This window comes from Micromonospora globbae (assembly GCF_036184225.1).
In the GTDB taxonomy this organism is placed as follows: domain Bacteria; phylum Actinomycetota; class Actinomycetes; order Mycobacteriales; family Micromonosporaceae; genus Micromonospora; species Micromonospora globbae.
Genome location: NZ_CP108084.1, coordinates 6,512,672 through 6,625,671, shown reverse-complemented (window position 1 = coordinate 6,625,671; position 113,000 = coordinate 6,512,672). Strand labels below are relative to the sequence as shown.

The following is a 113,000-nucleotide window of genomic DNA, read 5'->3' as shown; positions in this document are numbered from 1 at the left end:
GCCGACTCGCCGGCCGAGTTGTACGCCGCCACGGTGTAGCTGTGCGCCGAGCAGGCCGCCAGTCCGGAGACGGTGGCGCTCGTGCCGGTGACGGTGGCCCGCACGGTCGAGCCCTCGTACACCCGGTAGCCCGTGACGGTGCCGCTGGAGGCGTTCCACGCGAGCGAGACCGACGACGTGGTGGTGCCGGTGACCCGCAGGCCGCTCGGGGCGCCGGGGGTGCCCGGGCCGGGGCCTCCGCCGCCGCAGGGGCCGCCGTTGACCGTGCAGTTGGTCGGGTCGCCCGTGCCGGCGACGATGAACCCGAAGGTGGTGCTCGCACCGGGCGCGAGCGTGCCGTTCCAGGACCGGTTGACCGCGGTGACGTGCTGACCGGAGGTGGTCAGCAGCGCGTCCCAGTACGAGCCGACGGTGCTGCCGGCCGGCAGGTCGAACTGGACGTTCCACGAGGTGATCGTGGTGGCCGTGTCGTTGGTGACGGTGAACTTCGCCTCGTACCCGGTGCTCCAGCTGGCGGTGCGGACGAAGGCGGCGGTGGCGGCCGACGCCGGTGGCGGCGCCACGACGGTGGCCGCGACCAGGGCGGCGGCCAGCGCGGCGGCGAACGTCGCCGCGCGTGGGGGACGGAGTTTCACGGGTGGCCTCCTGGGACCGCTGGTGGTGGGGGTGTGGCCCGCCCTGCGGGCGGGGGTGGCGCCGGCCCGCAGGGGCAGGCCGGCAGGAGGGTGGTGCGCCGGCCCGCGCGGGCCGGCCGGGGCGGTGCGCCGGCCCGCGCGGGCGGGCCGGGGCGGTGCGGTCAGGGCAGGGTGTCGAGGTGCGGCGCCACGGTGCGGGCGAAGCCGTTGCCGTTGGTGACGTCCCAGTTGATCGACCAGGTCATCGCGCCGCGGAGGCCCGGGTAGGTGCGCGGCGGGCGGAAGCTGCCGCAGTTGGTGCCCCGGGTCAGGCAGTCCAGGGCCGCGTTGACCACGCTGGGCGCCACGATGCCGCCGCCGGCCGCGCCCGGCCCGGCGGGCAGGCCGAGCCCCACCTGGTCCGGGCGGAGTCCGGCCTCCAGCTGGATGCAGGCGAGCGCCACGATGAAGTTCACGGTGCCCTGCGGGTACGCGGCGTTGTGGTCGCAGCCGAGCATCGCGCCGGAGTTGTAGTACTGGGTGTTGACCACGGTGAGGATGTCGCGGATGTCGAGCGCCAGCTTGAAGTAGCTGCCGGCGGGTGACTGCATGTCGATGGTCTGGGGGGCCATCGCGATGATCAGGCCGGCGCCCGCCTTCGCCCGCAGGGCGCGCAACGCCTGCGCCATGTACGTCGGGTTCAGTCCGTTCTCCAGGTCGATGTCGACGCCGTCGAAGCCGTACCGCTGGATCAGGGCGTACACGGAGTCGCTGAACGCGACGGCCGAGGCGGCGTCGTTGACCGACACCCGGCCGGTCTCGCCGCCGACCGAGATGATCACCTTCTTGCCCCGGCTCTGGAGGGTCCGTACGTCCGCCGTGAAGTCCGCGTCGGTGTAGCCGCCGAGCGCGGCGGAGAGGCCGGGGTCGACGGCGAACGTGACCGCGCCGGGGGTGGCCGTGGCCTCGGCGAAGGCGACCGCCACCAGGTCGTACTCGGCGGGCACGTCCCGCAGCCGCAGCTCGACGGCCGGGTTGTCGAAGTTGTGCCAGTAGCCGGTGAGCACGTGGGCGGGCAGGCCGGTGGTCGGCGGCGGAGTGGTCGGCGGCGGCGTGGTGGGCGGTGGCGTCGTGGTGGGCGGCGTGGTCGGTGTGCCGCCTCCGCAGGGTGCGCCGTTGAGCTGGCAGTTGGCGGGCGAGCCGCTGCCGTTGCCGAGGAAGCCGAAGGAGACGGAGGCGCCCGGCGCGATGCTGCCGTTCCAGGACCGGTTGGTGAAGGTGTACCTCTGCCCGGAGGTGGTGAGCAGCGCGTCCCAGTAGCTGCCGACGGTGGTGCCGGGCGGCAGCTCGAAGCTGACCGTCCACCCCGTGACGGGCGTCCCGCCGCCGTTGGTGATCGTGTACTTCCCCTCCCAGCCGGTCCCCCAGTCGGCGGTCTTCACGAAGCTCGCGGTCGCCCCGGCGGCGTACGCGGGCAGCGTCACCCAGGCCGCGCCGAGCGCCGCGACCAGCGCGGTGACCAGGGACAGGACGAGGTATCTGGCACGTCTCATGCGACCCTCCACTGCCGAAAGACATCCACGGACGTCAACGTTGGCGCTTATTATTAAGACTGTTAACTGTTCCTGTCCACAGCTGTCCCGGGAAAGAAGAGGGCCGGGTCCCCGCCCGCGGCGGAAACCCGGCCCTCGTCGGTTCCCGCCCGCGGCGGGAGCCCGGACCTCCTCGGCGAGGTCAGCGGCGGAAGGTGAACCAGTTGACGTTGACGAAGTCGTTCGGCTGACCGCTGCTGAAGGTCAGGTAGACCGTGCGCCGGCCGGTGACCCCGGAGACGTTGCCGGGCACGGACCGCCAGCTCTGCCAGCCGCCGGTGTTGGCGATGGCGAAGCTGCCGATCGGGGCGCTGGTCGGGCTGTCCAACCGCACCTCCACGAGGCCGCTCACCCCGGCCCCGGCGCCCGAGGCGACCCGGGCCACGAAGTCACGGGGCGGTGTGGTGCCGAAGTCGACGTTGTCGAAACGCACCCAGTCGCCGTTGCGCAGGGCGCCGATGTTCTGCCCGCCCTCGCTGCACGCCTCGACGATCACGCCGTTCTGCGCGTTGAAGGACTCCGCCTGGATGGTCGCGTACGCGTCGCGGACGCTACCCGGCGGATCGGTGGGCGGCGGGGTGGTGCCGCCGCCGCGGCTGTAGACGGCCACGTAGTCGACCAGCATGGGGTGGCCGGGGACCGTCGAGGCGGTCGGCGTGGTGAAGCCGGCGACCCCGTTCGGGAAGCCGCCACCCATCGCCACGTTGAGCAGCAGGAAGTAGCCGGCGTGCCCGGTCATCTGCGTCCAGTACGGCTCACCCACCTGCGTCTGGGTGACCGTGTGGTAGAGCTGCCCGTCGACGTACCAGCGCAGTTGCTGCGGGCTCGCCGCGGCGTCCCACTCGAACCGGTAGGTGTGGAACGCCGACTGGCAGGTGCTGCCGGGGCAGGCCCGGGAGGCGCCGATGCCGTTGAACTCGTTGCACGGGCCGCCGGGTGCGACGCCGCAGTGCAGCACGCCCCACACCGAGTTGAGCCCGTTGACGTTCTCCATGACGTCGAACTCGCCGATGCCGGGCCAGTTCTGGTAGTTGCCCCGGTAGGGCGAGCCGAGCGCCCAGAACGCCGGCCAGTAGCCGAGCGCCTGCGCGCCGGTCACGTTCGGCATCTGGATCCGGCCCTCGATGGCGAGCACGCCGCCGGAGGGCGGCTTGAAGTTGCTCCGTACGGTCTCGATCCGGGCCGAGGTCCAGCGGCCCGCGCCGTCGCGCAGCGGGGTGATGCGCAGGTTGCCGGCGCCGTCGTGGCTGACGTTGGCGGTGCTGTTCGTGTACGTCTGGATCTCGCCGGTACCCCAGTTGGGCGGCCCGCCGGGGTAGCTCGTACCGGTGTCGATGATCCAGTTGGCGGAGGACGGCAGCGTGCCGGCCGCGCCGGTGAAGTCGTCGCTCCACACCAGGCTCCAGCCGGACGGGGGTGGGGGCACCGCCGCGTGGGCGGTCACGGTCACGCCGGCCAAGGCGGTGGTGGCGGCGGCGAGCAGGGCGACCGCCAGCCGTGTCCGGCGTCGTACGGGCAGGGCGGCGCGGGCCGCCGGGGCAGCTTCCATGGACGTGCCTCTCTGCGGGGACGGGTCGAGAGAGCGCTCTCTCACGAGTTGTACGGGCTCCCCGGACAGTTGTCAACGTCGATCGATCCCGGCTCCGGCCGGGCTGGCCTGCGGCCGGCGCAGCACCGCCTGCTCCAGCGCGGTCCAGGCCGTGGTGGTCACGAGGTAGAGCACGGCGGCCAGCGGCAGCACCAGCGCCACGAGCACCGTCGTGTACGGCAGCAGCGGCAGCAACCGGCCGATCAGGGCCGCCCCCGGCGCCTCGGGCGGCGTCGACGCCCCCGTTCCGCCGGCTTCCGCCGCGAGCGCGCCGGCGGCCGCGGCACGGCGCATTCGCCGCGACGACCACCAGGCCAGCGCCGCGAGGGCGGCCAGCAGGACGGCGAACAGCGGCCCGGCCGCCCCGGCCAGCCCGTCGCCGAGGTGATGGCCGAGCGGCACCCCGGCGAGCCGCGCGTCGAGCAGCCCCGTGCCGCCCTCGGTGGTGGTGAAGAGCCGGTACGTCACGAGCAGGAAGGGGGCCTGGAGCAGCATCGGCAGGCATCCGGCCACCGGGCTCGCCCCGGCCGACCGGTAGAGCGCGAAGAGTTCCGTCTGCAACCGGGCCGGGTCGTCCGCGTACCGCCGCTGGAGCTCGCGGACCTGGGGCGCGAGCGCCGCGCGGCGCCGCTCCCCGCGCACCTGCGCGACGGTCAGCGGGGAGATCAGCAGCCGGACGGCCACGGTGAAGAGCACGATCGCGGCGGCCGTGGCGGCGCCGCCGGCGATCGGTTCGAGCAGGGTCGTGAGCTGGGCGAGCGCGGCGCCGGCGGCGCCGACCGCGCCCTGCAGGGGTGCGAAGGCGAGCATGTGGGATCCCTCGGTGGCGAGTTCCGGACGGTCCCGGCGGGCGCGGGGGCCCGGGCGGGACGGATGACGACGGAAATCGGCCGCGGCGCGGGACCGGGTGTCTCCGGCCGGACGGGCGGGGCCCGGCGTCCGGGGTGGCGGACCGGACGCCCGGCGGGCACGCGGCCCGGGCCGGAGCCGACCGGGTCGGACCCCCGACGGCGCTACGCGACCGAGGGACGGAGGCCGGGTGCGCGGGGACGCGGCCGCCCGGCCGCGTCGGGATCGACCTGGCGGGGCACTGCCCGCAGGCGGGACCGGGCGCGCAGACCGGTGGCCCGCGCCCGGGCCGACGGCGGGGCGCCCACGGCGAGGACGCGGGCCGCCAACAGGGCGGCGAGCAGCACCGCCGCGCCGAGCGCGGCGCCGGCGAGCAGCCCGGCCGGCCGGTCCGCCAGCAGGGTCAGCTGGGCCAGGGCGTACGCCCACAGCCCCAGCGCGATTCCCCGACCGGTCGGCACGGGCACCAGGGTAGGACCCGCTGTCACGCGGTCGAGATGGAACGCGACACGCCGCCGCCACGCCGGTGGCGCGTTTCCCCGCGTCGCCACCCTGGGTAACCACCGGACCCAACCGGCGCGGAGGGACCGCGGCCGGTGGGAACGGACGGTGATGGGCGATGACGGGCCAGTTGGCGGAGGCGCCGGGGCGGGTGACGGACGGCACCGACCTGCTCACGGTCGGCGTCGAGGAGGAGTTCCTGCTCGTCGACCCGCACACCGGCACCGCGGTCCCCGCCGTCGACCTCGTGCTGGAGCAGGTGCCCCCGGAGCTGCGCGGGCAGGTGGAACGCGAGTTCCAGACCAGTCAGATCGAGATCGGCAGCCCGCCCGGCCTGGAGCTGCGCTCGATCCGGCACTCGCTCGGCGTGCTGCGCGCGGCGCTGGCCGAGGCCGCCGAGCGGGCCGGCGTATGGCTGCTCGCCATCGGCACCGGGCCGGTGGACGGTCCCGTGCCCCCGGTGGTCGACAAGCCGCGCTTCGACCGGATGGTCGAGCGGTTCCGCCTGCTCGTGCCCGGGCCCGGCAACAACGGCATGCACGTGCACGTCGGGGTGCCCGACCCGGAGACCGGCGTGCAGGTGCTCAACCACGTCCGGCCCTGGCTGCCGACGCTGCACGCGGTCACCGCGAACTCCCCGTTCGCCCGGGGCGAGGACACCGGGTACGCGAGCTGGCGATCGGTCGAGTGGGAGCGCTGGCCGTCGGTGGCGCCGACGCCCTACCTGGAGTCGCACGAGCACTACGAGCGGCTGATCCGCCAGTTGATCGCCAGTGGCGTGATGCTCGACGAGGGGATGCTCTACTGGTACGCCCGGCTGTCGGCGCGCTACCCCACCGTGGAGATCCGCATCGGTGACGTCTGCCCGTCGGTGGACGACGCCGTGCTGGTCGCCGCGCTGGTCCGGGCGATGGTCGCGACCGCCATCGAGGACATCGACGCCGGCCGGCCGGCCATCCGTACCGACCACCATCTGCTGGTGGGGGCGCACTGGCGGGCCGCCCACGACGGTCTGGAGGGTGCCGGGGTGGACCTCACGACGGGCGACGTCCGGCCCGCGTGGGACCTGCTGGAGCGGTTCGTCGAGCGGGTGCGCCCGGCGCTCGAACGGCACGGCGACTGGGACGACGTGGCCGACCTGCTGGGCGGGTTGCGCCGGCACGGCACCGGCGCGGCGCGGCAGCGGGCGGTGTTCGCCCGTACCGGGCGGCTCGCGGACGTGGTGGAGGACGTCGCACGACAGACCCGCGGGGCGTGACGGATGACTCCCTGCCGCGCCACGGCGCGTGACAGGATGACGTCGTGGCGCAACGGCTGATCGTGATCGGCGGGAACGCCGCCGGGATGGCGGCGGCCTCGCAGGCACGGCGGCGCCGCGACCGGGCCGACCTGGAGATCGTCGCCTTCGAGCGGGGGCACTTCACGTCGTACTCGTCCTGCGGCATCCCGTACTGGATCAGCGGCACGGTGTCGGGGCCGGAGGAGCTGGTCGCCCGCGACCCGGAGACGTTCCGCCGCAGGTTCGACATCGACGTCCGGATGCGGCACGAGGTGGTGGCGATCGACCTGGACCGCCGCGAGGTGACGGCCCGAGACCTGGTCGGCGGCGGCGAGGTGCGGGAACGCTTCGACGAGCTGGTGTACGCGGCCGGCGCCGTGCCGCTCCGGCCGGCGTGGGCGCAGACCGACGTCGAGGGCGTGTTCGGCATGCAGACCCTGGACGACGGAGCCGCGCTGCGCGACTGGCTGGAGAGCGATCCCGCGCCCCGCCGCGCCGTTGTGGTCGGTGGCGGCTACATCGGGGTCGAGATGGCCGAGGCACTGCTCCTGCGCGGGCTCTCGGTCACGCTCGTCGAGCAGGCGGACCAGCCGATGTCCACGGTGGACGGGGACATGGCGGAACTGGTCGTCGAGGCGATGCGCGACCTGGGCGTCCACATCCGGACGGGGCTCTCGGTGAGCGGGCTCGAGGAGCGCGACGGCCGGGTGCGGGGCGTGGTCACCGGCGAGGGGACGATCCCCACCGACGTGGTGGTGCTCGGGCTCGGCGTACGCCCCAACACCGACCTCGCCGCGGACGCCGGCCTGCCGCTCGGCCCCTCCGGGGCGGTCCGGGTGGACCGGCGGATGCGCGTGCCGGACACGCCCGGGGTGTGGGCCGCCGGCGACTGCGTGGAGTGCCTGCACCGGGTCAGCGGCATGCCGGTGCACGTGCCGCTCGGCACGCACGCCAACAAGCAGGGCCGGGTGGCCGGGATCAACATCGGCGGCGGGTACGCGACCTTCACCGGGGTGATCGGCACGGCCGTCACCAAGGTCTGCGACCTGGAGGTGGGGCGGACCGGCCTGCGGGAGACGGACGCCCGGGCCGCGGGGTTCGACTTCGTCTCGGTGGTCGCCGAGTCCACGAGCCGGGCCGGGTACTACCCGGGCACCCGGCCGATGACGGTCAAGCTCATCGCCGAGCGACCGAGCGGGCGGCTGCTCGGGGCGCAGATCGTCGGCTGGTCCGAGGCGGCCAAGCGGATCGACGGCCTCGCCGTCGCGCTCTGGAACGGCATGACGGTCGACGAGATGACGGCCCTCGACCTCGGTTACGCCCCGCCGTACGCGCCGGTCTGGGATCCGGTGCTCATCGCCGCCCGCAAGGCCGTCGACGCCCTGCACGACGGCGCCGGGTAGGGAACCACGCCTCCCGCGGTGCGGGGGCCACCGCGTGAGAACCGGCCGCCGCCGTCGCCCGATTGTGTCGGTGGCGGCGGTTAGCGTGCGCGCGTTGTCGGCGACGGCGATCGTCCGGCCGTTCACCCCTTCCCCCGGAGGCACCCCATGGCGCAGGAGACGACCTACCTCGAACTGTCCGAAGTGGACGGTGGTGCGCACAAGTTCTACGAGGTGGTGGTCGAGGACACCGCGATGACCGTCCGCTACGGCCGGATCGGCGACCAGGGCCAGGTCAAGACGACCACCTTCCCGGACAACGCCCGCGCCCGGGCCGCCGCCGCGAAGAAGATCGGCGAGAAGGTCCGCAAGGGGTACGCCCCGGCCGTGCGCGGCGTACGGCAGAAGCGGCCCGTCTCCCGCCGGCAGATCGTCAGCACCCGCTCCACCGCCCGCACCGCCCCCGTGCTCTGGCGCTACGACTCGGGGGCGCCCGCGTTCGGCATCTTCGTCGACGGGCGGACGTGCATGGTCGGCAACGAGCACGGGGTCATCACGACGTTGGACCACGACGCGCGGGTGCTCGCCCAGGTGCGGCTCCCCGACGGCGTGAAGTGCATCGTGGCCGACGACGCGTGGATCTACGCGGGCTGCGACGACGGCAACGTCTACGACCTCTCCGGCAAGGTGCCGCGGGTCGCGTACGCGATCACGCCCGACATCGACATCTACTGGCTGGACATCCACGACGGCGTGCTGGGCGTCTCCGACCGCGAGGGCGGCATCGCCGCCATCGACCACGAGGACGAGTTCCTCTGGCGCCGGCCGGGCCGCGGCCGGTCCGCCTGGATGGTGCGCTGTGACGCCGACGCCCTCTACCACGGCCACTCCCAGGGGGTCACCGGCTACGACTGGCGCACCGGGCGGGAGCTGTGGCACACGCGGACCGGGCCGGTGCTGTTCGGGTGGCAGGAGCGGGAGACCGTCTTCGCCGGCACGGGCACGCGCGAGGTGGTGCGCCTGCGCAAGAACGGCCGCGCCGAGCGCACCTACCACTGCGACGCCGCCGTCTTCTCCTGCGCGACCGCCGAGGGCGGCCGGTTCGTCTTCGCCGGCGACAGCGCCTCGTCGATCTACTGCTTCGACGAGGCCGGCAACCGGCTGTGGAAGCTCGGCACCGGCTGCGGCTCGGCGTACTCCATGCAGTACCACGAGGAGCGCCTCTACGTCGTCACCACGAGCGGCCACCTCGCCTGCATCGACGCCAGTGAGCCGGCGATCCGGGCGGCCGAGGCGGGCAGCGTCCCGGAGGTCGTCGACGTGAAGGCCCCGCCCCGGCTGCCCGAGCCGGCCGCCTGGTCCACCGTGGAGGTCACCACCGACGACCGGGGCGGCGTCGTCGTGCAGTGCGTGGAGCAGGGCGGCCGGCTGCGCGTGCACGTGCTCTCCGACGGCTACCGGCGGGACTGGTCCGTGCAGTTCCCGAAGGGGATCCGGGAGCCGGGGGCCCGCTACCTCGTCACCGAGGTCCGGGAGTCGGGCCGCGGCGGCTTCTACCGGGCGTACGGCGACATCCGCCGGCTGCGCTGAGGGCCGCCCGTCGTCCGCGCGCCCGGGCGCGCGGACGACGGGCGAAATCGGTTGTGCGGATCGGCCCGTCCCGGTCCAGGATGGCCCGATGAGTGGCGACCTCCGGATCCCCGACAGCCTGGACTGGGTGCGCCGCACCGCCGAGGGACGGGCGTGGCTCGCGGACCTGCCCGACCGGCTCGCGGCGTGCGCCGAGAACTGGTCGCTGCGCGTCGGGCCACCCTTCCCGTACGCGTTCGCCTCGCTGGCCCTGCCCGCCGAACTGCCCGACGGCACACCGGCGGTGCTCAAGCTCCAGTACCCCGACGGGGAGAGCGAGCACGAGGCGACCGCCCTGGCGTGCTGGGCCGGCGACGGGGCCGTCCGGCTCCTCCGGCACGACCCGCACCGGCGGGCGCTGCTCGTCGAGCGGTGCGTACCGGGCACGCCGCTGCACGAGCAGCCGCCCGACGCGGCGCTCGACGCGGCGGTCGCCTTGCTGCCCCGCCTCTGCGTGCCCGCCGGCGCGCCGTTCACCCCCCTCGCCGAGGAGGCCGCCGGCTGGGCCGAACGGATGCCGGTCGCCTGGGAGCGGGCCGGCCGGCCGTACGAGCGGCGGCTGCTGGACGCCGCCCTCGGGCTCCTCGCCGACCTGGTACCCACCCAGGGCGAGCAGGTGCTGGTCAACCAGGACCTGCACGCCGGTAACGTGCTCCGCGCCACCCGCGAGCCGTGGCTCGTCATCGACCCGAAGCCGCTGACCGGGGAGCGGGAGTTCGCCCCGGTGCCGATGGTGCGCGGCCCGGAGCTGGGGCACTCCCCCGAGGCCGTCCGGTACCGGCTGGACCGGCTCAGCGACGACCTCGGGCTGGACCGGGAGCGGGTGCGCGGCTGGACGATCGTGCACACCCTGGCCTGGAGCATCGCCGACGGCGCCGTCTTCCCGAACCAGGTCGAGGTGGTCCGCTGGTTGCTCGGCGGCGAGTGACCGGTCCCGGGGGCACCGGCGTCCCTCAGGCCGGGTACGGGACCGTCTCCCGGGCGCTGCGCAGGGCGGCGGCCCACCAGGCGAGCTGGTCGAGCAGCGTCTTGGCGTACCCGGGCGCCGCGGGATCCAGCGGCTGGCCGTCCTGCCAGGTGGTGAAGTAGTTCGGGAAGGCCAGACCGTCGCGGATGGTCACCGCGTGCAGCTCGGTGAGGACGTTCTCCAGGTGGAGGACGGCGTGCCGGCCGCCGGCCGCCCCGCCGTAGCTGACGAAGGCGACCGGCTTGGCCGTCCACTGGGTGAAGTGCCAGTCGATGGCCGCCTTCAGGGAGGCGGGGTAGCTGTGGTTGTACTCGGGCGTCACCAGGATGAACGCGTCCGCGGCGGCGAGGCGGGACGTCAGGGGCGCCATCGACTCCGGACGCGGGTAGGCGTCGCCCGCGTACTTCGGCGAGGACGCCGGCAGGGACAGCGGGATCTCGAACTCGGCGAGGTCGACGACCTCCACCTCGAACCCACCGTGCTCGCGCGCCTGCTCGGCGACCCACGAGGCGACGACCGGCCCGAACCGGCCTTCGCGGACACTCCCGACGACGATGACCAACGTGTGCTTCTCACTCATGCGCTCCACGGTCGGTCGTCGCGAAGCCGGCAACCAGACCGGGCGCAGGCTGGCCCTCGCGGGGCCACGCTACGGCGTTCGCGGCTGCCTAGACTTCCCGGCATGAGCACGCCGTTGGGCGACTTCGTCCGCGCCAAACGCGACAGCCTCCAGCCCGAGTCGTTCGGGCTGCCCGATCACGGCCGGCGCCGCGCCCCGGGCCTGCGACGCACCGAGCTGGCGATGCGCGCCGGGATCAGCGTCGAGTACCTCACCCGCATCGAGCAGGGACGCGACCGCAATCCGTCCCCGGCCGTGCTGAACGCTCTCGCGGACGCCCTCAGCCTCGACGCCGGGGAACGCCACCACCTGCGTTACCTCGCGAAGATCACCGGCGGCGCCTGCCCCGGGCACCGGCCGCCGGCACCGCCCAACCGCGACGTCCGGCCGACCGTGCTGGCCACCCTCCGGCTGCTCGAACCCGGGATCGCGTTCGTCACCAACCGCCTGGGCGACGTGCTCGCGTACACCAGCGGGTTCGAGCTGGTCATGCGCGGGACCGGACTGCTCGACGCGGAGACGCCGAACCTCACGACCTACGTCTTCACCGATCCGCGCGCCCGCACGTTCCTGCCCGACTGGGACCAGGTGGCCGACGAGCAGGTCTTCGACCTGTGGCTCGGGCCCTCGGCGGAGACGTCCGAGTGGTTCCGGGCCACGCTCGCGCCCGTCGCCGGGCCGGAGTTCACCCGACGGCTCCACCGCCACCTGCCCCCGCCGCAGGTGCCGCTGCGGCTGCGCCACCCCGACGGGCACGAGTTCCGCTGGCACCGGGAGCGGCTGGAACTGCCGAGCACCGACGCTCAGGAGCTGGTCGTGCTGCTCCCGGCCGACGAGTCGACGGCGCAGGCCGTGGAGCGGCTGCGCCACCAGTCCGGGGGCATCCTCCGCGCGGTGAGCTGACGGGGCCGCGGCGCGCGGGCGTGCCGGGTCGGCCGCCTCCCGTACCCGGTGACCTCGCCCGTCCCCCTCGGGACGCTCGCGGCATCCCTGACTGCGACTGCTGCCGCGTCAGCCGGGCTGGCAGGTGGCGCACCAGTAGAGGTTGCGGCCCGCCAGCGCGCCCCGGCTGACCGCGGTGCCGCAGACGTGGCAGGGCGCGCCCGCGCGGCGGTAGACGTACACCTCGCCGCCGTGCCGGTCGACCCGCGGTGGCCGGCCCATCGCCTCCGGAAGGTGCTCGTCGCGGACCGTGTCGATGCGGCCCTGCCGCACGGCCCGGGTCATGAGGTCGACCAGGTCGGCCCAGATCCGGTCCCAGCCGGCCCGGTCCAGCCCGCGACCGGGCAGCGTCGGCGAGAGGCCGGCACGGAACAGCGCCTCTGTCACGAAGATCAGCCCGGTGCCGGCCACCACCGACTGGTCGAGCAGGAGCGCGGCGAGCGGTGTGGCGCTGCGCGAGATCCGGGCGTACGCCCGGTCGGGGTCGGCGTCGGCGCGCAGCGGGTCGGGGCCGAGGCGGGCCCGCAACGCCGCCACCTCCGGTGGGGTGAGCACCTCGCACGCGGCCGGGCCGCGCAGGTCCAGCCAGTACCGGTCGCTGGTCAGCCGCAGCCGCACCTGGCCCACCGGCTCGGGCGGCTCGCCGGAGCCGTCGGTGACCTTGCCGTAGAGCCCGAGGTGCACGTGCAGGGTCAGCTCGCCGGCGTGGTGGTGCAGCAGGTGCTTGCCGTACGCCTCGGTGGCCTCCAGCACGGTGCCGGTGAGCCGGGCGGCGCCCTCCGCGAAGCGGCCCTGCGGGCTGGCGGCGTGCACCTTGTCACCGGCGAACAGTTCGGCGTGGCGGGCCGCCAGGCGGTGGATGGTGTGTCCCTCTGGCACGACCAGCAAGCGTAGCCACGACCGGGCCGGAACCGGCGTGCCGGCGGGCGTTCCCGGGACCGGACGGGAACCGGCGTGCCCGCGGGCGTTCCCGGGACCGGGCGGGAACCGGCGTGCCCGCGCGGGCGTGGCCAGGACGGGGCCCGTGCCGGTGCGGCGCAGCCAGGGCCGGGCCGCGCGGCGTCGCCCGGGAGGCCGCACGTCGACGTCCTGTGTGTCGGGAAACACACGGCTGGGTACCGGTAGTGGATACCGCGTGGCAGCCACCCCGTTCCACGGCCACCACGCATTCGACAGGAGGTGTGTTGTGGTCAAGATTCCTTCGCTGTCCCGCCGGTCGGATCCGGCGACGCGGGACGAGAACCTCGACGGCCGTGCCGACGGCCGCCACACCCGGGACGCCGACCCGGATCGGACGCCGGACGGCTCCCTCGCGGGCGGCCCGACGGTCGCCGACCGGGACGCCGACCGGACGACGTACCGCAGCGGCGCCGCGGCGACCGGCGGGCGGGTCACGACGGCCGACCGACGCGCGGCCGATGTCGCGGACGCCGATCGGCGCGTGGCCGACCGCAGGCCCGCGGACGCCGACCGGGGCGATCGCACGCCCGCGGACGCCGATCGGCGCGTGGCCGACCGCACGACCGTGGACGCCCACCGGGGCGACGGCACGACCCTGGACGCCGACCGGAGGGCCGCCGACCGGGCCGCCGTGGCCCGGGCCGCCACGGTGCGTCCCGAGGTGGGCGAGCGGCGGCCCGACCCGGACGCGACCCTCGAGCGTCCCGTCGACCGGGACCTCGACCGCGACCGTGCCGTCGCGCCGGTCACGGAGCGGGACGAGACGGTAGGGCCCGCGGCGCCCGGCCCCAGGCCGCGGACCAGTCTGCTCGCCACCCTCGGACTCGTCCTCGGGATCGCCGGGGCCCTCTTCGTGCTGACCGGCACCCTCGCCGGCTACGGCATCGGGCTCGGCGCGATCGGCGCGGTCCTCGCCGTGCTCGGCCTCGTCGCGACCCGGCGTCGGCACGTCGCGGGTACGACGGACGCGCTGCTCGGTGTGGGGTTCGGCCTCGCGGCCGTGGTGCTCGGCGTGCTCGCGATGACGGGTCAGTTCGACTGGCCCACGACCGACGGCGACTGGGTGCAGCGGTTCCGCGAGTGGCTTGATTCACAGTTTGTGGATCGGCTCTGACGGGCACTGTCCGGCTCGCCGGCGGTGCGCCGGCAGCGCCGGTGGTGCACCGGCGAGCCCGACCAGTCTGGTGGTTCACCAGCCGGGCGACACAGGTTCAGGGGCGGCGGTTCGCCGCCCCTGATGTGTGTCCGGGCCCGGGCCGCGCCCGCGAGGCACGCCGCCGTGCCGGGGGACGCCGCGCCGCGGGGGGACGCCGCCGCGCCGCGAGGGGACGCCGCCGTGCCGCGGGGGGACGCCGCTGACACCCGCTACTTCCAGGAAGTAGTGCCCTCCCGACGCGACCGAGGCCACTACTTCCACGATCCAGCACGATCATGGGTCCAGCACGATCATGGATCCAGCGCGATCATGGGTCCCGCGCAGTCGCGGATCCAGCACGATCGCGGATCCAGCACGATCATGGCCCGTGCCGCGCCGGAGCCGCTCCGCGTGGGCAGCCCGGCGCGCGATCCGTCGGTGAGCGCCCGGGACAGCGTGCACGCAACGAATCGCCTTCCGTTCGGCCTCAGACGCAACGAACGACTGCTCCGTGCAACTTCCTGCGGTGGATCCCGCCGGGTTGTGCCGAATACGGTTGAACGACGGCGCCAGCCCGTGGGCCGACGGTGGCCGGGCGCGCCCGACCCGTGGGAGCAGGACAGATGACGATGGACGCCACCCGCCAGCACTTCCTCATGTGCCGGCCGACGTACTTCGCCGTGGACTACGCGATCAACCCGTGGATGGATCCGACCGCGCCCGTCGACACGGAGCTGGCGATCCGCCAGTGGGAGCAGCTGCGGCAGGTCTACCGGGACCTGGGCCACACCGTCGAGGAGATCGCTCCGGTGCCGGGCCTGCCCGACATGGTGTTCGCGGCCAACGGCGGCACGGTGATCGACGGCAAGGCGATGGCGGTGCAGTTCCGCGACCCGCAGCGCGCCGACGAGGCTCCCGCGTACCGGGCCTGGTTCGAGGCCGCCGGCTTCGAGCTGTACGACCCGAAGCACGTCAACGAGGGCGAGGGCGACGTGCTGCTGGTCGGCGACCTGCTGCTCGCCGGCACGGGCTTCCGTACCGCGCACGCCTCGCACGCCCAGTTGCAGGAGGTCTTCGGCTACCCGGTGGTCACCATGCAGCTGGTGGACCCGCGCTTCTATCACCTGGACACCGCCCTGACCGTGCTCGACGAGCGCACGGTGGCGTACCTGCCGGAGGCGTTCTCGCCCGGCAGCCAGGCGGTGCTGCGCCGGCTCTTCCCCGACGCCGTGCACGCCACCATGGCCGACGCCGAGGTGCTCGGCCTCAACGCGGTCAGCGACGGCCGGCACGTGGTGCTGCCCGCGCAGGCCACCGACCTGGCCGCCCAGCTGCGCGACCGGGGCTACGAGACCATCGGTGTCGACCTGTCCGAGCTGCGTAAGGCCGGCGGCGGACCGAAGTGCTGCACGTTGCGACTCCGACAGGGAAGGGCAAGCAAGTGATCGTCGACGACATGCTGCGGACGCCGGGCGCCGTCCGGGACGCGGAACGCTGGACCGCCCACAACTACCACCCGCTGCCGGTGGTGATCTCGTCGGCGGAGGGCGCCTGGCTGACCGACGTCGACGGCCGGCGCTACCTCGACTTCCTCGCCGGCTACTCGGCGCTCAACTTCGGCCACCGCCACCCGACGCTGATCGCCGCGGCGCACGCGCAGCTCGACCGGCTCACCCTCACCAGCCGCGCGTTCATCCACGACCAGTTCGCGGACTTCTGCCGCGAGCTGGCCGAACTCTGCGGCAAGGACATGGTCCTGCCGATGAACACCGGCGCCGAGGCGGTGGAGACGGGGATCAAGGTGGCCCGCAAGTGGGGCTACCAGGTCAAGGGCGTACCGGCCGGCCAGGCCAACATCGTGGTCGCCGAGGGCAACTTCCACGGGCGTACGACCACCATCGTGAGCTTCTCGACCGACGAGGACGCCCGCGCCGACTTCGGCCCATACACCCCGGGCTTCACCGTGGTCCCGTACGGCGACCTCGACGCGCTGACCGCCGCCATCGACGAGAACACCGTGGCCGTGCTTCTCGAACCGATCCAGGGCGAGCAGGGCGTGGTGGTGCCGCCCGAGGGCTACCTGCCGGGCGTACGCGCCGTCTGCACCGAGCGCAACGTGCTCTTCATCGCCGACGAGATCCAGTCCGGCCTCGGCCGTACGGGTGCGACCTTCGCCTGCGACCACGAGGGTGTCACGCCGGACATGTACCTGCTCGGCAAGGCGCTGGGCGGGGGCATCGTGCCGGTGTCCGCGGTGGTGGCGAACGCCGACGTGCTCGGTGTCCTCAAGCCCGGCCAGCACGGTTCCACGTTCGGCGGCAACCCGCTCGCCTGCGCGGTGGCCGTCGAGGTCGTACGGATGCTCGCCACCGGCGAGTTCCAGCGCCGGTCCGCCGAGCTGGGCGCCCGGCTGCACGCCGGTCTCCGCGAGCTGATCGGGAAGGGCCTGGTCGCCGTGCGGGGCCGTGGGCTCTGGGCCGGCCTGGACATCGATCCGGCGCTGATGACCGGCCGGGAGGCGTGCGAGCGGCTCGCCGAGCGTGGCGTGCTCGCCAAGGACACGCACGGTTCGACCATCCGCCTCGCGCCGCCCCTGGTGGTCACCGAGGAGGAGATCGACCACGCCGTAACCCAGCTGGCCGCCATCCTGACCGCCTGACCCTGCCCCCCGACCCGACCCGACCCGCCCGGCCCCGATCCGGGCCCGGGCCCGGATCCGCCCGTCGATCATGAAGTTATCGGCCGGCACGACGGCGTGTCGCGGCAGTAACTTCATGATCACCGGACCAGAGCCGCCCCGGCCCGGCCCGCCCGGGACCGGGCCCGGGCGGCGGTGGTCGGGTCAGGGGCGGGGCAGCCGCATGGCCATCGTGGGGGCCTCCGCCATCACGGAGGCGGGGGTGAAGGTCGCGTCGGTGGGCAGTTCCTCGGCCCGGCCGACCTGCACCCCGGGGTAGAGCTCCACCATGTCGTTCTCGGCGAGCACCCGGGACTGCTTGGGGGCGAGCGCGATGCGGTCTCCCTCGGCCAGCGAGCCGCCGGGCCGGATGCCGGAGCCGTTGGTGCTGATGTCGGTGACGATCACCTCGCCGACCCGCAGCTCCAACCGGAGGTGGTTGCGGCTGATCCAGCGGCGCGCCTCGTCGTTGAGCCACTGGCCGAGCATGATCCCACCGTCGCCCTCGGGCGCCCGGCCGACCAGCACCGGCTGCTCCTCACTGACGACGAACCGGCGCCGGACCAGTCCGCCGATCCGCACGGCCAGCACCTCCGTACGCGGTCGCGGCCCCGCGTCACTCAGCCGGCTCCCGTGCCGGGGGCAGGTCGGCACGCCACCGCGCAGGGTGGGTGGTGCCTGCGCGGCCGGGCTGCGCTGCACCCGGGCCAGGTCGGCGAAGGCGCCACCCCCACCGCCGCCGCCGAAGAGCGCGCAGCCGGCCTCCGGGCACCTCCACTGGCGGGCCAGCAGTTTCGCTCCCGCCGCGGACCGGGCGCCGGACACGGGCTTGTCGCCCCCGCCGACGTGCGCGACGAGGGCCGGCCCGCCGGCGCCGGGCACCGGTGCGAGCACGCGTCCCGGTTCCTCGGCGACCCACGGGAAGCGCCCGCGCAGCCCGTCGAAGCGCCTCCTGCTGAGCACCGGCACGCCGAGCAGGTCGGCGACCTCGACGATCCGGTCGCCGGGGTTGTCGAGCACCTCGACGAGCCCGTCGTCGGCCCACCGGCGGATCACCATCCGCTCGTTCGAGGTGAGGTCGGCGTCGGAGAGCAACGCCCGGTGCACCACGGCGTAGACCTGGACGCCGTCCTCCTCCAACTGCCGCGAGAGGGCGTCGATGACCATGCCGAGCCGGAGCAGGCTCGCCGGCCGCCCACCGTCGATGTCCTGGTAGCGGATCACCTCGGCCAGGTCGACCACGGCCCGCGCCAGCGACGGGTCGGTGCAGACCCGCCCCTCGATGGCGTCCAGCACCTTGCTGATCTCGAATCTCATCGGGCACTCCGAACGATCTCGTCGATCCGACGGGCCAACGCGAGGTCACGTACCGTGACACCGCCGGCCGAGTGGGTGACGCACCGGAACGTGAGGGTCCGCCACCGGATGTCGATGTCGGGGTGGTGGTCGAGTTCCTCCGCGACCACGGCGACCCGGTCCACCACCGCGATGGCGTCGGGGAAGCTGGCCAGCTCCACCGTACGGCTGATCCCGCTCGAGTCTCCCGACCACCCGGCCAGCCCACCCAGCTCCTGTTCCACCGCCTCCGCGGTGAGCACGTCTGCCATGGGAAGACCCTACCGGTGGCGGGGTCAGGGGCAGGTGGTGCCCGCCGCGGCCCGTGTCGCGGCGGCCTGCCGCCGTGGCCCGCGGACGACTCGCGCCGGCCGCCCGCACGCCACGCCGTGGTGGGCGACCGACGCGGCAGTGGACGGTATTCGCTAGGCTGCCGGACGGCCTGGTCGGAATCGACTGACGTCGTCGCCCGACCCCACCAACACGAGGAGTAATCCCTGATGAAATCCCGACGGCTGGCGACCACGGGGGTCGCGCTCGTCGCAGCGCTCGGACTCGGTCTGGCCGGTTGCGGCAACCAGACGGATGCGGACGCTCCGGCCGCCGACGGCACCTCGGCAGCGGCCACGACCGCTGCCGCGGAACCGCGCGACGAGTTGCTCGCCGCCGCGAAGAAGCTCAACGAGCAGAGCGTACGCATGAAGCTCGAGTCGTCCGCCATGACGGCCAGCGGTGTCCTGGACCCGAAGAAGATGGCGGCTGACATGACGATGGAGGTGGGCGGCCAGGGCAAGTTCCAGGTCGTCACCATCGGCGACGACACCTACATGAAGATCAGTGGTCTCTCCAGCGGCTCGTCCGACAAGTGGATGCACCTCGACACGTCCGCGCTCAGCGGGGGCGGCCAGCTGGCGGTCATCACGAAGGACGACCCGGCGGGCGCCAACAAGCTCGTGACGGGCATCGTCGACGTCAAGCGCACCGGTGACGGCACGTTCGAGGGCACCCTCGACTACACCCGTAGCCAGCCGAACGACCAGGACATCAAGGCCCTCGGCGACAAGGCGAAGGCCGTCCCGTTCACCGCGAAGGTGGACGGCGAGGGCCGGCTCGTCGAGTTCGTCATCGACGCCAGCGTGCTGCACGCCTCGCTGGGCAAGATGGTCACCACGTACTCCGACTTCGGCACGGACGTGGAGGTCAAGAAGCCCCCGGCGAGCGAGGTGCAGGAGGCTCCGGCCGAGCTGGCGAAGATCCTGGGCGGCGGCAACTGACCCAAGCCCTGATATCCCACGGGGGCGGCGCCGGTCGGCGCCGCCCCCGTGCGCGTCCCGTCTCAGCCCCGTAGCGGGCGACCCACCTCGTGCAGGTGGGCGAGCGCCTGCCGGTACGAGTCGACGAGCCCGGTCTCGGCGTACGGGATGCCGCGCTCGGCGCAGTAGGCCCGCACGATCGGCTGGGCGCGGCGCAGGTTCCCCCGCGGCATGTTCGGGAACAGGTGGTGCTCGATCTGGTAGTTCAGCCCGCCGAGCGCCACGTCGACCAACCAGCCGCCCCGGACGTTGCGCGAGGTGAGCACCTGCTTGCGCAGGAAGTCCAGCTCGTCCTCGGCGGTTGGCATCGGCATGCCCTTGTGGTTCGGGGCGAACGAGCAGCCCATGTAGAGCCCCCACAGTCCCTGGTGGACGGCGGCGAAGAGCAGCGCCTTCCCGGGCGACATGGCCAGCAGCAGGATCGCCACGTAGCCGGCGGTGTGCGCGCCGAGCAGCAGCGCCTCGATCCCCCGGTGCCGCATCGGCGTACCGAAGCGGCCGTCGGGCCCCCGGCCGACGATCGCCCGCACGCTCGCCACGTGCAGGTTGAGCCCTTCGAGCAGCAGCATCGGGAAGAACAGGTACGCCTGCCGCCGCGCCAGCCACCGGCCGAATCCCCGGGTGCCCCGCGCCTGCTCGTACGTCCAGACCAGCGCGCCGGCGCCCACGTCCGGATCCTCGTCCTCGTGGTTGGGGTTGGCGTGGTGCCGGTTGTGCTTGTCGACCCACCAGCCGTAGCTGAGGCCGACCGCGAGGTTGCCCGCGATCATGCCGACGGCCTCGCTCGGGCCGCGCCGCCGGAACATCTGCCGGTGCCCGGCGTCGTGACCGAGGAACGCCACCTGCGTGGTGGCCACCGCGAGCCCGACCGCCAGCAGCGGCTGCCACCACGAGTCACCGACCGCGAGGACGGCGACCCACCCGGCCAGGAAGACCCCCAGGGTGAGCGCGACCCGGACGGCGTACCAGCCGGGCCGCCGCTCCAGCAGCCCGGCCTGACTGATCCGCCGCGACAACTGTGCGTAGTCACTCCCCCGCCGTACCGGCGGATCCGCCACCGCTGCGAGCACCATGCCCGCCTCCGTTTCCTCGACGTCCGGCCGGCCGTACGGCTCGACCCCCGTCATCGAGTCTCCAGAGATCCGTTGCGCTGAGTAACCCTGGCAACCCCCGGATCGGTGGTAGGGACCGCCCTACCCCCGACCGTCAGCTCATCCGGCTCACCACGGCCCGGAGCCGGTGCAGGTCCCGCCGGCGGCGTTCGTACGTCGCCGCGAGCGCGATCAGCGCGAGCCCGCCGACGGCCAGGAAGATCCACCGTGGCAGCAGGTCCCAGCTGCGGGCCAGCTCGTGCAGGGCGAGCAGCGCCAGGCTCACCCCACCGAGCAGCACCGGCGCCTGCCAGCGGCGGACGGCGCCGGCCAGCACGGCAACCAACGCGCCGGCGCCGAGCAGCAGTCGCCGCCACGGCTGCGGGTCGGCGGCCACCAGGATCGAGACCAGGCTCGGCAGCAGCGCCGCGCCGAGGCCCGGGCCGAGCGCGAGCCAGCTCGTCAGCCCCGGCCGGGTGCGCAGCGCCACGAGACCCGCGCCGAGGGCGAGCGCTGCCGCCGGCAGGGTGTACGCCTCCAGCAGCACCACCCGGCCGGAGGCCAGCAGCAGCCAGGCGCCGAGCAGCTCGCTGCCACCGGCGACGGCGGCGAAGGCCCAGCGCCGGCCAGCCGGCTCGCCGCCCCGCAGCAGGCGTAGGCCGACGGCGGCGCCCCAGAGGACGCAGACCGCCGCCGCCGGCCGGAGCGCGTCGGCGGTGAGCAGGAACGCGACGAGCGCCACCGCCTGGGCCGCGGCGTCCAGCACCGACCGGAGGAGCGGCCCCCGCGCGGTGGGCACCTCGGTGCCCGGCGCCGGTCGGGCGGTGAGCGCGGCCACGGCCAGGGTCAGCGCGGCCACGACGAGCACCGCGAACGCCGCGTCAGCCAACGGCAGCCCGGCCGCGAGCGGCGCGGTGACCGCGAGCCCGGTGGCCGCCCCGACCGCCGCCAGGCAGCCGACGACCCGCGTCTCGCCGCGCCGCCCGGTCGCGCCGGCCACCACCGCCGCCACCAGCAGCACGCCCAGGCCGGCCAGCGTTCCGGCCCGGGTGGCGGTGAGCCCCGCCATACCGGCCGTGGCCAGCGCCAGCCCCACGGGCACGGTGACGGGGAGGAGCAGGGGACGCGGGCTGACCAGGGCCGCGGCCAGCAGCGCCGCCACGCCGCCGAGCAGCGTGACGGACGGGCCCACGGGCCAGGGCGCGCCCGCCGCGAGCAGCAGCAACGGTGGCACCGCCCCGGCGAACGGGAGCGCCGCGAGCAGGATCGCCGCCCGGGGGAACCGGGCGGTCCAACCGGCGACCGCCACGGCGAGCGCCAGCAGTGCGAGGGCCACGCCGGCCGGCAGCGCAGCCGGCGCGGGTTCGGCGGCCGGCGCCCCGGACCAGGCGGGGACCGCCCGGCCGTACGGGACGAGGAGCGCCCGCAGCACCTCCGGGGCGGCGGCCGCGACGGCCACGGTCAGCAGGACGGCTCCGGTCACGGGGAGCGCCACGGCGCCGCCCGCCGGCAGGACCGGACCACCTTCCCGCCGGCGGGCGGCGGCAACGACCCCGGGGCCGCGACCACGTCCCGCGGACACCGGCAGGCCGACCGCGAGCGGCAGCACGGCCAGCGCGGCGTACAGCGCCAGCGGCTCACCGACGGACGGCAGCACGGGGGCGAGGCCGGTGCCCGCCGCGGCGGCGGCGAGCGCGACGGCGGCGTAGCCGCCCAGTTCGGGCCGGTGGCGGCGGGTCAGGTGCAGCGCACCGAGCAGCGGCCCCACGGCGGCCAGCGCGGCCCGTGCCTGCCACCCGGGGGACGCGCCACCGGCGATCAGCGCGACAGTGGCGCCCACCGGCAGCGTGAGGAGGGCGGCGACCAGGGCGCACCCGGCGACCGGGCGCGGCACGACGGACGCCCGGCCGAGCAGGGCCAGCGCCGCGCCGAGCACGAGGACCGCCGCGAGGGCGGTGAGCGCACCCGCCGGCCGCGCCATCCCCACGAGCACCGCGTGCCCGAGCAGGCCGGCCACCGCGAGGGCCGTGACCGGCACCGCGCCGGACACACCGCCGGACGGCGGAGCCGTGACCCGCAGCCCGCCCGACACACCGCCGGACGGCGGAGCCGTCGCGGGCAGCCCACCCGGCGTACCACCCGACGACCCGGCCGAGGCCGCCGCCGGCTCGCCGGACGGTGGTGCGGCGGAGCGCGCGACGGGCCGCAGCAGCACGGCCACCAGCACCACGGCGCCCGCCAGGTCGGCGGCGAGCACCGCCGGCCAGGCGGCGGGCCAGGCCGCCGGCAGCGCGAGCACGGCCAGCGCCAGACCGACCGGGGCGGCGACCGGCCGCGCGGCGCGCGGGGCGAGCACCGCCACCGCCACCACGCTCAGCGCCACGGCGACCGGCAGCTGCCAGCCCCAGTCGAGGTCCGGTCCCGGTGCCGCACCGCGCCACGGCGGCAGCGACCGGCCGGCGGTGGCGAGCGCCAGGAGCCCCGTGAGCACGCCGCCCGACACCGCCACGCTCGACGTGACGGCGAGCGCCGCGATGCGTGGACCGGTACGCCAGCCGCGCGGGAGCAGCGTCACGGCGCCCGCCAGGGCGGTGACGACCAGGGCGGTGGCGAGCAGCAGCAGGGACGGGCGCAGCTGGCCCACGGGGCGCAGCAACGCGACGGCGAGGACCGGCACGAGCAGCCCGTTGGCGACCTGGCGGAACGTCCGGTCGCCGGTGAGCACTGCCGCGCCGGCCAGGGTGAGCGTGACGAGCAGCAGCGGCAGTCCCGCCAGAAGGGGCGTGCCGGCCACCCGACCGAGGGCCAGCGGCTCCAGCGCGTACCCGGCGGCGGCCAGCAGCGCGACGCCGAAGGCGGTCCAGGCCAGCACCCGCGCCGCCGTGACCGCCGGCCGGACGGTGCTGGTGGCGCCGGCCGCGTCCCCCGGTGTGGGACCGGCCGCCGGCGAGACCGACCCCGCGGGGGCGGTCGCAGAGACGGCCTCGGAGGTGTCCCTCGCCGAGGCCGGGCCGGAGGGCACGTCGGCGGCTCCCGCCGGAGCCGGCCCCGAGGGCACGGCCGTGCCGGGGGCGGACGGCACGCCGGCGAACCGCCGGGTGAGCACGAGCAGGACCGCGAGGTCCACCAGCGCCACCCCGACCAGCACCGCCGACCAGCCGGCCGCCGGCGGTCGGGCCTCCACGACGAGCAGCGGCAGCACCGGCTGGGCGGCGACCAGCGCCGCGAACCACGGTCCGGTGAGCCCGCTGAGCCGGCCGTACGCGGCGGCGACGGCCGTCACGGCTCCCCCGACCAGCGCGGCGTAGCGCGTCCCCGGCCAACCGGTCACGCCGCCCAGGTCGACCGACCACGCGGCGTACCCGTCGAGCAGCACCAGCAGCAGGCCCACCGCGGCCACGGTCTCGGCGGTGCCCCGCAGCCCCCGCCGTACCGCGACGAGCGGCACGGTCAGGGCGAGGGCGGTGACCGCGGCGAGGATCAGGGCCCGTCCGGCGACCCCGACGGCGGCCCAGGCCACCGCGGTGAAGACCACCGCGGCCGTGCCGAGCAGCAGTCCACCCAGGACGAAGAGCAGGCCCTGCACGGTACGCGTGGACGTCTCGGGACGTCCGGGGCGGCCGGGCGGGGTCGGGGGCCGCCGTACGGGGACCGGCGCGACCGGGCCGACCCGGGACCGTACCCGTGCCGCCAGCATCGCCCGGCGCTGCCGGGCCCGCTGGAACCGGTCCGCGACCTCGGCGTACGCGAGGCGTGCCCGTTCCAGTTCCGCGCCGAGCGCGACGATCTCGGCGTCGAGGCGGATGACCTCGGCGGCCTCCGCGTCGGGTGGCCGTCGGCATCCGGAGCAGCCGCTGACCAGGTCGGCCGGGGCGCGGCACACGGGGCAGGGGTAACGGGTGTTCTCCACCGCGCCATCGTGGACGGTGGCGGGGCCACCGGACCAGAGTGCGCGTACTCAGGGACGGGTCTGCTCGTGCACCCACGCCGCGTACGCCGGGTCGCCGCACTCCACGCGGGTCACCAGGATCTCCGGCACCTCGTACGGGTGGCGGGCGCGGATCTGGTCGACCAGGGCGGCCACCCGGTCGGGGGCGGTCTTGAACTGCACGGACCACTCGGTGCTCGTCTCCACCGCGGAGCGCCACCAGTACGTGCTGTCCACCTGCCCGCCCACCTGGGCGCAGGCGGCGAGCCGGTCGCCGACGGCGGCCGCCGCCAGGCCGTCCGCGACGGCGCGGGCGTCCACCACGGTCGTCACCACGCTGATCTCGTCCACGAGCGCACCCTACGCGGCCGGGTCGGCGGCCACGCCGTCGCGGTTCGCGGCGATCCACTCGTCGATCCGCGCCCACCAGTCGAAGAGCCAGTCGATGCGCTCCTGCCGGTCGGCCGGAATCTCCTCCGGTGGCACCGACCAGAACCGCATGACGATCCGCTTGTCCATCGGCAGCTCACGCCAGACGTCGGACACGGTGAGCATGCGGTCGAGGCCGGTGTGTGCCACGAAGACGACCCCCGCCTCCGGAGCGGCGTCGAGCGCGGCCAGCAGTCCACCGGGCTGCGGTGCGAGCACGTGCCGCAACCGTTCCGCGCGCAGCGCCATCCGCTCCAGCCCGAGCGCGCGGAGCCGGGCGATGGCCCGGAGCCGGCGCTTGGGCGTGAAGTTGCCGCCCTCTGGGAAGATCACGAAGGCGTCGTCGTCGTCGAGACCGCTGGCCAGGTGCCCGATCTGGCGCAGCAGCGCCGCGCCCCGGTCCTCGTCGGACGCGGGGGCGATGAACCGGTTCGGCAGCCGGTTGAGCAGCACGTCGATCGCGGGATCCCACTGGAGGCTCTCCTTCAGCACGATCCGCGGCTCGCGCCGGAACCAGTTCACGAGCGCGTGGATCAGGATGAACGAGTCGCCGGGACCGGCGTGCCGACAGACCACCAGCTCCGGGCGGCCGGGCTGCGCGGTGTCCGGGTCGGCGCCGGCCACGTCGATGCTCAGCCGCAGCGTCCACCGGGCCTGCCAGAACAGCACCCGCAGGAACCAGCCCGCGAGCACGTAGTGGGCGCGCTGGAAGCCCGGCGAACGTACGCGCAGGCCGAAGCCCGCCCCGACCCAGAGCCCGAAGAGCGCGAGCAGCGCCGCGGCGTCCCAGACGAGGTAGACGCAGCCGATCCAGAGCAGCCGCAGCGGCCTCAGCCGCCCGGGAACCAGCGGCGAGAGGGCCGCCGCGACCAGCGCCCAGACCGGCAGCGTGGTGACCACCACGACGGCGAGCAGGACCACGGCCGGTGCCAGCAGCACCCGCCGGAGCCACCGGGGCGGCAGCGGCATCAGTGCTCCAGGTTCGCCAGGTACCGCCGGGACGCGGTGTACGCGCGGCTGATCCGCCGCCCCACCGCGGCCATGTCCCGGTACGCCCACGGCGTGTCGTCGCGCGGGTTGAGTCCACCGGTGGGCAGGACGTGCACCTCGACTCCCTCGGGCAGCGCCGCCATCTCCCGGAAGAACCGGTGCCGCCGGGCGATCTCGAAGGCGACCTGGGCGATCTCCCAGGGCCGGCGGGGTGGCGACAGCTCCCGTTCGATCCGGCCCACCTGGAGGACGAAGATGCGCGTGGCGCCGGCGGTCACGGCCTCGCCGATGGGGATCGAGTTGACGATCCCGCCGTCGATGTAGTGCGCGCCGTCGATCTCCGTGGGTGGCAGCAGGCCGGGCACCGACGCGGACGCCAGCACGGCCGGCACCAGCGGGCCGCTGTCGAACCAGTGCTCGGCGGCCCGTTCGATGTGCGCGGCGCAGCACCGGAACGGCACCCGCAGGTCCTCGAACGTGGTCTTCTCCTCCAGCTCCGACTCCAGCAGCCGGCGCAGCGGGCGGGGCGAGTGCAGGTGCGTACGGGCGGCGAACCGGCGCAGCTGCCGGGCGACCGAGTCGCCGTACACCTCGCTGGCCTCCGGGGAGGCCCAGAGCCGGACCAGGCGGTCGGTGACCGCCTCGGACGGGTCGGCGGCGACGAGCGCGCCGTTGACCGCCCCGATCGACGTGCCGAGCACCATGTCCGGCCGGATGCCGGCGCGGAACAGCGCGCGGAGCATGCCCACCTCGACCGCGCCGAGCACGCCGCCGCCGCCGAGCACGAACGCCACCGGTCCCCCCGCCATGCCGTTCATCCTGGCACGGCGGCGCCGCGCCGGCTCCGCCGCCGGGTCGCGCGGGCTCCGCCGCCGGATCGTGCGGGCACCGCCGCCGGGTCGCGCGGCCGGACCCGGCGGCCTGCGGAGCGTCACCCTGATCGATGTCGGTCACCGGCACGACCGGCCCGCGACCAGCGTTGACACGCCGGACACATTCGCGCAACCTGATACGGCCCCCACCTTCGAGGCAGGTGCGAACCGTGACGGCTGCACTGCATCCCGGCCGGCTGCTCGCCCGCAGGTACCGGCTCCTCGACCAGCTCGGCGTCGGCGGCATGTCGGTGATCTGGCGGGCCCACGACGAGGTGCTGGACCGGTTGGTGGCGCTCAAGGTCCTCGCCCCGTCGCTGGCCGCCGACGCCCGGTTCCGGCACCTGGTGCGCGAGGAGGCCCGCGCCGCCGCCCAGCTGGTGCACCCGCACGTCACCTCGGTGCACGACTACGGCGAGACGGTGGCCGCCGACGGCGCCATCACGTCGTTCGTCGTGATGGAGCTGCTCACCGGGGAGGAGCTGGAGCTGCGGCTCACGGAGGGGCCGCTGCCCTGGGCCGAGGCCGTGGACGTCGCCGCGCAGGTCGCCGACGCGCTCGCGGCCGCACACCGGCTGGGCATCGTCCACCGGGACATCACCCCGGCGAACGTGATGATGACCCCGGCCGGCGCCAAGGTGCTCGACTTCGGCATCGCGGCCCGGGTGGGCACCCCCGACGAGGACGAGGACGGCGCCACGTTCGGCACGCCCGCGTACGTCGCGCCGGAGCGGCTGGACGGCGCACCGGCCCAGCCGGCCACCGACGTCTACTCGCTGGGGGTCCTGCTGTACGCGGCCCTCACCGGCCGGGTGCCGTACCCGGCGGACACGTGGGAGCAGGTGGGCGCGGCGCTCGCGGCAGGCCGCCCGCCCTCGCTGGCGGGGGTGCCGGGCCTGCCGGCGGAGGTCGCCCGGACGGCGCTGCGCTGCCTGGCCCGCGACCCGGCGGCCCGGCCCACCGCGCGCGAGGTCGCCGCCGTCCTGCGGGAGCACCTGCCGCACCGGGACCCGCGACCGGTGACGACCGCGCCGCGACCCGCGGCGCCGGCCGGCGCACCGCCCCGGCGGCGGGTTCCGCGGGCGACACTGGTCCCCGCTGGCCTGGCGGTCGCCGTGGCCGTCGCCGTGCCCGCGCTTCCGCTGGACCGCACCGCACCGCCGCAGTCGTCGCCCGCCCGCACGACGGCCGCCCCGGCGGTGGTCGGCACGCCGGCTCCCGACGGGCCGGCGCGGACGGCCGCACCCTCCGGTGTGGAGCCGCCGGACGCCGCCCCGACCGGACTCGTGGCGGCGGCGTTCCGGCTCGACGGGCTCATCGACGCGGGGCTGACGGCCGGCGAGATCCGCTCCGACGTGGGCGTGGACCTCCGCAACGAACTGCGCAACCTGAGCGCGTCGGCGACGGGCGGCCGGGAGGACCTGGCGCCCCCGGTGGCCCGGCTGCGCGAGAAGGTCGCGGTCCGGCTGCGGGAGGGCGCCATCAGCCCGGTGTACGCCGAGCGGCTGGACTCGGCGATCGCCGCGCTCGGCACGGCACGGCTGTGAGCGGTCAGCGGATGGTGAGCCGGGTCAGCTCCCGGGTGGACGCGGCGGCCTGCCGGTAGATCGCCTCGTAGCCCTGCGCCATCCGGCTCGTGGAGAAGTTGGCGGCCACGTGCGCCACGCAGTCCCGGGGGTCGAGCCGTTCGACGGCCCGCAGCGCGGCGGGCAGGTCCTCGGGCCCGTCGCAGACCAGGCCGGTGACCCCGGATCTGACCAGTTCCGGCACGGCGCCGCGGCCGAGCGCCACCACGGGCGTGCCGGTCGCCATCGCCTCGACCATCACCATGCCGAACGGCTCCTCCCACTGGATGGGCATGATGAGGCAACGCGCGCCGACCAGCATCCGCAGGGTGGCGTCCCGGTCGGCGTTGAGCACCACCTCGACGTCGTCGCCGAGCAGCGGCGCGACGACCTCGTCGTAGTAGCGGCGCTCGGCGGGTTCGTTGCACTTGCCGGCCAGCAGCAGCGGCAGCCCGGCCGCCCGGCAGGCGCGGATGGCCACGTCGGGCCCCTTGTCGGGGCTGAACCGGGCCAGCCAGAGCACCGGGCCCGCCGACGGGGCGGACTTCTGCGGGATGTCCGCCAGGTCGAGGGCGTTGTGCACGGTGCCCACCCAGGGCAGGGCCGGGTTGAGGCGGCGCTGCGCGTGGGAGATGGCGACGAGGCCGACGCCGTGGTCGGTGTCGCTCAGCACGGTGCCGTACTCACCGACCGGGTTGCCGTGCACGGTCGCCACCGTGGGCACGCTGCGCCGGCCGGCGACCAGCGGGCCGATCGTGGTGTGGTCGTGGATGACGTCGAAGTCCGCGGCGTCGACGAGGTGCCGTACGCGGGCCAGGTGGGCCAGTTCGGGCAGCGACTCGCCGAGCCGCGCGAACTGGAGGTCCGGGCCGGTGGAGACGAAGTCCTGCGCGGCCGTGCCGTGCCACTCGCCGGCGCCGAACAGCGTCACCGTGTGTCCCCGCCGGACGAGGGCGTCCACCAGCCCGGTGACGACCTGCTCCAGCCCGCCGTAGCCGGGGGGCGGCACGGAGAGCCAGGGCGGGACCACCATCGCGACCCGCAGCGGCCGTTCGGCCGCCCGGTCGGCCGTCAGATGGGTCACGGCCACGAGTCCTCCCGTTGGTCCCCGGCGCGCCGGCCGCCGGTTCCGGTACGCGTGGCAGCGGTTTCCCCCTGCGGGCCCCACTAAAACCGGACAAGCGGGATGCTTCACTCCAAGACGAGCAGCTGGTCGTCCACCGCCCGCACGCCCGGCGCCGACCACGCCACCCGTTGCGCCTGGTCCCGTTCCCACCACGAGCGGACCACGCCGCTGAGCACCAGCGTGTCCCCGTCCACCGCCACCGAGATCCCTCCGGCGCCGACCGCGCGGCCGAGCGCCCGCCGCACGTCGTGGAGCATCCGGTCGGTGTCCGTGGGAGCCGGCGGGCGTACGTCGATGAGGTTGGTGATGCCGCGGACGCCCCGCAGCCGGCGCACCTCCCGCTCGGCGGTGCGCCGCTGCCACCCGAACTCCACCTCGCCGCGGAGCATCACCCAGCCGTTGGCCACGGTGACGTCCAGCCGCTCGGCGGGGACGTAGCTGTCCCACTCCAGCGCCCGGCTGACCGCGAGGGCGATCTCGGCGTCGGTCGCCCCGGGGCTGCCCGGCAGCCGTATCTCGATGTCGTCGGCGACGGCGCGCACCCCGCGTACGCGCTGCGCGCACCGTGTGGCGGCCCACCGCCGCGCCGAGCTGTCGACCCACCCGGTCAGGGTCACGACGCCCTCGTCGACGCTCACGCCGATCTCGTTCGGCTGTGCCTCGGGGTCCCAGGCCAGCTCGGCCAGGACGTCCTGCTGGATCCGCTGGTCCTCGCGGGCGGCGGCTGCCGTGCCCATCGCGTCCTCCCCTCGCCGGTTCCGCCAGCCTGTCCCCGGCACGGGTGACGGCGGTTCACCCGGGTCGGGTGAACCGCCGTCCGCGAAGAGGTGGCGGCGGGTGACGGAGCCAACCCCCTTGGCCCCGTCACCCGCCGCCGGAGGGAGGAGGCAGGTTCAGGTGGCGCTCACGACGTCTCGGCGAGCGTGACGGTCGTGGTCGCCTCGGCGCCGTTGCGCTTGTAGTGCACCTCCACCCGGTCGCCGACCTTGCCGGCCTGGACCGCGCCGACCAGGTCGTCCGAGTCGGTGATCACCTTGTCGCCGAAGCGGGTGATGACGTCGCCGCGCTGGAGGCCGGCCTTCTCGGCGGCGCCGCCCTCGGTGACCGACGCGACCAGCGCGCCGCCGCCCTCCGCCACGGTCACGCTGACCCCGAGCGACGGGTGGCTGACCTTCTCGCCGCGCTGGAGCTTGGCCGCGACGTCCTTGGCCTTGTTGCTGGGGATGGCGAAGCCGACGCCGATGTTGCCGGTGCTCTGCCCGGAGGTGGCGATGGCGGTGTTGATGCCGATCACCTCGCCCCGGGTGTTGACCAGCGCACCGCCCGAGTTGCCGGGGTTGATCGGGGCGTCGGTCTGGAGCAGCCCGGAGATGGAGGTCGCGCCCTGGCGCATGTCCTGCGGCTGGCTCTCGCCGGCCTGGATGGTGCGGTCCCGGGCGCTGATGATGCCCGCGGTCACCGAACCCTGCAGACCCAGCGGGCTGCCGAGGGCCAGCACCTGGTCACCGACCTGCATGGCGTCGCTGTCGCCGAACGTGGCGGGCTTGAGGCCGCTCACCCCGCGCGCCTGCACCACGGCGAGGTCCGTCTTCGGGTCGGTGCCGACGATCCTGGCGGTCGCGCTCTTGCCGTCGGCGAAGACCACGCGGACGGTGTCGCCGGTGGCCGAGGCGACCACGTGGTTGTTGGTGAGCACGTAGCCGTCGTCGCTGAGGATCACGCCGGAGCCCTCGCCGTTCTGGGTGGCGATGGAGACGACGCTGTCCTGCACCGAGGCGGCGATCCGGGGCAGGTCCGCACTGTTGATCACCGGCGCGGCGCTGTAGGTGCGGGTGACGCCGCCGCCGTCGTCCACGGCGAGGGCGAGCGCCCCGCCGGCGACACCGGAGCCCAGCATCAGCGCGAGGACGGCGACACCGGCGCCCGCGAACTTGGCGATCCGGCCCGGACGCGGTCCGGCCGGGTTGCTCTGGGCCGGGGCCCACGGCGGCACGGGCTGGCCGGCGTGCTGCGGCTGCTGCCCGTACGGATGCGTCCCGGCACCCGGCTGACTCCCGCCGGTCCAGCCGGTGTGCTGGTTCTGGTACCAGTGGCCGCCCGCGTAGGCGCCGTGCGCGTACCCCCCGGGGGCCGGCTGGCCCGGCGCCTGGGGGGCCGGCTGGCTGGGGACCTGCGGGCCGGCGTGGGCCGGAGCGCCCGCGGGCGGCTGGTAGCCCGCGGTCGTGGTGGCCACCGGGACGGTCGGCTCGGCGCTGGGCGTCGCCGCCATCGGCGTGGTGGCGTCGGCCTCGGACACCGTCGGCATCGTCCTGGTGGCGTCGGCGCCGGGGACCGCCGCCATCGGCGTGGTGGCGTCGGCGTCCGGGGCGGGGGCGGGCGCGTCGGTGCGCGCGGGCTCCGTGGTGGCGGAGCCGGCCGGAGTCTGGTCGGTGTGCGGGGCGACCGGCTGGGTGGTCGCCGAGTCGGACTGCGCGCGCTCCCCGCGCGGCAGCTCGGCGGTGGGGTGCGACGGCTCGGCGTCGGCGGGGGCCGGCCGGTGCTGCGGGTCGGACTCGTACTCGGTCATGTCACCACCTTCTCCCGCGCCTCTGCGATCAGCCTGGAACTGGCCTGCGAGTTGGCTGAAAGTCACTCGCCGTCGGTCTCGGCCTCCGGCACCAGCGGCAGCCGCACCCGGAACGTGGCCCCGCCGCCCGGCGTCTCGGCCACCTCGACGGTGCCGTGGTGCGCGCTCACGAGCGCCGCCACGATGGCCAGGCCGAGCCCGGTGCCGGTGTTGCCGCCGGCCCGCCGGGTCCGGGCGGCGTCGGCCCGGTAGAACCGCTCGAAGACCCGCTCCGCCTGCTCCGGGGTGAGGCCGGGGCCGGTGTCGGCCACCTCCACGATGGCCAGGTTGCCCGGCTCGGTACGCAGCCGCAGCGTCACGGAGGCGTCCGGCGGGGTGTGGGTCAGGGCGTTCGTCATGAGGTTGCCGATGATCTGCCGCAGTCGGGCGTCGTCTCCGAGGACCACGAGCGGGCCCGAGCCCGGCTCGATCTCCAGCTCGATGCGGCGGTCGGGTGCGACCGCCCGGGCGGCCTGCACCGCGTCACCGGCGAGCACCGGCAGCTCCACCGGGGCCAGGGAGATCGGCCGTTCCCGGTCGAGCCGGGCGAGCAGCAGCAGGTCCTCCACGAGCAGGCCCATGCGGGCGGCCTCGTCCTCGATGCGGCGCAGCAGGCCGGCCGTCTGCTCCGGCTCGCGGGCCGCCCCCTGCCGGTACAGCTCGGCGAAGCCGCGGATCGTGGTGAGCGGCGTACGCAGCTCGTGCGACGCGTCCGCGACGAACTGCCGCATCCGCTCCTCCGACCGCCGTGCCCGCGCCTCGGACGCCTGGGCGGCGGCGGCCGCGTCCCGGGCGGCGGCCTCGGCCGAGCGGGCGGCGGTCTCGGAGGCGGCGCGGGCCGTGAAGGCGGCCTCGATCTGGGTCAGCATGGCGTTCAGCGCGCGGGACAGCCGACCCAGCTCGGAGGTCGGGCACTCCTGCCCCTCCTCCGGGTCGGGCACGCGCCGGGTCAGGTCGCCGCCGGCGATGGCGGCGGCCGTGCGTTCGATCTCGACGAGGGGTTTCAGGCTGGTGCGGACGATGGCCGCGCCGATCGAGGCGAGCAGGATGAGCACGGCGCCACCGACCAGCAGGTCGATCCAGACCAGCCGGGTCACCGCCCGGTCGACGTCGGTGAGCGGCTGGCCGACGGCCAGCACCTGGTCCGGGTTGCCCCGCACCGCCGCGTAGTACACGCGCCAGCGGATCCGGCGGTCCTGGGAGGTGACCGTGTGCGGCTCCCCCTCCTGCGCGGCGAAGCCCGCCACGTCGGTGGGGAAGCTCGGCAACTGCCTCCACTGCAGCGACGTGGGGTCGTAGCTCGGCTGGGTGACCCCGCCGGGCTCGGCCAGCACCACCACGTAGCGGCTGGGCAGCATCGCGGTGACCTGGCGGGTCTTCAGCTGCGGGATGACCTCGCCGAGCGTCTGGCTCGCGCCGCGCAGCTGGGAGTCCACCTGGCCGACCAGGTAGCTGCGCAGGAAGAACGTGGTCAGCGAGCTGATCACGAGGAGGGCGAGGGCGACCAGCGTGAGGACCGCGGTGACCAGCTTCACCCGCAGCGGTACGCTCCGCAGTCGCCCCTTCGCCTGGTCGACGGCGTTCACGCCGCCGGCTTGCGCAGCACGTACCCGACGCCGCGGAGCGTGTGGATGAGCCGGGGCTGGGTGTTGTCGACCTTGCGCCGCAGGTAGGAGATGTACGACTCGACGATGTTGTCGTCGCCGCGGAAGTCGTAGTTCCAGACGTGGTCGAGGATCTGCGCCTTGGACAGCACCCGGTTGGCGTTCAGCATCAGGTAGCGCAGCAGCTTGAACTCGGTCGGCGAGAGCTGCACCCGCTGGCCGGCCCGGTAGACCTCGTGGGTCTCCTCGTCCAGTTCCAGGTCGGCGAAGGTCAGCCGGGACGGCGGCTGCTCGCCGTTGGCGGTGCGGCGCAGCACGGCCCGGATCCGGGCGGTCAGCTCCTCCAGGCTGAACGGCTTCGTGACGTAGTCGTCGCCGCCCAGGGTCAGACCGCGGATCTTGTCGTCGGTGGCGTCCCGGGCGGTCAGGAACACCACGGGCGTACGGGTGCCGCCCTCGCGGAGCATCCGGATGACCTCGAAGCCGTCGAGGTCGGGCAGCATCACGTCGAGCACCACCAGATCGGGACGGTGGTCCTTGGCGGCGGTCAGCGCGGCGCTGCCGCTGGTCGCGGTCGCCACGTCGAACCCCGCGAAGCGCAGGCTCGCGGAGAGCAGCTCGAGGATGTTCGGGTCGTCCTCGACGACGAGCAGTCGCGCCTCGGTCTGGGTAGCGGGCATGTGCCCCATCATCCGTGACCCGGCTGCGCCCGCGCTGGACGCTTCCTGCAAAAACCCTGTGAGCAGCGGGGCGGCTCAGCGGAGCAGCCGGCGGAGCCCGTCGAGGGCGCCGTCGAGCAGCCGGATGGCGGTCCGCACCTGGGAGTCGGTGAACCGGCGGGCGCGTACCAGCCGCCCCACCTCGGCGGCGAAGGCGGCCAGCCGCTCGTCGAACTCGGTGAGCACCGCGTCGCCGGTCTCGGGCCGGGGCGGCGGACCGGGCGGGAACGGCGGCGCGGGGGCGTACGACGGCTCCCACCGGCTCCGCCGCTGCCGCGTCTGCCGGGCCGCCTCGCGCAGCTCCCGCTTGAGGTCGCGGACGGAGCCGCGTACCTCGCTGCGGATCTCCCCGGCCAGGGCGGAGAGATCCTCCACCGAGGCCGCGATGTCCGATTCCAGGGCGGCCAGCTCGTCGGCCCGCTGCCGCAGTTCGCCGCGGCCGGCCTCGGTGATCTCGTACGTCTTCCGCCCGCCCGCGGCCGTGTGGCTCACCAGGCCCTCGGCCTCGAGCCGTTGCAGGCGGGGGTAGATGGTGCCGGCGCTCGGCGCGTAGAGGCCGAGGAAGCGGTCCTCGAGGAGCCGGATCAGCTCGTAGCCGTGCTTCGGGCCGTCGTCGAGGAGCTTGAGCAGGTAGAGCCGGAGCCGCCCGTGACTGAACACGGACGTCACGGCAGCTCCTCCTCCTCGTCGTCGTCCACCGGGCGGGCGAGCAGCGCGATGCTGCCCGACGTGGCGGACGCCCAGAGCTTACCGTCGCCGGCTCCGAGCACCCCCTCGCTGTCGGACACCGCGCCGATCGTCGACGTCGTCCGCACCTGGGGGAAGCCGCTGGTGATCCGGCCGGACGTGGTGTGCAGCCGCACGGCCAGGTCGCTGTCCTCGCGGACCCGGACGGTGATGCTGCCGGAGATCGTGTGCAGCCGGATCTCGCTGCGCCGCGGGTTGTCGAGGTCGCAGGTGATCGCCCCGGAGACGGTCTGCGCCCGGATCTGGCCGGCCGCGCTGTCGGCGAGGATCACCTCGCCGGAGACGGTCTCGATCGTGAGTTCCCCGGCCGCCCCCAGGGCCTCCACGGGCCCCGAGACGATCTTGGCGGACGTGACCCCCCGCATTCCCATGAGGGTGATCTGCCCGGAGGTCACGTCGACGCGGGTGTGCCGGCGCAGGCCCGAGACCACCAGGGAACCGTCGACCAGGCGCAGGTCGGCCGCCGAGTCGACGGGGACGGCCACCGAGACGTCCACGCGGGGCCAGAGGCCGAACGGCCAGAACCACCGCCAGTTCCGCTCCTGCCGTACGCTGAGCCGCCCGTCGTGGTGCTCGACCAGGACCGGGCGCCGGCCGACCCGGGACACGTCGACGCGGGCCGGCCCGTCGGTCGCCACGACGTTCAGCCGGCCGCTGAACAGGCGTACGTCCAGCCGGGTGACCGGCCCGTCCAGGGTCAGCCGCTGCGGGCTGTCGACCGTCCAACCGGTCATCTCGTCCTCCCCTCCGGCGACGCGCCAGCGGCGCGCCCCACGGGAGGACACTAACGCGATACATCGCGATACGGCAAGACTGTCGCGAGTGCTCAGGCCGCCAGGTCGAGCCCCCGGACCCCGGCGGGGCTCCCCGCCGCCTCCGTGACGCCGCCGCGTGGCGACGGCACCGCCGCCAGCGGGCGCGACGGCACGGGGACCAGGTGCACGGCCGACTCCGCGGCCCGGGCGAGCAACCGCCGGTCCGCGTCCACACCGGGGTGCAGCGCGGCGGCCACGGTCACGTGGACGGTCAGGCCCCGCACCGAGACCACCCGGCGTACCGAGCGCACCAGCGTCTCCTCGCCGAGGAACGCGGCCGCCGTGGTCGCGGCCCCGCTGGCCGTGCACCGGTAGCCGATCCGCAGCGGCACGACCGGGGCGCCGGTGTCGACCGCCGCCTGGAACACGGCGGGGCGGAAACCGCGGCGCGGCCGGCAGCCGGCCGCGCCGTCCCCGGCGCACCAGGTCGTACCCTCCGGGAAGACCGCCACCGGGCGGCCGGCCCGCAGCGCGTCGGCGACCCGGCCGACCACCGCCGGAAGCTGCCGCGGCCGGGACCGGTCCACGAAGACGGTGCCCGCGGCGCCGGCCAGCAGCCCGACCAGCGGCCAGGACCGGACCTCCCGCTTGGCCACCAGCCGGGCCGGCGCGACGGCCAGCACCACGAGGACGTCCAGCCAGGACACGTGGTTGGCGACCAGCAGGGCCCGCCGGCGCGGCGGCCGGCCGCGGACCGCCAGCCGCACCCCGAAGGCGCGCAGCGTCCCCCGCGCCCAGGCGCGCACCGCCGCCTGCCCGTCACGCTCGGGCAGGACCGGCAGCAGCACGGCCAACCCGGTGCCGAGCAGCAGCATCCCCGCACCCGCGAGCAGGCGGCCCGCCCGCCGGGCCACCCCGACGGCGGGCACCTCCCCCGGCGCGGGCAGGCACCCCGGCCCGCAGCCCGACGCGGGACGCCAGAGGTCGTCCGCCCCGGCGGTCACCGCTGTTCCCCGAGGAAGTGCCGCAGGTAGCGGGGGTTCATGCGGTCCAGGGACAGCAGCACGTAGAAGTCGGCCACCCCGAAGTCCGGGTCGTACGCCGGCTCGCCGCAGATCCACGCGCCGAGCCGCAGGTAGCCGCGCAGCAGCGGCGGAACCAGCTCGCCCTTGCCGTCCGCCGGCGGGGTCACCCCGGCCGGCGCCTCGGCGAACCAGGGCCGCCGGGGGCGCACCCGCAGCGGCGGCGGCGCCAGGTGACGGGCCTGGGCCCGCGCCCACACCTGGGCCACCGCCCGGCCGCCGTCGCCCACCGGAACCGAGGCGCAGCCGCCCAGCCAGCGGGAACCGCGCAGGTGCAGGTAGCGGGTGATGCCGGCCCACATGAGGGTGATGACGGCGCCGGTGCGGTGGTCGGGGTGGACGCAGGAGCGGCCCGCCTCGACGAGGTCGTCGCGCAGCGGCGCGAGCGCGGCGAGGTCGAACTCCGTGTCGGCGTACCGCCGGTCGGTCCGGCCGGGCGGGAGCAGCCGGTAGGTGCCGACCACCGCTCCCGTGCTCTCCTGCCGGACGATCAGGTGGTCGCAGTGCGGGTCGAACGGATCCACGTCCCGGCCCTCGGCGTCCGGGCGCAGCGTGGCGCCGAGTTCGGTGGCGAACACCTCGTGGCGGAGGCGTTGCGCGGCCGCGACCTGGGTCGGGTCGTCGGCGATCAGCAGGGTGTAACCGCTGGTCGTCAGGGGTGCCCCAGCGGCGTGCAGAACGGCCATGGGACCTGTGTAGGTCCCCGGGGTTGCCGGCCCGGGTGGCGAGGAGTGTCGATCCGGTGAACGCCGGTCGGCCACCCGTGTGCGGTCGGCGTGCCGGGCGTGCGAGGCTGCCGGGCGGGACCCGGCGGTGGCGCCGGGCCGCGTACCCGGGGAGGTCAGGCGATGCGCATCGGATCCCGCTACAACGGGCCACCCGGCTCGGGCAACGGCGGCTGGAGCGCCGGGCTGTTCGCCGCCGCGGGAGGACCCGGACCGGTCGAGGTGACGCTGCGCCGCCCGCCCCCGCTGGACACGCCCCTCGTCCTCGCCGACGGCGAGGTCCGGGACCCGGCCGGGCTCGTGGTCGCCGAGGTGCGCCCCACCGACGCCGTGGACGCCGTGGTGCCGCCGGTCGACCTGCCCACCGCGACAGCCGCGTCGGCCGCGTACCCCGGGCTGGTCGCGCACCCCTTCCCCGGCTGCTACGTCTGCGGCCCGGACCGGGCCGACGGGCTGCGGATCTTCCCCGGCCGGCTGCCCGACGGCCGGACGGCCGCCCCGTTCCACGTCCCGGAGCAGGTGACCGAGGCGACGGTCTGGGCCGCGCTGGACTGCCCGGGCGGCTGGTCGGTGATCGCCCCCGGCCGGCCCTACGTCCTGGGACGGATCGCCGCGCGGGTGGACGCGCTCCCCCGGCCGGGTGACGACTGCGTGGTGACCGGCGTGACCGTCGACGTCGAGGGGCGCAAGGCCCGTGTGCACACCAGCCTGTACGGTCCGGACGGCACGCTGCTCGCCTGCGCCCGCGCCACCTGGGTCGCGTTGCCGCCCGCCGCGGGGTGACCGCCGGCGGCGTCTCCTAGTCCGCGAGGTGGACGCGACTCCTGCCTGAGGTGGAGGCGCGGGTACGGACCACGCCTGATTGACCTTGTTGCGCTCGCCCGTCACGCTGTGCAACGGCGTACCTCGACGCCACCCGCACGGGAGGAGAACGATGTCTGACGGGCAGCGAAGCCCCACCAGTGACGGTCAGATCGTGGTGTCCGGCCTGACGAAGCAGTACCGCAACGTCCGGGCGGTCAACAACCTGTCCTTCACGATCGAGCCGGGTCGGGTGACCGGCTTCCTCGGCCCGAACGGCGCCGGGAAGACCACCACCCTGCGCATGCTGCTGAACCTGGTCACGCCGACCAGTGGCACGGCGACCATCAGCGGACACCGGTACGCCGACCTGACCGAGCCGCTGCGGCACGTGGGCGCGGTGCTGGAGGCGTCCAGCGCGCACAAGGGCCGCACCGGGATCAACCACCTGCGGGTGATCTGCGCGGCGGCCGGCCTGCCGAAGCGGCGCGCCGACGAGGCGCTGGCCCTCGTCGGGCTGACCCCCGCGGCCAAGCGGAAGTTCAAGGGCTACTCGCTCGGCATGAAGCAGCGGCTCGGCATCGCCGCGGCCATGCTCGGCGACCCGCGGGTCCTCATCCTCGACGAGCCGGCCAACGGGCTGGACCCGGAGGGGATCCGGTGGATGCGCGGGTTCCTCAAGGGCCTGGCCCACGAGGGACGCACGGTGCTGGTCTCCAGCCACCTGCTGTCGGAGATGCAGCTGCTCGCCGACGACGTGGTCATCATCGCGGCGGGCCAGCTCGTCCGGCAGGGGCCGGTCGAGCAGGTCATCGGGTCGATGACGCACGGCGGCGCCCGGGTCCGCGTCCGCACCCCGCACGCCGAGGCCCTCGTCACCGCGCTCAAGGCCCAGAACGCCACCGTGGACGCCGACGGGCAGGGCGCCCTGATCGTCACCGGCGTGGACGCCCCGACGGTCGGCCGGGCCGCCCTCGGCGCGGGCGTCGAACTGCACGAACTGACCACGGAACGGCCCGACCTCGAAGGGGTCTTCCTGGAGCTGACGGCCGGAAAGGCGGGGATCCGATGAACCTGGTCCGAGCCGAGCTTCTCAAGATCCGCACCACCAGCACCTGGTGGTGGCTCGCCGTCGGCGCGTTCGTGTCGATCGCCCTGGCCTTCGCGTTCAACGCGTGGATGGCCAGCACGGTGCTCGGCGGCGACGCCGAAACCCTCGGCGTGAGCGGGGAGCAGGCGACCCCGGCCGCGCAGGCGGCGAACATCTACACCTCGGGTCAGTACCTCGGGCTGATGTTCGTGATGCTCATCGGCATCCTGATGGTCACCAACGAGTTCTTCCACCAGACCGCGACCACGACGTTCCTCGCCACGCCGCGGCGGACGTCGGTGATCCTCGGCAAGCTGGCCGCCGCCAGCCTGCTGGGCTTCCTGTTCTGGCTGGCCACCACGGTGATCGACCTCGTGGCCGGCGCGACGTTCCTGTCCCTCAACGACCACGGCACGCAGCTCGGTGAGTGGCCGGTGCAGCGGGCGCTGCTGTTCAACCTGCTGGCGTACACGATCTGGACGATCCTCGGGGTGGGCATCGGCACGCTCATCACCAACCAGCTCGGGGCCGTCATCACCGCGGCCGTGCTCTACCTCGTGGGCACCCAGGTGGTCGGCCTGCTGTTCCTGCTCCTGTCGAACCTGCTCGACTCGCAGGCGGTGCTCAAGTGGCAGGTGATCTGGCCCGCCGTCGCGTCCCAGGTGATGATCAGCGAGGGGCAGTCGGAGTTCGTGCCCGCCTGGTGGGTGGGCGCCCTCGTGCTGGTCGGCTACGCCATCGTCAGCGGCGTCGCCGGCGTCCTGATCACCCGACGGCGCGACATCGCCTGACCTGCGCGTCCGGCCAGGTCACGACGGCCCCGCGGCGGTGGTGTCCCACCAGCGCCCGCGGGGCCGTCGGTCATAGCAGGAGTCAATGGGACACGCAGCGCTTACTGAACTTCTGGCATCTTCTGTGAAACGGAACACCCGACGGAGGCGGAAATGCCTGGGGGATCCGTACGGCGTAGCCTTGGGGCGTCCCGCACCGGCTTCTGACACAGGGCCGGGCGGGCCCGCGTGCCACACCAGAACCGGCGTGAAAGAGGCGATTAGCGGCCGTGTCGACCCAGCAGACTTCGCAGGAGAACCCACTGGCGGGTTTCGGCCCGAACGAGTGGATCGTCGAGGAGATGTACCAGCGGTATCTCGCCGACCCCAACAGCGTCGACTCGGCCTGGCACGACTTCTTCGCCGACTACCGTCCGGCGCCGGGCGCGGCCACCCCACGACCGGACGGCAAGCCGGCCCCGGCCGCCGCCCCGGAGCCCGCCGAGCAGCAGGAGGCGGTCGCCACCGTCACGCAGTCCGCCCCCGCCAAGCCGGCGGCCGCTCCCGCCAAGCCGGCGGCCGCTCCCGCGAAGCCGGCCGAGAGCAAGCCGGCCGCGGCGGCTCCGGCCGCTCCCGCCAAGCCGGCGGCGAAGCCCGCCCCCGCGAAGCCGGCCGCCGCCGCGCCGAAGGCCACCGGCCCGCAGACCACGCCGCTGCGCGGCGTCGCCGCGAAGATCGTCCAGAACATGGACGCCTCGCTGAGCGTGCCGACCGCGACCAGCGTGCGCGCCGTCCCGGCCAAGCTGCTCGTCGACAACCGCATCGTCATCAACAACCACCTCGCCCGCGGTCGCGGCGGCAAGGTCAGCTTCACCCACCTCATCGGGTACGCGATGGTCCGGGCGCTGGTCCAGCACCCGGAGATGAACAACTCCTACGCCGAGGTCGACGGCAAGCCGGCCATGGTCCGCCCGGAGCACGTCAACCTGGGCATCGCCATCGACCTGGTCCGCCCCGACGGCAGCCGCAACCTGGTGGTCCCCTCCATCAAGGGCTGCGAGCAGATGGACTTCCGGCAGTTCTGGCAGGCGTACGAGGACGTCGTCCGGCGTGCCCGCCGCAACGAGCTGACCATGGAGGACTACGCGGGCACGACGATCTCCCTGACCAACCCGGGCGGCATCGGCACCGTCCACTCGATGCCGCGGCTCATGCAGGGGCAGAGCGCGATCATCGGCGTCGGCGCCATGGAGTACCCGGCGCCGTACCAGGGCATGTCCGAGGCCACCCTCGCCGAACTGGCGGTCAGCAAGGTCATCACGCTGACCAGCACGTACGACCACCGGGTCATCCAGGGCGCGCAGTCCGGCGAGTTCCTCAAGGCCATGCACGAGCTGATCCTCGGTGAGCACGGCTTCTACGACGAGATCTTCACCTCGCTGCGCATCCCGTACGAGCCGGTGCGCTGGGTGCGCGACGTGGCGGTCAACTCCGAGGGCCAGATCAACAAGACGGCCCGCGTACACGAGCTGATCCACGCGTACCGGGTGCGCGGCCACCTGATGGCCGACACCGACCCGCTCGAGTTCAAGATCCGCAAGCACCCGGACCTGGACGTCCTCCAGCACGGGCTGACCCTGTGGGACCTCGACCGCGAGTTCCCCGTCAACGGCTTCGCCGGCCGGCAGCGCATGAAGCTGCGCGAGATCCTCGGCGTGCTGCGCGACTCGTACTGCCGCCGCGTCGGCATCGAGTACATGCACATCCAGGACCCGGAGGAGCGGCGCTGGATCCAGGAGCGGATAGAGCGCAAGTACGAGAAGCCCACGCCGGACGAGCAGAAGCACGTGCTCAACCGGCTCAACGCCGCCGAGGCGTTCGAGACCTTCCTCCAGACGAAGTACGTCGGCCAGAAGCGCTTCTCGCTGGAGGGCGGCGAGTCGCTCATCCCGCTGCTCGGCGAGGTGCTGGAGGCGGCCGCCGAGGGGGGCCTCGACGAGGTCGTCATCGGCATGGCGCACCGCGGCCGGCTCAACGTGCTGGCGAACATCGTCGGCAAGCCGTACGAGAAGATCTTCTCGGAGTTCGAGGGGCACCTGGACCCGCGTTCCACGCAGGGCTCGGGCGACGTGAAGTACCACCTGGGGCAGAACGGCAAGTTCACGACCCCGGACGGCGCCCACTCGGTGAAGGTCTCGGTGGTGGCCAACCCGTCCCACCTGGAGGCCGTGGACCCGGTGCTGGAGGGCATCGTCCGGGCCAAGCAGGACCGCATAGACCTCAAGCTGGAGGGCTACACGGTGCTGCCGCTCGCGGTGCACGGCGACGCCGCGTTCGCCGGCCAGGGCGTGGTGGCCGAGACGCTCAACCTGTCCCAGCTGCGCGGCTACCGCACCGGCGGCACCGTGCACGTGGTGGTCAACAACCAGGTCGGCTTCACCACCGCGCCGGAGTACTCGCGGTCGAGCCTCTACAGCACCGATGTCGCGCGGATGATCCAGGCGCCGATCTTCCACGTCAACGGTGACGACCCCGAGGCCGTCGTCCGGGTCGCCCGGCTGGCCTTCGAGTACCGCCAGGCGTTCAACAAGGACGTCGTGATCGACATGGTCTGCTACCGCCGGCGCGGGCACAACGAGGGCGACGACCCGTCGATGACCAACCCGCAGATGTACAAGATCATCGACTCGAAGCGGTCGGTCCGGAAGCTGTACACCGAGGAGCTCATCGGCCGGGGCGACATCACCGTCGAGGACGCGGAGGAGCTGCTGCGCGACTACCAGGCCCAGCTCGAACGGGTCTTCAAGGCCACGCGCGACGCCGCCACCGCGCCCCGGCAGCTCAGCCGGCCGCGCCGCGAGGATGAGCCGGAGCCGCAGGTGGACACCGCCACCGACGCCTCGGTCGTCCGGGCCATCGGTGAGGCGCACGTCAACCTCCCGGAGGGCTTCACCCCGCACAAGCGCATCCAGCAGCTGCTCGAGCGGCGGGCCAAGATGGCGGTCGAGGGCAACATCGACTGGGGCTTCGGCGAGATCATCGCGTTCGGCTCCCTGCTGCACGACGGCGTCACCGTCCGGCTCGCCGGGCAGGACTCGCGCCGCGGCACGTTCGTGCAGCGGCACGCCTCGATCGTCGACGCGCGGACCGGCGCGGACTACATCCCGCTCCAGTCGTTCACCGGCGACGGCGAGCGCTCCCGGTTCTTCGTGCACGACTCGCTGCTCAGCGAGTACGCGGCGATGGGCTTCGAGTACGGCTACTCGGTGGAGAACGTCAACGCGCTGGTCTGCTGGGAGGCCCAGTTCGGCGACTTCGTCAACGGCGCCCAGTCGGTCATCGACGAGTTCGTCTCGTCGGGTGAGGTCAAGTGGGGTCAGCGCTCCGCGGTGACCCTGCTGCTGCCGCACGGCCACGAGGGTCAGGGCCCGGACCACACCTCCGGCCGGCCGGAGCGCTTCCTCCAGCTCTGCGCGGAGGACAACATGCGGGTCGCCATTCCGACCACCCCGGCGAACTACTTCCACCTGCTGCGGCGCCAGGCGCTGTCGCCGAAGCGGAAGCCGCTCGTGGTGTTCACGCCGAAGTCGCTGCTGCGGCACCGGCTCTGCGTGTCGTCCGTCGAGGACTTCACGACGGGCACCTTCCAGCCGGTGCTGCCCGACCTGGCCGCCCCGGCGCCGGAGTCGGTGAAGCGGGTGCTGCTCTGCTCGGGCAAGGTCTACTACGACCTGTACCAGGCCCGTCAGCAGCGGGGCATCACGGACACCGCGATCATCCGGATCGAGCAGCTCTACCCGATGCCGGTCGAGGAGGTCCGGGCCGCGCTGGCGCAGTACCCGAACGCCGAGGACTTCGCCTGGGTGCAGGAGGAGCCGGCCAACCAGGGCGCCTGGTCGTTCGTCGCCCTGAACCTGCTGGAGCACCTGGCCGACGTGCGGCTGCGCCGGATCTCCCGCCCGGCGGCGGCCGCTCCGGCGGTCGGCTCGGCCAAGATGCACGAGGTCGAGCAGAACGCGCTGATCGAGGCGGCGCTCCCCCGCCCGTGACCTGAGCACCGTCGTCAGCCGGGGCAGGGCCGTCGTGGACGGCCCTGCCCCGGCCGCGTCGGTGGACACCCCGCCCGGCGCCCGCCGGGCCCGGACCAAGGACGGACCGATGTACTTCACCGACCGCGGCATCGAGGAACTGGTCGAGCGCCGGGGTGACGAACAGGTGAGCGTCGAGTGGCTCGCCGAGCGCCTGCGTGACTTCGTCGACCTGAACCCGGAGTTCGAGACCCCCGTCGAGCGCTTCGCCACCTGGCTCGCCCGCCTCGACGACGAGGACGAGGACTGACCCCCGTCCGCCCACCCGACGAACGGACGTTCGCCGTGCTACCGCCTCTCCCCCCGCACGTCCGGCGATCGGCCGTGGTGGCCGGCGCCGCGTTCGCCCTGCTCCTCGCCGGCTGCGGCGACGAGCCGGCGCCGCCGCGCCCGTCGACCACGGCGGCGGGCGCCACGGCCGCCGCCCCGCCCCCACCGCCGGTCTTCTACGTCGACCCGGACAACCCGGCCGAGGAGGAGGCGGCACGCCTGGCGGCGCAGGGGCGGACCGGCGACGCCGCGGCGCTGCGCGAGATCGCCACCCGCCCGACCGCGAAGTGGCTCACCGGCGAGGAGGACCCGGTACGCGACGAGGTGGACGATTACCTCGAAGAGGCGCAGCTGGCCGGCCAGACGCCGGTGCTGGTGGCGCACAACGTGCCGGAGCGGGACTGCGGGCGGCAGGGCGACGGGGGCGCCAGCGACGTCGTGGCGTACGCGCGATGGATCCGCGATCTGGCGTCCGGCGTGAACGGCCGGCCCGTCATCGTCGTCCTCGAGCCCGGGGCGGTACCGGACGCCGTCTCGGGCTGCCCGCACGACGTGCCCGGGCGGCTCGCGCTGCTCCGGGACGCCGTGGCGGTCCTGAAGAGCACCGGCAGCGCCCAGGTCTACCTCGACGCCGGCCACCCCGCCTGGATCGGCGACGTGAACGCCCTCGCGGCGACGCTGCGTGAGGCCGGGGTCGGCGAGGCCGACGGGTTCGCGCTCAACGTGGCGAACTTCGTCCGGACCGACGAGGTCGTCCGCTACGGGCACCGGATCTCCGACGCCCTCGGCGGGGCCGCCCGGTTCGTGATCGACACCAGCCGCAACGGCAACGGCCCGTACCCGGACGCGACCGCGGACGGCGCACCGAGCTGGTGCAATCCGCCGGGGCGGGCGCTCGGCGAGGAGCCGACCGCCGACCCGGGCCTGGACCGGGTGGACGCGCTGCTGTGGGTCAAGTACCCGGGCGAGTCGGACGGCGCGTGCCGCCCCGGCGAGCCGGAGGGCGGCGAATGGTGGCCCCAGTACGCTCTCGGCCTGGTCCGCAACGCGCGCTGACCGGGCCGGCCGTCGGGGGTGCGGGGCGTCGTCAGCCGTTCCCGCTCGACACCGCCGGTTCCAGTCCGGTGCGCCGCAGCTTCTGCCAGCCCAGCCGGCCGCCGGTCAGCGCAGTGACGACCGACTGGAGCAGCACGAGATACATGAGCTGCCGGTAGACGAACTGCTGCAACGGGAGGACCCACAGCACGCCCAGCTTCTCGCGGTCCAGCCGGAACGCCACAGCCGCCGTGAGGAACTGCACGCCCAGCATGACCAGCCACGCGATGGCCGTCGCCGTCCGGTCGAGGAAGAACAGGCCGTAGATCGCCAGCAGGTCGATCACCGGCGCCATCAGCGGCAGCAGCACACCGAACAGGCTGAGGAACAGCAGGCAGCGGCGGGTGTACCGGCCCGAGGCGCCCTGGTCGAGCAACGACCGGCGGTGCTTCCACATCGCCTGCATGGTGCCGTAGCTCCACCGGTAGCGCTGCTTCCACAGCTGGCCCATCGTGGCGGGCGCCTCGGTCCACGCGCGGGCCGTCTCCTCGTACACCACCTTCCAGCCGGCCCGCCCGACCGCCATGGTGATGTCGGTGTCCTCGGCCAGGGTGTCGTCGCTGACCCCGCCGGCGTAGCGCAGCGCCTGCCGGCGGAACGCGCCGATGGCGCCGGGCACCGTGGACATGCAGCGCAGCGTCTCGTACAGGCGGCGGTCGAGGTTGAAGCCGATGACGTACTCGATGTGCTGCCACTTGGCGATGAGGCTCGTACGGTTGCCGACCTTGACGTTGCCGGCCACGGCGCCCACCTGCGGGTCGGCGAACGGCTGGACGAGCCGCCGTACGGAGTCGCGCTCGAGGACCGTGTCGCCGTCGACCATCACGATCAGGTCGTGCCGGGCCAGCGCCACGCCGGTGTTCAGGGCGCTGGACTTGCCGCCGTTCGGCTTCCGGACGACCCGGACGTTCGACAGACCGAGGGCGTCCACGATGTCGGCCGTCCCGTCGGTCGACCCGTCGTCGACGACGATGACCTCGATGCCGCCCGGATGGTCGCCGCCGGCCAGCGACCGGACCGCCGCGGCGATCCCCTCCTTCTCGTTGTAGGCGGGCACGACCACCGACACCGGATCGGTCACCGGCGGTCCCCATGCCCACGTCCGGGAGCGGCGGCGGCGGGCGTGCCGCAGCGCGAGGACGAACAGCATGACCGTACGCCCGATGGTGAGCACGCCCACGACGACGAAGAGGATCCCGAACAGGCCCAGTGTGGCGTCGGCGCCCCGCACGGCCCAGGCGAGGATCGTGCCGCGCCAGCGGTCCGCACCCGACGCCGGCGGGTTCGCGACCGCCCGTTGGTCGATCCCGGCCGCCGCGAGTGCGAGGTTCAGCCCCTCCGTCACGGTGGTGAAGCGGTAACCCCGCTCCTTCATCAGCGGGATGTAGCGGTCCAACGCCGCCACCGTCTGCGCCCGGTCACCGCCCGCGTCGTGCCAGAGGGTGATCGCGCCGGAGTATCCGGGGGGCACGGCGTTGGCGACCACCCGGTCCACGCCGGGTCGTTCCCAGTCCAGGCTGTCGGTGTCGTTGAGCACCGTGAGGTAGCCGAGGTCGCCCGCCTCGGTCACCAGCGGCCAGTCGTGATCGTCGATGGCGTTCGCGAACGACGAGTAGGGGAAGCGGACGAGGGTTGCCTCGACGCCGGCCGCGCTGGCGAGCGCCAGCTGGGTCTGCGCGTACTCCAGCCGGCGGCGCCAGCCGGGCAGGGTGGCCAGGTCGGGGTGCGTGAACGTGTGCACCCCGATCTCGTGCCCGGCGACGACCATGTCCCGGACGAGCCCGGGGTGCCGGGCGACCTGCGACCCCATGACGAAGAACGTGGCCGGGACGTCGTACTTCGCGAGCACCCGCAGGATCTCCGGTGTCCAGGTGGGATCGGGACCGTCGTCGAAGGTGAGCGCGAGGGTCCGGGCCGGGAGCCGGTAGGAGCGGACGTCGCCGTCGGCGGCCGTGAGGATGGGACCGCCGTCCACCACGTCGGCGGGAACCCGGGTCTGGCCGTGGTCGGTGTGCTGGCGGTCGGGCACGAAGGCGGCGTTCGCGTACGCGCCCACGAAGAGGACGCCGGCCAGGACGACGAGCAGCATCCCCAGCACGGTCCAGCTCGGTGGTGGCACGACCCGCCGGGCGCGGCCGTGCCGGGCGACCCGGGGCGGCCGGGCGGGCTCGGTGGGCCGGGTGAAGAGCCGCTCAGCCATGGTCGAGCTGGAGGGCCGCCGCCGCGTCGGACACCGTGGGCGGCGCCGGGCGGCCGGTGTCCGGCGGCTCGGCGGGACGGCCGGGCCGTCCGTCCGCGGGGGTGGGGGTCGGCGGGGTGGCGCGAGCGCGGGTGGGGCTCGGCGTGGTGCGGGCGCGGGTGGCGCTCGGGGTCACGGCAGGCGCCGGGGAGGTCCGCGCGTGGCTCTGGGTCGGCGTGGGCCGCTGGTCGGCGGGGCCGGTCGGACCGGCGGTCGGCGCCACCGCGGGCATCGGCGGGGGCTGCCAGGGCTGCTTCGTCGACTCGACGAACGGCAGCACCGATCCGGGGCTCACCGACGCCCCCGCGAAGCTCGCGCCGACGAGCCCCGTGTAGGCGAGCCCGACCAGCCCGAAGGCGTACGCGACCCGCCGCAGGCGCATCCGCCGCCGGCCGGTCGGGTCGACGAAGACCGGTGGCAGCCGCGGAACGGCGGCCATCACCATGGTGGGGCTTTCCACGACCGGTGGGATGAGGACGGTCGGGCTGTCGGTCACGGCCGGGATGACGATGGTCGGGCTGTCGGTCACGGCCGGCGCGACGGTCGGAGTCCCGGCGGCGCGCCGGACGGCGGCCGGAGCTTCGGTTGGCGACTGCACGACCGTCGTACTCTCGGCCGGGGCCTCGCTCGGACGCTGGGTCGGCACGGCCTGCGCGGCGGTCGGGCGGTCGGTCACGGGAAGCGAGTCTAGCGAGACGACCTCGCATCTCTTCGGGCCTCCCACCCCGGGATATGGATGCCGGCCGAGGTGGTTCGCCCAGGGCTGCGGGCCGTCCGACCCGGCCGGCCGTCGGCGCCGCGAGCGAGCGTCAGGACGGACCGTCGACGCGGCGCAGGTACGCCTCCACGGCGGCCGTGGTCCGGGCCACGTCGCCGGTCGCCAGCAGGTCGAGCAGCGCGCCGCGGAGGACCGCCAGGCCGAGGACGGCGTCGGTCCCGGCGCGGTCGCCGCCGGTGCGGGCGGCCAGCAGGTCGAGCCAGTCCGCCACGGTCTGCCGGGCGAAACCCGCCCACGGGCCGTCCGGCTCGCTGAGCGAGCGGGCGTACGCCTGGAGCCAGAGGACCAGCATCGGCCGGTGCGCCGGGGCCACGAGCCATTCCCAGGTGGTGCGCAGGGCCGCGCCGACGTCGCCCGCCTCGCCCGCGTTCCGGGCCCGGTCGAGCGCGGCCGTCTCGTCGGCGCGGGCCCGGGCGAGCAGGGCGCGGATCAGTCCGTCCTTGGAGCCGAAGAGGAAGAGCAGGACCCGGGGGCTGGATCCGACGGCCGCGGCGAGGGGGCGCAGGGACAGCTCGGAGAGCCCGTGTTCCAGCGCGTACCGGTAGGCCCGCTCGAGGAGTTCCTCTCGGCGGGCGCTGGGGGGTCGCTCGTCAGGAGTCACAGCGCTACTCTGCCACTGAAACGACTGTTTCAGTAGTGGAGGTGCCCCATGGGTGAGCCGCTCATCCGTCCGCTCGACCGCCCCGGCGACCTGGGCTGGGTGGTGATGGCGCACGGCGAGATGTACGCCGCCGAGTTCGGCTGGGACACGAGCTTCGAGGCGCTCGTGGCCCGCATCGTCGCCGACTACGCGGCCGGTCACGATCCCGACCGGGAGGCCGCGTGGATCGCCGAGCTCGACGGCCGGCGGGTCGGTTGCGTGTTCTGCGTCGCCGCCGACGAGCAGACCGCCCAGCTCCGGATCCTGCTGGTCGACCCGGCCGCGCGGGGCCGCCACCTCGGCGGTCGGCTGGTCGACGAGTGCCTGACCTTCGCCCGGCGCGCCGGGTACGCCCGGATGCGGCTGTGGACCAACCACCCACTGGTCGCCGCGCGCCGGATCTACCTCTCCCGGGGGTTCCGGCTCGTCGCCGAGGAGCCGCACCGCAGCTTCGGCGTCGACCTGACCGGGCAGGTGTACGAGCGGGACCTGGCCCCGGTCGGCACCGGCCCCGGGCACGAGGACCCCGACGCGGGGCAGCGCGATCTTGTAGCGTGAGGTTCGTGGCGCGGAGCGTGTACCTCACCAGCGTGGGATCGGGCGGGGGGAAATCGACAGTCGCGCTCGGCCTGGCCGAACTGCTCTCCCGCCAGGTGGGGCGGATCGGCGTGTTCCGGCCGCTCGTCCCCGGCAACGGCCCGGACCCGATCCTCGCCCTGCTGAGCGAGCGCTACCGGGTCGACCTGCCGGTGGCCGAGCTGGCCGGCGCCACGTACGCCGAGGCCACCACGCTCGTCGCCGACGGCCGGCGCGAGGAGCTGATCTCCCGCATCGTCGAGCGGTACCGGGCGGTCGAGCGTCACTGCCCGACGGTCGTCGTGGTGGGCAGCGACTTCGACGACACCGGCGACCCGGCGCGGCCCCGCGAACTCGCGTTCAACGCCCGCCTGGCCACCGAGTTCGGCAGCGTCGTGGTGCCCGTCGTGGACGGCTTCGAGCAGGAGCCGGCGGCCGTCGCGGCGGCCGCCCGCGGCGCGTACCACGATCTCGCGGACCTGGGCGCCACCGTGCTCGCCGTCGTCGCCAACCGGGTGCCCGCCCCCATGACGATGCCGGAGCTACCCGTGCCGGCGTACGCCATCCCCGAGGTGCCGACCGTGTCGGCACCGACGGTGGCCGAGGTGGCCGCGGCGCTGGACGCGACCGTGCTGGCCGGCGACGACGCCGCGCTCAGCCGGGACGTGCTCGACTACGTGGTCGGCGCCGCGCACGTGCCGACCCTGCTCGAGCACCTGACGACGGGGGCCCTGATGATCACCCCCGGTGACCGGGCCGACCTGCTGGTCGCGGCGAGCGCGGCCCACGTCGCCGGGCAGGTCTCCCTCGCCGGGCTCGTCCTCACCCTCGGGGAGCGCCCCGACCCGCGGGCCATGCGGCTCGTCGAGCAGCTCAACACCGGCCTCGCCGTGCTCTCCGTACGCACGGACAGCTTCGACACGGTCGCCGCGTCCAGCCGGATCGAGGGCCGCCTGAGCGCCGGCAACCCGCGCAAGGTCGAGGCCGCGCTCGGCGCGTTCGAGTCACACGTGGACACCGTGGACCTGGCCCGGCGGCTGCGGGTGAGCCGGTCCGCGCGGGTCACCCCGCTGATGTTCGAGAACGAGCTGATCGACCGCGCCCGCGGGCAGCGCCGCCACGTGGTGCTGCCCGAGGGGACCGAGGAGCGGATCCTGCGCGCGGCGGAGATCCTGCTGCGCCGGGGCGCCGCCGACCTCACCCTGCTGGGCCGGCCCGACGAGGTGGCCCGCCGGGCCCGAGAGCTGGGCGTCGACGTCGGCGACGCGCACGTCGTGGACCCGGTCACCGACGAGCGGCGCGACGCGTTCGCCGCCGAGTACGCCCGGCTGCGCGCCCACCGGGGCGTCACCGAGGAACTGGCCCACGACGTCGTGGCGCAGCCCAACTACTTCGGCACGCTCATGGTGCGGGCCGGGTACGCCGACGGCATGGTCTCCGGCGCCACCCACACGACGGCCGCCACGATCCGCCCCGCCTTCGAGATCATCCGGACGGTGCCGGGTGTCTCCGTGGCGTCGAGCGTCTTCTTCATGCTGCTCGCCGACCGGGTGCTCGTCTACGGCGACTGCGCGGTCAACCGCGACCCGGACGCCACCCAGCTCGCCGACATCGCCATCTCGTCGGCGGGCACCGCGGCCCGGTTCGGCATCGAACCGCGGGTGGCGATGCTCTCCTACTCGACCGGCAGTTCGGGCGCCGGTGAGGACGTCGAGAAGGTCGCGGCGGCCACCGAACTGGTACGCCGGCGCCGGCCGGAACTGCTCGTGGAGGGCCCGATCCAGTACGACGCGGCGATCGACCCGGCGGTGGCCGCCACGAAGCTGCCGGGCAGCCCCGTCGCCGGCCGGGCGACGGTCTTCATCTTCCCGGACCTGAACACCGGCAACAACACGTACAAGGCGGTGCAGCGTTCCGCCGGGGCCGTCGCGGTCGGTCCCGTCATGCAGGGGCTGCGCCGGCCGGTCAACGACCTGTCGCGCGGCGCCACGGTGCCCGACATCGTCAACACGGTGGCGATCACCGCGATCCAGGCGGCCGCGACGGCCGAGGAGGTCTCATGAGCCGGGTGCTGGTGCTCAACTGCGGGTCGTCGTCGGTGAAGTACCGGCTCTACGACGGCGAAGAGGTGCGGGACAAGGGCACGGTCGAGCGGATCGGCGAGCCGGGCGGCGGGCCGGCCGACCACGAGAGCGCCGTCCGGGGCATCCTCGCCGGGCTGGACCTGTGCGGGTTGGCCGCCGTGGGGCACCGGGTGGTGCACGGCGGCAAGAAGTTCGAGCGCCCCGTCCTCATCGACGACGCGGTGCTGGCCGCGATCCGCGACCTGGTCCCGCTGGCGCCGCTGCACAACCCGCCGAACCTCGCGGGCATCGCCGTGGCCCGGGAGGCCCTGCCGGACGTGCCGCAGGTCGCGGTCTTCGACACGGCGTTCCACCACACGCTGCCGCCGTCCGCCTCGACGTACGCGATCGCCCGCGACACGGCCGACCGGTACGGCATCCGGCGGTACGGCTTCCACGGCACGTCCCACGCGTACGTGTCGCGCCGCACGGCGGACCTGCTCGGCCGCCCGTACGACGCGCTGAACATCATCACCCTGCACCTCGGCAACGGGGCCAGCGCGTGCGCGGTCTCCGGCGGCCGCAGCGTGGCCACCTCGATGGGCATGTCGCCGCTGGAGGGCCTGGTCATGGGCACCCGCAGCGGGGACCTCGACCCGACGGTCATCTTCCACCTGCGCCGCGAGGGCGGGCTCTCGGTGGACGAGATCGACGACCTGCTCAACCACCGCAGCGGGCTGCTGGGGCTCACCGGCGCCAACGACATGCGCGAGGTGCTCGCCCGGCGGGCCGACGGTGATCCCGCGGCCGCCCTCGCCTTCGACGTCTACTGCCGGCGCATCACCGGCTACGTCGGGGCGTACTACGCACTGCTGGGCCGGGTCGACGCGATCACGTTCACGGCGGGCGTCGGCGAGCACGCCGCGCCCGTGCGCGAGGCCGCCCTGGCCGGCCTCGACCGCCTCGGCATCACGGTCGACCCGGCGCGCAACGCCGGCGACGGCGACCGCCTCATCTCAGCCGACGGGGCCGAGGTGGCGGTCTGCGTCGTGGCCACCGACGAGGAGCGCGAGATCGCCCGCGCGGCCCGCCAGGTGGTCGCCGAGGGCGCCTGACCCGTCGCGGGGCGTGCGCCACGGCGGCCGCGTCGGATCGGCGGCCGTACCCCGCACGGCCCGGGCAGCGGCGGGGCCGGGGCGGCGGTCAGGCGACGGCGAGGGCAACGGCCAGGCCGGGATGACGGTCAGGCGACGGCGAGCCAGACGGCCAGGGCGAGCAGCACGACGGCGACCACGGCCGCGCCGAGGACCACCGGCAGCCGCCCGGCGGTGCCGGCCGGGGCGTCCGGCTCGGCGCTGTGGGCGAAGGCGCGGAACGCCTCGGTGTTGCCGCTCGGATCGCTGTAGTTCTCAGGCATGCCGTGACCCTAGCGAAGCCCGTCCAACGGGGTCGGCCCGCGGCCGCCCGCTCCCGGTGTCGCCGTCCGGCCGGCGGACCCGCTGCCGGCCACCGGGTTGGCCGGCGGAAGCCGGACGGTGGGCCGCCGCCGGACCCCTACCGTGTAACCGTGGGGGCGAGGCGGCTGCTGGCCGTGCTGACGACGGCGCTGCTCGCGGGCTGCGCCCCGGCCGCCGCCGGGACGGGGGCGCCGGCGGCGACGCGCCGGGCGCCCGAGGGGACGTACGCCGTCGGCGTGCGCACGTTCACCCTCGACCCGGGCTCGGCGCGCCCCCTTCCGGTGACCGTCTGGTATCCGGCGGAGGGCGGCGAGGTCGCCCGCGGGCGGTTCCCGGTGGTCGTCTACAGCCACGGGCTGGACAGCCTCCCCGAACTGCACGCCGGGCTCACCACCCGCTGGGCCGCCGCCGGTTTCGTGGTGGCCGCTCCGGCCTTCCCGCACACCCGACGGGGCGCGGCGCGGTTCACCCGGGCCGACGTACGGCACCAGCCGGCCGACGGCTGGCGGGTGATCCGGCACCTGGTGCGGCTGGACGGGCGCCGGGGCGACCCGCTGGCCGGGCATCTCGACGTCGCCCGGTTCGCGGCGGCCGGCCACTCGGCGGGCGGGTTCACCACCGCGGGGATGTTCACCTCCGGGCACGCGGCACGGCTGCGGGCCGGCGTGATCATCGCCGGTGGGGGGATCGCCGGCAGTTTCGCGGGGCCGCCCGCCCCGCTGCTGTTCGTGCACGGCACCGCCGACCCGGTGGTGCCGCTCGCGGTGGGCCGCGCGGCGTTCCGGCGTACCACGGGCCCGGCCGCGTTCCTCAGCGTGCTCGGCCAGGGCCACGGCGAGTACCTCGTGCCCGGACGGCCCGGTTTCGCGCAGGTCCTCGCCACCACCACCGACTTCCTCCGCTGGAGCCTCTACGGCGACGCGGACGCCCTTCGCCGTCTGCCCGCCGACGCCCGGGCACCGGCCCTCACCCGCTACGAGTCCCGCCTCGACCAATGACCCCCGGCATCACGCCGCCGACCTCGCCCGGCTGCGGGCCATCCGCACCGCACCGGAACGCTGACGGCGGGTTACCGGTCTCTCCGGCCGGGCACAATCGGATTCATGTCCCGTCGCCGCCCTGCCGCCCTGCTCACCGCCGCCCTGCTCGTGGTCGGTCTCGCGGGCTGCTCGGGGAAGGCGCAGACCGCCGAGCGGGCGACGGTGCCGGGCACGCCGTCGGTCAGCGCCACGCCGGCGCCGCGGGCGACCACCGGCACGGCCCCCCGGACGCGCTTCGCCGTCGGCGTACGCGAACTGGAGCTGAACCGGGACGGCAACCGGCCGCTGCCGGTGACGATCTGGTACCCGGCGGCCGGGCCGGCCGGAGGCGGACCGGAGCGCGAGGCGACGGCGGCCGACGGCGCCTTCCCCGTGGTGATGTTCAGCCACGGCCTGGACGCCGAGCCGGATGACTACGCGATCCTGCTCACCCGCTGGGCGGCGGCCGGCTTCGTGGTGGCCGCGCCGACCTTCCCGCACACCTCCCGGGGCGCCGACGGCAACGTGCTCGACGTGCTCAACCAGCCGGCCGACGTGTCGTACGCGCTCACGCGGGTCCTGGCGTTGAACGACCGGGCCGGTGACCCGCTGCGCGGCCGGCTGGCCACCGACCGGGTGGCGGCGGCCGGGCACTCGGCCGGCGGGGTCACCACGATCGGCCTGTTCACGGCGGGGCGCGACGAGCGGCTGGACGCCGGCGTCGTCCTCGCCGGCACGGCGTTGGGCGTGGGCACGGCGTTCGCCGGTACGGCGGCGCCGCAACTGTTCGTGCACGGCGAACTGGACGAGGTGGTCGACTACGCCGCGGGCCGGGCCGCGTACGACGCGGTGCCGTGGCCGAAGGCGATGCTGAGCCTCACCCGCGGCGACCACGGGCGGGCGTTGCTCACCGACGGCGACGCGCTGCGGGTGGTGTCCGACACCACCGTCGAGTTCCTCCGCTGGTCGCTCTACGGGGACGCGGCGGCGAAGCGACGCATCGCCACCGAAGCCACCCGCGGCGGCCTGGGAACGCTCGACGACCACCTCTGATCAGCCGGCGGGCGCCGCCGGGTCAGGCCGTGTGGTCGACGACGATCTTGCCGAAGACCTCGCCGCCGTGCAGGCGCGCGAACGCCTCCTCGACCTTGCTGAACGGGACCACGCTGTCGACCACCGGGCGGACCTGCCGGTCGGCGCAGAACGCGAGCAGGTCGTACAACTCGCCGGGGGTGCCCATCGAGGTGCCGACGATCTCCAGTTGCATGGCGAAGACGCGGCGCAGGTTGACCTTCGGCTCGTGCCCGGAGGTGGCCCCGGAGACGACGATCCGGGCGCCGGGCGCGGCCGACTTCATCGAGTGGTCGAAGGTGGCCGCGCCCACGGTCTCGATGACCACGTCCACCCGCTCCGGGAGCCGCGCGCCGGACTCGACGGCCGTCGCGCCCAGCGCGGCGATCCGCTCCCGCTTGCCGGCGTCGCGGCTGGTCGCGTACACCCGCTTGCCCATGGCCACGGCGAGCGCCACGGCCGCCGTCGCGACCCCGCCGCCGGCACCCTGCACGAGGACGGCCTCGGCCTCGTCCACCCGCCCCTTGGTGGTGAGCATCCGCCAGGCGGTCAGCCACGCGGTGGGCAGGCAGGCCGCGTCGGTCAGCGTCAGCCCCTCGGGCAGCGGCACCAGGTTCGCCCGTGGCACGGCCACGCGCTCGGCGAGGGTCCCCGGGAAGTGCTCGGAGAGGATGGACATCCCGCGCGGGTCACCGGGGGTGGGGACGACGGGGTAGACCACCACCTCGTTCCCCTCCGGGTCGACGCCCGCGGCGTCGCAGCCGAGGATCATCGGCAGCTGCGCCTCGGTGAGGCCGACACCGCGCAGCGACCACAGGTCGTGGTGGTTGAGCGAGCTGGCCCGCACCTGCACGGTCACCCAGTCGTCGGCGGGGTGCGCGGGTTCCGGCCGCTCCCCCACGGCGAGCGCGGCGAGCGGGTTGGCGTCGTCGAAGCGGGTGGCGAAGGCGGCACGCATGGTCGGCACCGTAACAAGCTGAGCGCCCGTTAAGAAGGGGCCGGCCCGCACGAGGCGCGGGAGCGGCCCCTTCACACCTCAGGCGCGGGCGACGCCGTCGCGGCGGGCCGCCTCGGCGACCGCCTCGGCCACGGCGGGGGCCACCCGCGGGTCCAGCGGCGACGGGACGATCGCCTCGGCGGTGAGCGTCTCGGCCACCACCCCGGCGATGGCGTCGGCGGCGGCCACCTTCATCGTGTCGGTGATCCGGGTGGCCCGGGCGTCCAGCGCGCCGCGGAACACGCCGGGGAAGGCGAGCACGTTGTTGATCTGGTTCGGGTAGTCGCTGCGGCCCGTGGCGACGATCGCGACGTGCCGGCCGGCGACCTCGGGGTGCACCTCCGGCGTCGGGTTGGCCAGCGCGAAGACGATGCCGCCCGGCGCCATGCCGGCCACCGCCGACTCCGGGATCTGCCCGCCGGAGACGCCGATCAGCACGTCCGCGCCGCGCAACGCCTCCGTGACGTCACCCGCGCGGCCGTCGGCGTTGGTCGTCGCGGCCAGCTCGGCCTTCGTGCCGGTCAGGTCGCTCCGGTGGCGGCCGATGACGCCCCGGGAGTCACAGACCACCACCCGGTCGGGGTCCACCCCGCCGGCGATCAGCATCTTCGTGACCGCGACCCCGGCCGCGCCGGCGCCGCTGACGGCGACGCGCAGGTCGCCGAGCTTGCGGTTGAGCAGCGTCGCGGCGTTGCGCAGCGCCGCGAGCACCACGATGGCGGTGCCGTGCTGGTCGTCGTGGAAGACGGGGATGTCCAGCGCGTCGTCGAGCCGGCGCTCCACCTCGAAGCAGCGGGGCGCGCTGATGTCCTCCAGGTTGATCCCGCCGAACGAGGGCGCGAGGGCGCGTACGGTCGCCACGATCTCGTCCACGTCCTGCGTGTCCAGGCAGACCGGGACGGCGTCGACGCCGGCGAACTGCTTGAACAGCACGGCCTTGCCCTCCATCACCGGCAGGGCCGCGCGGGGACCGATGTTGCCGAGGCCGAGCACCGCCGAGCCGTCGGTCACCACGGCGACCGTGTGCGAGGCCCAGGTGTAGTCGGCGGCCAGGGCCGGGTCGGCCGCGATCGCCTCGCAGACCCGGGCCACGCCCGGGGTGTACGCGAGGGACAGGTCCTCCCGGCTGGTGAGCGGCACCGTCGAGGCGACGGCCATCTTGCCGCCCCGGTGCAGCCGGAAGACCGGATCGGCAGGGTCCACGGTGGACGAAGGCATTGGTGACTCCAGGAATCTGTCGAGCAGACGGGGCGGCCGGCTCGGGCGCGAGGTGGGCGCCGTGCGGTGGCACGCGGTGCAGGGGGTCACCCGGGCACTTTCCGAGCATAGTGTCGGAGGTGCCCCCCGGATGTGAGCAGGGTCATAACGGGCGCGACCGTACCCGGCCGGGGCGCGGCCAGTAGCGCGCCACCACGCGGCCCCGCACGTCGGCCACGCCGTACGCCCGGGAGTCGTCGGTCACGAGGTCGTTGTCGCCGCGCAACCACCAGCCGCCATCCTGCGGCCGCACCGCGCGTTTGACCACGAGCAGGTCCGGACGGGCCCGGAAGACCGCGACGACCACGTCGCCGGGACGGACGGGACGGCCGCCACGACGGACGAGCACGGCGTCCCCGTGCCGCAGCGTCGGCGCCATGGACGGACCGGTCACGAGCACGGCGGTCAGCGGCCACCGCAGCCGGTGCGGCTCCGCCGGGTGACGGGGGCCCATGGTTTCACCTCCAGCCCGTCGGGGAGCCGGTCCAGGAGTAATGTCGTCTTGGATCATCGCAAACTTCCCATGGAGGATCCCGATGCGACTTCCACGCATCCTTGCGCCCCGTGTCACGGCGAGCGCCCACTGCGACCTGCCCTGCGGTGTCTACGACCCGGCCCAGGCGCGCATCGAGGCCGAGTCGGTGAAAATGATCTGCGAGAAGTACCAGGCGAACACCGACCCGGAGTTCCGCACCCGCGCGATCATCATCAAGGAGCAGCGGGCCGAACTGGTCAAGCACCACCTGTGGGTGCTCTGGACGGACTACTTCAAGGCCACCCACTTCGAGAAGTACCCGCAGCTGCACCAGCTCTTCAACGAGGCCACGAAGCTCGCCGGCTCCGGCGGTGTGAAGGGCAGCCTCGACCCGGCCACCGCCGACCAGCTGCTGCAGAAGATCGACGAGATCGCCAAGATCTTCTGGGAGACCAAGAAGGCGTGACCCCCGGGGCCACACCGACGATCCGGCCGGCACGTCCCGAGGATGTGCCGGCCGTCGTCGCGATGGTGCACGAACTGGCCGCGTACGAGCGCGCACCCGAGCAGTGCCACCTCACCGCCGAGCAGCTCACGGCCGCGCTGTTCGGTCCGGCGCCCGCGCTGTACGGCCACGTGGCCGTCGACGGGCGTGACGAGCCGGCGGGCTTCGCCCTCTGGTTCCTCAACTTCTCCACCTGGGCCGGTGTGCACGGCATCCACCTGGAGGACCTGTACGTCCGCCCGGCCGCGCGGGGCACGGGCGCCGGCCGGATGCTGCTGGCCACGCTCGCCGCCATCTGCGTCGAACGCGGTTACCGGCGGCTGGAGTGGTCGATGATCGACTGGAATCCGGCGGCCGGCTTCTACGCCGCCATCGGGGCCGAGCGGATGACCGAGTGGCTTCCCTACCGGCTGAGCGGCGAGGCCCTCCACCGGCTCGCCGCGCGGGCGCCCGCCCGCGCCCGTCCGGGCGGCTGAGCGGGTAGAGTCCCCGACCGGGGGGATGAGTGGTGACTCAACTGACCGGCCAGCGGGCCACCGACGACGACGTCGTGCACCTCACCGTGCCCGCGGACGGCGGCTATCTGGGGGTTCTCCGCACCGCCACCGCCGGCCTCGCGGCCCGGTTGCAGTTCGCCCTCGACGAGATCGAGGATCTCCGCATCGCCGTCGACGAGGCCTGCGCGATGTTGTTGGCCATCGCCACCCCCGACGCCGAGCTGGAGTGCCGGTTCTCGGTGACCGAGGACGCGCTGACCGTCGAGGTGACCGTGCCGACCGTCCCCGGAGCCACGCTTCCCGCGGAGTCGTCCTTCGCCTGGAAGGTGCTCACCGCGTTGACCACCTCGGCGTCCGCGACGGCCGGCGACGGGCGGGCCACCATCTCGCTGCTGACCCGCCGCTCCACCGGCTACTGACCCCGGCGGCCGGGCGCCGAATGCCGGCGGCCCGGCGCCGGCATCGTGCCGGCGCGCCACCGGCGCCTCGGCCCGGCGGTCAGGAGAAGCCGAGCGCCCGGTTGGTGGCGGGGCTCACGAGCAGCGCGCTCACCCCGATCCCGAGCGCCATGAGCGGTACGCCCAGCCAGCCGAGCCCGCCCTGGATCATGTACCAGCCGATCGGCAGCAGCATCAACTGGAGCACGATCGCCGGGGCTCGCGCGCCGGCCCGGCAGCGGGCCAGCGCGCCGCCTAGCGCCCAGAGCGCGACCGCCCCGACCACCGCGAACGCCGTCACCAGCAACGCCGAGGTCAGCCCGACGGTGGTCTCGGCGGTGAGGTCGGCCCAGACGAGCCAGAGGGCGACCAGCCCCACGGCGACGGCCTCGCCGCGCAGCAGCCGCACCGCCCAGCGGAGCGTGACGGGGATCGGGTCGGAGTCGGTGGTCACGGGACGCCACGATACCCGGGCTACCGGGGAGTACAGTGCCGCCCATGCGGGCCGTCCTGGTGGTCAATCCGAAGGCCACCACCACCAGCGAGCGTGCCCGGGACGTGCTGGTCCGGGCGCTGCGCAGCGAAGTCGACCTCACCGTGCGCTACACCCGCCGGCGCGGGCACGCGACCGCGCTGGCCCGTACGGCGGCCGAGGAGGGGGTCGACGTGGTCGTCACCCTCGGTGGTGACGGCACCGTGAACGAGGTGGTCAACGGTCTCCTGACGGCGCAGCTCCCGGCCGGGCCGGACGCGCTGCCGCCGGCCGAGCGGTTGCCGGCGCTGGCCACCGTGCCGGGCGGCTCGACCAACGTCTTCGCCCGGGCGCTGGGCCTGCCACGCGAGTGGCCGGAGGGGACCAGCATGATCCTGGAGGCGCTCCGCCTGGGGCGCTACCGGACGATCGGGCTGGGCCGCGCCGACGACCGCTACTTCACGTTCTGCGCGGGCTTCGGCCTGGACGCCGCCGTGATCCACCGGGTCGAGCAGGCCCGCCGCCGGGGGCGCGTGTCGAGCCCGAGTCTGTACCTGCGCGCCACGGTCCAGCAGTACTTCCTGGCGTCCGACCGGCGGCACCCGGCCATCCGCCTGGAGCGGCCCGGCGAGGCGGTGGAGGGTGAACTGGCCACGGTGATCATCCAGAACACGGCGCCGTGGACGTACCTGGGCGACCGGGAGATCAACCCGAACCCGGACGCCTCCTTCGACCTCGGCCTGGACGTGCTGGCGCTGCGGCAGCTCCGGGTGCCCAGCACGACACGGACGGTCACCCAGTTCTTCTCGCGGCGGCCCGATCCGCACGGCCGGCAGGTGCTGCGGCTGCACGACGTCGCCGAGTTCACGCTCCTCGCGAGCCGCCCGCAGGCGTTCCAGCTGGACGGCGACTACCTGGGCGAGCGAGAGAAAGTGAGATTTGCATCCGTGCCTGCGGCACTGAGAGTAATCTGCTAGGTCGCGGGTACTGCCAGAGGTTGACCGCGGCGCCGTACGGGACGCGGGGCCGCCACGCCAAGGGCAGGTGCCGGAAATGTCAGCAATGTCACGTGGACCGTACTATATTGATCCTCGACTGTGGTACTGCGGGTAACCAGACACCTCGGGAACCCGGACAAATGGGTTGTGGGCTTGCTCACCGCGCGGAGTTTTTCTGAGCGTCACCCTTGACATTGTGTGAGTTCGTGAAAGTATTCACAAGCGAACTTGAGTTACCGGGACATTGCCTGGACAAGCTCGGCCCGCCGGGTTCTTCCAGCAGGTCACCGGGGCCAACAGCCTGCTCACGCACTGCCGAATAGTCGGACGCGAACCGTCACGACCGGCGCTGCGGACGCATATAGGAAAAGCACCAAAGCACGATCTGCCACCCATCCAGAATGAGGAGTGTTGCCGCCATGGACTGGCGTCACCATGCTGTCTGCCGCGACGAGGACCCGGAGCTGTTCTTCCCGATCGGGACGTCCGGTCCGGCTCTCCTGCAGGTCGAGCAGGCCAAGGCCGTCTGCCGGCGCTGCTCCGTAACCGACCAGTGCCTGCAGTGGGCGCTCGAGTCGGGTCAGGACGCGGGCGTCTGGGGTGGAATGAGCGAGGAGGAGCGCCGCGCCCTCAAGCGTCGCGGTGGCCTCCGCGTGCTGCGCGCTCACTCCGCCTGACCACCGACACAGCCGTACGCCCCGCCGGGTCACCACCCTGCGGGGCGTTCTGCTGTCCGGGCCCGGTCGCCCCGACCACCGCGCGCGGCGCGACCGGCGTCATGCCGCCACGTGGCCCGCGCCACCCGCCGCACGACCGGCCCCCGCGCCGCCGACCGCCGCCGGCGTGACGACCCGGGGCGCGCCCAGCGCGGCGTCCACCCGGCGCAGCACCAGGTCGGCCAGCTCCGGCGCGTCGGTGAGCGGGGCCGACACGGCCACCGCCCCCGCCTCGCGCGCCTGCGCCGCCACCGCGTCGTGGAAGAGGCCGGGGGCCAGGAAGTACGCGGCCACCGCGACCCTCCGCGCCCCGTCGGCGCGCAGCCCGGCGACCGCCGCATCCACCGACGGCGGCGCCGCGGAGGCGTACGACACGCGGACCGGCACACCCAGACCGGCGCCGAGCGCGGCGGCCACCCGGCCCACCGAGCCCCGCGCCCGGGCGTCCCGGGTGCCCGCCGCCGCCAGCACCAGCGCGTCGAACCGGCCCGGGTCCGCCTCGGCCAGCCGGCGCCGCAGGCCGGCGAGGAGCCCCGGGTCCACCTCGTCGCCGGTCGGGCCGAGCACGTCGGCCACCCGTACGGTGAGGCCCGGCGCGCTCTCGCGGGCCGCCGCCACCGCTGCCGGCACGTCCACGCGGCGGTGGTACGCGGCGGTGAACAGCAACGGCACCAGCACCGCCCGCCGGTGCCCGGCCGCGGCGAGCGCCCGCAGGGCCTCGGCGGGCGCCGGCTCGGTGTGGTCGAGCCAGCTCGCCGACACGGGGGTGCCGACCCGGGCGGCCGACACCGCCCGGACCAGCGCCCGGGTCGCCTCGGCAGCCCGCGGATCACGGCTGCCGTGCGCGACCAGGACCACGGGGTCGGCCCAGGCGCCCGCCGCCGCCCCGGCCGGGAACCTGCGGACCGGCCGGGTCAGACGTGCAGTCCGCACTCGGTCTTCTCGAACATCGCCCAGCGGCCGGCGCGCGGGTCCTCGCCCGCCCGGGTCCGCCGGGTGCACGGCCAGCAGCCGATCGAGCCGTACCCCTGCTTGAAGAGCTCGTTGACCGGCACGTTCCAGCGGGCGATGTAGCGGTCCACGTCGGCCTGCGTCCAGGTCGCGATCGGGTTGACCTTCACCTTGCCGCGGCGGGCGTCGAACCCGACCACCGGCGTGTTCGCCCGGGTCGGCGACTCGTCGCGGCGCAGGCCGGTGGCCCACGCGTCGTACCCGGTGAGCGCCCGCTCCAGCGGCTCCACCTTCCGCAGCTGGCAGCAGTCGTCCGGGGAACGGTTGAACAGCCGGGGACCGTAGAGGCCGTCCTGCTGGCCCACGGTGAGCCGCGGCCGGACGGACCGCACGTTCACCGGCAGGGTCCGGGCCACCTCGTCGCGTACCCGCAGCGTCTCCGGGAAGTGCAGGCCGGTGTCGAGGAAGACGACGTCCACCCCCGGCACGACGCGGGACACCAGGTGGGCGACGACGGCGTCGGCCATCGAACTGGTCACGCAGAACCGGTCCCCGAAGGTCTCCCCGGCCCAGCGGGCGATCTCCAGGGCCGGGGCACCCTCCAGCTCACGGCCGGCCTGCTCGGCCAGGGCGCGCAGCTCCTCCGGGTCCCGCCGGTCCGGGTCGGCCGGCGCTGGGCCGCCGATCCCGACCAGACCGAGGTCCGCCGCCGACACGAGGCTCGCCGCCCCCCTCCGGTCGCGGGCGGGCGCGGCGCTCACCGGGCCACCGCCCGGCTGAGCAGCCCGGTGAACCGGACCGTGAAGACGCGGGCGCAGGCGTGGCACTCCCAGGCGCCGTGGCCCGACTCGTTCGGCCGCAGGTCCTCCTCGCCGCAGTACGGGCAGTACAGGGGTGCCGCTCGGTTCTCGCCGCTCACCGCAGTTCCTCCTCGTCGACTCTGATCACCCACTGGGCGAAGGGCTCGCCCTCGCGCCGGCCCGCCAGGTAGCGGCGGGCCAGCCGTTCCACGTACTCGGGAAGGTCCTCGGCGGTGGTCTTCAGGCCCCGCAGCTTGCGGCCGAAGCCGGACGTCTGCCCGGCGGCCATGCCCAGGCCGCCGCCGAGGTGCACCTGGAAGCCCTCGACCTGGCGCCCGTCCGGGCCCATCACGAGCTGGCCCTTGAGACCGATGTCGGCGACCTGCGTGCGGGCGCAGGCGTTCGGGCAGCCGTTGAGGTGGATGGAGATGTCCGCGTCGAAGTCCCGCAGCCGCTGTTCGAGCCGGGTGACCAGCTCCTCGCCGCGGGCCTTGGTCTCGACGATGGCAAGCTTGCAGTACTCGATGCCGGTGCAGGCCATCGTGCCGCGCCGCCAGGCCGACGGCCGGGCCTCCAGGCCGATCTCCCGCAGCGCGCCGACGAGCGACTCCGTCCGCTCCGGCGCCACGTCGAGCACCAGCAGCTTCTGGTACGGGGTGAGGCGTACCCGGTCGCTGCCGTGCGCCTGCGCCACGTCGGCGAGCCGCGCGAGCTGCCCGCCGGAGACCCGGCCGACGACCGGCGCGGCCCCGACGTAGCAGCGGCCGTCGCGCTGGCGGTGCACGCCGAGGTGGTCGATCGGCCGTCCGGGCAGTTCGGGAGCGGGACCGTCGAGCAGCGCCCGGCCCAGGTACTCCTTCTCCAGCACCTCCCGGAACCGCTCCAGACCCCAGTCGGCCACGAGGAACTTGAGCCGGGCCCGGTTGCGCAGCCGCCGGTAGCCGTAGTCGCGGAAGATGCCGACCACGCCGGCCCAGACGTCGGGGACCTCGGCGAGCGGCACCCAGACGCCCAGCCGCTGCGCCAGCATCGGGTTGGTGGAGAGGCCGCCGCCGACCCACAGGTCGAAGCCGGGGCCGTGCTCGGGGTGCTCCACGCCGAGGAACGCGATGTCGTTCGCCTCGTACGGGGTGTCCACCAACCAGGAGATCGAGGTCTTGAACTTCCTCGGCAGGTTGGAGAACTCGGGGCTGCCCACGTACCGGCGGACGATCTCGTCGATCGCCGGGGTCGCGTCGACCACCTCGGCCTCGGCCACCCCGGCCACCGGGCTGCCCAGCACGATCCGGGGGCAGTCGCCGCACGCCTCCGTGGTCTGCAGGCCCACCGACTCCAGCCGCCGCCAGATCTCCGGCACGTCCTCGATCCGGACCCAGTGGAACTGGACGTTCTGCCGGTCGGTGATGTCGGCGGTGTCCCGGGCGAACTCGCGGGAGACGTCGGCGATCGTCCGCAGCTGGGCCAGGGAGAGCTGGCCGCCGTCGATCCGCACCCGGAGCATGAAGTACTCGTCCTCCAGCTCGTGCGGTTCCAGCACGGCGGTACGGCCGCCGTCGATGCCCGGCTTGCGCTGGGTGTAGAGGCCCCACCAGCGGAACCGGCCACGCAGGTCGGCCGGGTCGATGGCGGCGAAGCCGCGGTGGGCGTAGATGTTCTCGATCCGCGCGCGCACGTTCAGCGGATCGTCGTCCTTCTTGGTCCGCTCGTTGGCGTTGAGCGGCTCGCGGTGGCCGAGCGCCCACTGGCCCTCGCCGCGGGGGCGGCGCGGTGCCCGCGCGGGACGGGTCGTCGGGTCCTCGGGACGGGTGGAAGCGGTGCTGACGGCCATCGCGGCGTCCTCCGTGGGGGCCTGGATGGGGGCGCGTACGCGACGGCGGCCCGTCAGGACGGGCTGGAGACGACGATGTCGGAAGAGCCGGCGCGGAGCGCGCCCGAGACGGATGGGTCGGGCGTCGTCAGTGGGCCGGACAGATGGCGCTGCGGACGCGGCCGTAGTCGACGTGGCGGCGGGCCACGAAGCGACGCACGACGGCGGCAGTCATGCCCGTCATGCTGCCACACCCGGCGCGGGCCTTCCAACGAGCGCGTGCCGGATCCCACATCACGGGCAGGCTCTCGGCGCCGTTGTGCGAGGCTCGACCCGTGGCCGATCTGTCCGACCGTCGGGCGACCCGGGACGCGGCCCGGTTGCCGCGCGGCCTGCGGACGGCGGCGGTCTGGCTGGCGCCGGCGCTGCTCACCCTCGTGGTGACCGGGACGGGGCTCACCGGGGCCCAGCTCTGGCGGGACGAGCTCGCGACCTGGAGCGCCGCCACCCGGTCGGTCGGCGACCTGTTCCGGCTGGCGGGGACCATCGACGCGGCGACCGGCCCCTACTACCTGCTCATGCACGGCTGGGTGGCGCTCGCCGGCGACTCGGTCGCCGCGCTCCGGCTGCCCTCGGTGCTGGCCATGACCGGGGCGGCGGCCCTCACGGCCGTCCTCGGCCGGCGGCTCGTCGGGGCACGGACCGGGCTGCTCGCCGGCCTGCTCCTCGCGCTCCTGCCCGGCACCTCCCGGTACGCGCAGGAGGCCCGCCCGTACGCCCTGGCGACGCTGTTCGCCGTGCTCGCCACCCTGCTCCTCGTCGAGGCGCTGCGGCGGCCGGGCTGGGCGCGCTGGGCCGGCTACGCGGTGGCCCTCGCCGCCCTGGGGCTGACCCACCTCATAGCCCTCACCCTGCTCGCCGCCCACGCGGTGGCCGTCCTCGCGGGCACCGGCGCCGACCCGGCCGGCGGCCCCGGACGGCGGCGCTGGTGGTGGCTGGCCGCCGTGGCGCCGGCGCTCGTGCTGGTCGCGCCGCTCGTCCTGGTCGCCCGGGGACAGCGGGGACGGCAACTGGAGTGGGTGGACCTCGTGCGCCCGGTCGACCTGGTCACGCTGCCCGGCGGCGTCGCGCAGAGCACGGCCGTGGGCGGTCTGCTCGTCGGGCTCGCCGCGCTCGGCGCCGCGCGGCTCGGCCGGCCGGCCCTGCTGCCCGGGTGCGCGGTCGTGCTGCCGGTGCTCCTGCTGTTCGCGGCCGGGCTCGTCGTACCCCTGTGGGTCCCCCGCTACCTGGTCTTCGTGGTGCCGTTCGCCTGCCTGCTGGCCGGCGCGGCCCTGGCGGCGGTGCCGCTGCCCGGCGCGCTGGCCGTGCTGGTCCTGGCCGGGCTGCTGGGCCTGCCCGACCAGGCCGCGCTGCGGCGTACGCACGAGTGGCCGCGCAGCGCGCGGATCGACTACCGGGGCGCGGCCGACGTGATCGCGGCGGGGCAGCGCCCGGGGGACGCCGTCGTCTACTCCCCCCGGCACAGCTGGCTCTTCCTCGACCTCGGCGTGGAGTACCGGTTGCGCGACCGGACTCCGCGCGACGCGCTGCTGGTCGAGGGGCCGGCCCGCCGCGGCGACCTCTGGGCCGCCGAGTGCGACCGACCCGCCGAGTGCCTGGCCGGCGTGCCCCGGGTCTGGCTCGTCGTGTCCGGCCGGCGCACCGATCCGGTGGCGGCGGTGACCGGCGCGAAGGGCGCCGCCCTGCGGGACGGGTTCACGGTGCGCCAGGTCTGGCAGCGCCCGGGCCTCACGGTGGCGCTGCTGACCCGCTGACCGGTGCGCCCGCCCGCCCGAGGCCGGTGGCGGGGTGGCCGGATGGTCGGGGTCGGCGTCGGCTTCGGCGTCAGCGTCGGCGTCGGCGTCGGCGTCGGCTTCGGGGCAGGGTCCAGCGGCCGGAACCGGATCCCGCCGGGGTCAGGAGGGCGAGCGGCCCTCGGCGTTGCGGGCCAGCGGGACGACGAGCACGGCCTCGGTGCCACCGTCGGGGGCGTCCCGCAGCTCGATGCTGCCGCGCAGCTCCCCGGTGACCAGCGCCCGCACGATCTGCAGGCCGAGGTTCCCACCGCCGGCGGCGTCGAAGCCGGCGGGTAGTCCGCGCCCGTTGTCGGTCACCGTGACGTGCAGCTGCTTGCGGAACCGGTGCGCCGACACCACCACCTCCGGCTCGGGACCGGACGCCGGCGGGGCCTCGGCCTCCTCGCCCGGGTCGGCCGGCGGGAAGCCGTGCTCGACGGCGTTGAGCAGCAGCTCGTTGAGGACCATCACGAGGGACGTGGCGATCTCGGCGGGCAGCACCCCGAAGCTGCCCTTGCGGCGCATGCCGACGGGCACCTCCGTCGCGGCGACCTCGGCGGCCGCGCTGGCCACCCGGTCGACGATCGTGTCGAACTCGACGGCCTCGTCGCTCGACATCGAGAGGGTCTCGTGCACGAGCGCGATGGAGGCCACCCGGCGTACCGAGTCCTCCAGGGCGACCCGGGCCTCCGGCATCGCGACCCGGCGGGCCTGCAGGCGCAGCAGCGCCGCGACGGTCTGGAGGTTGTTCTTCACCCGGTGGTGGATCTCCCGGATGGTGGCGTCCTTGGTGATGAGGGCGCGGTCCCGGCGCCGCACCTCGGTGATGTCGCGGACCAGCACGAGGGCGCCGATCGGCACACCGGCGGGCATCAACGGCAGCGCCCGGGTGAGCACGGTGGCGCCCCGGGCGTCGATCTCCCGGCGCGGCGGCGCGTCGCCCCGCAGCGCGGCGAGCACGGCGTTGGCCGCGTCGGTGCCCTCCAGCGGGTCGTTGGCGAGCCGGCGGTGCAGCGCCGCCAGGTCCTCGCCGACGAGGTGGGAGGCGTAGCCCAGCCGCCGGTACGCCGACTGGGCGTTCGGGCTCGCGTACGTGACCTTCCCGTTCGCGTCCAACCGGACCAGTCCGTCGCCGACCCGGGGGGCCGAGGTGGTCTCGCCGGGGTGCCGGGGTGGCGGGAAGGTGCCGTCGGCGATCATCTGGGCCAGGTCGTCGGCCGTGGTGAGGTAGTTCAGCTCCAGCTGGCTGGGCGTACGGGCGGTGGACAGGTTGGTGTCCCGGCCCACGACGGCCACCACCTCGCCGGCCTCCCCGTCGGCGGTCCGCAGCCGGACCGGGATCGCCTCGTGCCGGGCCGGCACGTCGCCGTACCAGACGGGGTCGCCCTCACGCCAGATCCGGCCCTGCCGGTACGCCACCTCCAGGTGCGCCACCTCCGGCCCGCCGACGATCCGGCCCACCTGGTCGTCCTGGTACGCGGTGGGCGCGGTCGTCGGGCGGACCTGGGCCACGCAGAGGAACGTCCCCTCGGTGTCGACCGGCACCCACAGCAGCAGGTCGGCGAAGGACATGTCGGAGAGCAGCTGCCAGTCTCCGGCGATCCGGTGCAGGTGGTCGATGTCCGCCGGGCGGAGCTGGGTGTGCTCCTCGGCGAGGTCGCGCAGCGTGGACACGCAGACCAGCGTGCCACGCGGCGCCTCACATCGTCGCGGTGACCTTCTTGAGCCCGCGCGGCGCGTCCGGGTCCTCACCGCGGGCCAGCGCGAGGGCCAGCGCGAGCCGTTGCAGCGGCAGGATGTCCAGCAGCGGCGCGTACCGCTCGTCCACCTCCGGGACGGCGATGCGGGTCGCCCCCTCGACGTCGGCCGAACCGACCACCACCACGTCGGCGCGGCGCTCACCCAGCCGGGGCAGCACCTCGCCCATCGAGCGCCCGCCGGGCCCGGAGCCGACCACGGCGAGCACCGGCACGTCCGGGTCGGTCATGGCGAGCGGGCCGTGCAGCAGGTCGGCGCCGGAGAACGCGAGCGCCGGCAGGTACGAGGTCTCCATCAGCTTGAGCGCGGCCTCCCGGGCGGTCGGGTAGGCGTACCCGCGGCCGGTGGTGACCAGCTGGGCGGCGAACCGGTAGCGGGGCGCGAGCTGCGCCGGGGTGGGGTCGGCGAGCGTACGCGCGGCCAGCTCGGGCAGCGCCGCGAGCGCCTCCCGCTCCTCGGCCGGCAGCACCCCGTCACCGGCCCGGATCCCCTCGACCAGCAGGAGGAGGGCGAGCAGCTCGGCCGTGTACGTCTTGGTGGCCGCCACCGCCCGCTCGTGCCCGGCCGCGATGTCCACGCTCAGCTCGGCGACGTCGGCGAGCGGCGAGTCCGGCGCGTTGGTGACGGCGAGGGTGAGCGCGCCGGAGGCCCGGGCCACCCGCAGCACCTCGGTGAGGTCCGGTGAGCCGCCGCTCTGGCTGACACCGACGACCAGCGCGTCGGACAGGTCCGGACGCGCCTGGTAGACGGTCACCACGCTGGGCGAGGCGAGCCCGGCGGGCAGGCCGAGGCGGATCTCGGTGAGGTACGCCCCGTAGAGCGCCGCGTGGTCCGAGGTGCCCCGGGCCGTGAACACCACGTGCCGTGGCCGGCGTTCGGCGATGGTGGCCGCCACGCGGGCGATGGCCCCGGCGTGTTCGGTGGAGAGCAGCCGCTCGTAGCCGGCCGGCTGCTCGTCGATGTCGGCGGCCATCCCGGCCCCTGCACGCGTCACGGAAACTCCTCCCACTGCGCGATTGCCGCGCGTTTCCTGCTCAGTCTTGCACCTTTGGGCCGGCTGGAGCAATTGAACGAGCAGTAGTGCGCAGATGATCACCATGACGCCCCAACATCACCTAGGCTGGCCCGGCCCGCACAGACGACGAGAGGACGACGTGCCCGAGGAGAACTCCGCGCTTCCCGTCGCGGAGGAGCTGGCCCTGGCCCGGCTGGCGCTCGAAGAAGGCGACCTGGAGCACGCGGCGGCGCACGTGGCCGCGGCGCTGGCCCAGGCGCCCACCCTGCCCGAGGTGCACGAGACGCTCGCGCGGCTCGCCGCGGCCGGCGGCGGGGGCGTCGACCTCTTCCCGCTCGACCAGCACACGTTCGTGGGGGCCGCCGTCGCGCGGGCCCACCTCCTGGCGGCCGCCGGCCACCCCGACGACGGGCTCGACCTGCTCGCCGCGGCGACCGCGTACGCGCCGCAGGTCGACTGGGCCGGGGTGCCCTGGGTGACGGCGCCCGAGCTGGCCGAGCGGATCACGCCGGACCACGCCGCGCGGATCCTCATGCAGGTCTGCGCCGCGGTCCCCGACCCGGTGCCGCGCGCCGGCCGGCCGGCCCTCGCCGCGTACCTCACGCTGGCCGGCAACGCGGTCACCGTCCATCCGGAGCACGCGCTGCTGCTGGGCGCGGCCTCCGCGCTGGCCCGGCGCGTCGGCGAGGTCGCGCTGGCGGTCCGCTGGGCCGCCCGGGGCGTACGCGCCGAGCCGTCGAAGCTCGGCGAGGTGTGGCTCGGGTACGCGTACCGCAGCGCGGGCCGGACCCGGGAGGCGCTCGCGGCGCTCGGCCGGGCGGTCGAGCACGACCCCGACGACCTCGCCGTCTACGCCGACATCGCGGGCACCCTCGCCGACGTGGGCCGGCTCGACGAGGCGCTCGGCTGGGCCGAGCGGGCGTTGGATCGCGACCCGACCTTCGACTGCGCCGTGCACACCGCGCACCGGTTGCGCTTCCTGCGCGACGGGGACGTGGCGCACCTGGTGGCGCTCGCCGACTTCGTGCGGGACCACCCCGACGACACGCACGAGCACGGCGACCTGGCCGAGTGCTGCCGGAGCCGGCCGTGGCTCGGGCAGGTCACCCCCGCCGCCGGGCCGGTGGTGGACGCGCTGCGCCGGGCCGCCGTCGACGATCACGGGGGCGCCGGCGCGGTCGTACGCCTGCCGGACCCGCCGCCGCCGAGCGCCCTGCGGACGGTCGCCGCCACGATGCCCGGGATGCGGGTCGACGTGGCCGGACCGGCCGCGCGCGAGCCCCGGCGGCCCGGCGGGCGCGTGCTCTGGCGCTACGACGGGGCCACGCCCGCGCCGGCGGTCCCGCCACCGTCGGCGGCGGCCGCGGACCGGCTCCGGCAGATCGCGCACCCGGCGTGGCCGCACCCGCCGGCCGCCTACGACGCCGCGGTCGGCCTGGCCACCCTGGAGCTGCCGGACCTCGTGGGGCTGCTCGTGCACCCGCCCGCGCCGCCGGCCACCGCCGTCGGCCGGGTGCTGGCCGGGCAGGACCCGACGCTCTGGGTGCGCTGCGTGCAGGTCTGGGCCTGCCTCGGGCTGCTGCACCACCGCACCGACGAGCCGTGGGCGGACTCCACCCGGCGCGGCGTGCTGCTGGACCTGGTCTGGGGCGTGGAGGACTGGATCACCGAGGCGGCGCTCTTCGCCCTGGTCACCGCGGCCTGGGTCGATCCGGCGGTCCGGCCCGAGGTGGCACGCGTGGTGGCCGAGCGGCTCGCCGACGCGGCGGACGCGGCCCGGGCCCGCACCGTGCCCATCGCCACGTCCCTGGCCCACCTGGCCCTGGCCACCCCGGCGTTGGACGCGCAGACCCGTGCGCTCGCCACCCGGCTGCTCGGCGGGGGCGCTCCGGTGCCCCGCCCGCGCAACCCGCTGGCCCGCCTCTGGCGCCGCCTGGCCCCCACCCGCCGCCCGCGCCCCTGATCCCCACCCGCCAGAGCGGGTTGATCATGAAGTTGTTGCCGCGACACGCCGAGTGAAGAGGCAACAACTTCATGATCACCGCATGGGGGGGCCGGGGAACTCAGGCCACGGGGGCCCTGCCCAGCGCGGCCTCGGCCTCGTCCTCCGGGGTCGGCTGGACCGGCTCGTTGGTGGTGCGCAGCGGGATCTCCTTGACGAACCAGGCGAGCACCGGCACGGCCACGGCGACGAGCACCGCCCACCAGAAGACGTGCGAAATGGCGTCGGCGAGGCCGGCGAGCACCAGCTCACGCGCCTGGGCGGGGAGCTTCGCGAGCTGCTCCAGGTCCAACCGGCCGCCGCTCTCGCCGCCGCCCCCGAACGCCGATCCCGCCGCCGAGTCGGCGAGCCGGTTGGCGAAGACGGCGCCGAACAGGGAGATGCCGAACGAGCCGCCGATCGACCGGAAGAACGTCGCCGCGCCGCTCGCCGCGCCCAGGTCCTTCTGCGGGACGCTGTTCTGCGCGATGAGCATCGAGGTCTGCATGAGGAAGCCCATGCCGACGCCGAGCACGACCATGAACAGCGAGGACTCCAGCTTGCTGGTGCCCACGTCCAGCATGGTCAGCAGGCCCATGCCGGCCGTCATGACCACGCCACCCACGATCGGGTACACGCGGTAGCGACCGGTCCGGGTGATCGCCCGGCCGACGACCAGCGAGACCACGAGCATGCCGAACATGAGCGGGAGCAGCAGCAGGCCGCTGTTCGTGGCCGAGGCTCCCTGCACCGTCTGCTGGTACAGCGGCAGGAAGTTCATGGCGCCGAACATCGCGAAGCCGAGCAGGAAGCCGATCACGGAGATCAGCGCGAAGTTGCGGTTGGCGAACAGGCCCAGCGGCAGGATCGGCTCGGCCGCCCGCCGCTCGACGAACCCGAAGGCGATCCCCGACACCACGGCGAGGGCGGCCAGGCCGAGGATCTGCGGCGAGCCCCAGGCGTACTCGTTGCCGCCCCAGGTGGTGATCAGCACGATCGCGGTGATGCCGACCGAGAGCAGCGCGGCGCCGAGCCAGTCGATCCGGTGCTCGGTGCGGTGCCTCGGCAGGTGCAGGGTGGCCATCAGCAGCACCAGCGCGACGCCGCCGAGGGGCAGGTTCACGTAGAACGCCCAGCGCCAGGAGAGGTGGTCGGTGATGAAGCCACCGACCAGCGGCCCGGCGACCATGGCGACGGCCATGACGCCGGCCATCATGCCCTGGTAGCGCCCCCGCTCGCGCGGCGGCACGAGGTCGCCGACGATCGCCATCACGCCGACCATCAGGCCGCCCGCGCCCAGGCCCTGGACGGCCCGGAAGGCGATCAGCTGGATCATGCCGTCACCCTGGCCGCCGAGGAAGCCGGAGCCGGACATGCCGCACAGCGCCGAACCGACCAGGAAGATGCCGACCGAGGTGAGGAAGACGGACTTGCGCCCGTAGAGGTCGCCGAGCTTGCCCCAGATGGGCGTGGAGACGGTGGTGCCCAGCACGTAGGCGGTGACCACCCAGGTGAAGCGGTCCAGGCCGCCGAACTCGCCGACGATCCGCGGCAGCGCGGTGCTGACGATCATGTTGTCGAGCATCGCGAGCATCATCGCGATCATCAGGCCGAAGAGCACGACCCGTACGTTGGGTCGCACCGCGACCTGGCTTGATTGACTCATCGGTAAGCTCCCCCCGAAGCACAGGACCGACTTACTTGCCGGCCGGCTAGTTTCCTTACTTGCCGGACGGTAAGCTAGTTGGCGGACCGGGTCAAGTCGATTGGGTGGTACGGGTGAAGGCGAGCACAGGCGGCACGCGGGAACGCATCAAGGCCGTCGCGTTGGAACTCTTCACCGAGCAGGGCTACGAGAAGACCTCGCTACGGGAGATCGCCGAGCGGCTGAACGTCACGAAGGCGGCGCTCTACTACCACTTCAAGAGCAAGGACGAGATCGTCACGAGCTTCGTGGTCGACCGCGTGGAGCGGATCGACGCCCTCGTGGACTGGGCCGAGTCGCAGCCGGCCACCCGGGAGACGCGGCGCGAGCTGATCGCGCGGTACGCCGACGTGATGTTCACCGACGACCACCCCTCGGTCATGCGCTTCTTCGAGCAGAACCAGACGGTGCTCAAGAACCTGGCCGCCGGGCAGCAGATGCGCGGCCGGATGATGCGGCTCGCCACGGCCCTCTGCCGCGGCGACGACTCGCCGGCGGCGCAACTGCGTGCGGCGCTCTCGCTCTTCGCGGTGCACAGCAGCTGGTTCGCCGTGCGTACGCCGCACATCACCGACGCCGAACGCCGGAAGATCGCCCTCGACGTGGCCGACGAGCTGCTCGCGAAGATCGGCGAACCGGACGCGCGGGAGGGCGCCGAACCGCGGTGAGGGCCGCACGCCCCAGCGAGGCCGCCGGGCGTGTCCCGGATCAGGCCGGGGGCAGTTCCAGGCGGAGGGCCAGCAACTCGACCCCGGCGACGGGTGACCAGTCCTTCTCCGGGGTACGGACGAAGCCCATCCGCTCGTAGAGCCGCTGCGCGGTCTCGGCCATCCCGCGGCGTACGCAGATGACCACGGCCGAGCAGCCCCGCTCGGTGGCGCGGTCCAGGCAGGCCCGCACCAGTGCCGCGCCCGCGCCCCGCCCCTGCGCCGCCGGGTCGACGGCCAGCATCCGGAACTCGGCCTCGCCGGGGCCGGACAGTTCGGCGTACCGGGTGCCGGGCAGCACGAAGGTCACCGAGCCGAGCACCGATCCGGTCCCGTCCTCGGCGACCAGCACCTCGCCGCTCTCCGCCCTGGTGGCCACGTCGGCGAGCACCGTGCCGTAGCCGTGCTCGCCCTTGAGCTGCCCGTCCGCCTCGTACGCGGCGACCGTCAGTCGCGCGATCGCCGCGAAGTCGGCCGGCGTCGCGGGGCGGACCCGGAGCCCGGTCAACCGATCACCGCGATGAGGTCGCCGTCCTGCACCACGTCACCCTCGTTGACCGCGAGCTGCTGCACGACGCCGTCGGACTCGGCGACGACCGGGATCTCCATCTTCATCGACTCGAGGATCACGAGGGTGTCCCCCTCGGACACCGTGTCCCCGGCGGACGCGACGACCTTCCAGACGTTCGCCACCATCTCGGCGCGGATCTCCTCGGCCATCTCCCGGCCCTCCCTCTCGCGGTTGCCTGCCGACGTATCCAATCATGCGGTCGGACGGCGCGGGCGCCGAGCGGCCGGGTCCACGCGGGCCGCGGACCGCGGTACGCGCCGCTTCCGCCCCGGCCCGCCGCGGACGGCAGGGGTCGCACTAGCATCAGCGGGTCGGACCCGGTGCCGGGGCCGCCGGTGGGTGCGCCGGCGCCGAGGTCGTCAACCGGATCCGGCCATCACGAGGAGGTCACCATGGCGAAGAAGGCCCGCAAGAAGAAGGCCCGTAAGAAGAGCGCCGCCAACCACGGCAAGCGCCCCAACTCCTGACCTCGCGGCGGGTGCTCCCGCCGACGGCAGTCAGCTCCCCGGCCGGTGCCGGGACGGCGGTGGCCCGGGTCGACGCTCGACCCGGGCCACCGTCGTGTCCGTTCCGGTACGGCTCAATCGGCCAGTTCGCGTGACTCGGTCGTCTCGAAGACCACCAGCTCGGTGAGCTTCACGCGCAGCCGCTCGCGTAGCTGCTCGGGCGCGGTCTCGTTGCCGCAGCAACGCGCCACCAGCGCCTTGACCTCCTGCTCGATGCCGTACTCACGCAGGCACGGCCCACACTCGTCGAGATGGTGCCGGATCAGCGTCCGCCGCTCCTCGGCGCACTCCAGGTCGAGGTAGAGGTAGACCTCCGAGAGCACCTCGCGGCAGTCCGTCTCGTGCGGCTCTCCACAGCCCACGTCACACCTCCCGGCCGGCGGAAGCGGTCGAGCCCTTGGTGGCGGCGCTGAAGCCGCGCTCCCGGGCGTACTGCTCCAGCAGCTTGCGCAGATTACGCCGCCCGCGGTGCAGGCGCGACATCACCGTGCCGATCGGCGTACCCATGATGTCGGCGACCTCCTTGTAGGAGAAGCCCTCGACGTCGGTGAGGTAGACCGCGAGGCGGAACTCCTCCGGCAGCTGCTGGAGGGCCTCCTTGACGTCGCTGTCCGGCAGCCGGTCGAGCGCCTCCGTCTCGGCGGAGCGCAGACCGCTGGAGGTGTGCGACTCCGCCTCCGCGAGCTGCCAGTCGGTGATCTCGTCGGTGGGCGCCTGCACGGGCTGGCGCTGCCGCTTGCGGTAGGAGTTGATGTAGGTGTTGGTCAGGATCCGGTAGAGCCAGGCCTTCAGGTTGGTGCCCTGCTCGAACTGGTGGAAGGCGGCGTACGCCTTCAGGTACGTCTCCTGGACCAGGTCCTCGGCATCCGCCGGGTTACGCGTCATGCGCAGCCCGGCAGCGTAGAGCTGATCGACGAAGGGCATCGCGTCCCGCTCGAAGCGGGCCCTGCGCTCGTCCGTCTTCTCGGTGGTCAACCGCACGTCCCCTCGCGTCGGATGCTTTCCCGCCGAGGATACGCGTACGGGCCTGCCCGCAGATTCACTTCCGGTCGGTGTGCTGGCGCTCACCGCCGTGCCGTCGGGCGTGACGGGCCACTCGGGCGCGGCGAGCAGCTGGCGCAGCTGCCGCGCGTCCCGGTCGTCCCGCTCCCGGCTCGGTGTCTCGACTGGCACCCGGTCCCCCTTCGCGAAGAAAGTCGTCCCGGGGTTGACAACGCTCGTCGGAGGCGGCGCATTCCGCCGTGCGGGCGGAGGCTCCCCGTTCCTGGTCCCGGCACCGGCGTGGCGGCGCTGGGACCAGGAAGGGCCTGGGAGGATGGTTCCGCCACCCGAACCGGGCAGCGGCACCATCCGATGCAACGACCCTGCGCCGCCGCCGGAAACGGGCCCTTTCCGCCACAACCCGGTCTCATCCGGCGCGCTTCGCCGCCCGGATCGGCGGCTTCGCCGCCTCCGTCCGACCCCGGGGCCGGACAGCCGATCGCCGCCGGTGACCGGCGGGAGGCCGCGGCCACCACCGGCGTGGGCGGCCACGGGACGGCGGCCACACCGGCGGCGAAGGCGCGTCAGTCCGCCGTCCAGCCGTGCCCGCGCAACCAGTCCCGCACCACACCGGCGGTGCCGACCGGGTCCCTCCGCAGGTCGTGGCCCTCCCCCGGCCGGGTCACGACGGTCACGCCGGCGGTCGCGTCGGGCACTCCGAAGGGATCCCGGTCGCCGTTGACCACCAGCGTCGGCAGGCCGGTCCGCAGTTCCTCGGCCCGGGTGCGCTCCGGGCGGCCGGGCGGGTGCAGCGGAAACGCCAGCGCCACGATCCCCGCCGCGCCGACCGCACGGGCCGTACGGCAGGCGACCCGCGCCCCGCTGGACCGCCCGCCGACGAGCAGCACGGGCACGTCCGCGTGGCGTTCGCGTAGCACCGCGAGCACCGCCGTCCACGCCTCGTCCAGGTGCCCGGCCGGCGCCGGCGCGCGCCGCCCGGCCACCCGGTAGGGCTGTGTCACCCGCACCACGGCCACGCCAGCGGCCACCGCCGCCTCCCGGACGGCGAGCAGGTCCGGCGCGTCGACGCTGCCACCCGCCCCGTGCCCGAGCACCAGCAGGGCCGCGGCGGCGCCGGACGGCAGATCGGTGTCGATCCGAGCCGGGCCGCGCGGGGTCGGGATCTCGTCGTGCGCTGTCACCGGGTCATTGTCGACCCGGCCGCGGACCGCCCGGGCCCCGCCCGGGGAATGCTCCCGACCGGCGGGCGCCCGGACTCAGGCCAGCGGGACGAGCGCGAGAAGACGGTCGCGGACCGGTGGTCCGGCCTCCTCGGCCGCGTCCGGATCCGGCTGGACCTCGCTGCGCCACGCGACCAGCATGGCGCGGCGTTCCCGGGGCGTGGTGCCGCCCCACACGCCGTGGCAGTCGCCGACCTCCAGCGCCCAGGCGAGGCACGAGCCCTGCACCTCGCAGGTGCGGCAGAGCGCGACGGCCGCGTCGGCGGGCTCGTTCGGAGCCGGAAAGAACGTCTCTGGATCGACGCTCTGGCAGGTGCCTCTGGTCCGCCACGCCTCGTCCTGCCGCCGCTCGCGCAACGCGCGGAGCAGCCGCGGATCTCGTCGTGCGGCGGCCACCTCATGCGGGCGGGGCATACGCGCCCGGGTCATCCACCCACCTCCCCCGTGGGACCAGCAAGATCAGCGGGTGTCGTCCGCCCCCTGCGGATCGACACTCGCCACGGCGCTGTGTTCTACCGCACTTTCGGAGGGCGTCACAAGGGGCTACCGGGAAGATGACCGAACGACCGGGAGACGTTTCACCCGCAACCCCGGCAAATCGGCACGCGGCGATGGCGGCGCCGGAACGGTGCGTGACGGCGACGCGCCCCGACGATCAGAAAAGTGTCAGATCCTCCGCCTCGCGCGGGAGCGGCACCCGCGCGGTCAGGTGCGGGCCGTCGTTGCGGACGTCGCCCACCGCCGGGCCGACCGGGCGGACCTCCAGCCCGGCGAGCCAGTCGGCCGGCGGCGGGGCGAGCAGCGCGGCCGGGTCGTCCGCCGGCTCCAGCCAGGGCGCCCAACGGTCGGGCGGCAGGAGCAGCGGCATCCGGTCGTGCACCTCCGCCAACTCGCCGAGCGCCGCGGTGGTGAGCACGCTGAACGTGAGCCTCGCGTCGTCGCCGGCGCCCCAGACCGACCAGATGCCGGCGAAGGCGAGCACCGAGCCGTCCCGCGGGGTCATGTAGTACGCCTGCCGGCCGTCGGGCGAGCGGACCCACTCGTACCAGCCCTCGGCCGGGACCAGGCAGCGGCGGCGGGCGAAGGCCCCCGCGTACGCCCGGCTGGTGGCGACCGTCTCGGCGCGGGCGTTGATCATCCGAGCGGCGCCGGCGGCGCTGCGGGCCCAGTGGGGCAGGAAGCCCCAGCGGGCCACGGAGAGGGTGCGGTGCCCCTCCGGGCTGAGCCGCACCAGCGGCACGGGGTCGGTCGGCGCCACGTTGTGGTCGGGGCCGAGCCGGCCGCCCGTGTCGTCGTACGACTCGAAGAGGGCGCTCAGCTCACCCGAGCTCCGGGTCGTCGCGTACCTCCCGCACATGTCGCACACGCTAACCCGCCGGACGCCCCGCCGGCTGTCCCGACTGCCGGGCGGCCGGCGTCGCCGTCGGGCGGACGCGGCAGAATGTAACCGTGGGCACTACGACCGCGACCCGGCCGCTGCAGCCGTGGACCGCACCGACCGCCTCCGACCCGGTGGCGGCGACGCTGCGCCTCCCCGGCTCCAAGTCGATGACCGCCCGCGCGCTGGTGCTCAGCGCGCTGGCCAGCGGTCCGTCGACGCTGGCCGGGCCGCTGCGCGCCCGCGACACCGAGCTGATGGCCGCCGGCCTGCGCGGCATGGGTGCGCACGTGTCGATCAGCGACGACGAGCGGTGGCTCGTCCGGCCGCACCGGCTCGTCGGCCCGGCGCACGTCGACGTCGGCCTGGCCGGCACGGTGATGCGCTTCGTGCCGCCGGTGGCCGGCCTCGCCGAGGGACGGATCACCTTCGACGGCGACCCGCAGGCCCGCACGCGGCCACTCGGCCCGCTCATCGGGGCGCTGCGCTCGCTGGGCGTCCGGATCGACGTCGCCGGCCCCGACAGCCTGCCGCTGACCGTGGTGGGCGCCGGCCGGGTGGCGGGCGGCGAGGTGGTGATCGACGCCTCCGCCTCCAGCCAGCTCGTCTCCGGCCTGCTGCTGGCCGCGCCGCGCTTCGAGCGCGGGGTGGTGGTCCGGCACGTCGGCCCGCCCGTCCCCTCCGCGCCGCACCTGCGGATGACCGTGCAGATGCTGCGGGCCGCCGGCGCCGCGGTCGACGACGCCGAGCCCGACGTCTGGGCCGTCGAACCGGGCCCGCTCACCGGCCGCGGCTGGGAGATCGAACCGGACCTCTCCGGCGCGGTGCCGTTCTTCGCCGCCGCGCTGGTCACCGGGGGCGAGGTCACGCTGGCCGGCTGGCCGCACAGCAGCGCCCAGCCGGTGGAGCGCCTCCGGGAGCTGCTGCAACGGATGGGTGGCGAGGTGCAGCTCTCCACGGCGGGGCTCACCGTGCGGGGCACCGGCACGGTACGCGGTCTGGAGGCGGATCTCTCCGACGTCAGCGAGCTGACGCCGGCGCTGACCGCGCTCGCCATGCTGGCCGACTCCCCGTCCCGGTTCACCGGGGTGGCACACATCCGCGGGCACGAGACCGACCGCATCGCGGCGCTGGCGCGGGAGTTCACCGCCCTCGGCGCCGACCTGACCGAGTCCCGCGACGGGCTGGAGATCCGGCCCCGCCCGCTGCGGGGCGGCACCTTCCGCACGTACGCCGACCACCGGATGGCGCACGCCGCCGCGGTGGCGGGGCTCGCCGTGCCGGGCATCGAACTCGACGACGTCGCCTGCACCTCCAAGACCATGCCGGAGTTTCCGGCACTATGGTCGGCGATGGTGACCGGCAAGAGCTGACGGGACGGGGGCGGCCCTGGCGACCAGGCGGCGCGAGTACGACGAAGACGACGTACGGGTCCGGCCCGGCAGGTCGTCCCGCCCGCGTACCCGCACCCGCCCCCGGCACGCGGACGCGGTGGAGGGGTTCGTCATCGCCGTCGACCGGGGGCGCTACACCTGCGTGCTCCCCGGTGCCGGGCCGGACGCCCCCACGGTCACCGCGATGCGCGCCCGGGAGCTGGGCCGCAAGTCGGTGGTGGTGGGCGACCGCGTGGGGCTGGTGGGCGACACCTCCGGCGCACCGGGCGCCCTGGCCCGCATCGTCCGGATCGCCGAGCGGTCGTCGGTGCTGCGCCGCACCGCCGAGGACGACGCCACCACCGCCGAGGGGCGGCTGGAGCGGGTGGTCGTCGCCAACGCCGACCAGTTGGTGATCGTCAGTGCGCTGGCCGACCCGCCCCCGCGCACCGGTTTCATCGACCGTTGCCTCGTGGCCGCGTACGACGCGGACATCGAACCGCTGCTGTGCCTCACGAAGGCGGACCTGGCCGGCCCGGAGGCGGTGCTCGACTACTACGCCGAGCTGGAGCTGCCGTACGTGCTGATCCGCCCGGAGTCGGAGCTGGACGCGCTGCGGTCGCTGCTCGCCGGGCGGGTCTCGGTGCTCGTGGGGCACTCCGGGGTCGGCAAGTCGACGCTGGTCAACCGGCTCGTCCCGCAGGCGGACCGGGCGGTCGGCACGGTCAGCGCGATCGGCCGCGGCCGGCACACCTCGACCAGCGCCGTGGCGCTGCGCCTGCCGCCGGCCGCGGGTCGCGACGGCGACCCGGGCTGGATCATCGACACCCCGGGCGTGCGCAGTTTCGGGCTGGCGCACGTCTCCGCCGACAGCCTGCTGCACGGCTTCCCCGACCTGGTGGAGGGCACCCTCGACTGCCCCGCGAACTGTCCCCACACGCCGGACGAGCCGGCGTGCGGGCTGGACGCCTGGGTGGCCGCCGGCAAGGCCGACCCGCGCCGGCTCGCCTCGTACCGCCGCCTGCTGGCCTCCCGCGCGGGCGAGAGCGACCCGCGTGGCGAGCCCGAGCCCGGCGGCGAACGGCCCGGCCACGGGTGAGCCGCGCCCGGTCGGCTAGGTTGCCTGCATGACCGGGTACGCCGACGACCTCGCCCTCGCCCACACGCTCGCCGACGCCGCGGACGCCGTCTCGACGGCCCGGTTCCGGGCGCTGGACCTGCGCGTGGAGTCGAAGCCGGACCTGACCCCGGTCTCCGACGCGGACACGGCCGTCGAGCGGGAGATCCGCGACCTGCTGGCCGCGCACCGCCCGGCCGACGGTCTGCTCGGCGAGGAGTACGGCGCCCAGCCGCCGGCCGGGCCGTCCGGGCGGCGCTGGGTCATCGACCCGATCGACGGCACCAAGAACTTCGTCCGCGGGGTGCCGGTCTGGGGCACCCTCATCGCGCTGCTCGAAGGCGACCGGCCCGTGCTCGGGCTGGTCTCGGCGCCGGCGCTGGGGCGCCGATGGTGGGCCGCGGCCGGCGCGGGCGCGTGGGCCGGCCCCGACCGGGAGCGCGGCGAGCGGATCCGGGTCTCCGGTGTGCGGACGCTGGCCGACGCGAGCTTCTGCTACTCGTCCCTCACCGGCTGGGAGGCCGCCGGGCGGTTGGACGCGATGCTCGGCCTGATGCGGGACTGCTGGCGCAGCCGCGCGTACGGCGACTTCTACGGTTACATGCTGCTGGCCGAGGGGGCACTGGACGTGATGGTGGAGCCGGAGCTGTCGCTCTGGGACGTCGCGGCGCTGGTGCCGATCGTGACCGAGGCGGGCGGCACCATCACCGACCTGGCCGGCGCATCCGCCCTTGCCGGAGGGCCCGGCGGCGACCTCAGCGCGGTCGCGAGCAACGGCCCGCTGCACGCCGACGTCCTCGCCCGGCTGGGTCGGCCAGCCGCGCGCTGAGCACTGCCAGCCTCTATCCTCGCCAGGTGGTCTCCTCCGGCTGGTGCTTCCTCGCTGCGATGATCGTCGCGTACGGCGTCGCCAACCTGCTCCAGTCGGTGGCCGTGGCACGCACGACGGTGCACCACAGCTTCGATCCGGCGCTGCTGCTGCGGCTGGCCGGGCACCGCACCTACCTGGTCGGCGTGGCCTGCCAGCTCGCCGGCTTCCTGCTCGCCTTCCTGGCCCGCCGGGACCTTCCGCTCTTCCTCGTGCAGTCGAGCGTGGCGGCCGGGCTGGGCGTGACGGCCATCCTCGGCGTGCTGGTCCTGAAGTGGCGGTTACCGGTGGCCGAGGTGGTGCTGCTGGCCCTGCTCTTCGCCGGCATCAGCGCCCTGGTGCTGTCCGCCCGGCCGGCGCCGTCGCGGCAGCTCGGCCCGGCCGGCCTGATCGCCCTGCTCGTGGTGCTCGTCGTCATCGCCGTGCTGGGCTTCTTCGCGGTCCGGCTGCACGGGGCGCCCGGGTCGGTGGCGCTCGGTTCGCTGGCCGGCCTCGCCTTCTCCGCCGCCGCCGTGGCGGCCCGCCCGCTCGCCTCCTCCCCGTCGGTCGAGGCGTTCGCGCGCAACCCGCTGCTCTACCTCCTGGTCGCGCACTCGGTCGTCGGCCAGTTGCTGCTCGGCCTCGCCATGCAACGCGGCTCCACGACCGCGGCGGTGGCGGCCATGGACGCGGCGGGCGCGGTGCCCGCGGCGATCGTCGGGCTGCTGCTGCTCAACGACAAGATCTGGCCGGGCCGGGAGTGGCTGGCCGCCGCCGGTTTCCTCATCACGCTCGCCGCGGTGATCGGCCTGACCCGGTACGCCGAGCCGCAGCAGCACCACCGAGCGCCCCGCGGCCGGCAGCGGCAGCCCCTGGTCGGCGCCGCGGGCCTCAACTGACGGTCGAGCGGGCGGGCCGGTTCACGCCTCCACGGGCTTGCGGCGGCGTACCACCCGCTCGTAGAGGCGCTCCAACGCGCCGGCGGTCCGCTCCCACGTGTAGCTGCACCGCACCCGGTCCACGGCCGCGTGCCCGTAGGCGAACCGCCCCGCGTTGTCGGCGAGCAGGCGACGCAGCGTCACCCCGAGAGCGCGTACGTCACCCGGCGGCACCAGCCGGCCGGTGACCTCGTCCACCACGGCGTCGGCGATGCCACCCATGGCGTAGCCGACCACCGGCACGCCGCAGGCCATCGCCTCCAGCGACACCCGGCCGGCCGACGAGTAGTGCGGGGTGCAGGCGACCACGTCGGCGGACCGGTACCAGGTGGCCATCTGGTCGTGCGGTACGGCGCCCACCAGCTTCACCTGCTCGGCCACCCCGTTGCGGTCGGCCAGCTCCCGCAGGCGGCGCGCCTCGGCGTGGCTGTCCAGCTCCTCGGCGGGCGGGCCGCCGGCGATCACCAGCTCGGCGTCGCCGACCAGCCGCATGGCCTGGATCAGGTCGTCCTGGCCGTGGCCGGGGGCGAGGCCGCCGACGGAGAGGATCCGGGGCCGCTGGTCGCGCGGCGCCGCCTCGCCGTCGGGGTGGAACTGCTCCACGTCCACCCCGGTGGGCACCATCGCCACCGAGGTGCGTTGCAGTCCCATCCGGGTCAGTTCGTCGACCTCGTCGTTGCACTGGGCCACGGCGATGTCCACGGCGCGGGTCAGGGCCCGCTCCAGCGGGATCCGCTCCCCCGGCCCGTCGTACGCGCGGCCGAGGTGGCGCAGCTGCTCGATGCCGAGCGAGTGGAACGTCTGCACCACGGGGATGTCCGTCTCCCGGACGGCGTGCGCCGCGGCGAGCCCACCGACCCAGTAGTGCCCGTGCACCACCTCCGGACGCCACTGCCCGGTCCAGCGGTCGGTCAACCAGCCGCCGAACTCGGCCACGTACGGGATGAGCTCGGCCGTCGGCAGCGGCGCGGCCGGGCCGACCGGGACGCGTTCCACCCGGTAGCCGTCGGCGTCGACGGTCGCCGGCAGCCCGGGATCGTCCCGCCGCTCGTAGACCCGGACGTCGTGTCCTCGTCTCGCCAGCTCGGCGGCGACCCGTGCGATGTGTTGGTGGGTGCCGACCGTCGGGCCGTCGGTCGTCCTGGACGGGCCGGCGTGCGCGCAGACGAGGCCGACGCGCATGGGTCACCTCCATGCGATCGTTCCAGCGGTGGTCCTCCCGGTCAGAGGGTCCCATTAACCAGGGCCCCGGACGCCGAAACCTGGCAGATCAGGAAGAGCCCGGCAGGTCACCCGGACACTTCCGCCACGACAATCACCAGGCGTACCGGATCACCGTCCGATGATCACGGTGCGTGGCGATCCGGGCCCGTTCGGCGGCATGACCGCCCCCGGGCGGGGGTACCGGCGAGGAATGCCACTCACCCGCAGCCTCGACGACGCCACGGTCGTCATCACGGGAGCCTCCAGCGGGATCGGCGCGGCCACGGCGTACGCCCTCGCCCGGCGCGGCACGGCGGTGGTGCTGGCGGCCCGGAGCGAGTCGACCCTGTCGCGCGTGGCGCAACGGTGCCAGGAGCTGGGCGGCCAGGCGCTCGTCGTACCGACCGACGTCACCGACGCGGCCGCCGTCCAGCGGCTCGCCGACCGCGCGGCGGCCGAGTTCGGCCACGTCGACGCGTGGGTCAACAACGCCGCGGTGGGCGCCGTGGGGCTCTTCGACGAGATACCGGTGGCCGAGTTCCGCCGCGTGCTCGAGGTCAACCTGCTCGGCGCGGTGCACGGCATCCGGGCCGCGCTGCCCCACCTCGCCGCCGCCGGCGGGGGCGTCGTGGTCAACAACGCCTCGGTGCTGGCCGAGGTGGCGATGCCCTACCAGTCGCCGTACAACGCCACGAAGCACGGGCTGCGCGGCCTGGCCGACACCGTCCGCCAGGAACTGCGGGTCACCGGGCGGAGCAACATCTCGATCTGCACGATCCTGCCGGCCACCATCGACACCCCGTTCTTCCGGCACGCGGCCAACCACACCGGCCGGGAGGTGCTGCCACCCCCACCGGTCTACCCGCCGGAGACGGTGGCGGCCACCATCGTGCGGATGCTGCGCCGGCCGCGCCGGGAGGCGTACGCCGGTGGGGCGGCCCGGCTGCTCGGCCTCCAGTGGCGGCTGGCTCCGGCGCTGACCGAACGGGCCCTCGGCTGGTACGCCCACCGCACCCAGTTCGGGCCGGGCGCCCGCGCGGACAGCACGGGCAACGTGTTCCGGGCCGACGCGGACGGCCGGCGGGAGGGCGGCTGGCACGGCCGGCGCCGGCAGCTCGTCCGGATGACCGCCGCCTTCGGCCTCGCCGCCGCCGGCACGGCGGTCGGCACCCTGGCCGCCCGGACCCGCCGGGCTCGGACGGGCCGCCCATGAGGCGGACCGAGCGCCCGTCGACGCGGGCCGTGACCGGCGGCGAGACGACCGCGCCCGTCCACGTGCTGGCCGACGAGTCCTCGCCGGTGGTCCGGATCACGGGCGTGCTCGACCGGTCGGGCGTGCCCGCCGTCCGCGACGCGCTGCTCGACCGCCTCGTTGCCCGTCCCGGTCCCGTGGTGGCCGACCTCACGGAGGTTCGCGTCGTCGACCCGGCCGCCCGTGCCGTCTTCGCCGAGGTGCGGCGCGAAGTGGCCGACTGGCCGTCGGCGGGCCTGCTGGTCTGCGACCCCGCCGGGTCGGACCCGCCGGATCCCGCCCTGGCCGGGGTCCCGGTGCTGCCGACCCTCGACGCGGCGATGGACGCCGTGGCGCGGTCGCCGATGGCCGCCGTGCTCACCGCCGATCTCGCGCCGGTTCCCGACGCGGCCCGCGAGGCCCGGGACCTGCTGGCCGACGGCTGCCGGCGGTGGGGGGTGCCGGGGCTCGTCGAGGTGGGCAGCATCGCCCTGACCGAGATCGTCAACAACGTGGTGGCGCACGCCCGTACGCCGATGACGGTCCGGCTCGCGCCGGAGGACGGGACGCTGCGCCTGGCCGTCCGCGACCGTTCGACCCGGCCGCCCAGCTTCGCCGGCCCGGCCACGCCGACCTCGATCGGCGGCCGGGGGCTGCTGCTGGTCGACACCCTCGCCGAGCGCTGGGGCGCCACCCCGCTCCCGGACGGCAAGGTCGTCTGGTGCGTCCTCGCTCCCCCGCCCTGACGTCCGCCAGCCGCGCAACGGGATGGGCGTTTAGGGTGTCTTCACGGCTTTCGGGGGGCGCCGCAACTGCATGATCGACGGGTGGGGCGGGTAGTGATCCGTCATGCGCGACGACGAGTACCCGACCCCCGTGTCCGACCCGGAGGCCAACGGCCTGCCGGGGACCGCCGACGACGACTCGACGGCCAACGACGACGTCTACACCGGTCGCGAGGCGGACGGCCCGGACCCGGCCCAGCTACCGGCCGACCGGACGCCGGTCGCCGTGGACCGGTACGGCACCACCGCGGAGGAGCAGCTCGACGGCGAGTCGCTGGACTACAAGCTCCAGCGCGAGCAGTACGAGCGGCCCGCCGACGACCCGCTGGCGGGCCCCGTCGACCCGGGCATCGCGGCGGAGGCCGACAGCGAGGAGGCCGCGGCGCAGGCGCAGCTCGACGCGGACGTCGTCGACGACGGCCCCAGCTCGGACCCGAAGTCGCCGGTGTCGCTCTACGACCACGGCCAGCTCGGCACGGTCGCCGACGCCCAGGTGGGCCGGATCGTGGAACCGGACGAGGGGTCGCACACCGACCAGGAGACCGACAACGTGGCGTACGACGCCGGCTCGGCCGGTGGCGGGGCCAGCGCCGAGGAGCTGGCCATCCACGAGACGCAGCCGCCACACTCGGTCTGACCGGCGGCCGGTCAGTCCAGGCCGCGTTCGATCGCGTACCGGGTCAGCTCGACCCGGTTGTGCAGCTGGAGCTTGCCCAGTGTGTTCTGCACGTGGTTCTGCACCGTCCGGTGCGAGAGGCCGAGCCGCTGGGCGATCTGCTTGTACGACAGCCCCTTGGCCACGAGCCGGAGCACCTCGGTCTCCCGCTCGGTGAGCCGCGGCGTCTCCCCCGGTGACGACCCCGCGGGCCCCGCGGGGGTCGCCGCCAGCCGCCGGTACTCGCCGAGCACGAGGCCCGCGAGGCCGGGGGTGAAGACCGGCTCCCCCGCCGCCGTCCGGCGCACGGCGTCCAGGAACTCGGCCGGCGCCGCCGACTTCACGAGGTAGCCGGTGGCACCCGCCTTGACCGCGTCGAGCACGCTCTGCTGCTCACCGCTCGCGGAGAGCATGAGCACGCGCACGTCCGGCAGCGCCTCCCGCAGCCCCTGGATCACGGCGACGCCGGAGATGTCCGGTAGCTGGAGGTCGAGCACCACCACGTCGGGCCGGGCGGCGGGGGCGACCCGCACCGCCTGCCGCCCCTCGCCGCTGGTCGCCACGACGAGGTGACCGGCCTCGGTGAGGTCGCGGGCAACGCCCTCGCGCCACATCGGGTGGTCGTCGACGATCATGACCCGCACCGGCCGCCCGGGGCCGCCAACCTCCCCGGTCACCGGTCGCTCCACGCCGGCCTCGCCGGTCGCCGGCCGCTCCACGCCCGCCTCGCCGGTCACCGGCCGCTCCACGCCCGCCTCCCCGGTCACCGGTCGCTCCTCGGCACGGTCAGCTCGACCTCCGTCCCGGCGTCGGGGCTCGACGCGATGCGGACCGTGCCGCCGAGGTCGGCCACCCGGCCCCGGATCGACTGCGCCACCCCGAGCCGGCCCTGCGCCTGCGCCTCCTCGAGCCGGCCCTCCGGAATGCCCGGCCCCTCGTCGCGTACCGACACCGTCACCGTCGCCCCCTCGTCCTCGACCAGCACCCACGCCCGCCCACCGGCGTGCCGTTCCACGTTGTCCAGGGCCGCCGCCGTCGCGGCCGCCAGCTCACGGGCCACCGTGGCGGGCAGCGGCACCGGTGTCGCCGGCGCGGAGAGTGAGATTCCCGCCCTGGCGTACCGGCTGAGCAGCGTACGCAAGTCGACCTCGTCGTGCCCGCCCGTGGCGGGCGGCAGGGCGGCTCCGCCGATGAGCGCCCGCAGCGCGGCCTCCTGCTCGCCCGCCAGGCGCGCCAGCTCGCCAGCCTCCCCCGGCAGGTCCGCGCCGCGCCGCTGTACCAGGGCGAGCACCTGGAGCACGGAGTCGTGGATGCCCCGGGCCAGCCGCTCCCGCTCCCGGGTGGCCGCCTCCAGCTCCACGGCCCGCTGCAACCGCTCCTCCGCGGTGACCGCGAGGCGGGCGACGTGCCCGACCACGGCCCCGGCGAGCAGCAGCAGGATCGCGCCGGTCAGGGACGACGTGCTGATCCGTTCCCGGGTGGCGAGGTCCGCGCCGCCGATCACCACGGCGGCCACCGTCCCCCGCCGCCGGCCGCCGGAGACGGCCCAGGCGAGCACCGGGCCGGCGAGCCAGGCCACCGCGAGGGTCGGCACGCCGCCGTGCAGGGCCGCGCGGCCGATCACCCACGGGGTCGCGAGCAGGATCGCCAGCACCACGCCGAGGTCGGCCAGGAGCAGCGGCCAGCGCCGCCACGCCGGACGGGCGTACCCGAACGCGGTCACCGCGGTCCAGACGGCCATCAGCAGGACCAGGCCGGCGCCGGCGAGGGGGTGGGCGTACCGGTCCGCCTCGCGCAGCGCCACCAGGCAGACGTACGCCAGGGAGGCCACCCGGAACACCGCCACGGCGCGCCACAGCGGCATCTCGAACCCACCGGGCGACGACGGCATGCGCGTCACGATGCCACAGCGCTCTCCGGCCACGGTGGGGCCGCCTGATGCGGGCCGGGAAACCCTGACGTACGGTGGAAATGCCGCGAATGACTCCGAGACCTGCCGTCGGGATGGGCCATGACGAACGCCGACCCTCGCGTACCGCGTACGGTGGTGCCCATCGAACCTGCCCTCCTCCTCGCCGAAGCCTTCGACCGGGCCCGCGTGACCGAGGTGCGCCACACGGTCACGTCCTGCGCCCGCACCGCGGGCCTGCACGGCCAGCGCCTCGACGACTTCGTGCTCGCGGTGAACGAACTGATCACCAACGCGGTGCGCCACGGCGGCGGGCGCGGCGCGCTGCGGCTGTGGCGGCGCGACGGGCGGTTGGTCTGCGAGGTCGCCGACGAGGGGCTCGGCATCAGCACGCAGCGGCTGGACGACCGGGCCCGCCCCGCCCCCGACACCGCCGGCGGCTGGGGCCTCTGGCTCGCCCGGCAGCTCAGCGACACGATGGAGGTGACGAGCGGCGCGACGGGCACCGTCGTCCGGATCACCGCCGCGATCCCCGCCCCCGCCGGGCAGGCCGACTGAGGCGGGGCGCCGCACCGGTACGGCGCCCGACGCGACCGGGCGGGGTCAGCCGAAGAGGGCGCTCACCGACTCACCGTTGTGGATCCGCCGCACCGCCTCGGCGAGCGCCGGCGCCACCGAGAGCACCTTGAGCTTCGGCACCCGCTTCTCCTGCGGGATCGGCACGGTGTTCGTGCAGACGACCTCCAGCACCCCCGGTTGCTCGCTGAGCCGGCTCAGCGCGCCGGCCGAGAACAGGCCGTGCGTGCACGCCAGCCGGATCGAGCGCACCTTCAGATCCCGCAGGTGGTCCATCAGCTCGATCATCGTGCTGCCCTTGGCGATCTCGTCGTCCAGCACGATGACGTCCCGGGCGGCCACGTCACCGATCACCGCGCTGATCGTGACCTTGTCGTCGCTGAAGCGCTGCTTCGCGCCGGCGGCGACCGGCGTGCCGAGCATCCGCGCGAACGCCGCCGCCTGCTTGGCGTTGCCCAGGTCGGGCGAGACGACCACGGTGTTGCCCAGGTCGTAGCGGCGGAAGTGGTCGGCCAGCTCCCGCAGGGCGTGCAGGTGGTCCACGGGGACGCTGAAGAAGCCGTGCACCTGCGGCGAGTGCAGCGTCATCGCCAGCACGCGGTCCGCCCCGGCCGAGGTGAGCAGGTCGGCCACCAGCCGCGCGCCGATCGAGATGCGCGGCGCGTCCTTCTTGTCCGACCGGGCGTACGCGTAGTGCGGCAGCACCACGGTGATCCGGCCGGCCGAGGCGCCCCGCGCGGCGTCGATCATCAGCAGCAGCTCGACGAGGTGTTCCTGCACGGGCGGCACCAGCGGCTGGATCAGGAACACGTCCCGCTCGCGGCAGTTGGCCTGCAACTGCACCTCGAGACAGTCGTTGGCGAACCGGGACACCCGCACCGGGTGCAGCGGCACGCCCAGATGGGCACAGATCTCGGCGGCGAGGTCGGGGTGGGCGGTTCCGCTGAAGACGGCGATGTCACGCACGTCTGCACATCGTACGGGCGGGGTGTCCGCGCACGGCCGCGGTGGTCCGCGGCGCCCGACGGCGCTGCCGCTGGTCGGCGGGAACGGGCCGGTGCCGGTACGGTGCTGCCGTGACCGCAGAGTTCGTCGCCGCCATCGACCAGGGCACCACCTCCTCGCGGTGCATCGTCTTCGACCGGGCCGGTGAGATCGTCGCCGTGTCGCAGCGCGAGCACCGGCAGATCTTCCCCCGCCCCGGCTGGGTCGAGCACGACGCCGAGGAGATCTGGACGAACGTCCAGCAGGTGGTCCGGGAGGCGTTGCACGCCGCCGGCACCGACGCGGCCGGGCTGGCCGCCGTCGGCATCACCAACCAGCGCGAGACGACAGTGGTGTGGGACCGGGCCACCGGACGCCCGGTGGCGAACGCGATCGTCTGGCAGGACACCCGGACGGGCGCGCTCCTGCGCGAACTCGACGAGGCGTACGGCGAGGAGCGGCTGCGGGAACGCACCGGCCTGCCGCTGGCCACCTACTTCGCCGGGCCGAAGCTGCGCTGGCTGCTCGACAACGTCGACGGGCTGCGGGCGCGTGCCGAGGCCGGCGAGGTGCTCTTCGGCACGATGGACAGCTGGCTCGTCTGGAAGCTGACCGGCCGCCACGTCACCGACGTGACCAACGCCAGCCGCACCATGCTCATGGACATCTCCACGTTGGACTGGGACGCCGAACTGCTCGACGCGCTCGGCGTGCCGGCCGCGATGCTGCCCGAGATCCGCAGCTCCGCCGAGGTCTACGGGACGGCCACGGGCGTCCTCGCCGGGGTGCCGGTGGCCAGCGCGCTCGGCGACCAGCAGGCCGCCCTCTTCGGGCAGACCTGCTTCCAGCCGGGCGAGGCGAAGTGCACCTACGGCACCGGCAGCTTCCTGCTCCTCAACACCGGAGCGAGCGCCGTCGCGTCCTCGCACGGCCTGCTCACCACTGTCGCCTACCGGATCGACGGCCAGCCGGCCGCGTACGCCCTGGAGGGCGCCATCGCCGTCACCGGCTCGCTGGTGCAGTGGCTGCGGGACAACCTGGGCCTCATCTCCACCGCGGCCGAGGTGGAGGACCTGGCGCGCACGGTCGAGGACAACGGCGGCTGCTACGTGGTGCCGGCCTTCTCCGGCCTCTTCGCGCCGCACTGGCGCAGCGACGCCCGAGGGGTCGTGGCCGGCCTCACCGGCTACATCACGAAGGGGCACCTGGCGCGGGCGGTGCTGGAGGCCACGGCCTGGCAGACCCGCGAGGTGGTCGACGCGATGAACGCCGACTCCGACGTGGCGCTGCGACGGTTGCGGGTGGACGGCGGCATGACCGCCAACGGGCTGCTCATGCAGTTCCTCGCCGACGTGCTCGACGTGCCGGTGGTCCGCTCCCGGATCACCGAGACCACCTGCCTCGGCGCCGCGTACGCGGCCGGGCTCGCGGTGGGTTTCTGGCCGGACCTGGCCACCCTGCGCGCCCAGTGGCGCTCGGACGCCGAGTGGAGCCCCCGGATGGACCCGGCACACCGCGACCGCGAGCTGCGCAACTGGCGCAAGGCGGTCGAGCGCACCCTGAACTGGGTGGACTGAGCGCATCGCCCCCGGCAGCCGCCGGGCGGGACGGTGTGGGACGCCCCGGAGCGGGTAGACGCCTCCGGCTCCTCGGCGGACCGGCCGGGGCCGCCGCGGAGGAGGCTCAGATGTCACGCATGCCCCACGCGCCGTCCCACGACGGCGAGTTCGAGTTCTGGCGCAACCACGCGCAGATCTCCTTGCAGCCGGTCGCCGCGCCGTCGATCCTCGGCCTGTACGGCTTCGCCGCCGCCACGTTCGTGGTGTCCTCGAACCTGGCCGGGTGGTGGGGTGACAGCGCCGCGCCGACCTTCCTGTTCCCCTTCGCCGCGTTCACCGGCGGCCTCGCGCAGTTCCTGGCCGGCATGTGGGCCTACCGGGCCCGCGACGGCGTGGCGACCGCCATGCACGGCATCTGGGGCGCCTTCTGGCTCGCGTACGGCCTGCTCTACCTGCTCGTGGCGGTCGGCGTGCTGACCCCGCCGACCCCCTTCGTGGCGCTCGGCTACTGGTTCCTCGCGCTCGCGGCAATCACCTGGGCCGGGGCGGCGGCCGCGCTCGCGGTCAACCTCAGCGTCGCCCTCACACTGGCCACGCTCGCCGCCGGCGCCACCTGTCAGACGATCGGCCAGCTCGCCGACATCTCGGGCTGGCGGACACTCGGCGCCTACTTCTTCATCATCTCGGCCATCGTCGGCTGGTACACGGCGACGGCCATGATGCTGGAGTCCGCGTACCGGCGGGTGGTCCTGCCGATGGGCAAGCGCGGCGCGCCGGACCGGCCGGGGCAGGAGCCCCGGCAGGTCATCCAGTTCGTCGCCGGCGAGCCGGGCGTCAAGGTCGGGCAGTGACCGTACGGGCGGGCGCGGGGCGTGGCCCCCGCCTGCCCCCCGTCACTCCCACCGGTTGCCGGTGAGCGTCTCGTAGACGTCCACGTAGCGGGCGCGGGTCGCCTCCACCACCTCGGCCGGAACCTCCGGGGCGGGGGCCTGCCGGTTCCAGCCGCTCTCGGTCGCCCAGTCCCGCACGTACTGCTTGTCGTACGAGAACTGGGGCCGTCCCGGCTGGTACGACGCGGCCGGCCAGAACCGGGACGAGTCGGAGGTGAGCAGCTCGTCGGCCAGGACCAGGGTGCCGTCCGGCGCCCAGCCCAGCTCGATCTTGGTGTCGGCGATCAGGATGCCCCGGTCGGCGGCGATCTCGGCGCCCCGCCGGTACACGTCGATGGTGATCTGCCGCAGCCGCTCGGCCGTCGCCTCGCCGACCTCGGCCACCACGTCCGCGTACGTGATCGGCTCGTCGTGCTCGCCGACCGGCGCCTTGGTCGACGGGGTGAAGATCGGCTCGGGCAGGATCGAGGCCTCGACCAGCCCCCGGGGCAGCGGCACGCCGGAGACGGCGCCCGTGCGCTCGTACTCCTTCAGCCCGCCGCCGGTCAGGTAGCCGCGGGCGACGCACTCGACCGGCACCATCTCCAGCCGCCGGCAGCGGATCGCCCGGCCCGCGAACTCGGCGGGCACGTCGGTGGCCGAGACGACGTGGTTCGGCACCAGGTCGGCGAGCTGCGCGAACCACCAGAGGGAGAGCGCCGTGAGCAGCTTGCCCTTGTCGGGGATCGGTGTCGGCAGGACCACGTCGTAGATCGAGATCCGGTCCGAGGCGACGAGGATGAGGTCGTCGCCGTCCGCGTAGACGTCCCGGACCTTGCCCGAGTGCAGAAGTTCCACGCGGCCTAGTACATCACGCGGGCGGGGCGCGCCGGCCAGGGCGGCGGGGCGCATCGACGCGTACGGCCCGGGTGTGCCCGGACGGCCGTTGACACCTTCGGGCGGTCCCTGCGTGAATGGGCCGACCGTCCCCTTCGCCACGTCACCGGAGTCCCGCGTGCCCGTTTCCCGCCCACCGGTCGCCGGCGCCGACCCCGGCCGACGCCGGGTGCTCGCCGCCCTGCTGGGGACGCCGGTCCTCGCCGCCGGCGGGCTCGCGGGCTGCACGGACCCCTCGACCACGGCCCCCGCCCGGGAGGGACCGGTCGAGCTGTCGGTCTTCTGGTGGGGCGGCCCCGAGCGGGCGGAACGGACCGAGCGGGCGCTGCGCCTCTACGGCGAACGGCATCCCCGTGTCGGTTTCCGGGTCACCTGGCAGGGCTTCGACGGCTACTACGGCCGGCTGGCGACGCAGGCGACCGGCGGCAACGTGCCCGACCTGATCCAGCTCGACGACAGCGTCCTCACCGAGTACGCCCAGCGCGAGATCCTCCTCGACCTCACCGACCACGTCGCGGACAACCGGCTCGACCTCCGCAACCTGCCCGACGGTCTGGCCCGCTACGGCCAGGTGGACGGCCGGACGGTGGCGGTGGCGGCCGGGCAGACCGCGGCGGCCGTCGTCTTCAACCGGAACCTGCTGCGGACGCTGCGGGTCCCCGAACCGCGGGCCGGGATGTCCTGGGACGAGTACCTGGGCTGGGCCCAGCAGGTCACCCGGGCCAGCCGGGGCCGGGTGGCGGGCACCTCCGACGCGTCCGGCGACCACCGGGCGCTCTGGCTCTGGCTGCGCGGCCGGGGCAGCGAGTTCTACCGGGGCCGGCAGCTCGCCTTCGGCACCGGCGAGCTGCTCGACTGGTTCGAGCTGTGGCGGCGGGCGCGCGCCGGACGCGCCGTGCCCGGGGCCCCGCTTGTCGAGGAGGCCGACAACGGCGAGCGGGCGCACCAGCTCGTGGTGTCGGGGCTGACCGCCGCCTCACTCGCCTGGTCGCACCAGCTTCCGGAGCTGCAACGCCTCACCCGGGCCGAGCTGGGTGTCGTGCCCTTCCCCGGTTCCCCGATGGCCCAGTGGGCCCGCGCGTCGATGTACTGGGCGGTCTTCCGGGGCAGCCGCAACCCCGACGCCGCCGTCGACGTGATCAACTTCCTGACCACCGACGTGGCCGCCGGCGCCGTCCTCGGCCACGACCGGGGGCTCACGCCGAGCCAGGCCGTACGACGGGCCGTGCAGGGCAGCGTCACCGATCCGGCGCAGCAGCGGGCCGCCGCGCTCGGCGACGCCCTCGGCACGGCGATCGGGACCGCACCGCCGCCGCCCCCGAAGGGCCACGCCCGGGTCCGGGGCCTGCTCGTGGCCGCCGCCGAGAGCGTACGGTCCGGTCGCGTCGACGCGCCGACGGCGGCGACCCGCTTCCTCGCGCAGGCCGACGCCGCCCTGGCCGCCTGAGGCGCACGCGGGCCGTCCGCGGGCCGGCGAGGGTCAGCGCGGCCCGTGGGTCAGCGCGCGGATCAGCGCGGCCCGTGGGTCAGCGCCGCGGACCGCCGCGGCGGTTGCGGGTCAGGCGCAGCAGCAGAACCACGATCACCACGACGACCACGAGGCAGCAGAGCAGGCCGAGGAAACCGAAGCCGCCGCCCCGGGACCGCCGCCGCGCGGCCTCCACCACCAGCTCACCGGTCCCGGTCGACGCCCACGCCGCGACCGGGACGAACACCGACAGCACGACCGCGCTCAGGACCGCGCCGAGGCGGGCCCACCACTTGCCGAAAGAAGACATGCTGACATCCTCGCCGAGGAACGCAACCACGGCAGCGCGCTCGACCGGTAACCGTGGGTGCACGTCCGTCGGCGGCCGGTGGCACGTCTCCCGCACCGCCGCCGTGCCAGGGGCCTCGGGAGCATCAGCGGGGCAGGGGAGCCAGCGCCGGTGTCAGCCGTGTCAGCGGCACGCCGCGTCGAAGGCCGCCTCGTCGGCGCGGGACATCTCGAACGTCGTGGGCGGCGAGTCGGACCCGACGGTGGCGCCGGCGGCGTCGAGGCGGGTCAGCGACGTGCGGACGCGCATCACGTCGCCCTCCCACTCCCCGTGCAGCTCGTTCAGGCGGGGACCGGGCCCCTCGGCCTCCGAGCGGGTGTGCAGCGAGAAACGGCTGCCGAGGTAGTTGAGAGGGTTGCCCCACAGCTCGTACCGCTCGGCCCGGTCACCCGCGCACACCGTCGCCGTACCGCTCAGGGCCGGGCAGGTGGTGCAGCGGTCGTGCGCGCTCGGCGGGTCGTCGGTCAGGTGCAGCACGATGTGCCGCTCGTCGCCGGAGCCGTACGGCACATCGCCCTGCCAGTAGCCGGTCAGGGCCGGCTTCCCGGGCAGCGCCAGCGCCCAGGGGTGGCCCAGCCAGTGGATCCCGTAGACGATCCCGGTGCCCACGACGACCAGCCCGACGAGCATGACCACGAAACGCGTCCGGTTGGGCCTGCGGCGCCCCGGCGGTCGGACAACCATCGAATCTCCTTCGGGTCGCCCACACCGTACGCGCCACCACCGCCGCCGGCCCATGGCCCGGATCGGCGAAAGGTGCCCCGGAACGACGAAGCCCGGGCCCCCTGTCCGGGGCCCGGGCCGTCTTTCGTAGCGGGGACAGGATTTGAACCTGCGACCTCTGGGTTATGAGCCCAGCGAGCTACCGAGCTGCTCCACCCCGCGTCGGTGCCCACAACTCTACCCCATCGTCCGCGGCCGGGTTCCGGCGGTACCCCGATCCGGCCCCGACACCGGAAGCAGGGGCATCCGCAGCCCCGGTCCACGCTCGTGCGCGCGAGTGGCGATCCGGTGGCCGGGCCGCGGCATCCCGCCGGCGCCGAGGAACGGAGCCACGAACGCGACCGAGCCCGCCCCCGGATGTCGGGAACGGGCTCGGACCTCTCTCGTAGCGGGGACAGGATTTGAACCTGCGACCTCTGGGTTATGAGCCCAGCGAGCTACCGAGCTGCTCCACCCCGCGTCGGCCTGACAACCGTAGCGCACCATCCCCGTACGCCGCAAAGCGACGTACGCGAGGGCACACCGGACGGGTCCGTGGGGCCTGGCGGTGCCCCGCCGGGCGGCGGGGCACCGACCCGGTCAGTCCAGCCAGTCCGCGACGGCCCGGACCGCCCGGCGGCTGTAGTCGTCGACGTTCGCCCGGTCGCTGGAGGTGCCCTCCCAGCCGATCTCCCAGAGGACGGTCACCACGTCGCCGATCCGGACGACCCGGATGAGCCGCACGGTCTCCCCCTCGGCCGTCCCACCCGCCGTCAGAGCGGGCGTGCGCAGCTCGATGAGCAGCGACTCGTCGCCGTACGCGCCGCCGGGCAGGAGCCGCTGCCGCGACACCCCGCCGGAGGCGGCCTCCTGTTCGGGGCACTCCCGCACCGCCCGGCGAAGGTCGGCCATCCAGTCGCCGGCCCGCCCCGCCCGGTGGATGGTGATCGTGTGCCGGTAGCTGCCGTACGGCACGGCCGTCTCCGGCCGGTCCGTGCCCAGGTGGTAGAAGAGCGCGCGGGTGCGCCGCTGCACCACCGGCTCGTCGAGGTCGGCGCCGCAGAACTCCGGCAGGACCGGCTCCCCCTCGGTGAAGTACGGCGGGGCCGCGACGAGCCCGGCCGGCTGGGCGAAGAAGGCCCGGTCCGGGATCGAGGTCGGCGTCCGGGGAGCGCGCGTACCGGTCGCGGGCGCGGACGGCGTGCGGTCCGGCGTGGCCGGTGCGGTGGTGGTGGGCGCCGGGGTGGCCGGGGACGGTGACGGTGGGCTCGCCGTCACGGTCGGCGTGGCGGCCGGCGGGGTGACGGGCCCCCGGTCGTCGGCCAGGACCAGCCGGGTGCCGGTGGCGGCACCGGCGATCAGCAGCACCGCCACGAGGCTGCCGCCCGCCGCCCGGACCCGGGCCCTCCGGTCGGCCCACCGGCGCAGCGCGTCCGGCCCGGCGAGTGGGCGGCCGTCGGCGTCGGCGGCGAGGGAACGGTAGAAGTCGGACACGTCACGCGACATCGTTGGCCTCCAGTTCCGCGGCGGAGACGCCGGGCAGCAGTGCGGCCAGCCGGGCACGGCCGCGGGACAGCCAGGACTTCACCGTGCCGGTCGGCACCCCCGTCTCCCGGGCGATCTCGTCCACCGACATGTCGAAGAGGTAGTGCAGGGCGAGCGCCTGCCGCTGGGCGGCCGGCAGTCGACGCAGCGCGCCGGTCAGCAGGACGGCGTCCTCGCCGGGTGGCGGCACCGCCTCCGGCGGCCCGCTCCGGACGAGCGCCGCCTGCCAGCCGCGCAGCCGCCGCCACCGGTCGGTGGCCAGTCGGGCGACGACCAGCCGCAGCCACGCCTCCGGCGCCGGGTGGGCCGACATCCGCCCCCACTGCCGCCAGGCCCGGGCGTACGCCTCCTGCACCAGGTCCTGCGCTTCGACGTAGTCGCCGGCGACCGCGTAGCCGTACCGGAGCATGCGTCGGGACGTGCTCCGGTAGAACTCGTCGAAACTGCTCGCGTCCCTCATGTCCGCACCACACTCCCCGGTCGCCTCCTTTTCAGACAGGACGGACGAACCGGGTGGCCGGTTGCGGTCGGAGAGACGACAGAGCCCCCGGTACGCCGGACCGGTCGGTCCGGCGTACCGGGGGCTGACGTCGTGTCGGTCAGCCGCCCCCGGCGGGTGGGCTGCCGCCCGGCGACGGCGGAGGGGCGCTCGGTGACGCGCTGCCGCTCGGCGCCGGGGTGCCGCCCGGCGTGCCGGACGTCGGGGTCGCCTGACCCTGGGCCTGCTCGAACGCCTTCATCGCGTCGTCGAGGGCCTTGAGCGCCCGCCCGTACCGCTCGAAGTCGCCGGACGCCTGCGCGGCCCGCACCTCGGCGATGGCCGACTGCACCCGGTCCGCCGCGGCGGCCAGCTCGCCGGTCATCGGCGGCTTGTCACCGCCGGTGGGCGGCGGGGGCTGGTCGCCACCCGTGGGCGGCGGAGGCGCGTTGTCGGCGGCGCGCTTGCCCTGCTCGACGAGCTGCTTGATGCCGTCGGACAGGTTGTTCGCCAGCGCCACGAACGAGCCGCCGTCGCCGTAGGAGACGAGCACCCGCTGCAACTGCGGGAACGCGTCCTGGTTGTTGCTCTTCACGTAGACCGGCTCGACGTACAGCATCCCGTTGCCGAACGGCAGGGAGAGCAGGTTGCCGTACTGCACCTGCGCCTGCCCGGACGCGGCCAGCAGGTTCAGCTGCTGCCGGATGTCGCCGTTGTTGGTCATCTGCTGGTGCACCTGCACCGGCCCGGAGATGCGGGTCTGGTCGGGCAGCTCCAGCACCTCCAGCCGCGGCTCGCCGTCCACGTACGACCCGGAGATCAACGCGGCGAGGTTCTGCCGGCCGTTCGGGGTCACCGCCGAGGTGAGCTGGAACCGCGGCCCCTCCTGACCCGGGAACTGGGTGAAGAGGTAGTACGGCGGCTGCGTCTGCCCGCTGTCCGGCGCGTCCGGAACGTTCGGCACCTGCCAGAAGTCCTGCGCCGAGTAGAAGTCGCCCGGGTTCGTCACGTGGAACTTGATGAGCAGGTTCCGCTGCACCTTGAACAGGTCGGCCGGGTAGCGGAAGTGCTCGGCCAGCTCGGCCGGGATCTCCTCCTTCGGCAGCACCAGGTCGCCACCGAACGCCTTGTTCCAGGCCTTGAGCACCGGGTCGTTCTCGTCGAACTCGTACAGCCGGACCGTGCCGTCGTACGCGTCGACGGTCGCCTTCACGGAGTTGCGGATGTAGTTGACGTTCTCCCGGGCGAGCTGGAACGTGCCCCGGCCGGTCAGCTCGTCCGTGGTCTCCTCACGCAGGTTGACCCGCTCCGCGTAGGGGTAGGTCGCCGCGGTCGTGTAGCCGTCGACGATCCACTGGACGCGGCCGCCGACCACGGCCGGGTACGGGTCGCCGTCGAGGGTCAGGAACGGGGCGACCTTCTCCACCCGGTCACGCGGGTTACGCACGTAGAGCAGCTTCGAGTTCTCGTTGACCGCGCCGGAGAGCAGGAAGTTCGACTCCTGCTCCTTGATGGCGTACAGCAGGCGGCGGGTGAACGACCCGATCTCCACGCCGCCGGAGCCGGTGTAGGTGTAGAACTCGCCGCCGCCCTCGCCGACCGGCCGGTCGAACTCGGCCTTCTTGTTCGGGTCGGTCTGGCCGACGATCGCGTAGTCGTCGTCGCCCATCCGCTCGCCGTAGTAGATCCGCGGCTGGGTGGCCGGGATCTGCTCGGTCTGCGAGGAGCACGACTCCTGCGTCCGCTCGCCGAGGAAGCCGGAGACGAAGAACGGCTGGCCGCCGCAGACCACCTGGTTCGCCGGGGCGGCCACGAGGCCGTACCCGTGCGTGTACACGGTGTGCCGGTTGATCCAGGTGTTCTGCTGGTCGGTGAGCTCGTCGTAGTTGATCTCCCGGACGCCGACGACGTAGTCGGAGATCTTGCCGTTCACCCCGTACCGGTCGATGTCCAGCTTCGGGCCGAAGTCGTAGAAGCCCCGGACCTGCTGGAGCTGGGTGTACGTCTCGCTGACGAGCTGCGGGTCGAGCAGCCGGACGTTAGGCACGACCGACGTGTCGGTGGCCAGGCTGGCCGGCGGGGTGAGGTTCGTGGCCCCGTACGCCGTGGTCTTGGTGGCCGCGAGGCCGAACGCGGCCCGGGTCGCCTCGATGCTCCGCTCGATGAACGGCGCCTCCTTCTCCTTGGCGCTCGGCTTCACCTCGAACGTCTGCACCGCCCACGGGTAGATGCCGCCGATCGCCACCGCCGAGACGCCGAGCAGGGCGAGCGAGATGCCCGGCCAGACCAGGTTCCGCATCCAGGCGTTGGAGAAGATGATGATCGCGACGGCCACGACGATGGAGATGTACGCGAGGATCTCCTTCGCCGGCAGCAGCGCGTTGACGTCGGCGTAGCCGGCGCCGTAGAGCTTGGCGCCCTCGTTGTACTCCAGCAGCATGGCGCGCCGGTCCAGCACGTACGCGACGGCCTTGAGCGCCACGAAGAGCGCGACCAGCGTGCTGAGGTGGGCCCGGGCGGCGTTGGTCATCCGGTCGCCGACGCCCTGCAGGCGCACGCCCCCGAAGAGGTAGTGCATGGCGAGCGCGCCGACCACGGCGAGCACCACCGCGGTGAAGCCGACGCCGAGGAGGTAGCGCCAGAACGGGAGCTGGAAGACGTAGAAGCCGACGTCGATCCCGAACTCCGGGTCCTTCACGCCGAAGTCGCCGCCGTTGCGGAAGAGCAGCCACTGGTTCCACCGGCTCTGCGCGGAGAGGCCGGCGAAGAGGCCGACGATCACGGAAATGACGCCGATCCAGGTGCCCAGCCGCGGGGTGAGCACCATCCGGTAGCGCTCCAGCGTGGCCTGCTCGACCGAGTGCGGGCGCAGCCGGGGTCGCAACCGGTAGGCCAGCCAGAGGTTGCCGCCGACGATCACCGCCATGGCGAGGCCGATCACGAGGAACAGCAGCAGCCGGGTGACGAGCACCCCGGTGAAGACCTGGGTGTAGTCGACCTCGTCGAACCAGAGCCAGTCCGTCCAGGCCTGTACGCCCCAGCCGAGGAGGGTGAACAGCGCGAACACCCCGACCAGGACGGCGATCGTGACGCGTCCGCGCCGACTCATCCTCGGCAGGGGGCTGCTGCTTCGCATGACCACTGTTGGCTCCGCACGCTCGATTGATCGGCTCCGACCAGGCACCCAGAGTACGGGGTGTTCCTGAATACGACCGACCGTGGTCGCGCCGTGCCGGCCCGCGGGGTCGCGTCGCGCCGCCCGTGGGGACGCGTCGTGCCGCCCGTGGGGTCGCGTCGTGCCGCCCGTGGGGTCGCGTCGCGCCGCCCGCGGACGGGCGGTCCGGCCGCCTCGGAGGCGCGAGCGGCGGGCGCGAGCGGCGGGCGCGAGCGGCGGCCCGCGTGGGGTCAGCAGCGGGTCGGCTGGCCCCCGGCGCGCAGCGTCTCGAGGGCGCCGAGCGCCTCGTCCAGCGAGCCGACCCTGATGAGTGGCAGATCGGGCTGCGGGTTGCGGACCGCCTCGGCGCAGTTGTCCGCCGGCACCAGGAAGACCTTGGCCCCGGCCCGCTTCGCGCCGACGAGCTTCTGCGCGATCCCGCCGATGGGGCCGACCTTCCCCTCGTCGTCGATGGTCCCGGTGCCGGCGATCACCATGCCGCCGGTCAGGTCGGCCGGCGTCAGCTTGTCCACGATGCCGAGGGCGAACATCAGCCCGGCGCTCGGCCCGCCGATGTCCTCCAGGTCGATGCTGAGGCTGAACGGGTGCGGCTGCTTCTGCTCGATCTGGACGCCGATCCGCGGCTGGCCGTCCTGTTCCCGGCTGGTGACCCGCGCGGTGGCCGGCGCGCCGTCGCGGGTGTAGCCGATGGTCAGCGTGCTGCCCGCCGGCTTGGCGCGGATCAGCTCGGTGAGCCGGACGGCGACCGGCACCGGCTGCCCGTCGACCGAGGTCAGCACGTCACCGGCCTTGAGGACCCCGGCGGCGGGCCCGTCCGCGTTCACCGACTTCACCACGACCTGCACCGGGAAGCCGAGTTCCCGCAGCGCGGCGGTCTCGGCGCTGGTCTGCGAGGCGGCGAAGTCCTCGGCGTTGCGCTGCTGGACCTGCTCCTGCGACTCCCCCGGCGGGTAGATCAGCTCCCGGGGCACCACGGCCTCGTCGTCGGAGAACCAGCCGGCGATGGCGGAGCGGAGCTTGACCGAGGGCTGGACGCCGACCGTGGTGAGCCGCAACTGCCCGGCCGAGGTGGAGGTCGCCCGGCCGGAGACCTGGATGACCTCCTTGCCGTTCTCCGTGCCCAGCGTGTTGACCGTCGGCCCGGGACCGAGCACCACGTACGGGATCGGCGCGCCCAGCACCCCGATGCTGAGCAGAGCGGTGAGCAGGGCACCGAGCAGGACGGTCACGCCGCGACGTCTCATGCGGCAGAGCGTACCGACCCGTCCGGCTCGTCCCGTCGGTGCGCGGACGACTTCGCCCTCAGCGCAACGCCAGCGGCGCGACCAGGGGCGTGGCGCGCGTACCGTAGACGTCGTGCCTGATATTCCGTTCGGTTTCGCGCTACCGGGTGGGCAACCACCAGACCCCAACGACCCCGCGCAGATGCAGCAGTTCATGGCGCAGTTGCAGCAGCTGTTCTCCGCGTCGGGAGGCGGGCCGGTCAACTGGGACCTCGCGCGGCAGGTGGCCGCCAGCCAGCTCGCGGCCGCGGGCGACCCGGCGGTGTCGCCGTACGAGCGCAACGCCGTGGAGGAGGCGCTGCGCCTGGCCGACCTCTGGCTGGAGCCGGCCTCGGCCCTGCCGTCCGGCATCCAGACCTCGGTGGCCTGGAACCGCAACGAGTGGATCTACAAGACCCTGGACGTCTGGCGGAAGCTCTGCGACCCGGTGGCGAGCCGGATGGTCGGCGCCATGGGCGACCTGGTGCCGCCGGAGGCGCGCGCCCAGCTCGGCCCGATGCAGTCGATGGTCGCCACCCTCGGCGGCGCCCTCTTCGGCGGGCAGCTGGGGCAGGCGCTCGGCTCGCTCGCGGCCGAGGTGCTCTCCGCCGGTGACATCGGGCTGCCGCTCGGCCCGGCCGGCACGGCCGCGCTCATCCCGGCCAACATCAAGGCGTACGGCGAGGGCCTGGAGCTGCCGGAGGACGAGGTCCGCCTCTACGTGGCCCTGCGCGAGGCCGCCCACCAGCGGCTCTTCCAGCACGTCCCGTGGCTGCGCGGGCACGTGCTGAGCGCCGTCGAGATGTACGCCTCGGGCATCCGGGTCAACCGGGAGGCCATCGAGGAGGCGATGGGCCGGGTCGACCCGACCGACCCCGAGTCGATGCAGGCGATCGCGCTGGAGGGCATCTTCACTCCCGAGGACAGCCCGGCGCAGAAGGCCTCCCTGGCGCGGCTGGAGACCGCCCTGGCGCTGGTCGAGGGGTGGGTGTGCCACGTGGTGGACAGCGCCGCGGGCGGCCGCCTGCCGAACGTGGTGCGGCTGGCCGAGGCGTTCCGGCGCCGCCGGGCGGCCGGTGGGCCGGCCGAGCAGACGTTCGCCGCGCTGGTCGGTCTGGAGCTGCGCCCGCGCCGGCTGCGCGAGGCGGCGGCGCTCTGGGCCGCGCTCACCGAGCACCGCGGCATCGCCGGGCGGGACGCGCTCTGGGGGCACCCGGACCTGCTCCCCTCCGAGGAGGACTTCGCCGACCCGGTGGCGTTCGCGATGGCCGAGTTCGACATCAGCGAGCTGGAGAACTTCGACTTCACGGCCCCCGGCGGTCCCGAGGAGCAGACGCCGGGTCAGCCCGAGCAGCGCCCGGACGACGGCGACGGCGAGAGCCGCTCCTGACGGACGGCGCGCAGCGGCCGGCGGACGCCTCGGGCGGCGCCGGCCGTGTTGCGTGACCGCTCAGCCGGGTGACTGACCGGTCAGACCGGGCGTCTGAGACGGGCGCCGCGGAGGGCGCGCGTTGTAGGGCGCCGGCATCCTCGGGGCGGGGTCGGTCGCCGGTCAGCCGGCGTGGCCGGCGCCGGACAGGAGCGCGCGGGTCGCCTCCCAGCCCTCCACGGCCGGGTCGAGGGTCGCCAGGTCGGCGGGGCCCCGCAGCCGGCGCCAGGCCGGCGTGACGGCCAGGTCACCGGGGCGCGGGGCGGCGGCGCGCACCGTGGCGGGCACCGTCCGGTCGAGGTCCAGCGGCGGTAACCATTCCGGTACGGGCAGCCGCACGGCGACGCCGAACAGGCCCGGTCCGCCCCCCTCGGCCGGTGCCACCGCGACCGGGCGGCTGGTCAGCGGGCGGAGCAGCTTGCCGATGGTGAGCCCAGGGACGTCCGGGGCGTCGGCGGCCAGCACGGCGGCCTGGTCGTACCCGGACAGCGCCGCGAACACCGCGTTCGGCGTCGGCTCGGCCACCTCGTACACCGGCATCCCCGGCCAGGTCACCGCGTCGGCCACCCAGCGGTCGGCCGGGGTCACCGCCACGGCGGTGTCGACCTCGGTGAGCGTGGCCATCAGGTCGACGGTGTCCTCGGCCAGCGCGGTCCGGAAGCGGGCCGGGTCGACGCCCGGAGGCGTCCAGGTCACCGGCCCGAGCAACGCCACCACCACCCGCCGCACCATCCCCCGACCCTAACCCGCCCCGCCCGTCGGGGCGTCGGGGGCGTCCGGGGTGCCGGGGTGCCTACGCCGGCGGCGGACCGCCGGGCGCGACGGGGCCGGCGCGACGGCCGTCAGTCGGTGAGGGCGGGGACGGCGGCGGCCGCCACGCCCTCGAGGTAGCCCCGGGCGCGTTCCGACTTCGGGTAGCGCGCGACCAACGCCCAGAACGCCGCGTTGTGGCTCGGGACGATGAGGTGCGCCAGCTCGTGCAGCAGCACATAGTCGATCACCCAGTCGGGCATCTCCTGCACCCGGTGGGAGATCCGGATGGTGCGGTCGGCCGGGGTGCAGGAGCCCCAGCGGCCGTTCTGGTTGGTCACCCAGCGGACGCTCGCCGGAAGGGCCTCGTGGCCGTACTCGGGGAGGTACGCGTTGCGCAGGCGGGTGGCCCGGGCGAGCAGCTCCGCGTCGGTGCGGGCCAACCGGCCCTCACGGGCGGCGAGCCGGGCCAGCATGCGGTCGACCCACTCGCTCTCCTCGGCCCGGGAGAACTGGTCGGGAATCAGGACGACGACACGCTCACCGTCGCGGTACGCGGACACCGTGCGTCGCCGGCGCTGGCTGCGCCGCACCTCGACAACCGGCTTGCGCGTCCCGGCCATCACAGACCCGCGCAGCCTCGGTTTGCTGCCACGAGGGAAAGCTACTGCCTAGTGACCAGGGGTACGCAAGGGTCAACCCCACGACACGCGCCCGGAAGATGGCGATTGGTCGCCAGGAGTCCTGAAAATTTTCTTGCCGGGACGCCGAAAGAGGCCACCGTCACCCTTCGTGGCGGCCCGTCACCGCCACCACCTGGGACGGCGGCGCGCCGCTCCACGGTAGGTGATCATAAAACCGGCCCGTCCCCGCGGTGCCCCGGGGTCGGCCCGACCTCACCGGCGGCGGGCGCCCCGGGCGAGGCGGCCACCCCGACCTGCCGATCCCGGGTGGATCAATCTGCGGGGTTCGCCCGGCGTGTCCCAGCCAAAGTGACTTATCCGACGTTATCCGCCATGCACACTCTCGTGGTCGGCTTCCTCACAGTGTCGACGCACAGCTGACATGGAACCGCCCACACCTGGGTAGGGTCCGCGGACCAGCGGCCACGTGGATGGCCGCAGGAGTAAGACCCAGCGCCGGCGCCCCGCGTGGCCCGCCGCCGGGACAACCGCCGGAACGGGCATCGGCCGGCGGACGAGACGAGGAGGGCACCGTGGCCGACCAGGCCCAGACCTACAACGGTTACTGCGTCAAGTGCAAGGAGAAGCGGGACTTCGAGGGGCACATCGAGGTCTCGAAGACCGGAATGAACATGGCCAAGGGCAAGTGCCCGGTGTGCGGCACAACAGTGAACCGCATCCTGGGCAAGGCCAAGGTCTGACCGGATTCGCGTCGACGGGGGAGGGCGGTGGACCCGCGCCTCCCCCGTCGGCGTGACCGGCAGGAGGCCGTCGGATGTCGGCTGCCCGACACGGCCGTACGAGGGCTGTGGATAACCCGGAAATACCTGTGGACAGCCCTGGACAGGGCCCACCACACCTGTGGACAACGATCGACGGAGCGCACGGACGCGGTCACCATTCGTTGCCATGAGCCGTGCCGCCCTCCCCCGCCCGACGCTGGTGCCCGGCCTGACCCGCCTCTGGCGTGACCGGCACACCCTCCAGTTGGGCGTCGGGCCGGAGCGGGCCGTCCTCGTCGACCTCGCCGACCCGCGCGCCGCACGGCTGCTGGACCTGCTCGACGGCACGCGCAGCGAACGCGGTGTGCTGGCCCACCCGCTCGCCACCGACGTCGGGTCCGAGCAGGCCCGTACGCTGCTCGACGCCCTGCGCGCCGCCGGGCTGGTCGTACCCGGACACCACCTGCTCCCCCGCGACCTCGCGGGGCCGGCCCGGGCCCGGCTCGGCGCGGAGGCCGGCGCGCTCGGTCTCGCCGCGCCCCGCCTGCCGGCCACGCCGGCCCAGGTGCTCCGCTGCCGGCGGGCGGCCCGGGTGCTCGTGACGGGAGCCGGCCGGCCCGGCGCGGCGGTCGCCGTGGCGCTCGCCCAGGCCGGCGTGGGGCAGATCGGCGCGGATCTCTCCGGGCCCGTACGCCCCGCCGACCTCGTCGGCACGGGCATCCCGGCCGCGGAACTCGGGCGCCCGCTCGCCTCCGCCGTCCGCGAGGCGATCGCCCGGTCGGCGCCCGGCACCGGAGGGCTCACCGGCCGGCCGGAGCGGGCCGACCTGGTGGTGCAGCTCGGCACGGACCGTCCGGCGGCCCTCCTCGCGGCCGCGTACGCCCGCCGCCGCCAGCCGCACCTGCTCGTCACGATGCGCGAGGGCGTGCCGGTGATCGGGCCGATGGTCCGGCCCCCGGTCGGGCCGTGCCTGAACTGCGTGGACCTGCACCGCGCCGACCGCGACCCGGACTGGCCGCGGCTGGCCGCCCAGCTCGCCGGCGAGGAGCCCGCACCGGCCGGCGCCACCGCCACCCTGCTCGCCGCCGCCGGGTTCGCCGCCGCGGAGGTGCTCGCCCACCTCGACGGCGTCGTCCCGGAGACGGTGGGCGGGGCCGTGGAGATCGGCGGGCCCGCCCGGTTCCGCCGCCGCGGCTGGCCGCCGCACCCGCGCTGCGGGTGCTCCCGCCAGCGCGGCTGACCGGAGGCGGGCACGGTTCCGCACCGGTGCCCGCTGACCCGGCGACCAGCCACGGCACGCCGTCAGGGCCGTCCGGACGCGCCCACCGTGTCCCGTGATGACCGGAGTCGGACCGCGCGTCCGGGACCGAACGACGGGTGCCGACGCGCTCAGCAGCCGCGGACCCGCCGAGTCGGTAACAATGGCCGGGTGACCGACATCCCGCGCCGGGCCGTGTCCCGGACCGCCAAGCTCGCCGCACTGCCGCTCGGCTTCGCCGGCCGGACCGTCCTCGGCATGGGAAAGCGCGTCACGGGGCTCGCGTCCGACGTGATCTCCGCGGAGATCCAGCAGCGCACCGCGGAGCAACTCTTCAGCGTTCTGGGCCAGCTCAAGGGCGGGGCCATGAAGTTCGGGCAGGCGATGTCGGTCTTCGAGGCGGCACTGCCGGAGGAGATCGCCGCCCCGTACCGGCAGGCCCTCACGAAGCTCCAGGAGGCGGCGCCGCCGCTGCCCGTGGCGAGCGTGCACAAGGTGCTGACCGAGCAGCTCGGCCCGGACTGGCGGGACCGCTTCGTCTCGTTCGACGACACCCCCTCCGCGGCGGCGAGCATCGGGCAGGTCCACCGCGCCGTGTGGCGCGACCCGGGGTACGGGCCGGCGGGCGCACCCCAGCACCGGGACGTGGCCGTCAAGATCCAGTACCCGGGGGCCGGGGACGCGCTGCTCTCCGACCTGAAGCAGCTCTCGCGGCTCGGCGGGATGCTCCGGGCGATCCAGCCCGGCCTGGACGTCAAGCCGCTCCTCGCCGAGCTGCGGGAGCGCATCACCGAGGAGCTCGACTACGAGTTGGAGGCCGAGTCGCAGCGGGCCTTCGCCGCCGCGTACGCCGACGACCCGGACATCTACATCCCCGCCGTGGTCGCCGCCGCACCGCGGGTGCTCGTCACCGAGTGGGTCGAGGGAACGCCGCTGGCCGACATCATCCGGGAGGGCACCGAGGAACAGCGCGACGAGGCGGGCCGGCTGATGGCCGAGCTGCACCTCTCCGCGCCGATGCGGGCCGGGCTGCTGCACGCGGATCCGCACCCGGGCAACTTCCGGCTGCTCCCCGACGGCCGCCTCGGCGTGATCGACTTCGGCGCCGTGGCCCGGATGCCGGAGGGCACCCCGGAGCCGATCGGCCGGCTGGCCGGGCTGGCCCTGCGGGGCGAGGCGGACGCGGTCGTCGAGGGTCTCCGTTCCGAGGGCTTCCTCAGCCAGACCGAACCGATCGACGCCCAGGCGGTGCTCGACTACCTGCGGCCGATGCTGGAGCCGGTGGCCGCCGAGGAGTTCCGCTTCACCCGCGCCTGGCTGCGCGCCGAGGCCGCGCGGCTGGCCAGCCCCCGGTCACCCGCCTACCAGCTCGGCCGGCAGCTCAACCTGCCGCCGTCGTACCTGCTCATCCACCGGGTCACCCTCGGGTCGATCGGCGTGCTCTGCCAGCTGGAGGCCAAGGCGCCGTACCGGAGCATCCTGGAGCGCTGGCTGCCCGGCTTCGCGCCGGTCGCCTGAGCGCGGCGCCGCGCCGGATCGGACAGGGCGAGGGGCGGGCGGCCGGTGACCGGCCACCCGCCCCTCGCGTTCGGTGGGTGTCAGAGAACGCCCAGGTCGCGGGCCGCCTTCCGGCGGCTGTCCATGGCGACGGTACGGGCGGATCGGGCTGCCTCAGTGCGCGTGGTGGTGCCGGCCTGAGGCCGGCGCATTCGGGCCCGGGACAACGCTTCGTGAAGTAGTTGCATTTCTACGGCTCCGTTCGGGACGTGCAGCATCGTGGTCTCATTCGTCACCGGTGCGACACCGGCGTAGCTGGATCGGATCGGGTTCATGTCAGGCCACCAGCCGAACCGCGTTGCGCCCCTGGGACAGCCCACTGGCCGCCAGGCGCGCCTCGGCCTCGACCCGGAGCGCCGCGTCGCGGGCGACGTCCTCCTTGCGCGGGCGGCCACGGGGCCGCTTGCGCGGGACGACCGCGCCACGCTCGAAGATCTCGCCGCCCCAGACGCCCCAGGGCTCGGACCGCTCGACCGCACCGGCCAGGCACTCGACGCGCAGCGGGCAGTCCCCGCAGAGCGACTTGGCCAGCTCCAGCTCGGTGGGCGAGTCGGAGAACCACAGGTCGGGGTCGAACTTCCGGCAGGGCAGGTTCGCCTCGACCTCGACGTTCACGTCGAGCGAGGCCAACGCCAGACTCATCGCCCGGTCACCTCTCTCTCACTTCGATCTCGTGGATCGCTACTTCCGACTACTTCGGGCGGGACAAAAAACTGAGGCCGCGGATCCCGGTATGCGGGTTCCGCGGCCTCGAGGTGAGCCGGTCGGTCTGGTGATCAGACCGGTCTACCTCGAGGTGGAACGCCGCGGACGTCCATGCGCTTCTTGGCGCCATCGACGTCCATGCCCGTGAAGCCACTGGTCCCCCGGAGCCCGTTCGGCGCGGCGGCGAGGATCAGCTCGGCCTGAGCCTCGACCTGGTGCACCTGCGGAACCGACGGTCGCGTAGCCGCGAGGGCCACCCGGACAGCCGACAGCGGAGCGACGGCAGCAGGCAGCGCCGCCGGACGCTCGTAGGTGAAGATCTCCATTGGTGCCACCTCCCTCGGTGCTCCTCGAATCGGCTGGGCCTACCCCTCGTGAGCAGCCCGAATGGCGCCGCTCGCGAGGTGTGCCATGAGGCTATTCCTCGCCGGGCCGCGAGGGCAAACGAATTTACGGCTCGATTTCGAAAGTTTTCTGCGAGCAGACGGCCTCGACCGTCGCTCCTTCCACCAGCGCCAGCACCGACTCGCCGTAGAGGCCCAGCTTGCGGGGGCCGATCCCGGCGATCGCGATCAGTTCCTCGGGCCGGCGCGGCCGCCGCTCGGCCAGGGCCGTCAGCGTGGCGTCGGTGAAGACCACGTAGGCGGGGACGCGCTGCGCCTCGGCCACCCGCCGCCGCCACTCCCGCAGCCGCTCGTGCAGCTCCTCGTCGATGTCGGACGGGCAGGTCGCGCACCGGCCGAGCTTGCGCTCCGGGCCCGCGAGCAGCGTCGCGCCGCAGATCCGGCAGGAGACGACCTGCGTGCGGCGCCGCTCCGGCCGGGTTCCGGGGACCGTGCCGCGGGCCCGCTCGCCACCGCCACCGCGGTCGAGCTGGGGCAGGAAGCGGGACGGCCGCCGGGCCCGCCCGCCCGGCGAGCGGGCCACCGCGTACGACAGCCAGAGCCACTCCCGCGCCCGGGTGATCCCCACGTAGAGCAGCCGGCGCTCCTCCTCCACCTGCTCGGCCGTCCGGGCGTACGTGGTGGGCAGGGTGCCCTCGGAGAGCCCGACGAGGAACACGGCGTCCCACTCCAGGCCCTTGGCCGAGTGCAGTGAGGCGAGGGTCACCCCCTCCACCGTCGGCGCGTGCTGCTGGCTCGCCCGCCGGTGCAGCTCCTCGGTGAAGTCGGCCAGGGTCACCGGGCGTTCGACGGACGCCGCCTCCCCGATCGGCAGCACGGCGGGCGCGGCGGCGTACTCCTCGGCGAGCTGCACGAGGGCGGCGAGCGCCTCCCAGCGTTCCCGGGCGGCGCCCCCGGCCGGCGGCGCGTCCGGCGCCCAGCCGACGGCGGCGAGCGCCTCGACCACGGCGGCGGGCAGTGGCGTCTCCCCGGGGATGGAGCGGGTGGCGGCGCGCAAAGCGACCATCGCCTGCCGCACCTCGGCCCGCTCGAAGAACCGCTCCGCGCCCTGCACCACGTACGGCACCTCGGCCTCGGTGAGCGCCTTCTCGTACGCCTCCGACTGGGCGTTGGTGCGGAACAGCACGGCGATCTCGCGGGCCGGCGTGCCGGCGTCGATGAGGGCGCGGGCCCGGGTGGCGACGGCGCTGGCCTCGGCCGGCTCGTCGGTGAAGATCCGCAGCTCCGGCTCCGGGCCGGGCGGACGCTGCCCCCGCAGTTCCAGCCGCAGCCGGGCCTCGGTGCCCCGGGCCTGCGAGATCACCGCGTTGGCGAGCCCGACGACCTGCGGCGTGGACCGGTAGTCGCGGACGAGTCGGACCACCACGGCGTCCCGGTAGCGGCGGGGGAAGTCGATGAGGTACGACGAGGTGGCCCCCGTGAAGGAGTAGATGGTCTGGCTGGCGTCGCCGACCACCGTGAGGTCGTCCCGGCCGCCGAGCCACGCGTCCAGAAGGCGTTGCTGCAACGGGTTGACGTCCTGGTACTCGTCGACCACGAAGTGCCGGTACTGCGCCCGCACCTGCTCGGCGACGTCGGCGTGCTCCTCGATCCCCCAGACGGCGGCGCGCAGCATGTCCTCGAAGTCGATCACCCCGTTGCCGCGCTTGAGGCGCTCGTACGCCGCGAAGACCTCGGCGACCTTCGCGGGCTCGTGCGGCGTCTCCCGCAGCGCCTTGGCCGCCGCCACCACGTACTCCCCCGGTTCGACGAGGGACGACTTGGCCCACTCGATCTCACCGGCGAGGTCGCGGGCGGCGGCGCGGTCGGCGCGCAGGCCGACCCGGGCGGCGGCGAGCGTCACCAACCGGACCTTGCTGTCCAGCAGCTCGGGCATGGCCCGACCGTCGAGGAGGCGGGGCGCGAAGTAGCGCACCTGGCGCAGGGCCGCGGCGTGGAAGGTGCGCGCCTGCACGCCGGGCACCCCGAGCGTGGTGAGCCGCGCCCGCATCTCGGCGGCGGCGCGGGCGGTGAAGGTGACGGCGAGCACGTGCCGGGCCGAGATCTCACCGGTGAGCGCGCGGTGCGCGATCCGCGAGGTGATCGCCCGGGTCTTGCCGGTACCGGCGCCGGCGAGGATGCAGACCGGCCCGGCCGGCGCGGTCACCGCGGAGCGCTGCTCGGGATCCAGCCCGGCCAGCACCCGCTCCGCCCCTGAGTGAACCGCCACAGCCAGGAATTCTGGCAGCAACGCCGGACGTTGCAGCGGTTAGCCTCGGCTTGATCGGCAAGCCGCCGGGCGGAGCAGTGGGAGGACCTGACGATGCTGACGATGTATTCCACCTCGTGGTGCGGCTACTGCCACCGGCTCAAGTCGCAGCTGGACCGGGAGGGCATCGGGTACGAGGTGGTCGACATCGAGCA

The 113,000-nt window shown here is 74.6% G+C and carries 106 protein-coding genes, 2 tRNA genes and 2 pseudogenes (2 of these 110 running past the window's edge); 46 read left to right on the top strand and 64 right to left on the bottom strand.

The window, feature by feature from the left end; translation table 11 throughout:
• The 5 genes from OG994_RS30385 to OG994_RS30365 form a co-directional block, all read right to left on the bottom strand.
• On the bottom strand, positions 1-635 hold the beginning of the coding sequence (locus OG994_RS30385; protein WP_328851720.1) for a glycoside hydrolase family 18 protein. It extends 928 nt beyond the left edge of the window; the window shows 635 of its 1,563 coding nt (coding positions 1-635); its start codon is at positions 633-635; the stop codon falls past the left edge of the window.
• A 161-nt stretch (positions 636-796) separates the two neighbouring features.
• Complete coding sequence (locus OG994_RS30380) at positions 797-2,167, bottom strand: chitinase (protein ID WP_328851719.1); 1,371 nt, start codon at positions 2,165-2,167, stop codon at positions 797-799.
• Positions 2,168-2,348: 181 nt separating this feature from the next.
• Positions 2,349-3,755 (bottom strand): carbohydrate-binding protein, encoded by a 1,407-nt coding sequence (locus OG994_RS30375; RefSeq protein ID WP_328851718.1) that lies wholly within the window; start codon positions 3,753-3,755, stop codon positions 2,349-2,351.
• 72 nt (positions 3,756-3,827) lie between these two features.
• The gene (locus OG994_RS30370) at positions 3,828-4,604 is read right to left on the bottom strand and encodes a YidC/Oxa1 family membrane protein insertase (protein ID WP_328851717.1); all 777 of its coding nucleotides are present in this window, start codon (positions 4,602-4,604) and stop codon (positions 3,828-3,830) included.
• 203 nt (positions 4,605-4,807) lie between these two features.
• On the bottom strand, positions 4,808-5,104 hold the full coding sequence (locus OG994_RS30365; RefSeq protein ID WP_240032966.1) for a DUF6412 domain-containing protein: 297 nt from the start codon (positions 5,102-5,104) through the stop codon (positions 4,808-4,810).
• A gap of 158 nt (positions 5,105-5,262) precedes the next feature.
• Between OG994_RS30365 and OG994_RS30360 the strand changes: the two genes are divergently transcribed.
• From OG994_RS30360 to OG994_RS30345, 4 genes are all read left to right on the top strand, one after another.
• On the top strand, positions 5,263-6,402 hold the full coding sequence (locus OG994_RS30360; protein ID WP_328851716.1) for a carboxylate-amine ligase: 1,140 nt from the start codon (positions 5,263-5,265) through the stop codon (positions 6,400-6,402).
• A gap of 44 nt (positions 6,403-6,446) precedes the next feature.
• Positions 6,447-7,826 carry an FAD-dependent oxidoreductase gene (locus OG994_RS30355; RefSeq protein ID WP_120329091.1) on the top strand — a complete coding sequence of 460 codons (1,380 nt, stop codon included), beginning with the start codon at positions 6,447-6,449 and terminating at the stop codon, positions 7,824-7,826.
• A gap of 147 nt (positions 7,827-7,973) precedes the next feature.
• On the top strand, positions 7,974-9,395 hold the full coding sequence (locus OG994_RS30350) for a WGR domain-containing protein (protein ID WP_120329090.1): 1,422 nt from the start codon (positions 7,974-7,976) through the stop codon (positions 9,393-9,395).
• Between the two features lie 88 nt (positions 9,396-9,483).
• Entirely contained in the window at positions 9,484-10,362 is an 879-nt protein-coding gene (locus OG994_RS30345) for an aminoglycoside phosphotransferase family protein (protein WP_328851715.1), read from the top strand.
• Positions 10,363-10,387: 25 nt separating this feature from the next.
• Here the strand turns inward: OG994_RS30345 and OG994_RS30340 are convergent, their stop codons facing one another.
• A complete protein-coding gene (locus OG994_RS30340; protein ID WP_120329088.1) occupies positions 10,388-10,981 on the bottom strand; it encodes an NADPH-dependent FMN reductase in 594 nt (197 codons plus the stop codon).
• 102 nt (positions 10,982-11,083) lie between these two features.
• On the opposite strand from OG994_RS30340, the gene OG994_RS30335 reads away from it, so the two are divergent.
• On the top strand, positions 11,084-11,923 hold the full coding sequence (locus OG994_RS30335; protein ID WP_328851714.1) for a helix-turn-helix domain-containing protein: 840 nt from the start codon (positions 11,084-11,086) through the stop codon (positions 11,921-11,923).
• A gap of 108 nt (positions 11,924-12,031) precedes the next feature.
• On the opposite strand, the gene OG994_RS30330 is transcribed toward OG994_RS30335, so the two are convergent.
• A complete protein-coding gene (locus tag OG994_RS30330; RefSeq protein WP_328851713.1) occupies positions 12,032-12,841 on the bottom strand; it encodes an Fpg/Nei family DNA glycosylase in 810 nt (269 codons plus the stop codon).
• A 307-nt stretch (positions 12,842-13,148) separates the two neighbouring features.
• Here OG994_RS30330 and OG994_RS30325 point away from each other — a divergent pair, with 307 nt between their 5' ends.
• The 3 genes from OG994_RS30325 (at position 13,149) to rocD (ending at position 16,716) form a co-directional block, all read left to right on the top strand.
• The gene (locus OG994_RS30325; RefSeq protein WP_328851712.1) at positions 13,149-14,036 is read left to right on the top strand and encodes a DMT family transporter; all 888 of its coding nucleotides are present in this window, start codon (positions 13,149-13,151) and stop codon (positions 14,034-14,036) included.
• 650 nt (positions 14,037-14,686) lie between these two features.
• Positions 14,687-15,502, top strand: coding sequence for a dimethylargininase (ddaH, locus tag OG994_RS30320; protein ID WP_328853833.1), 816 nt, complete (start codon positions 14,687-14,689; stop codon positions 15,500-15,502).
• Positions 15,502-16,716 carry an ornithine--oxo-acid transaminase gene (gene rocD / locus OG994_RS30315; protein ID WP_328853832.1) on the top strand — a complete coding sequence of 405 codons (1,215 nt, stop codon included), beginning with the start codon at positions 15,502-15,504 and terminating at the stop codon, positions 16,714-16,716. The genes ddaH and rocD overlap by 1 nt, the downstream gene beginning before the upstream one ends.
• 183 nt (positions 16,717-16,899) lie before the next feature.
• On the opposite strand, the gene OG994_RS30310 is transcribed toward rocD, so the two are convergent.
• Together OG994_RS30310 and OG994_RS30305 are read right to left on the bottom strand one after the other, a co-directional pair.
• Positions 16,900-18,051: an FHA domain-containing protein gene (locus OG994_RS30310; RefSeq protein ID WP_328851711.1), complete on the bottom strand. Its 1,152-nt coding sequence runs from the start codon at positions 18,049-18,051 to the stop codon at positions 16,900-16,902.
• Positions 18,048-18,341 (bottom strand): 4a-hydroxytetrahydrobiopterin dehydratase, encoded by a 294-nt coding sequence (locus tag OG994_RS30305; RefSeq protein WP_328851710.1) that lies wholly within the window; start codon positions 18,339-18,341, stop codon positions 18,048-18,050. The genes OG994_RS30310 and OG994_RS30305 overlap by 4 nt, the downstream gene beginning before the upstream one ends.
• A gap of 228 nt (positions 18,342-18,569) precedes the next feature.
• Between OG994_RS30305 and OG994_RS30300 the strand changes: the two genes are divergently transcribed.
• Positions 18,570-19,343, top strand: coding sequence for a hypothetical protein (locus OG994_RS30300; RefSeq protein WP_328851709.1), 774 nt, complete (start codon positions 18,570-18,572; stop codon positions 19,341-19,343).
• A gap of 62 nt (positions 19,344-19,405) precedes the next feature.
• Here the strand turns inward: OG994_RS30300 and OG994_RS30295 are convergent, their stop codons facing one another.
• The 5 genes from OG994_RS30295 to OG994_RS30275 form a co-directional block, all read right to left on the bottom strand.
• Positions 19,406-20,455 carry a fatty acid desaturase family protein gene (locus OG994_RS30295; RefSeq protein WP_192902163.1) on the bottom strand — a complete coding sequence of 350 codons (1,050 nt, stop codon included), beginning with the start codon at positions 20,453-20,455 and terminating at the stop codon, positions 19,406-19,408.
• Positions 20,456-20,588: 133 nt separating this feature from the next.
• On the bottom strand, positions 20,589-24,383 hold the full coding sequence (locus OG994_RS30290; RefSeq protein ID WP_328851708.1) for an SCO7613 C-terminal domain-containing membrane protein: 3,795 nt from the start codon (positions 24,381-24,383) through the stop codon (positions 20,589-20,591).
• A 48-nt stretch (positions 24,384-24,431) separates the two neighbouring features.
• Positions 24,432-24,752, bottom strand: coding sequence for a divalent-cation tolerance protein CutA (gene cutA / locus OG994_RS30285; protein ID WP_120329080.1), 321 nt, complete (start codon positions 24,750-24,752; stop codon positions 24,432-24,434).
• Positions 24,753-24,761: 9 nt separating this feature from the next.
• Positions 24,762-25,799 (bottom strand): 1-acyl-sn-glycerol-3-phosphate acyltransferase, encoded by a 1,038-nt coding sequence (locus OG994_RS30280; RefSeq protein WP_328851707.1) that lies wholly within the window; start codon positions 25,797-25,799, stop codon positions 24,762-24,764.
• Entirely contained in the window at positions 25,799-26,629 is an 831-nt protein-coding gene (locus OG994_RS30275) for a patatin-like phospholipase family protein (protein WP_328851706.1), read from the bottom strand. Before OG994_RS30275 ends, OG994_RS30280 begins: the two co-directional genes overlap by 1 nt.
• Positions 26,630-26,862: 233 nt before the next feature.
• Between OG994_RS30275 and OG994_RS30270 the strand changes: the two genes are divergently transcribed.
• Positions 26,863-28,239, top strand: a complete 1,377-nt coding sequence (locus OG994_RS30270; RefSeq protein WP_328851705.1) for a serine/threonine-protein kinase — start codon at positions 26,863-26,865, stop codon at positions 28,237-28,239.
• Positions 28,240-28,243: 4 nt separating this feature from the next.
• Here the strand turns inward: OG994_RS30270 and OG994_RS30265 are convergent, their stop codons facing one another.
• From OG994_RS30265 to OG994_RS30225, 10 genes and pseudogenes are all read right to left on the bottom strand, one after another.
• Positions 28,244-29,290: a glycosyltransferase family 4 protein gene (locus OG994_RS30265; protein WP_328853831.1), complete on the bottom strand. Its 1,047-nt coding sequence runs from the start codon at positions 29,288-29,290 to the stop codon at positions 28,244-28,246.
• Between the two features lie 158 nt (positions 29,291-29,448).
• Positions 29,449-30,120, bottom strand: coding sequence for a BON domain-containing protein (locus OG994_RS30260; protein WP_328851704.1), 672 nt, complete (start codon positions 30,118-30,120; stop codon positions 29,449-29,451).
• A 167-nt stretch (positions 30,121-30,287) separates the two neighbouring features.
• Positions 30,288-31,949 carry a S1C family serine protease gene (locus OG994_RS30255; RefSeq protein WP_328851703.1) on the bottom strand — a complete coding sequence of 554 codons (1,662 nt, stop codon included), beginning with the start codon at positions 31,947-31,949 and terminating at the stop codon, positions 30,288-30,290.
• A 62-nt stretch (positions 31,950-32,011) separates the two neighbouring features.
• Positions 32,012-33,262, bottom strand: a pseudogene (locus OG994_RS30250) (HAMP domain-containing sensor histidine kinase); the annotation flags it as partial.
• A gap of 146 nt (positions 33,263-33,408) precedes the next feature.
• Positions 33,409-33,574 (bottom strand): annotated as a pseudogene (locus OG994_RS31660) (two-component sensor histidine kinase); the annotation flags it as partial.
• Complete coding sequence (locus OG994_RS30245) at positions 33,571-34,272, bottom strand: response regulator transcription factor (protein ID WP_120329072.1); 702 nt, start codon at positions 34,270-34,272, stop codon at positions 33,571-33,573. The gene OG994_RS30245 and the pseudogene OG994_RS31660, both read right to left, overlap by 4 nt.
• Before the next feature lie 75 nt (positions 34,273-34,347).
• Positions 34,348-34,980 carry a PadR family transcriptional regulator gene (locus tag OG994_RS30240; protein ID WP_120329071.1) on the bottom strand — a complete coding sequence of 211 codons (633 nt, stop codon included), beginning with the start codon at positions 34,978-34,980 and terminating at the stop codon, positions 34,348-34,350.
• A complete protein-coding gene (locus OG994_RS30235; RefSeq protein ID WP_328851701.1) occupies positions 34,977-35,792 on the bottom strand; it encodes a DUF4097 family beta strand repeat-containing protein in 816 nt (271 codons plus the stop codon). Before OG994_RS30235 ends, OG994_RS30240 begins: the two co-directional genes overlap by 4 nt.
• A 92-nt stretch (positions 35,793-35,884) precedes the next feature.
• Positions 35,885-36,817 carry a lysophospholipid acyltransferase family protein gene (locus OG994_RS30230; protein ID WP_328851700.1) on the bottom strand — a complete coding sequence of 311 codons (933 nt, stop codon included), beginning with the start codon at positions 36,815-36,817 and terminating at the stop codon, positions 35,885-35,887.
• Positions 36,814-37,581 (bottom strand): GNAT family N-acetyltransferase, encoded by a 768-nt coding sequence (locus OG994_RS30225; protein ID WP_120329068.1) that lies wholly within the window; start codon positions 37,579-37,581, stop codon positions 36,814-36,816. Before OG994_RS30225 ends, OG994_RS30230 begins: the two co-directional genes overlap by 4 nt.
• A 162-nt stretch (positions 37,582-37,743) precedes the next feature.
• Here OG994_RS30225 and OG994_RS30220 point away from each other — a divergent pair, with 162 nt between their 5' ends.
• From OG994_RS30220 to OG994_RS30195, 6 genes are all read left to right on the top strand, one after another.
• Entirely contained in the window at positions 37,744-38,403 is a 660-nt protein-coding gene (locus OG994_RS30220) for a hotdog family protein (RefSeq protein WP_328851699.1), read from the top strand.
• A gap of 151 nt (positions 38,404-38,554) precedes the next feature.
• Positions 38,555-39,493 carry an ABC transporter ATP-binding protein gene (locus tag OG994_RS30215; protein ID WP_120329066.1) on the top strand — a complete coding sequence of 313 codons (939 nt, stop codon included), beginning with the start codon at positions 38,555-38,557 and terminating at the stop codon, positions 39,491-39,493.
• Positions 39,490-40,302: an ABC transporter permease gene (locus OG994_RS30210; protein ID WP_328851698.1), complete on the top strand. Its 813-nt coding sequence runs from the start codon at positions 39,490-39,492 to the stop codon at positions 40,300-40,302. Before OG994_RS30215 ends, OG994_RS30210 begins: the two co-directional genes overlap by 4 nt.
• A gap of 269 nt (positions 40,303-40,571) precedes the next feature.
• Positions 40,572-44,330, top strand: a complete 3,759-nt coding sequence (locus OG994_RS30205; protein ID WP_120329064.1) for a multifunctional oxoglutarate decarboxylase/oxoglutarate dehydrogenase thiamine pyrophosphate-binding subunit/dihydrolipoyllysine-residue succinyltransferase subunit — start codon at positions 40,572-40,574, stop codon at positions 44,328-44,330.
• Between the two features lie 109 nt (positions 44,331-44,439).
• A complete protein-coding gene (locus OG994_RS30200; RefSeq protein ID WP_120329137.1) occupies positions 44,440-44,619 on the top strand; it encodes a DUF6104 family protein in 180 nt (59 codons plus the stop codon).
• Positions 44,620-44,654: 35 nt separating this feature from the next.
• Positions 44,655-45,695: a glycoside hydrolase family 6 protein gene (locus OG994_RS30195; protein ID WP_328851697.1), complete on the top strand. Its 1,041-nt coding sequence runs from the start codon at positions 44,655-44,657 to the stop codon at positions 45,693-45,695.
• A gap of 31 nt (positions 45,696-45,726) precedes the next feature.
• On the opposite strand, the gene OG994_RS30190 is transcribed toward OG994_RS30195, so the two are convergent.
• From OG994_RS30190 to OG994_RS30180, 3 genes are all read right to left on the bottom strand, one after another.
• On the bottom strand, positions 45,727-47,934 hold the full coding sequence (locus tag OG994_RS30190) for a bifunctional polysaccharide deacetylase/glycosyltransferase family 2 protein (RefSeq protein ID WP_328851696.1): 2,208 nt from the start codon (positions 47,932-47,934) through the stop codon (positions 45,727-45,729).
• Entirely contained in the window at positions 47,927-48,649 is a 723-nt protein-coding gene (locus tag OG994_RS30185; protein ID WP_158610099.1) for a hypothetical protein, read from the bottom strand. The genes OG994_RS30190 and OG994_RS30185 overlap by 8 nt, the downstream gene beginning before the upstream one ends.
• A 133-nt stretch (positions 48,650-48,782) precedes the next feature.
• Entirely contained in the window at positions 48,783-49,352 is a 570-nt protein-coding gene (locus OG994_RS30180; protein ID WP_328851695.1) for a TetR/AcrR family transcriptional regulator, read from the bottom strand.
• 48 nt (positions 49,353-49,400) lie between these two features.
• Here OG994_RS30180 and OG994_RS30175 point away from each other — a divergent pair, with 48 nt between their 5' ends.
• The 3 genes from OG994_RS30175 to OG994_RS30165 are packed head-to-tail and all read left to right on the top strand — an operon-like array spanning position 49,401 to position 53,145.
• Entirely contained in the window at positions 49,401-49,949 is a 549-nt protein-coding gene (locus OG994_RS30175) for a GNAT family N-acetyltransferase (protein WP_328851694.1), read from the top strand.
• On the top strand, positions 49,946-52,030 hold the full coding sequence (gene pta / locus OG994_RS30170; protein ID WP_328851693.1) for a phosphate acetyltransferase: 2,085 nt from the start codon (positions 49,946-49,948) through the stop codon (positions 52,028-52,030). The genes OG994_RS30175 and pta overlap by 4 nt, the downstream gene beginning before the upstream one ends.
• Complete coding sequence (locus OG994_RS30165; protein ID WP_328851692.1) at positions 52,027-53,145, top strand: acetate/propionate family kinase; 1,119 nt, start codon at positions 52,027-52,029, stop codon at positions 53,143-53,145. Before pta ends, OG994_RS30165 begins: the two co-directional genes overlap by 4 nt.
• A gap of 128 nt (positions 53,146-53,273) precedes the next feature.
• Here the strand turns inward: OG994_RS30165 and OG994_RS30160 are convergent, their stop codons facing one another.
• Positions 53,274-53,447: a hypothetical protein gene (locus OG994_RS30160; protein WP_192902158.1), complete on the bottom strand. Its 174-nt coding sequence runs from the start codon at positions 53,445-53,447 to the stop codon at positions 53,274-53,276.
• A gap of 150 nt (positions 53,448-53,597) precedes the next feature.
• On the opposite strand from OG994_RS30160, the gene OG994_RS30155 reads away from it, so the two are divergent.
• A complete protein-coding gene (locus OG994_RS30155) occupies positions 53,598-54,485 on the top strand; it encodes an alpha/beta hydrolase family protein (protein ID WP_120329057.1) in 888 nt (295 codons plus the stop codon).
• Between the two features lie 105 nt (positions 54,486-54,590).
• On the top strand, positions 54,591-55,559 hold the full coding sequence (locus tag OG994_RS30150) for an alpha/beta hydrolase family protein (protein WP_328851691.1): 969 nt from the start codon (positions 54,591-54,593) through the stop codon (positions 55,557-55,559).
• Positions 55,560-55,581: 22 nt separating this feature from the next.
• Here OG994_RS30150 and OG994_RS30145 read toward each other — a convergent pair whose 3' ends face one another.
• The 3 genes from OG994_RS30145 to OG994_RS30135 form a co-directional block, all read right to left on the bottom strand.
• A complete protein-coding gene (locus tag OG994_RS30145; RefSeq protein ID WP_328851690.1) occupies positions 55,582-56,544 on the bottom strand; it encodes a zinc-binding dehydrogenase in 963 nt (320 codons plus the stop codon).
• A gap of 69 nt (positions 56,545-56,613) precedes the next feature.
• Positions 56,614-57,792 carry an NAD(P)-dependent malic enzyme gene (locus OG994_RS30140; protein WP_120329054.1) on the bottom strand — a complete coding sequence of 393 codons (1,179 nt, stop codon included), beginning with the start codon at positions 57,790-57,792 and terminating at the stop codon, positions 56,614-56,616.
• Between the two features lie 142 nt (positions 57,793-57,934).
• Positions 57,935-58,285, bottom strand: coding sequence for a S24/S26 family peptidase (locus OG994_RS30135; protein ID WP_120329053.1), 351 nt, complete (start codon positions 58,283-58,285; stop codon positions 57,935-57,937).
• A gap of 82 nt (positions 58,286-58,367) precedes the next feature.
• Between OG994_RS30135 and sodN the strand changes: the two genes are divergently transcribed.
• The 3 genes from sodN to OG994_RS30120 are packed head-to-tail and all read left to right on the top strand — an operon-like array spanning position 58,368 to position 59,727.
• Positions 58,368-58,772, top strand: coding sequence for a superoxide dismutase, Ni (gene sodN / locus OG994_RS30130; protein ID WP_120329052.1), 405 nt, complete (start codon positions 58,368-58,370; stop codon positions 58,770-58,772).
• Complete coding sequence (locus OG994_RS30125; protein WP_328851689.1) at positions 58,769-59,287, top strand: GNAT family N-acetyltransferase; 519 nt, start codon at positions 58,769-58,771, stop codon at positions 59,285-59,287. Before sodN ends, OG994_RS30125 begins: the two co-directional genes overlap by 4 nt.
• Before the next feature lie 32 nt (positions 59,288-59,319).
• Positions 59,320-59,727, top strand: coding sequence for an ATP-binding protein (locus OG994_RS30120; protein WP_120329051.1), 408 nt, complete (start codon positions 59,320-59,322; stop codon positions 59,725-59,727).
• 79 nt (positions 59,728-59,806) lie between these two features.
• Here OG994_RS30120 and OG994_RS30115 read toward each other — a convergent pair whose 3' ends face one another.
• Positions 59,807-60,199: a hypothetical protein gene (locus tag OG994_RS30115; RefSeq protein ID WP_120329050.1), complete on the bottom strand. Its 393-nt coding sequence runs from the start codon at positions 60,197-60,199 to the stop codon at positions 59,807-59,809.
• Between the two features lie 44 nt (positions 60,200-60,243).
• On the opposite strand from OG994_RS30115, the gene OG994_RS30110 reads away from it, so the two are divergent.
• On the top strand, positions 60,244-61,194 hold the full coding sequence (locus OG994_RS30110) for a diacylglycerol/lipid kinase family protein (protein ID WP_328851688.1): 951 nt from the start codon (positions 60,244-60,246) through the stop codon (positions 61,192-61,194).
• A gap of 440 nt (positions 61,195-61,634) precedes the next feature.
• Positions 61,635-61,892: a WhiB family transcriptional regulator gene (locus tag OG994_RS30105; RefSeq protein ID WP_076472094.1), complete on the top strand. Its 258-nt coding sequence runs from the start codon at positions 61,635-61,637 to the stop codon at positions 61,890-61,892.
• A gap of 99 nt (positions 61,893-61,991) precedes the next feature.
• Here the strand turns inward: OG994_RS30105 and OG994_RS30100 are convergent, their stop codons facing one another.
• The 4 genes from OG994_RS30100 to OG994_RS30085 are packed head-to-tail and all read right to left on the bottom strand — an operon-like array spanning position 61,992 to position 65,510.
• Complete coding sequence (locus OG994_RS30100; RefSeq protein ID WP_407942556.1) at positions 61,992-62,864, bottom strand: sirohydrochlorin chelatase; 873 nt, start codon at positions 62,862-62,864, stop codon at positions 61,992-61,994.
• Positions 62,846-63,643, bottom strand: coding sequence for a phosphoadenylyl-sulfate reductase (locus OG994_RS30095; protein WP_120329048.1), 798 nt, complete (start codon positions 63,641-63,643; stop codon positions 62,846-62,848). Before OG994_RS30095 ends, OG994_RS30100 begins: the two co-directional genes overlap by 19 nt.
• Positions 63,640-63,801: a hypothetical protein gene (locus OG994_RS30090; protein WP_192902156.1), complete on the bottom strand. Its 162-nt coding sequence runs from the start codon at positions 63,799-63,801 to the stop codon at positions 63,640-63,642. The genes OG994_RS30095 and OG994_RS30090 overlap by 4 nt, the downstream gene beginning before the upstream one ends.
• Positions 63,798-65,510, bottom strand: coding sequence for a nitrite/sulfite reductase (locus OG994_RS30085; protein ID WP_328851687.1), 1,713 nt, complete (start codon positions 65,508-65,510; stop codon positions 63,798-63,800). Before OG994_RS30085 ends, OG994_RS30090 begins: the two co-directional genes overlap by 4 nt.
• A 359-nt stretch (positions 65,511-65,869) precedes the next feature.
• Here OG994_RS30085 and OG994_RS30080 point away from each other — a divergent pair, with 359 nt between their 5' ends.
• Complete coding sequence (locus OG994_RS30080; RefSeq protein WP_328853829.1) at positions 65,870-67,303, top strand: glycosyltransferase family 39 protein; 1,434 nt, start codon at positions 65,870-65,872, stop codon at positions 67,301-67,303.
• Between the two features lie 141 nt (positions 67,304-67,444).
• Here the strand turns inward: OG994_RS30080 and OG994_RS30075 are convergent, their stop codons facing one another.
• Positions 67,445-68,998 carry a sensor histidine kinase gene (locus OG994_RS30075; protein ID WP_120329045.1) on the bottom strand — a complete coding sequence of 518 codons (1,554 nt, stop codon included), beginning with the start codon at positions 68,996-68,998 and terminating at the stop codon, positions 67,445-67,447.
• Positions 68,999-69,023: 25 nt separating this feature from the next.
• On the bottom strand, positions 69,024-70,055 hold the full coding sequence (locus OG994_RS30070) for an SIS domain-containing protein (RefSeq protein ID WP_120329044.1): 1,032 nt from the start codon (positions 70,053-70,055) through the stop codon (positions 69,024-69,026).
• A 181-nt stretch (positions 70,056-70,236) separates the two neighbouring features.
• Between OG994_RS30070 and OG994_RS30065 the strand changes: the two genes are divergently transcribed.
• Positions 70,237-72,060 carry a tetratricopeptide repeat protein gene (locus tag OG994_RS30065; protein WP_328851686.1) on the top strand — a complete coding sequence of 608 codons (1,824 nt, stop codon included), beginning with the start codon at positions 70,237-70,239 and terminating at the stop codon, positions 72,058-72,060.
• A gap of 100 nt (positions 72,061-72,160) precedes the next feature.
• Here OG994_RS30065 and OG994_RS30060 read toward each other — a convergent pair whose 3' ends face one another.
• Positions 72,161-73,744: an MDR family MFS transporter gene (locus OG994_RS30060; RefSeq protein ID WP_328851685.1), complete on the bottom strand. Its 1,584-nt coding sequence runs from the start codon at positions 73,742-73,744 to the stop codon at positions 72,161-72,163.
• A 113-nt stretch (positions 73,745-73,857) separates the two neighbouring features.
• Here OG994_RS30060 and OG994_RS30055 point away from each other — a divergent pair, with 113 nt between their 5' ends.
• The gene (locus OG994_RS30055) at positions 73,858-74,451 is read left to right on the top strand and encodes a TetR/AcrR family transcriptional regulator (RefSeq protein ID WP_120329042.1); all 594 of its coding nucleotides are present in this window, start codon (positions 73,858-73,860) and stop codon (positions 74,449-74,451) included.
• A 40-nt stretch (positions 74,452-74,491) separates the two neighbouring features.
• Here OG994_RS30055 and OG994_RS30050 read toward each other — a convergent pair whose 3' ends face one another.
• Positions 74,492-74,998, bottom strand: coding sequence for a GNAT family N-acetyltransferase (locus tag OG994_RS30050; protein WP_328851684.1), 507 nt, complete (start codon positions 74,996-74,998; stop codon positions 74,492-74,494).
• On the bottom strand, positions 74,995-75,210 hold the full coding sequence (locus tag OG994_RS30045; RefSeq protein ID WP_091068708.1) for a biotin/lipoyl-binding carrier protein: 216 nt from the start codon (positions 75,208-75,210) through the stop codon (positions 74,995-74,997). Before OG994_RS30045 ends, OG994_RS30050 begins: the two co-directional genes overlap by 4 nt.
• Before the next feature lie 243 nt (positions 75,211-75,453).
• On the opposite strand from OG994_RS30045, the gene OG994_RS31655 reads away from it, so the two are divergent.
• On the top strand, positions 75,454-75,528 hold the full coding sequence (locus tag OG994_RS31655; RefSeq protein ID WP_370461611.1) for a 50S ribosomal protein bL37: 75 nt from the start codon (positions 75,454-75,456) through the stop codon (positions 75,526-75,528).
• Between the two features lie 113 nt (positions 75,529-75,641).
• Here the strand turns inward: OG994_RS31655 and rsrA are convergent, their stop codons facing one another.
• The 5 genes from rsrA to OG994_RS30020 all read right to left on the bottom strand — a co-directional run bounded on the left by rsrA (position 75,642) and on the right by OG994_RS30020 (position 79,146).
• Positions 75,642-75,929, bottom strand: a complete 288-nt coding sequence (gene rsrA, locus OG994_RS30040) for a mycothiol system anti-sigma-R factor (RefSeq protein ID WP_120329040.1) — start codon at positions 75,927-75,929, stop codon at positions 75,642-75,644.
• A gap of 1 nt (position 75,930) precedes the next feature.
• Positions 75,931-76,740, bottom strand: coding sequence for a sigma-70 family RNA polymerase sigma factor (locus OG994_RS30035; RefSeq protein WP_120329039.1), 810 nt, complete (start codon positions 76,738-76,740; stop codon positions 75,931-75,933).
• Positions 76,741-77,132: 392 nt separating this feature from the next.
• On the bottom strand, positions 77,133-77,750 hold the full coding sequence (locus tag OG994_RS30030; RefSeq protein WP_328851683.1) for an alpha/beta hydrolase family protein: 618 nt from the start codon (positions 77,748-77,750) through the stop codon (positions 77,133-77,135).
• Between the two features lie 75 nt (positions 77,751-77,825).
• Positions 77,826-78,218: a WhiB family transcriptional regulator gene (locus OG994_RS30025; RefSeq protein ID WP_120329037.1), complete on the bottom strand. Its 393-nt coding sequence runs from the start codon at positions 78,216-78,218 to the stop codon at positions 77,826-77,828.
• A gap of 226 nt (positions 78,219-78,444) precedes the next feature.
• Positions 78,445-79,146 (bottom strand): SOS response-associated peptidase, encoded by a 702-nt coding sequence (locus tag OG994_RS30020; protein ID WP_328851682.1) that lies wholly within the window; start codon positions 79,144-79,146, stop codon positions 78,445-78,447.
• Positions 79,147-79,238: 92 nt separating this feature from the next.
• On the opposite strand from OG994_RS30020, the gene aroA reads away from it, so the two are divergent.
• The 4 genes from aroA to OG994_RS30000 all read left to right on the top strand — a co-directional run bounded on the left by aroA (position 79,239) and on the right by OG994_RS30000 (position 83,403).
• A complete protein-coding gene (gene aroA / locus OG994_RS30015) occupies positions 79,239-80,540 on the top strand; it encodes a 3-phosphoshikimate 1-carboxyvinyltransferase (protein ID WP_328851681.1) in 1,302 nt (433 codons plus the stop codon).
• 118 nt (positions 80,541-80,658) lie between these two features.
• Positions 80,659-81,639 carry a ribosome small subunit-dependent GTPase A gene (gene rsgA, locus OG994_RS30010; protein WP_328851680.1) on the top strand — a complete coding sequence of 327 codons (981 nt, stop codon included), beginning with the start codon at positions 80,659-80,661 and terminating at the stop codon, positions 81,637-81,639.
• A 28-nt stretch (positions 81,640-81,667) separates the two neighbouring features.
• Positions 81,668-82,486: a histidinol-phosphatase gene (gene hisN / locus OG994_RS30005; protein ID WP_328851679.1), complete on the top strand. Its 819-nt coding sequence runs from the start codon at positions 81,668-81,670 to the stop codon at positions 82,484-82,486.
• A gap of 26 nt (positions 82,487-82,512) precedes the next feature.
• Positions 82,513-83,403: a hypothetical protein gene (locus OG994_RS30000; RefSeq protein ID WP_396844345.1), complete on the top strand. Its 891-nt coding sequence runs from the start codon at positions 82,513-82,515 to the stop codon at positions 83,401-83,403.
• Between the two features lie 21 nt (positions 83,404-83,424).
• On the opposite strand, the gene OG994_RS29995 is transcribed toward OG994_RS30000, so the two are convergent.
• On the bottom strand, positions 83,425-84,624 hold the full coding sequence (locus tag OG994_RS29995; RefSeq protein ID WP_328851678.1) for a glycosyltransferase: 1,200 nt from the start codon (positions 84,622-84,624) through the stop codon (positions 83,425-83,427).
• Between the two features lie 232 nt (positions 84,625-84,856).
• Between OG994_RS29995 and OG994_RS29990 the strand changes: the two genes are divergently transcribed.
• The 3 genes from OG994_RS29990 to OG994_RS29980 all read left to right on the top strand — a co-directional run bounded on the left by OG994_RS29990 (position 84,857) and on the right by OG994_RS29980 (position 87,298).
• A complete protein-coding gene (locus OG994_RS29990; RefSeq protein ID WP_120329132.1) occupies positions 84,857-85,858 on the top strand; it encodes an SDR family oxidoreductase in 1,002 nt (333 codons plus the stop codon).
• Entirely contained in the window at positions 85,855-86,622 is a 768-nt protein-coding gene (locus OG994_RS29985) for an ATP-binding protein (protein ID WP_328851677.1), read from the top strand. Before OG994_RS29990 ends, OG994_RS29985 begins: the two co-directional genes overlap by 4 nt.
• Before the next feature lie 103 nt (positions 86,623-86,725).
• Positions 86,726-87,298, top strand: coding sequence for a DUF5709 domain-containing protein (locus tag OG994_RS29980; RefSeq protein WP_120329029.1), 573 nt, complete (start codon positions 86,726-86,728; stop codon positions 87,296-87,298).
• Between the two features lie 11 nt (positions 87,299-87,309).
• Here the strand turns inward: OG994_RS29980 and OG994_RS29975 are convergent, their stop codons facing one another.
• Entirely contained in the window at positions 87,310-87,951 is a 642-nt protein-coding gene (locus OG994_RS29975; protein WP_328853828.1) for a response regulator transcription factor, read from the bottom strand.
• 128 nt (positions 87,952-88,079) lie between these two features.
• Positions 88,080-89,207 (bottom strand): MacS family sensor histidine kinase, encoded by a 1,128-nt coding sequence (gene macS, locus OG994_RS29970; RefSeq protein ID WP_328851676.1) that lies wholly within the window; start codon positions 89,205-89,207, stop codon positions 88,080-88,082.
• A gap of 120 nt (positions 89,208-89,327) precedes the next feature.
• On the opposite strand from macS, the gene OG994_RS29965 reads away from it, so the two are divergent.
• Positions 89,328-89,783 carry an ATP-binding protein gene (locus tag OG994_RS29965; RefSeq protein ID WP_120329027.1) on the top strand — a complete coding sequence of 152 codons (456 nt, stop codon included), beginning with the start codon at positions 89,328-89,330 and terminating at the stop codon, positions 89,781-89,783.
• A gap of 45 nt (positions 89,784-89,828) precedes the next feature.
• Here OG994_RS29965 and OG994_RS29960 read toward each other — a convergent pair whose 3' ends face one another.
• The gene (locus OG994_RS29960) at positions 89,829-90,767 is read right to left on the bottom strand and encodes a ribose-phosphate diphosphokinase (protein WP_328851675.1); all 939 of its coding nucleotides are present in this window, start codon (positions 90,765-90,767) and stop codon (positions 89,829-89,831) included.
• 110 nt (positions 90,768-90,877) lie between these two features.
• Between OG994_RS29960 and glpK the strand changes: the two genes are divergently transcribed.
• Positions 90,878-92,362, top strand: a complete 1,485-nt coding sequence (gene glpK / locus OG994_RS29955; RefSeq protein ID WP_328851674.1) for a glycerol kinase GlpK — start codon at positions 90,878-90,880, stop codon at positions 92,360-92,362.
• Positions 92,363-92,472: 110 nt separating this feature from the next.
• Positions 92,473-93,195 (top strand): acetate uptake transporter family protein, encoded by a 723-nt coding sequence (locus OG994_RS29950; RefSeq protein WP_328851673.1) that lies wholly within the window; start codon positions 92,473-92,475, stop codon positions 93,193-93,195.
• A gap of 42 nt (positions 93,196-93,237) precedes the next feature.
• Here OG994_RS29950 and OG994_RS29945 read toward each other — a convergent pair whose 3' ends face one another.
• On the bottom strand, positions 93,238-94,071 hold the full coding sequence (locus OG994_RS29945; RefSeq protein ID WP_328851672.1) for a phosphoribosylaminoimidazolesuccinocarboxamide synthase: 834 nt from the start codon (positions 94,069-94,071) through the stop codon (positions 93,238-93,240).
• A gap of 157 nt (positions 94,072-94,228) precedes the next feature.
• Here OG994_RS29945 and OG994_RS29940 point away from each other — a divergent pair, with 157 nt between their 5' ends.
• Entirely contained in the window at positions 94,229-95,557 is a 1,329-nt protein-coding gene (locus OG994_RS29940) for an ABC transporter substrate-binding protein (RefSeq protein WP_328851671.1), read from the top strand.
• A gap of 79 nt (positions 95,558-95,636) precedes the next feature.
• Here OG994_RS29940 and OG994_RS29935 read toward each other — a convergent pair whose 3' ends face one another.
• The 8 genes from OG994_RS29935 to OG994_RS29900 all read right to left on the bottom strand — a co-directional run bounded on the left by OG994_RS29935 (position 95,637) and on the right by OG994_RS29900 (position 103,071).
• Complete coding sequence (locus OG994_RS29935; RefSeq protein ID WP_120329021.1) at positions 95,637-95,888, bottom strand: hypothetical protein; 252 nt, start codon at positions 95,886-95,888, stop codon at positions 95,637-95,639.
• A gap of 162 nt (positions 95,889-96,050) precedes the next feature.
• On the bottom strand, positions 96,051-96,611 hold the full coding sequence (locus tag OG994_RS29930; protein ID WP_328851670.1) for a hypothetical protein: 561 nt from the start codon (positions 96,609-96,611) through the stop codon (positions 96,051-96,053).
• 127 nt (positions 96,612-96,738) lie between these two features.
• A tRNA-Met gene (locus OG994_RS29925) sits at positions 96,739-96,812 on the bottom strand.
• A 224-nt stretch (positions 96,813-97,036) separates the two neighbouring features.
• Positions 97,037-97,110, bottom strand: a tRNA-Met gene (locus tag OG994_RS29920).
• Between the two features lie 119 nt (positions 97,111-97,229).
• Entirely contained in the window at positions 97,230-98,135 is a 906-nt protein-coding gene (locus OG994_RS29915) for a hypothetical protein (RefSeq protein ID WP_328851669.1), read from the bottom strand.
• Entirely contained in the window at positions 98,125-98,634 is a 510-nt protein-coding gene (locus tag OG994_RS29910) for a SigE family RNA polymerase sigma factor (protein ID WP_120329019.1), read from the bottom strand. The genes OG994_RS29915 and OG994_RS29910 overlap by 11 nt, the downstream gene beginning before the upstream one ends.
• Positions 98,635-98,773: 139 nt before the next feature.
• On the bottom strand, positions 98,774-101,788 hold the full coding sequence (locus tag OG994_RS29905; RefSeq protein ID WP_120329130.1) for a UPF0182 family membrane protein: 3,015 nt from the start codon (positions 101,786-101,788) through the stop codon (positions 98,774-98,776).
• Between the two features lie 269 nt (positions 101,789-102,057).
• Positions 102,058-103,071 (bottom strand): YlbL family protein, encoded by a 1,014-nt coding sequence (locus OG994_RS29900; RefSeq protein WP_120329018.1) that lies wholly within the window; start codon positions 103,069-103,071, stop codon positions 102,058-102,060.
• A 112-nt stretch (positions 103,072-103,183) separates the two neighbouring features.
• Between OG994_RS29900 and OG994_RS29895 the strand changes: the two genes are divergently transcribed.
• The gene (locus OG994_RS29895; protein WP_328851668.1) at positions 103,184-104,479 is read left to right on the top strand and encodes a zinc-dependent metalloprotease; all 1,296 of its coding nucleotides are present in this window, start codon (positions 103,184-103,186) and stop codon (positions 104,477-104,479) included.
• Positions 104,480-104,641: 162 nt separating this feature from the next.
• Here OG994_RS29895 and OG994_RS29890 read toward each other — a convergent pair whose 3' ends face one another.
• Together OG994_RS29890 and OG994_RS29885 are read right to left on the bottom strand one after the other, a co-directional pair.
• Positions 104,642-105,250, bottom strand: coding sequence for a hypothetical protein (locus tag OG994_RS29890; protein WP_328851667.1), 609 nt, complete (start codon positions 105,248-105,250; stop codon positions 104,642-104,644).
• A gap of 110 nt (positions 105,251-105,360) precedes the next feature.
• Positions 105,361-105,891, bottom strand: a complete 531-nt coding sequence (locus OG994_RS29885; protein ID WP_328851666.1) for a M48 metallopeptidase family protein — start codon at positions 105,889-105,891, stop codon at positions 105,361-105,363.
• A 593-nt stretch (positions 105,892-106,484) separates the two neighbouring features.
• On the opposite strand from OG994_RS29885, the gene OG994_RS29880 reads away from it, so the two are divergent.
• The 3 genes from OG994_RS29880 (at position 106,485) to OG994_RS29870 (ending at position 109,449) form a co-directional block, all read left to right on the top strand.
• The gene (locus OG994_RS29880; RefSeq protein WP_007072829.1) at positions 106,485-106,652 is read left to right on the top strand and encodes a DUF5679 domain-containing protein; all 168 of its coding nucleotides are present in this window, start codon (positions 106,485-106,487) and stop codon (positions 106,650-106,652) included.
• Positions 106,653-106,860: 208 nt separating this feature from the next.
• A complete protein-coding gene (locus OG994_RS29875) occupies positions 106,861-107,913 on the top strand; it encodes a hypothetical protein (RefSeq protein ID WP_328851665.1) in 1,053 nt (350 codons plus the stop codon).
• A gap of 189 nt (positions 107,914-108,102) precedes the next feature.
• On the top strand, positions 108,103-109,449 hold the full coding sequence (locus OG994_RS29870) for an ABC1 kinase family protein (RefSeq protein WP_120329013.1): 1,347 nt from the start codon (positions 108,103-108,105) through the stop codon (positions 109,447-109,449).
• Positions 109,450-109,764: 315 nt separating this feature from the next.
• Here the strand turns inward: OG994_RS29870 and OG994_RS29865 are convergent, their stop codons facing one another.
• The 3 genes from OG994_RS29865 to OG994_RS29855 all read right to left on the bottom strand — a co-directional run bounded on the left by OG994_RS29865 (position 109,765) and on the right by OG994_RS29855 (position 112,806).
• Positions 109,765-110,130, bottom strand: coding sequence for a WhiB family transcriptional regulator (locus OG994_RS29865; RefSeq protein ID WP_120329011.1), 366 nt, complete (start codon positions 110,128-110,130; stop codon positions 109,765-109,767).
• Positions 110,131-110,264: 134 nt separating this feature from the next.
• A complete protein-coding gene (locus OG994_RS29860; RefSeq protein ID WP_328851664.1) occupies positions 110,265-110,519 on the bottom strand; it encodes a hypothetical protein in 255 nt (84 codons plus the stop codon).
• A gap of 124 nt (positions 110,520-110,643) precedes the next feature.
• Positions 110,644-112,806, bottom strand: coding sequence for an ATP-dependent DNA helicase UvrD2 (locus OG994_RS29855; protein WP_328851663.1), 2,163 nt, complete (start codon positions 112,804-112,806; stop codon positions 110,644-110,646).
• 93 nt (positions 112,807-112,899) lie between these two features.
• Here OG994_RS29855 and OG994_RS29850 point away from each other — a divergent pair, with 93 nt between their 5' ends.
• Positions 112,900-113,000, top strand: the beginning of a protein-coding gene (locus OG994_RS29850; RefSeq protein WP_120329008.1) for a mycoredoxin. 145 nt of this gene lie beyond the right edge of the window; only the first 101 of its 246 coding nucleotides appear in the window; it begins with the start codon at positions 112,900-112,902; the stop codon falls past the right edge of the window.

What these genes read in the sequence shown, in the direction of transcription:
- sodN (WP_120329052.1), top strand. Translation starts at nt 58,368, where the DNA reads ATGCGACTTCCACGCATCCTTGCGCCCCGTGTCACGGCGAGCGCCCAC.
- OG994_RS29990 (WP_120329132.1), top strand. Translation starts at nt 84,857, where the DNA reads ATGCCACTCACCCGCAGCCTCGACGACGCCACGGTCGTCATCACGGGA.
- OG994_RS30305 (WP_328851710.1), bottom strand. Translation starts at nt 18,341, where the DNA reads ATGGCAGACGTGCTCACCGCGGAGGCGGTGGAACAGGAGCTGGGTGGG.
- OG994_RS29995 (WP_328851678.1), bottom strand. Translation starts at nt 84,624, where the DNA reads ATGCGCGTCGGCCTCGTCTGCGCGCACGCCGGCCCGTCCAGGACGACC.
- OG994_RS30335 (WP_328851714.1), top strand. Translation starts at nt 11,084, where the DNA reads ATGAGCACGCCGTTGGGCGACTTCGTCCGCGCCAAACGCGACAGCCTC.
- OG994_RS29865 (WP_120329011.1), bottom strand. Translation starts at nt 110,130, where the DNA reads ATGAGTCTGGCGTTGGCCTCGCTCGACGTGAACGTCGAGGTCGAGGCG.
- OG994_RS30265 (WP_328853831.1), bottom strand. Translation starts at nt 29,290, where the DNA reads ATGGTGGTCCCGCCCTGGCTCTCCGTGCCGCCCCCCGGCTACGGCGGG.
- OG994_RS29935 (WP_120329021.1), bottom strand. Translation starts at nt 95,888, where the DNA reads ATGTCTTCTTTCGGCAAGTGGTGGGCCCGCCTCGGCGCGGTCCTGAGC.
- OG994_RS29930 (WP_328851670.1), bottom strand. Translation starts at nt 96,611, where the DNA reads ATGGTTGTCCGACCGCCGGGGCGCCGCAGGCCCAACCGGACGCGTTTC.
- OG994_RS29980 (WP_120329029.1), top strand. Translation starts at nt 86,726, where the DNA reads ATGCGCGACGACGAGTACCCGACCCCCGTGTCCGACCCGGAGGCCAAC.
- hisN (WP_328851679.1), top strand. Translation starts at nt 81,668, where the DNA reads ATGACCGGGTACGCCGACGACCTCGCCCTCGCCCACACGCTCGCCGAC.
- OG994_RS29950 (WP_328851673.1), top strand. Translation starts at nt 92,473, where the DNA reads ATGTCACGCATGCCCCACGCGCCGTCCCACGACGGCGAGTTCGAGTTC.
- OG994_RS30300 (WP_328851709.1), top strand. Translation starts at nt 18,570, where the DNA reads ATGAAATCCCGACGGCTGGCGACCACGGGGGTCGCGCTCGTCGCAGCG.
- OG994_RS30200 (WP_120329137.1), top strand. Translation starts at nt 44,440, where the DNA reads ATGTACTTCACCGACCGCGGCATCGAGGAACTGGTCGAGCGCCGGGGT.
- OG994_RS29915 (WP_328851669.1), bottom strand. Translation starts at nt 98,135, where the DNA reads ATGTCGCGTGACGTGTCCGACTTCTACCGTTCCCTCGCCGCCGACGCC.
- OG994_RS30370 (WP_328851717.1), bottom strand. Translation starts at nt 4,604, where the DNA reads ATGCTCGCCTTCGCACCCCTGCAGGGCGCGGTCGGCGCCGCCGGCGCC.
- OG994_RS30225 (WP_120329068.1), bottom strand. Translation starts at nt 37,581, where the DNA reads ATGGCCGTTCTGCACGCCGCTGGGGCACCCCTGACGACCAGCGGTTAC.
- OG994_RS30135 (WP_120329053.1), bottom strand. Translation starts at nt 58,285, where the DNA reads ATGGGCCCCCGTCACCCGGCGGAGCCGCACCGGCTGCGGTGGCCGCTG.
- OG994_RS30070 (WP_120329044.1), bottom strand. Translation starts at nt 70,055, where the DNA reads ATGGCCGCCGACATCGACGAGCAGCCGGCCGGCTACGAGCGGCTGCTC.
- OG994_RS29860 (WP_328851664.1), bottom strand. Translation starts at nt 110,519, where the DNA reads ATGGAGATCTTCACCTACGAGCGTCCGGCGGCGCTGCCTGCTGCCGTC.
- OG994_RS30245 (WP_120329072.1), bottom strand. Translation starts at nt 34,272, where the DNA reads ATGCCCGCTACCCAGACCGAGGCGCGACTGCTCGTCGTCGAGGACGAC.
- ddaH (WP_328853833.1), top strand. Translation starts at nt 14,687, where the DNA reads ATGGACGCCACCCGCCAGCACTTCCTCATGTGCCGGCCGACGTACTTC.
- OG994_RS30255 (WP_328851703.1), bottom strand. Translation starts at nt 31,949, where the DNA reads ATGACCGAGTACGAGTCCGACCCGCAGCACCGGCCGGCCCCCGCCGAC.
- OG994_RS30020 (WP_328851682.1), bottom strand. Translation starts at nt 79,146, where the DNA reads ATGTGCGGGAGGTACGCGACGACCCGGAGCTCGGGTGAGCTGAGCGCC.
- OG994_RS30105 (WP_076472094.1), top strand. Translation starts at nt 61,635, where the DNA reads ATGGACTGGCGTCACCATGCTGTCTGCCGCGACGAGGACCCGGAGCTG.
- OG994_RS29965 (WP_120329027.1), top strand. Translation starts at nt 89,328, where the DNA reads ATGACGAACGCCGACCCTCGCGTACCGCGTACGGTGGTGCCCATCGAA.
- OG994_RS30340 (WP_120329088.1), bottom strand. Translation starts at nt 10,981, where the DNA reads ATGAGTGAGAAGCACACGTTGGTCATCGTCGTCGGGAGTGTCCGCGAA.
- OG994_RS29900 (WP_120329018.1), bottom strand. Translation starts at nt 103,071, where the DNA reads ATGAGACGTCGCGGCGTGACCGTCCTGCTCGGTGCCCTGCTCACCGCT.
- OG994_RS30210 (WP_328851698.1), top strand. Translation starts at nt 39,490, where the DNA reads ATGAACCTGGTCCGAGCCGAGCTTCTCAAGATCCGCACCACCAGCACC.
- OG994_RS29985 (WP_328851677.1), top strand. Translation starts at nt 85,855, where the DNA reads ATGAGGCGGACCGAGCGCCCGTCGACGCGGGCCGTGACCGGCGGCGAG.
- OG994_RS30260 (WP_328851704.1), bottom strand. Translation starts at nt 30,120, where the DNA reads ATGGGCACGGCAGCCGCCGCCCGCGAGGACCAGCGGATCCAGCAGGAC.
- OG994_RS29875 (WP_328851665.1), top strand. Translation starts at nt 106,861, where the DNA reads ATGAGCCGTGCCGCCCTCCCCCGCCCGACGCTGGTGCCCGGCCTGACC.
- OG994_RS30295 (WP_192902163.1), bottom strand. Translation starts at nt 20,455, where the DNA reads ATGGTGCTCGCAGCGGTGGCGGATCCGCCGGTACGGCGGGGGAGTGAC.
- OG994_RS30025 (WP_120329037.1), bottom strand. Translation starts at nt 78,218, where the DNA reads ATGACCCGGGCGCGTATGCCCCGCCCGCATGAGGTGGCCGCCGCACGA.
- macS (WP_328851676.1), bottom strand. Translation starts at nt 89,207, where the DNA reads ATGCCGTCGTCGCCCGGTGGGTTCGAGATGCCGCTGTGGCGCGCCGTG.
- OG994_RS30280 (WP_328851707.1), bottom strand. Translation starts at nt 25,799, where the DNA reads ATGCCGCTGCCGCCCCGGTGGCTCCGGCGGGTGCTGCTGGCACCGGCC.
- OG994_RS30360 (WP_328851716.1), top strand. Translation starts at nt 5,263, where the DNA reads ATGACGGGCCAGTTGGCGGAGGCGCCGGGGCGGGTGACGGACGGCACC.
- OG994_RS30160 (WP_192902158.1), bottom strand. Translation starts at nt 53,447, where the DNA reads ATGCCTGAGAACTACAGCGATCCGAGCGGCAACACCGAGGCGTTCCGC.
- OG994_RS30220 (WP_328851699.1), top strand. Translation starts at nt 37,744, where the DNA reads ATGCGCATCGGATCCCGCTACAACGGGCCACCCGGCTCGGGCAACGGC.
- OG994_RS30045 (WP_091068708.1), bottom strand. Translation starts at nt 75,210, where the DNA reads ATGGCCGAGGAGATCCGCGCCGAGATGGTGGCGAACGTCTGGAAGGTC.
- OG994_RS30310 (WP_328851711.1), bottom strand. Translation starts at nt 18,051, where the DNA reads ATGAGATTCGAGATCAGCAAGGTGCTGGACGCCATCGAGGGGCGGGTC.
- OG994_RS29885 (WP_328851666.1), bottom strand. Translation starts at nt 105,891, where the DNA reads ATGGCCGGGACGCGCAAGCCGGTTGTCGAGGTGCGGCGCAGCCAGCGC.
- OG994_RS30175 (WP_328851694.1), top strand. Translation starts at nt 49,401, where the DNA reads ATGGGTGAGCCGCTCATCCGTCCGCTCGACCGCCCCGGCGACCTGGGC.
- OG994_RS30275 (WP_328851706.1), bottom strand. Translation starts at nt 26,629, where the DNA reads ATGGCGGGGGGACCGGTGGCGTTCGTGCTCGGCGGCGGCGGCGTGCTC.
- OG994_RS30375 (WP_328851718.1), bottom strand. Translation starts at nt 3,755, where the DNA reads ATGGAAGCTGCCCCGGCGGCCCGCGCCGCCCTGCCCGTACGACGCCGG.
- OG994_RS30060 (WP_328851685.1), bottom strand. Translation starts at nt 73,744, where the DNA reads ATGAGTCAATCAAGCCAGGTCGCGGTGCGACCCAACGTACGGGTCGTG.
- OG994_RS30350 (WP_120329090.1), top strand. Translation starts at nt 7,974, where the DNA reads ATGGCGCAGGAGACGACCTACCTCGAACTGTCCGAAGTGGACGGTGGT.
- OG994_RS30380 (WP_328851719.1), bottom strand. Translation starts at nt 2,167, where the DNA reads ATGAGACGTGCCAGATACCTCGTCCTGTCCCTGGTCACCGCGCTGGTC.
- OG994_RS29905 (WP_120329130.1), bottom strand. Translation starts at nt 101,788, where the DNA reads ATGCGAAGCAGCAGCCCCCTGCCGAGGATGAGTCGGCGCGGACGCGTC.
- OG994_RS30235 (WP_328851701.1), bottom strand. Translation starts at nt 35,792, where the DNA reads ATGACCGGTTGGACGGTCGACAGCCCGCAGCGGCTGACCCTGGACGGG.
- OG994_RS29975 (WP_328853828.1), bottom strand. Translation starts at nt 87,951, where the DNA reads ATGATCGTCGACGACCACCCGATGTGGCGCGAGGGCGTTGCCCGCGAC.
- OG994_RS30345 (WP_328851715.1), top strand. Translation starts at nt 9,484, where the DNA reads ATGAGTGGCGACCTCCGGATCCCCGACAGCCTGGACTGGGTGCGCCGC.
- OG994_RS30140 (WP_120329054.1), bottom strand. Translation starts at nt 57,792, where the DNA reads ATGCCTTCGTCCACCGTGGACCCTGCCGATCCGGTCTTCCGGCTGCAC.
- OG994_RS30165 (WP_328851692.1), top strand. Translation starts at nt 52,027, where the DNA reads ATGAGCCGGGTGCTGGTGCTCAACTGCGGGTCGTCGTCGGTGAAGTAC.
- OG994_RS30215 (WP_120329066.1), top strand. Translation starts at nt 38,555, where the DNA reads ATGTCTGACGGGCAGCGAAGCCCCACCAGTGACGGTCAGATCGTGGTG.
- OG994_RS30110 (WP_328851688.1), top strand. Translation starts at nt 60,244, where the DNA reads ATGCGGGCCGTCCTGGTGGTCAATCCGAAGGCCACCACCACCAGCGAG.
- OG994_RS30190 (WP_328851696.1), bottom strand. Translation starts at nt 47,934, where the DNA reads ATGGCTGAGCGGCTCTTCACCCGGCCCACCGAGCCCGCCCGGCCGCCC.
- OG994_RS29890 (WP_328851667.1), bottom strand. Translation starts at nt 105,250, where the DNA reads ATGGTGCGGCGGGTGGTGGTGGCGTTGCTCGGGCCGGTGACCTGGACG.
- OG994_RS30150 (WP_328851691.1), top strand. Translation starts at nt 54,591, where the DNA reads ATGTCCCGTCGCCGCCCTGCCGCCCTGCTCACCGCCGCCCTGCTCGTG.
- OG994_RS30085 (WP_328851687.1), bottom strand. Translation starts at nt 65,510, where the DNA reads ATGGCCGTCAGCACCGCTTCCACCCGTCCCGAGGACCCGACGACCCGT.
- OG994_RS29910 (WP_120329019.1), bottom strand. Translation starts at nt 98,634, where the DNA reads ATGAGGGACGCGAGCAGTTTCGACGAGTTCTACCGGAGCACGTCCCGA.